The organism is Fundicoccus ignavus (assembly GCF_009659375.1).
Lineage (GTDB): Bacteria > Bacillota > Bacilli > Lactobacillales > Aerococcaceae > Fundicoccus > Fundicoccus ignavus.
In genome coordinates this window covers 1-115,343 of the sequence record NZ_WJQT01000005.1, presented here as the reverse complement: position 1 = coordinate 115,343, position 115,343 = coordinate 1, and the positions used below count along the sequence as shown (strand labels likewise).

The 115,343-nt window shown below is 39.5% G+C and carries 106 protein-coding genes, 3 tRNA genes, 1 other RNA gene, 1 pseudogene, 2 riboswitches and 1 other annotated feature (1 of these 114 running past the window's edge); of the genes and pseudogenes, 88 read left to right on the top strand and 23 right to left on the bottom strand.

What is annotated here, in order from left to right:
* From GF867_RS05535 to GF867_RS05455, 17 genes are all read left to right on the top strand, one after another.
* Positions 1 to 1,536: the 3' portion of an ABC transporter ATP-binding protein gene (locus GF867_RS05535; protein WP_153832113.1), read on the top strand. 291 nt of this gene lie to the left of the window's left edge; only the last 1,536 of its 1,827 coding nucleotides appear in the window; the start codon falls outside the window, past its left edge; it ends in the stop codon at positions 1,534 to 1,536.
* The gene (locus GF867_RS05530; protein ID WP_153832112.1) at positions 1,536 to 3,362 is read left to right on the top strand and encodes an ABC transporter ATP-binding protein; all 1,827 of its coding nucleotides are present in this window, start codon (positions 1,536 to 1,538) and stop codon (positions 3,360 to 3,362) included. Before GF867_RS05535 ends, GF867_RS05530 begins: the two co-directional genes overlap by 1 nt.
* A 131-nt stretch (positions 3,363 to 3,493) precedes the next feature.
* Entirely contained in the window at positions 3,494 to 4,435 is a 942-nt protein-coding gene (locus GF867_RS05525; protein WP_153832111.1) for a hypothetical protein, read from the top strand.
* Between the two features lie 432 nt (positions 4,436 to 4,867).
* Positions 4,868 to 5,587 (top strand): 16S rRNA (guanine(527)-N(7))-methyltransferase RsmG, encoded by a 720-nt coding sequence (gene rsmG, locus GF867_RS05520; RefSeq protein ID WP_153832110.1) that lies wholly within the window; start codon positions 4,868 to 4,870, stop codon positions 5,585 to 5,587.
* A 23-nt stretch (positions 5,588 to 5,610) separates the two neighbouring features.
* Positions 5,611 to 6,375 (top strand): ParA family protein, encoded by a 765-nt coding sequence (locus GF867_RS05515; protein WP_153832109.1) that lies wholly within the window; start codon positions 5,611 to 5,613, stop codon positions 6,373 to 6,375.
* Positions 6,365 to 7,249 carry a ParB/RepB/Spo0J family partition protein gene (locus GF867_RS05510; RefSeq protein ID WP_153832108.1) on the top strand — a complete coding sequence of 295 codons (885 nt, stop codon included), beginning with the start codon at positions 6,365 to 6,367 and terminating at the stop codon, positions 7,247 to 7,249. The genes GF867_RS05515 and GF867_RS05510 overlap by 11 nt, the downstream gene beginning before the upstream one ends.
* 36 nt (positions 7,250 to 7,285) lie before the next feature.
* Positions 7,286 to 7,486, top strand: a complete 201-nt coding sequence (locus tag GF867_RS05505; protein WP_153832107.1) for a DUF951 domain-containing protein — start codon at positions 7,286 to 7,288, stop codon at positions 7,484 to 7,486.
* A gap of 51 nt (positions 7,487 to 7,537) precedes the next feature.
* Entirely contained in the window at positions 7,538 to 8,638 is a 1,101-nt protein-coding gene (ychF, locus tag GF867_RS05500) for a redox-regulated ATPase YchF (protein WP_153832106.1), read from the top strand.
* Between the two features lie 18 nt (positions 8,639 to 8,656).
* Positions 8,657 to 9,496, top strand: coding sequence for a DUF1129 domain-containing protein (locus GF867_RS05495; protein WP_153832105.1), 840 nt, complete (start codon positions 8,657 to 8,659; stop codon positions 9,494 to 9,496).
* A gap of 300 nt (positions 9,497 to 9,796) precedes the next feature.
* A complete protein-coding gene (gene guaB, locus GF867_RS05490) occupies positions 9,797 to 11,272 on the top strand; it encodes an IMP dehydrogenase (RefSeq protein WP_153832104.1) in 1,476 nt (491 codons plus the stop codon).
* Between the two features lie 255 nt (positions 11,273 to 11,527).
* Entirely contained in the window at positions 11,528 to 12,217 is a 690-nt protein-coding gene (locus tag GF867_RS05485) for a response regulator transcription factor (protein ID WP_153832103.1), read from the top strand.
* Positions 12,207 to 13,397 (top strand): sensor histidine kinase, encoded by a 1,191-nt coding sequence (locus tag GF867_RS05480; protein WP_153832102.1) that lies wholly within the window; start codon positions 12,207 to 12,209, stop codon positions 13,395 to 13,397. The genes GF867_RS05485 and GF867_RS05480 overlap by 11 nt, the downstream gene beginning before the upstream one ends.
* Positions 13,390 to 14,742 carry a D-alanyl-D-alanine carboxypeptidase family protein gene (locus tag GF867_RS05475; protein WP_153832101.1) on the top strand — a complete coding sequence of 451 codons (1,353 nt, stop codon included), beginning with the start codon at positions 13,390 to 13,392 and terminating at the stop codon, positions 14,740 to 14,742. The genes GF867_RS05480 and GF867_RS05475 overlap by 8 nt, the downstream gene beginning before the upstream one ends.
* Before the next feature lie 42 nt (positions 14,743 to 14,784).
* Positions 14,785 to 15,309, top strand: a complete 525-nt coding sequence (gene msrA / locus GF867_RS05470; protein ID WP_153832100.1) for a peptide-methionine (S)-S-oxide reductase MsrA — start codon at positions 14,785 to 14,787, stop codon at positions 15,307 to 15,309.
* A 134-nt stretch (positions 15,310 to 15,443) separates the two neighbouring features.
* Positions 15,444 to 15,516 (top strand) — tRNA-Lys (locus GF867_RS05465).
* A gap of 86 nt (positions 15,517 to 15,602) precedes the next feature.
* Positions 15,603 to 16,223, top strand: a complete 621-nt coding sequence (locus tag GF867_RS05460) for a carbonic anhydrase (RefSeq protein ID WP_153832099.1) — start codon at positions 15,603 to 15,605, stop codon at positions 16,221 to 16,223.
* Positions 16,224 to 16,302: 79 nt separating this feature from the next.
* Positions 16,303 to 16,375: transfer RNA gene (locus GF867_RS05455), tRNA-Thr, on the top strand.
* 80 nt (positions 16,376 to 16,455) lie between these two features.
* On the opposite strand, the gene GF867_RS05450 is transcribed toward GF867_RS05455, so the two are convergent.
* A complete protein-coding gene (locus GF867_RS05450; protein ID WP_153832098.1) occupies positions 16,456 to 17,352 on the bottom strand; it encodes a DMT family transporter in 897 nt (298 codons plus the stop codon).
* Between the two features lie 125 nt (positions 17,353 to 17,477).
* Positions 17,478 to 17,723, bottom strand: a complete 246-nt coding sequence (locus tag GF867_RS05445) for a hypothetical protein (protein WP_153832097.1) — start codon at positions 17,721 to 17,723, stop codon at positions 17,478 to 17,480.
* A 188-nt stretch (positions 17,724 to 17,911) separates the two neighbouring features.
* Between GF867_RS05445 and GF867_RS05440 the strand changes: the two genes are divergently transcribed.
* The 3 genes and pseudogenes from GF867_RS05440 to GF867_RS05430 all read left to right on the top strand — a co-directional run.
* The gene (locus GF867_RS05440) at positions 17,912 to 18,121 is read left to right on the top strand and encodes a hypothetical protein (RefSeq protein ID WP_153832096.1); all 210 of its coding nucleotides are present in this window, start codon (positions 17,912 to 17,914) and stop codon (positions 18,119 to 18,121) included.
* A gap of 216 nt (positions 18,122 to 18,337) precedes the next feature.
* Positions 18,338 to 18,721, top strand: a complete 384-nt coding sequence (locus GF867_RS05435; RefSeq protein ID WP_153832095.1) for a zinc-binding metallopeptidase family protein — start codon at positions 18,338 to 18,340, stop codon at positions 18,719 to 18,721.
* A gap of 17 nt (positions 18,722 to 18,738) precedes the next feature.
* A pseudogene (locus tag GF867_RS05430) lies at positions 18,739 to 18,945 on the top strand (M20/M25/M40 family metallo-hydrolase); the annotation flags it as partial.
* A gap of 39 nt (positions 18,946 to 18,984) precedes the next feature.
* Here GF867_RS05430 and GF867_RS05425 read toward each other — a convergent pair.
* Positions 18,985 to 19,626, bottom strand: a complete 642-nt coding sequence (locus GF867_RS05425) for a copper homeostasis protein CutC (RefSeq protein WP_153832093.1) — start codon at positions 19,624 to 19,626, stop codon at positions 18,985 to 18,987.
* Between the two features lie 135 nt (positions 19,627 to 19,761).
* Between GF867_RS05425 and GF867_RS05420 the strand changes: the two genes are divergently transcribed.
* The 10 genes from GF867_RS05420 to GF867_RS05380 all read left to right on the top strand — a co-directional run bounded on the left by GF867_RS05420 (position 19,762) and on the right by GF867_RS05380 (position 30,216).
* Positions 19,762 to 20,295 (top strand): hypothetical protein, encoded by a 534-nt coding sequence (locus tag GF867_RS05420; RefSeq protein ID WP_153832092.1) that lies wholly within the window; start codon positions 19,762 to 19,764, stop codon positions 20,293 to 20,295.
* The gene (locus tag GF867_RS13690) at positions 20,193 to 20,525 is read left to right on the top strand and encodes an ROK family protein (protein ID WP_366927759.1); all 333 of its coding nucleotides are present in this window, start codon (positions 20,193 to 20,195) and stop codon (positions 20,523 to 20,525) included. Before GF867_RS05420 ends, GF867_RS13690 begins: the two co-directional genes overlap by 103 nt.
* 30 nt (positions 20,526 to 20,555) lie before the next feature.
* Positions 20,556 to 21,416, top strand: a complete 861-nt coding sequence (locus tag GF867_RS05410) for an ROK family protein (protein WP_153832090.1) — start codon at positions 20,556 to 20,558, stop codon at positions 21,414 to 21,416.
* Between the two features lie 572 nt (positions 21,417 to 21,988).
* A complete protein-coding gene (locus tag GF867_RS05405) occupies positions 21,989 to 25,528 on the top strand; it encodes a G5 domain-containing protein (RefSeq protein WP_153832089.1) in 3,540 nt (1,179 codons plus the stop codon).
* 124 nt (positions 25,529 to 25,652) lie between these two features.
* Positions 25,653 to 26,213, top strand: coding sequence for a GNAT family N-acetyltransferase (locus GF867_RS05400; RefSeq protein WP_216650266.1), 561 nt, complete (start codon positions 25,653 to 25,655; stop codon positions 26,211 to 26,213).
* 68 nt (positions 26,214 to 26,281) lie between these two features.
* Positions 26,282 to 26,367 (top strand) — tRNA-Leu (locus GF867_RS05395).
* 280 nt (positions 26,368 to 26,647) lie between these two features.
* Positions 26,648 to 27,712, top strand: coding sequence for an LLM class flavin-dependent oxidoreductase (locus tag GF867_RS05390; RefSeq protein WP_216650265.1), 1,065 nt, complete (start codon positions 26,648 to 26,650; stop codon positions 27,710 to 27,712).
* 245 nt (positions 27,713 to 27,957) lie between these two features.
* Entirely contained in the window at positions 27,958 to 28,116 is a 159-nt protein-coding gene (locus GF867_RS13685; RefSeq protein WP_172973962.1) for a hypothetical protein, read from the top strand.
* A complete protein-coding gene (locus GF867_RS05385) occupies positions 28,086 to 28,766 on the top strand; it encodes a hypothetical protein (protein WP_153832087.1) in 681 nt (226 codons plus the stop codon). Before GF867_RS13685 ends, GF867_RS05385 begins: the two co-directional genes overlap by 31 nt.
* 113 nt (positions 28,767 to 28,879) lie before the next feature.
* Positions 28,880 to 29,135: a binding site (T-box leader), on the top strand.
* Between the two features lie 136 nt (positions 29,136 to 29,271).
* Positions 29,272 to 30,216 (top strand): MetQ/NlpA family ABC transporter substrate-binding protein, encoded by a 945-nt coding sequence (locus tag GF867_RS05380; RefSeq protein WP_153832086.1) that lies wholly within the window; start codon positions 29,272 to 29,274, stop codon positions 30,214 to 30,216.
* A 230-nt stretch (positions 30,217 to 30,446) separates the two neighbouring features.
* Here the strand turns inward: GF867_RS05380 and GF867_RS05375 are convergent, their stop codons facing one another.
* The 3 genes from GF867_RS05375 to glnA form a co-directional block, all read right to left on the bottom strand.
* Positions 30,447 to 31,670, bottom strand: a complete 1,224-nt coding sequence (locus GF867_RS05375; RefSeq protein ID WP_253940749.1) for an LL-diaminopimelate aminotransferase — start codon at positions 31,668 to 31,670, stop codon at positions 30,447 to 30,449.
* Between the two features lie 10 nt (positions 31,671 to 31,680).
* On the bottom strand, positions 31,681 to 32,556 hold the full coding sequence (gene dapF / locus GF867_RS05370; RefSeq protein ID WP_153832084.1) for a diaminopimelate epimerase: 876 nt from the start codon (positions 32,554 to 32,556) through the stop codon (positions 31,681 to 31,683).
* A 94-nt stretch (positions 32,557 to 32,650) separates the two neighbouring features.
* A riboswitch (Lysine riboswitch) is annotated at positions 32,651 to 32,796 on the bottom strand.
* 82 nt (positions 32,797 to 32,878) lie between these two features.
* Positions 32,879 to 34,225, bottom strand: a complete 1,347-nt coding sequence (glnA, locus tag GF867_RS05365; RefSeq protein WP_153832083.1) for a type I glutamate--ammonia ligase — start codon at positions 34,223 to 34,225, stop codon at positions 32,879 to 32,881.
* A gap of 454 nt (positions 34,226 to 34,679) precedes the next feature.
* Here glnA and GF867_RS05360 point away from each other — a divergent pair, with 454 nt between their 5' ends.
* Positions 34,680 to 34,844, top strand: a complete 165-nt coding sequence (locus tag GF867_RS05360; protein WP_172972602.1) for a hypothetical protein — start codon at positions 34,680 to 34,682, stop codon at positions 34,842 to 34,844.
* A gap of 147 nt (positions 34,845 to 34,991) precedes the next feature.
* Here GF867_RS05360 and GF867_RS05355 read toward each other — a convergent pair whose 3' ends face one another.
* The 4 genes from GF867_RS05355 to GF867_RS05340 all read right to left on the bottom strand — a co-directional run bounded on the left by GF867_RS05355 (position 34,992) and on the right by GF867_RS05340 (position 38,317).
* Positions 34,992 to 35,678: a hypothetical protein gene (locus GF867_RS05355; RefSeq protein ID WP_153832081.1), complete on the bottom strand. Its 687-nt coding sequence runs from the start codon at positions 35,676 to 35,678 to the stop codon at positions 34,992 to 34,994.
* Between the two features lie 103 nt (positions 35,679 to 35,781).
* Positions 35,782 to 36,558 (bottom strand): ABC transporter permease, encoded by a 777-nt coding sequence (locus GF867_RS05350; protein ID WP_153832080.1) that lies wholly within the window; start codon positions 36,556 to 36,558, stop codon positions 35,782 to 35,784.
* Positions 36,559 to 36,560: 2 nt separating this feature from the next.
* Positions 36,561 to 37,346, bottom strand: coding sequence for an ABC transporter permease (locus GF867_RS05345; protein WP_153832079.1), 786 nt, complete (start codon positions 37,344 to 37,346; stop codon positions 36,561 to 36,563).
* Positions 37,343 to 38,317 carry an ABC transporter ATP-binding protein gene (locus GF867_RS05340; RefSeq protein WP_153832078.1) on the bottom strand — a complete coding sequence of 325 codons (975 nt, stop codon included), beginning with the start codon at positions 38,315 to 38,317 and terminating at the stop codon, positions 37,343 to 37,345. The genes GF867_RS05345 and GF867_RS05340 overlap by 4 nt, the downstream gene beginning before the upstream one ends.
* 522 nt (positions 38,318 to 38,839) lie before the next feature.
* Between GF867_RS05340 and GF867_RS05335 the strand changes: the two genes are divergently transcribed.
* From GF867_RS05335 to GF867_RS05260, 16 genes are all read left to right on the top strand, one after another.
* Positions 38,840 to 39,625 carry a PHP domain-containing protein gene (locus GF867_RS05335; RefSeq protein WP_153832077.1) on the top strand — a complete coding sequence of 262 codons (786 nt, stop codon included), beginning with the start codon at positions 38,840 to 38,842 and terminating at the stop codon, positions 39,623 to 39,625.
* A 316-nt stretch (positions 39,626 to 39,941) separates the two neighbouring features.
* The gene (locus GF867_RS05330) at positions 39,942 to 41,717 is read left to right on the top strand and encodes an ABC transporter ATP-binding protein (protein WP_153832076.1); all 1,776 of its coding nucleotides are present in this window, start codon (positions 39,942 to 39,944) and stop codon (positions 41,715 to 41,717) included.
* 17 nt (positions 41,718 to 41,734) lie between these two features.
* Complete coding sequence (locus GF867_RS05325) at positions 41,735 to 43,597, top strand: ABC transporter ATP-binding protein (protein WP_153832075.1); 1,863 nt, start codon at positions 41,735 to 41,737, stop codon at positions 43,595 to 43,597.
* Between the two features lie 411 nt (positions 43,598 to 44,008).
* A complete protein-coding gene (locus GF867_RS05320) occupies positions 44,009 to 44,938 on the top strand; it encodes an ABC transporter substrate-binding protein (protein WP_153832074.1) in 930 nt (309 codons plus the stop codon).
* Complete coding sequence (locus tag GF867_RS05315) at positions 44,922 to 45,719, top strand: ABC transporter ATP-binding protein (protein WP_153832073.1); 798 nt, start codon at positions 44,922 to 44,924, stop codon at positions 45,717 to 45,719. Before GF867_RS05320 ends, GF867_RS05315 begins: the two co-directional genes overlap by 17 nt.
* Positions 45,649 to 46,386 (top strand): ABC transporter permease, encoded by a 738-nt coding sequence (locus tag GF867_RS05310; protein WP_153832072.1) that lies wholly within the window; start codon positions 45,649 to 45,651, stop codon positions 46,384 to 46,386. Before GF867_RS05315 ends, GF867_RS05310 begins: the two co-directional genes overlap by 71 nt.
* Positions 46,387 to 46,479: 93 nt before the next feature.
* Positions 46,480 to 46,629, top strand: a riboswitch (adenosylcobalamin (AdoCbl) riboswitch).
* Positions 46,630 to 46,784: 155 nt separating this feature from the next.
* Positions 46,785 to 47,210 carry a DUF4430 domain-containing protein gene (locus GF867_RS05305; RefSeq protein WP_172972607.1) on the top strand — a complete coding sequence of 142 codons (426 nt, stop codon included), beginning with the start codon at positions 46,785 to 46,787 and terminating at the stop codon, positions 47,208 to 47,210.
* A complete protein-coding gene (locus GF867_RS05300; RefSeq protein WP_153832070.1) occupies positions 47,186 to 47,746 on the top strand; it encodes an ECF transporter S component in 561 nt (186 codons plus the stop codon). Before GF867_RS05305 ends, GF867_RS05300 begins: the two co-directional genes overlap by 25 nt.
* Before the next feature lie 341 nt (positions 47,747 to 48,087).
* Positions 48,088 to 49,905, top strand: a complete 1,818-nt coding sequence (locus tag GF867_RS14330) for a sensor histidine kinase (protein WP_172973966.1) — start codon at positions 48,088 to 48,090, stop codon at positions 49,903 to 49,905.
* Positions 49,883 to 51,418: a response regulator gene (locus GF867_RS05290; RefSeq protein ID WP_172973965.1), complete on the top strand. Its 1,536-nt coding sequence runs from the start codon at positions 49,883 to 49,885 to the stop codon at positions 51,416 to 51,418. Before GF867_RS14330 ends, GF867_RS05290 begins: the two co-directional genes overlap by 23 nt.
* Positions 51,415 to 52,104 (top strand): DUF624 domain-containing protein, encoded by a 690-nt coding sequence (locus GF867_RS05285; protein WP_153832067.1) that lies wholly within the window; start codon positions 51,415 to 51,417, stop codon positions 52,102 to 52,104. Before GF867_RS05290 ends, GF867_RS05285 begins: the two co-directional genes overlap by 4 nt.
* On the top strand, positions 52,104 to 53,465 hold the full coding sequence (locus GF867_RS05280) for a hypothetical protein (RefSeq protein ID WP_153832066.1): 1,362 nt from the start codon (positions 52,104 to 52,106) through the stop codon (positions 53,463 to 53,465). The genes GF867_RS05285 and GF867_RS05280 overlap by 1 nt, the downstream gene beginning before the upstream one ends.
* A 319-nt stretch (positions 53,466 to 53,784) precedes the next feature.
* On the top strand, positions 53,785 to 54,759 hold the full coding sequence (locus tag GF867_RS05275) for an ABC transporter permease (protein WP_253940748.1): 975 nt from the start codon (positions 53,785 to 53,787) through the stop codon (positions 54,757 to 54,759).
* A gap of 12 nt (positions 54,760 to 54,771) precedes the next feature.
* Positions 54,772 to 55,704: a carbohydrate ABC transporter permease gene (locus GF867_RS05270; protein WP_153832065.1), complete on the top strand. Its 933-nt coding sequence runs from the start codon at positions 54,772 to 54,774 to the stop codon at positions 55,702 to 55,704.
* A 35-nt stretch (positions 55,705 to 55,739) separates the two neighbouring features.
* Positions 55,740 to 57,395, top strand: coding sequence for an ABC transporter substrate-binding protein (locus GF867_RS05265; protein ID WP_153832064.1), 1,656 nt, complete (start codon positions 55,740 to 55,742; stop codon positions 57,393 to 57,395).
* 742 nt (positions 57,396 to 58,137) lie between these two features.
* Entirely contained in the window at positions 58,138 to 59,559 is a 1,422-nt protein-coding gene (locus GF867_RS05260) for a response regulator transcription factor (RefSeq protein ID WP_153832063.1), read from the top strand.
* Positions 59,560 to 59,617: 58 nt separating this feature from the next.
* Here the strand turns inward: GF867_RS05260 and GF867_RS05255 are convergent, their stop codons facing one another.
* Positions 59,618 to 61,405 carry a sensor histidine kinase gene (locus GF867_RS05255; RefSeq protein ID WP_153832062.1) on the bottom strand — a complete coding sequence of 596 codons (1,788 nt, stop codon included), beginning with the start codon at positions 61,403 to 61,405 and terminating at the stop codon, positions 59,618 to 59,620.
* A 12-nt stretch (positions 61,406 to 61,417) separates the two neighbouring features.
* Positions 61,418 to 62,020 carry a YesL family protein gene (locus tag GF867_RS05250; RefSeq protein ID WP_153832061.1) on the bottom strand — a complete coding sequence of 201 codons (603 nt, stop codon included), beginning with the start codon at positions 62,018 to 62,020 and terminating at the stop codon, positions 61,418 to 61,420.
* Between the two features lie 228 nt (positions 62,021 to 62,248).
* Between GF867_RS05250 and GF867_RS05245 the strand changes: the two genes are divergently transcribed.
* From GF867_RS05245 to GF867_RS05220, 6 genes are all read left to right on the top strand, one after another.
* Positions 62,249 to 63,190 carry an ABC transporter permease gene (locus tag GF867_RS05245; protein WP_153832060.1) on the top strand — a complete coding sequence of 314 codons (942 nt, stop codon included), beginning with the start codon at positions 62,249 to 62,251 and terminating at the stop codon, positions 63,188 to 63,190.
* 15 nt (positions 63,191 to 63,205) lie between these two features.
* Positions 63,206 to 64,156, top strand: coding sequence for a carbohydrate ABC transporter permease (locus GF867_RS05240; RefSeq protein WP_153832059.1), 951 nt, complete (start codon positions 63,206 to 63,208; stop codon positions 64,154 to 64,156).
* Between the two features lie 25 nt (positions 64,157 to 64,181).
* Positions 64,182 to 65,945, top strand: a complete 1,764-nt coding sequence (locus tag GF867_RS05235) for an extracellular solute-binding protein (RefSeq protein WP_153832058.1) — start codon at positions 64,182 to 64,184, stop codon at positions 65,943 to 65,945.
* Positions 65,946 to 66,942: 997 nt separating this feature from the next.
* The gene (locus GF867_RS05230; protein ID WP_153832057.1) at positions 66,943 to 67,566 is read left to right on the top strand and encodes an SGNH/GDSL hydrolase family protein; all 624 of its coding nucleotides are present in this window, start codon (positions 66,943 to 66,945) and stop codon (positions 67,564 to 67,566) included.
* A 28-nt stretch (positions 67,567 to 67,594) separates the two neighbouring features.
* Positions 67,595 to 69,052: an alpha-L-fucosidase gene (locus GF867_RS05225; RefSeq protein ID WP_153832056.1), complete on the top strand. Its 1,458-nt coding sequence runs from the start codon at positions 67,595 to 67,597 to the stop codon at positions 69,050 to 69,052.
* Positions 69,053 to 69,062: 10 nt separating this feature from the next.
* On the top strand, positions 69,063 to 69,860 hold the full coding sequence (locus tag GF867_RS05220; protein WP_153832055.1) for an alpha/beta hydrolase: 798 nt from the start codon (positions 69,063 to 69,065) through the stop codon (positions 69,858 to 69,860).
* A gap of 426 nt (positions 69,861 to 70,286) precedes the next feature.
* Here the strand turns inward: GF867_RS05220 and GF867_RS14185 are convergent, their stop codons facing one another.
* Positions 70,287 to 70,412: a hypothetical protein gene (locus GF867_RS14185; RefSeq protein ID WP_301538503.1), complete on the bottom strand. Its 126-nt coding sequence runs from the start codon at positions 70,410 to 70,412 to the stop codon at positions 70,287 to 70,289.
* Positions 70,413 to 70,594: 182 nt separating this feature from the next.
* Here GF867_RS14185 and GF867_RS05215 point away from each other — a divergent pair, with 182 nt between their 5' ends.
* The 7 genes from GF867_RS05215 to xylB are packed head-to-tail and all read left to right on the top strand — an operon-like array spanning position 70,595 to position 81,718.
* Positions 70,595 to 72,088: a glycoside hydrolase family 43 protein gene (locus GF867_RS05215; RefSeq protein WP_153832054.1), complete on the top strand. Its 1,494-nt coding sequence runs from the start codon at positions 70,595 to 70,597 to the stop codon at positions 72,086 to 72,088.
* 14 nt (positions 72,089 to 72,102) lie between these two features.
* Positions 72,103 to 73,017: an ROK family protein gene (locus tag GF867_RS05210; protein ID WP_153832053.1), complete on the top strand. Its 915-nt coding sequence runs from the start codon at positions 72,103 to 72,105 to the stop codon at positions 73,015 to 73,017.
* Positions 73,018 to 74,487, top strand: coding sequence for a glycoside hydrolase family 1 protein (locus GF867_RS05205; RefSeq protein WP_153832052.1), 1,470 nt, complete (start codon positions 73,018 to 73,020; stop codon positions 74,485 to 74,487).
* A gap of 39 nt (positions 74,488 to 74,526) precedes the next feature.
* Complete coding sequence (gene yicI, locus GF867_RS05200) at positions 74,527 to 76,827, top strand: alpha-xylosidase (RefSeq protein WP_153832051.1); 2,301 nt, start codon at positions 74,527 to 74,529, stop codon at positions 76,825 to 76,827.
* A 13-nt stretch (positions 76,828 to 76,840) separates the two neighbouring features.
* Positions 76,841 to 78,874 carry a beta-galactosidase gene (locus tag GF867_RS05195; RefSeq protein WP_153832050.1) on the top strand — a complete coding sequence of 678 codons (2,034 nt, stop codon included), beginning with the start codon at positions 76,841 to 76,843 and terminating at the stop codon, positions 78,872 to 78,874.
* 15 nt (positions 78,875 to 78,889) lie between these two features.
* Positions 78,890 to 80,206: a xylose isomerase gene (xylA, locus tag GF867_RS05190; RefSeq protein WP_153832049.1), complete on the top strand. Its 1,317-nt coding sequence runs from the start codon at positions 78,890 to 78,892 to the stop codon at positions 80,204 to 80,206.
* Between the two features lie 30 nt (positions 80,207 to 80,236).
* On the top strand, positions 80,237 to 81,718 hold the full coding sequence (gene xylB, locus GF867_RS05185; protein WP_153832048.1) for a xylulokinase: 1,482 nt from the start codon (positions 80,237 to 80,239) through the stop codon (positions 81,716 to 81,718).
* Between the two features lie 600 nt (positions 81,719 to 82,318).
* Here the strand turns inward: xylB and GF867_RS05180 are convergent.
* The 4 genes from GF867_RS05180 to GF867_RS05165 form a co-directional block, all read right to left on the bottom strand.
* Complete coding sequence (locus GF867_RS05180) at positions 82,319 to 82,909, bottom strand: cob(I)yrinic acid a,c-diamide adenosyltransferase (protein WP_153832047.1); 591 nt, start codon at positions 82,907 to 82,909, stop codon at positions 82,319 to 82,321.
* 68 nt (positions 82,910 to 82,977) lie between these two features.
* Entirely contained in the window at positions 82,978 to 85,575 is a 2,598-nt protein-coding gene (locus GF867_RS05175; RefSeq protein WP_153832046.1) for a vitamin B12-dependent ribonucleotide reductase, read from the bottom strand.
* 362 nt (positions 85,576 to 85,937) lie between these two features.
* Positions 85,938 to 86,591, bottom strand: coding sequence for a 3-oxoacid CoA-transferase subunit B (locus GF867_RS05170; protein ID WP_153832045.1), 654 nt, complete (start codon positions 86,589 to 86,591; stop codon positions 85,938 to 85,940).
* A 4-nt stretch (positions 86,592 to 86,595) separates the two neighbouring features.
* On the bottom strand, positions 86,596 to 87,321 hold the full coding sequence (locus GF867_RS05165; RefSeq protein WP_153832044.1) for a CoA transferase subunit A: 726 nt from the start codon (positions 87,319 to 87,321) through the stop codon (positions 86,596 to 86,598).
* A 270-nt stretch (positions 87,322 to 87,591) separates the two neighbouring features.
* Here GF867_RS05165 and GF867_RS05160 point away from each other — a divergent pair, with 270 nt between their 5' ends.
* The 3 genes from GF867_RS05160 to GF867_RS05150 all read left to right on the top strand — a co-directional run bounded on the left by GF867_RS05160 (position 87,592) and on the right by GF867_RS05150 (position 91,308).
* Positions 87,592 to 88,059: a CtsR family transcriptional regulator gene (locus GF867_RS05160; protein ID WP_311453166.1), complete on the top strand. Its 468-nt coding sequence runs from the start codon at positions 87,592 to 87,594 to the stop codon at positions 88,057 to 88,059.
* A 12-nt stretch (positions 88,060 to 88,071) separates the two neighbouring features.
* Complete coding sequence (locus GF867_RS05155) at positions 88,072 to 90,555, top strand: ATP-dependent Clp protease ATP-binding subunit (RefSeq protein WP_153832043.1); 2,484 nt, start codon at positions 88,072 to 88,074, stop codon at positions 90,553 to 90,555.
* Between the two features lie 408 nt (positions 90,556 to 90,963).
* Positions 90,964 to 91,308, top strand: a complete 345-nt coding sequence (locus tag GF867_RS05150) for a hypothetical protein (protein ID WP_153832042.1) — start codon at positions 90,964 to 90,966, stop codon at positions 91,306 to 91,308.
* A gap of 44 nt (positions 91,309 to 91,352) precedes the next feature.
* Here the strand turns inward: GF867_RS05150 and GF867_RS13825 are convergent, their stop codons facing one another.
* Genes GF867_RS13825 through GF867_RS05140 form a run of 3 tightly spaced genes read right to left on the bottom strand, consistent with a single transcriptional unit; the run spans position 91,353 to position 92,730 of the window.
* Positions 91,353 to 91,616 carry a GNAT family N-acetyltransferase gene (locus tag GF867_RS13825; RefSeq protein ID WP_216650264.1) on the bottom strand — a complete coding sequence of 88 codons (264 nt, stop codon included), beginning with the start codon at positions 91,614 to 91,616 and terminating at the stop codon, positions 91,353 to 91,355.
* The gene (locus tag GF867_RS13820; protein ID WP_216650263.1) at positions 91,600 to 91,824 is read right to left on the bottom strand and encodes a hypothetical protein; all 225 of its coding nucleotides are present in this window, start codon (positions 91,822 to 91,824) and stop codon (positions 91,600 to 91,602) included. Before GF867_RS13820 ends, GF867_RS13825 begins: the two co-directional genes overlap by 17 nt.
* A gap of 24 nt (positions 91,825 to 91,848) precedes the next feature.
* Positions 91,849 to 92,730: a PucR family transcriptional regulator gene (locus GF867_RS05140; protein WP_153832041.1), complete on the bottom strand. Its 882-nt coding sequence runs from the start codon at positions 92,728 to 92,730 to the stop codon at positions 91,849 to 91,851.
* Between the two features lie 137 nt (positions 92,731 to 92,867).
* On the opposite strand from GF867_RS05140, the gene tadA reads away from it, so the two are divergent.
* The 12 genes from tadA (at position 92,868) to GF867_RS05075 (ending at position 101,441) form a co-directional block, all read left to right on the top strand.
* Complete coding sequence (gene tadA / locus GF867_RS05135) at positions 92,868 to 93,407, top strand: tRNA adenosine(34) deaminase TadA (protein WP_153832040.1); 540 nt, start codon at positions 92,868 to 92,870, stop codon at positions 93,405 to 93,407.
* Between the two features lie 233 nt (positions 93,408 to 93,640).
* Positions 93,641 to 93,734: signal recognition particle sRNA small type (gene ffs, locus GF867_RS05130), an RNA gene on the top strand.
* A gap of 165 nt (positions 93,735 to 93,899) precedes the next feature.
* Positions 93,900 to 94,304: a helix-turn-helix domain-containing protein gene (locus tag GF867_RS05125; protein WP_172973964.1), complete on the top strand. Its 405-nt coding sequence runs from the start codon at positions 93,900 to 93,902 to the stop codon at positions 94,302 to 94,304.
* Positions 94,305 to 94,340: 36 nt separating this feature from the next.
* Positions 94,341 to 95,363: a Mu transposase domain-containing protein gene (locus GF867_RS05120; RefSeq protein ID WP_153832038.1), complete on the top strand. Its 1,023-nt coding sequence runs from the start codon at positions 94,341 to 94,343 to the stop codon at positions 95,361 to 95,363.
* The gene (gene istB, locus GF867_RS05115; protein ID WP_253940747.1) at positions 95,360 to 96,109 is read left to right on the top strand and encodes an IS21-like element helper ATPase IstB; all 750 of its coding nucleotides are present in this window, start codon (positions 95,360 to 95,362) and stop codon (positions 96,107 to 96,109) included. Before GF867_RS05120 ends, istB begins: the two co-directional genes overlap by 4 nt.
* A gap of 60 nt (positions 96,110 to 96,169) precedes the next feature.
* Positions 96,170 to 96,742, top strand: coding sequence for a polysaccharide deacetylase family protein (locus tag GF867_RS05110; protein WP_153832037.1), 573 nt, complete (start codon positions 96,170 to 96,172; stop codon positions 96,740 to 96,742).
* 112 nt (positions 96,743 to 96,854) lie between these two features.
* Positions 96,855 to 97,253: a hypothetical protein gene (locus tag GF867_RS05105; RefSeq protein WP_153832036.1), complete on the top strand. Its 399-nt coding sequence runs from the start codon at positions 96,855 to 96,857 to the stop codon at positions 97,251 to 97,253.
* A gap of 35 nt (positions 97,254 to 97,288) precedes the next feature.
* On the top strand, positions 97,289 to 97,753 hold the full coding sequence (locus GF867_RS05100; RefSeq protein WP_253940746.1) for a phage holin family protein: 465 nt from the start codon (positions 97,289 to 97,291) through the stop codon (positions 97,751 to 97,753).
* Positions 97,753 to 98,913 carry a glucosaminidase domain-containing protein gene (locus tag GF867_RS13815; RefSeq protein WP_216650262.1) on the top strand — a complete coding sequence of 387 codons (1,161 nt, stop codon included), beginning with the start codon at positions 97,753 to 97,755 and terminating at the stop codon, positions 98,911 to 98,913. The genes GF867_RS05100 and GF867_RS13815 overlap by 1 nt, the downstream gene beginning before the upstream one ends.
* Positions 98,914 to 99,291, top strand: coding sequence for a hypothetical protein (locus GF867_RS05085; protein WP_216650261.1), 378 nt, complete (start codon positions 98,914 to 98,916; stop codon positions 99,289 to 99,291).
* Between the two features lie 155 nt (positions 99,292 to 99,446).
* Positions 99,447 to 100,256, top strand: coding sequence for a hypothetical protein (locus tag GF867_RS05080; protein ID WP_153832035.1), 810 nt, complete (start codon positions 99,447 to 99,449; stop codon positions 100,254 to 100,256).
* A gap of 162 nt (positions 100,257 to 100,418) precedes the next feature.
* Positions 100,419 to 101,441 (top strand): hypothetical protein, encoded by a 1,023-nt coding sequence (locus GF867_RS05075; RefSeq protein ID WP_153832034.1) that lies wholly within the window; start codon positions 100,419 to 100,421, stop codon positions 101,439 to 101,441.
* Between the two features lie 353 nt (positions 101,442 to 101,794).
* On the opposite strand, the gene GF867_RS05070 is transcribed toward GF867_RS05075, so the two are convergent.
* Positions 101,795 to 102,385, bottom strand: a complete 591-nt coding sequence (locus GF867_RS05070) for a hypothetical protein (RefSeq protein WP_153832033.1) — start codon at positions 102,383 to 102,385, stop codon at positions 101,795 to 101,797.
* A gap of 160 nt (positions 102,386 to 102,545) precedes the next feature.
* Here GF867_RS05070 and dnaX point away from each other — a divergent pair, with 160 nt between their 5' ends.
* On the top strand, positions 102,546 to 104,885 hold the full coding sequence (dnaX, locus tag GF867_RS05065; protein ID WP_153832032.1) for a DNA polymerase III subunit gamma/tau: 2,340 nt from the start codon (positions 102,546 to 102,548) through the stop codon (positions 104,883 to 104,885).
* A 358-nt stretch (positions 104,886 to 105,243) separates the two neighbouring features.
* Here the strand turns inward: dnaX and GF867_RS05060 are convergent, their stop codons facing one another.
* Both GF867_RS05060 and GF867_RS05055 read right to left on the bottom strand, forming a co-directional pair.
* Positions 105,244 to 105,771 (bottom strand): YdcF family protein, encoded by a 528-nt coding sequence (locus GF867_RS05060; protein ID WP_153832031.1) that lies wholly within the window; start codon positions 105,769 to 105,771, stop codon positions 105,244 to 105,246.
* Between the two features lie 118 nt (positions 105,772 to 105,889).
* Positions 105,890 to 106,885 carry a D-2-hydroxyacid dehydrogenase gene (locus GF867_RS05055; protein WP_153832030.1) on the bottom strand — a complete coding sequence of 332 codons (996 nt, stop codon included), beginning with the start codon at positions 106,883 to 106,885 and terminating at the stop codon, positions 105,890 to 105,892.
* A gap of 306 nt (positions 106,886 to 107,191) precedes the next feature.
* Between GF867_RS05055 and GF867_RS05050 the strand changes: the two genes are divergently transcribed.
* The 12 genes from GF867_RS05050 to GF867_RS04995 all read left to right on the top strand — a co-directional run bounded on the left by GF867_RS05050 (position 107,192) and on the right by GF867_RS04995 (position 114,819).
* The gene (locus GF867_RS05050; protein ID WP_253940745.1) at positions 107,192 to 107,518 is read left to right on the top strand and encodes a YbaB/EbfC family nucleoid-associated protein; all 327 of its coding nucleotides are present in this window, start codon (positions 107,192 to 107,194) and stop codon (positions 107,516 to 107,518) included.
* Between the two features lie 31 nt (positions 107,519 to 107,549).
* Positions 107,550 to 108,146, top strand: coding sequence for a recombination mediator RecR (gene recR, locus GF867_RS05045; RefSeq protein ID WP_153832029.1), 597 nt, complete (start codon positions 107,550 to 107,552; stop codon positions 108,144 to 108,146).
* Between the two features lie 41 nt (positions 108,147 to 108,187).
* Entirely contained in the window at positions 108,188 to 108,823 is a 636-nt protein-coding gene (gene tmk, locus GF867_RS05040; RefSeq protein WP_153832028.1) for a dTMP kinase, read from the top strand.
* A gap of 29 nt (positions 108,824 to 108,852) precedes the next feature.
* Positions 108,853 to 109,182, top strand: a complete 330-nt coding sequence (darA, locus tag GF867_RS05035; RefSeq protein ID WP_153832027.1) for a cyclic di-AMP receptor DarA — start codon at positions 108,853 to 108,855, stop codon at positions 109,180 to 109,182.
* Positions 109,183 to 109,267: 85 nt separating this feature from the next.
* Entirely contained in the window at positions 109,268 to 109,597 is a 330-nt protein-coding gene (locus GF867_RS05030) for a cyclic-di-AMP receptor (RefSeq protein WP_153832026.1), read from the top strand.
* A gap of 83 nt (positions 109,598 to 109,680) precedes the next feature.
* The gene (locus GF867_RS05025; RefSeq protein ID WP_153832025.1) at positions 109,681 to 110,670 is read left to right on the top strand and encodes a DNA polymerase III delta subunit-related protein; all 990 of its coding nucleotides are present in this window, start codon (positions 109,681 to 109,683) and stop codon (positions 110,668 to 110,670) included.
* A gap of 50 nt (positions 110,671 to 110,720) precedes the next feature.
* On the top strand, positions 110,721 to 111,095 hold the full coding sequence (locus tag GF867_RS05020; protein ID WP_172973963.1) for an initiation-control protein YabA: 375 nt from the start codon (positions 110,721 to 110,723) through the stop codon (positions 111,093 to 111,095).
* Between the two features lie 57 nt (positions 111,096 to 111,152).
* Complete coding sequence (locus tag GF867_RS05015; RefSeq protein WP_153832023.1) at positions 111,153 to 111,908, top strand: tRNA1(Val) (adenine(37)-N6)-methyltransferase; 756 nt, start codon at positions 111,153 to 111,155, stop codon at positions 111,906 to 111,908.
* Positions 111,868 to 112,269: a GIY-YIG nuclease family protein gene (locus tag GF867_RS05010; RefSeq protein ID WP_153832022.1), complete on the top strand. Its 402-nt coding sequence runs from the start codon at positions 111,868 to 111,870 to the stop codon at positions 112,267 to 112,269. Before GF867_RS05015 ends, GF867_RS05010 begins: the two co-directional genes overlap by 41 nt.
* Positions 112,270 to 112,296: 27 nt before the next feature.
* The gene (gene rsmI / locus GF867_RS05005; protein ID WP_153832021.1) at positions 112,297 to 113,190 is read left to right on the top strand and encodes a 16S rRNA (cytidine(1402)-2'-O)-methyltransferase; all 894 of its coding nucleotides are present in this window, start codon (positions 112,297 to 112,299) and stop codon (positions 113,188 to 113,190) included.
* A 69-nt stretch (positions 113,191 to 113,259) separates the two neighbouring features.
* Positions 113,260 to 114,246, top strand: coding sequence for a YdcF family protein (locus tag GF867_RS14325; RefSeq protein ID WP_153832020.1), 987 nt, complete (start codon positions 113,260 to 113,262; stop codon positions 114,244 to 114,246).
* Positions 114,247 to 114,264: 18 nt separating this feature from the next.
* Positions 114,265 to 114,819 (top strand): DNA-3-methyladenine glycosylase I, encoded by a 555-nt coding sequence (locus tag GF867_RS04995; protein ID WP_153832019.1) that lies wholly within the window; start codon positions 114,265 to 114,267, stop codon positions 114,817 to 114,819.
* Positions 114,820 to 115,343: the final 524 nt, after the last annotated feature.

Below are 115,343 nucleotides of genomic sequence, written 5' to 3'. Positions count from 1 at the left end.
GCTAAAATTAATCAATTACTTTATAAATTGGATTATCCTTTGATTATTTCGGAAGAGGGGCAGGAAAATTTCGATAAGGCTGGAAATTTGGTAGCAAGTCCAGCACAACTATTTGGGCGAATTACTCAAGAATTTTCACGTTTATTCACGGCCTTTTTAGGAATGGTGATGTATATTGGCTTGATTGCACAGGTCGATAAGTTGTACTTAGTTTTAATTGTCTTATTGGTAATAGGCTTGTTAATTTTCAAGAGATTACAGAAGCGTTTAGCACCACAAATTTCAGCAGCGGTGTCAGTAAATAATAAGCGTAATAGTTATATACGTCGTTTATATGGTGATTTGCGTTTAGCGAAAGATATCCGTTTGTATCAAATGGCAAATTGGTTTTCTGAAATTAAGGCTAGTATTACACAAGATTACTATCAATTGATGCAACCTAAGAAAAAATTAATGTTAGCAGAGAATACATTTTTATCAGTAGGGATTATTTTATTAACGATTTTTGCTTATATCCAAAGTGTTCGATTGATTGCGAATCAAGAATTAGTTGTTTCAGAATTTGTGGTACATGTCGGAGCCATTACCTTATTAGCGGGTACAATCACAGAATTTGTCAATCAAATCGCAACATTGGATCAAGATTTACTACAGATGAAATATTATGACGAATTTATGAATCAAACACCCATTTTCAATCATGGTGAAGGAGTTTCATTACCGACCGAAGCAATTACAGTGGAATTACGTAACGTATCTTATACTTACCCAAACCAAAATACGCCCACTATTCATGACATGTCTGTGGTTATACAAGCAGGTGAAAAGTTAGCCGTAGTTGGCGAGAATGGTGCGGGTAAAACAACGCTGATTAAATTAATTTGTGGCTTGTTGCAACCAGATGAAGGAGAAATATTGATTAATGGTCAGCCACAAGCAGCCTATAATATTCACGAGTATTATCAACTATTCTCAACTGTTTTTCAGGATAGCTTTTTGTTGACCTATACAATTCGCGATACGATTATTCAAGGTTTACCCTTTGATGCCGCGCGTTATGCGACCGTGTTAGAACAAAGTGGTGTTGAGCGATTGTTGGCAAAATTTCCAGACGGTGATCAGACACACATTGTCAGACAGGTGAATAGTGAAGCGGTTCAATTATCGGGTGGGCAACTTCAGAAAGTTAAATTGGCACAAGCTTTATACAAAGATGCTCCGATTCTTATTCTGGATGAACCTACAGCAGCCTTAGATCCGATTGCTGAAGATGAAATTTACCAAGATTACTTACGTTTCTCCGATAATAAGTTATCGTTATTTATATCGCATCGCTTATCGTCTACGCGTTTTTGCGACCGAATTATTTACCTGGCGGGTGGAGAAATCACAGAAGTAGGTACTCACGCTGAATTAATGGCTGCCAAAGAAAACTATTACCGTTTATATGAAGCGCAAGCCTATTATTACCGTGAAAATATTGAGCATGAGGTTGTTGAAGAAGAAGAAGTAATTGAAGTAGGAGGATTAATTTAATGGAAACAGCTCGTTTATTTAAGCGTGCCATCGGCGATTTATGGCATGTGGGAAAAAATTATTATTCCTTACTGTTTATTCAAATATTCTGTCAAAGTAGCCTAACTTTTTTGAGCTTTTTCTACATGAGTCGTCTGGTAAATCAATTGAATGTAGGCGACAGTCAAGCTATTACGAGTTTGTTAATTCAATACTTAAGCTTGTTCGCTGTCTTGCAATTAACCAGTACATTGCTGCAACCGATGATTGATAATCACAGTGAAATTACACAACGTAAAATTTTAGAACAACCTTATGAAAAGATGTTACGTATGCAGTATCACTTTGCAGACAATGCAGATACAGTTCAACGCTTAGAAAGAATTAAGTTTGGAAACCTCTCTCGTCAATCAAGCCTATATCTGATTAATGTTCGAATTCCATTTTTACTGAATCATATTATTCGGATGTTCTTGGGTTTAGTCTTTTTAGCTCCCTTAGTAAGAGGAACTAATTTGACGGCTGAAGGTACTTGGTTATGGGTGAACAGCCCTTGGGTACTACTCATTTTTGTTGTGGGAATTTTATTAAGTATTCTATCGCAATTTATAGGCTCACAGAAAGTAGCTCACTTTATGGAGAGTGTGGGGGAAGAGATTATTAAAGTTAATACTCTATTCAATTATGAAAATGAATTGCTATCAGATGTAGAATCAGGAAAAGAAATTAGACTCTATCAATTAGAAGACAAATTACATGAGAATCAGTTAGTGGCCAATGAAGCGACCTTTAATTTAATGTCTAAACTCAATCGACTGGGTACAAATTGGCACATTCTAACGGTAGTATTGGGACAATTACTCAATTATGCAGCTTATGCCATTATTGGCTTGCGTGTGTTATTAGGTTTTCTACCGATTGGTCAAATCATTCAATTATCAAGTGCTTTGAATCAAGTTTTAGCGAATTTACCGATGGTCATTCAACAAATCGCTATGATTTTATCGCAACCAGATACTTTAGTGGAATATTATGCGTTTATGGATTTGCCTGAAGAACAAGCGATTGGTAGCTTGCCAATTGAAAAGCGTTTAGATAATGACTATCAAATTGACATCAAAGATTTGAGTTTTACTTATCCTGGTGCAACGGAAGCAACATTATCCAATATTTCAGCAAGTTTTGATATCGGGAAGAAATATGCAATTGTCGGGGAGAATGGTTCTGGTAAAACAACTTTTATCAAACTGTTAATGCGTTTGTACGATCCAAGTTCAGGTCAGATTAACTTAAATAAAATTGATAGCCAGAAGTACAAATTAACCGAATACTTCCAGCTATTTTCCGTCGTTTTCCAAGATTTTCGTTTATTAGGTTTAAAGTTAGGGCAAAACGTAGCCGTTAATCAACAATATGATGCAGATCAAGCCCACGCTACTTTAACCGAAGTCGGTCTAGAAGATTATATTGAAACGTTGCCGAATGGTTTAGAGACATATTTCGGGAAGGAATTTGATAACAGTGGTGTGAAATTATCAGGTGGGCAAGCGCAAAAAGTTGCAATGAGTCGTGCTTTATATAAAGACGCGCCTTTCATGATTCTAGATGAACCAACAGCAGCGCTAGATCCTGTAGCCGAATTTGAAATTTATCAAAAATTTGATGAAATCGTCCAAAATAAGACCGCATTTTACATTTCGCATCGATTATCTAGTTGTCGCTTTTGTGATGAGATATTAGTGTTTGATCAAGGACGAATTATTCAAAGAGGGAGTCATCAAACGTTAGTAAATCAAGCCGGGAAGTATCAAGATTTATGGCAAGCGCAAGCTCAATATTACCAATAAAAAAAGTGAATGATGGCAAAAGATTACGGAAAGATAACACTTTAATAATGATTTGATTAATTAGCGATATTTTCATAAAATCGTCATATTTTTCTGGTAAATTTACAGTTATCGATTAGGAGGTGACTGTCTTGCGTCAAATTAGAGTAATTTTTCTATCTTTATTATTAGCATCGGGTCTGGTACTCGCAGTGTCGTATTTCGAGGAGACAACGACTGAACTACCTGGAGCAATTTTAGCTAAGGAAAGAAAAAATGAACCACAAAATACTGAAGTGATTCAAGGTTTTCCAGAAGCCATTGAAGGCGTTTGGCAATATACCAATATAGATGGCAGTGTACAAACATTAACGTTATTTGGGAATCAATTAACAGTGCATACTGAAGAAACTGGGCGTGTTTACTATGATAATATTGTGACTCATATTCAAAAAGACAGTACATTATTGGCGAGTCCTTCCAAGGAACAGACGTATTCATTTTCATGGGATATCAATGAGTTTATTCGTCGATATGGTGAAGGCAATTTATCCGCAAACCCTCAGGCATTTGTTTTGAGTTATAATCAGGATAGTGATCAATTATCAGCGAGTTCAACTATTCAATATCAACGTAACAAAGGTGCAGAAAAAACATGGCGTATTATGCAAAAGTTGAAAGAAACGTTGCCCATGAATGACTTGCAGTTAGCGAAAATTGATCAAGACGTCCTCTTGGATTTATGGGATGCGAGTCAACAGAAAAACTTGGACGGGGTTGAGCTAACAAATTATCTCTATAAAGGGATTCAAGCGCAATATCCAGAATTAGATTTGATATCTTTAAATGATTTAGAGGCCTATCAATTGCTTGTGTCAGATTTAATGAAGGCGAGTGATTTGAGCTTTGTTGAAATTAACGAAGCGGGAGCGAAGGAAATATTTACGCGTTATCAAGCTTTGAGTGATGAGGCAAACGATCATCCAGAACTTAATGTCATTGAGACACTTTTAGCGGAAATTAAGGAATGGCGCGAGACATATCAACGAGTTAAGTTTAATCAAGAAAATGAAGAAGTGGTTATCACAGAGTAAACGATTGTTTGCTCTGTTTTTTATTGTATTGGGAATTATAAGGTTAGAGCTGTTTGGAACGTGTTTGTGCTTCGCTCATCGTGCTAGTTTTCCAAGGCGGTGGTCGCTTCCAAATTCCAACTTAATCGGCTAGGGGCTAACTACTTCACTGCGCTAAATAGTCCAATGAAAAGTCATGATCTATTTTTAAGTAAAATATATTAAACAAATCAAATGAAACTCGGACAAAAAGTCTGAGGTTTTCTTGTTTTTCAGTCGTGAACTACTCCGAAAACCGATTGTGAAAGGCAACCAAAAAATCGTCTCAAAAGCCTTGAAAAACTAGGGATAAATTATTGGTATTTCATTGCTATTAAGCCTGTTTTCGGGTAAAGTATAAGAGGCGTGAAACATTGTTGTTTCACAGAAATAACGTATAAAAAGGAGTGCCTTATGACAACAGAAGAATTTATCCAAGCCCTAAGTGAGCGTGGAATTAATCTAACTCCTGAGCAAGTTAACCAATTTGAAATGTATTATGAATTATTGGTCGAATGGAATCAGAAAATTAATTTAACAGCCATTACGGAGAAGAAAGAAGTGTATCTAAAACATTTCTACGATAGTTTGATGCCTTTATGGATGATGCCCCTAGACAGCTATGACATTCAACTTTGTGACGTTGGTGCTGGTGCCGGTTTTCCAAGTATCCCTTTGAAAATTGTGAAGCCAGAATTAAAGGTTACAATTGTTGACTCATTGAATAAACGCATTAATTTTTTAGAAACATTAGTTTCTGAACTTGGATTAAGTGAGGTTAATTGCGTACATGGTCGTGCTGAAGACGTGGGACAAAATCCCCAATACAGAGCGCAATTTGATTTAGTGACAGCAAGAGCAGTGGCTGCTTTAAATATTTTAAGTGAATTTTGTTTGCCTTTAGTCAAAAAAGGTGGCCACTTCTTAGTTCTCAAAAGTGCTAGAGCTGAAGAAGAAATTGAACAAGCACAAAAGGCTATTACGGTTTTAGGTGCTAAATTTGAAAAACAAGCCAGTGAGTTATTACCAATTGAGAAGAGCGAACGGAACATTCTTTTGATTCGCAAAACCTTAGATACGCCTAAGAAATATCCAAGAAAAGCAGGTAAGCCTGCTAAACAACCAATTATTTAAGTATTTTACAAGGAGGACGCAAGATGGGAAAAATGATATCAGTCGGTAACCAAAAAGGTGGCGTTGGTAAAACAACTACGACCGTCAACTTGGGTGCTGCCTTGGCACAACTTGGGAAAAAAGTGCTAATTATTGATTCAGATTCACAAGGAAATGCGACCAGTGGATTAGGTGTAGAACGTGGACAAGTTAAGAAAAGTTTATACGAGATCTTAGTGGATCAAGAACCACTAGAAAATTGTATTCTACCAACAGCCAATGAAAACTTGGATATTGTGCCTTCAACCATTTCGTTAGCAGCGGCTGAACTTGAGTTAGTCAATGTTAAAAATCGTGAAGAACGCTTGAAAGAAGCCATTGCGCCAGTGAAGGACAAGTATGATTACATCTTAGTTGATTGTCCGCCTTCTTTAGGTCAGTTATCAATCAATGCTTTTACAGCGAGTGATACGATTTTAATTCCTGTGCAAGCAGAATATTATGCCTTGGAAGGTTTGAGTCAGTTACTTAATACAATCCGCCTTGTGCAACGCAGTTATAACCGAGAATTCCGCATTGAAGGTGTGTTAATTACCATGTTAGATGCACGAACGAATTTAGGTTATGAAGTAGTGGAAGAAGTTCGTAAATACTTCCAAGAAAAAGTTTATAAGACAATTATTTCGCGTAACATCCGCTTATCTGAAGCACCTTCGTATGGTCAGTCTGTCTTAGACTATGATCCACGTTCGCGTGGTGCCGAGATGTATTTGGATTTAGCAAAGGAAGTGATTTCAAATGGCGAGTAAACCTAAGAAAACTGGTTTAGGTCGTGGGATGGAAGCTTTATTTACGGCATATGAGGAAGCTCCAACTGATAATGAAATTGTAGAAGAAATCGCCTTAGATCAGATTAGACCTAACCCTTATCAACCACGTAAACATTTCGATGAACTTGCTTTACAAGAATTAGCGGATTCGATTAAGCAAAGTGGCGTGTTCCAGCCAGTTATTCTACGCAAGTCAATGATTAAAGGCTATGAATTAATTGCTGGAGAGCGTCGTGTGCGCGCGAGTCGCTTAGCAGGTAAGGAAACAATTCCAGCGATTGTGCGTCAATTAGACGAAGAGAAAATGATCGAAATTGCGGTCGTTGAAAACTTGCAGCGCGAAGATTTAAGCCCCTTAGAGGAAGCTGAAGCTTATAGTATGTTAATGGATAAATTGAATTTAACGCAAGCTGAGGTTGCGGACCGTATGGGAAAAAGTCGTCCTTACATTGCCAACTATCTTCGTTTATTGACTCTGCCGGAACAAATTAAGCAAATGGTGACAGATGAAAAATTATCGATGGGACAAGCAAGAACAATCCTTGGTCTAAAAGATAAGAGTCAAATGGTCTCAGTGGCTGAGAAAGTTGTCGCAGAGCACTTGACGGTTAGACAATTAGAGGAACTTGTGCAACAATACAATCAACAATTGCCAATTAAACCGAACAAAGCTGATAAAGTTGATAAGGTTGCGAAAGCACCGCATATTGTTGAAATTGAACATCAAATGCAAGAGCGTTTCGGTACGAGTGCGTCAATTAATCAAAAGGGTAACAAAGGTAAGATAGAAATAGAATTTCTATCTCAGTCTGACTTGATTCGTATTCTTGAGATGTTGGACATTCAGTTATAATTAACGCTCGCGGATTAGCTTATTGGAGGGATTACGATGGAAAAAAATTATGATAAATTGGATATCGTAGAAATGCGTAAACCACATGCTTGTCAAACTAATCGTTGGCAAATCATACGTATGGGGATGGATATCCGTATTAAATGTGTAAACTGTGGACACATTGTCACTATGACACGTCGTGATTTTGAAAAGAAAATGAAAAAAGTACTAGAGAAACACGAAGCAGACGCATAACACACAGAAATAAAAGTAAAAATATTTATTGAGAAGAAAGAGAGTGACCCCATGTCATTAACAGCAGGAATCGTTGGTCTTCCAAACGTTGGAAAATCAACACTTTTTAATGCAATTACTAAAGCAGGCGTTGAGGCTGCGAACTACCCATTTGCGACAATCGATCCAAACGTTGGTGTCGTTGAAGTACCAGATAAACGTTTAAATGAAATTACAAAATTAGTTCAACCTAAGAAAACAGTTCCGACAACAATTGAATTTACGGATATCGCGGGGATTGTAAAAGGTGCTAGCCGTGGTGAAGGTTTAGGGAATAAATTCTTAAGTCATATCCGTCAAGTAGATGCGATTTGTCATGTTGTTCGTTGTTTTGATGACGGTAATATTACGCACGTATCTGGTAAAGTTGACCCAATTTCAGATATTGAAACAATCAACTTAGAATTAATTTTAGCCGACTTAGAAACGATTGATAAACGTATTGCACGTGTTGGTAAGCTAGCTCGTACTAAAGATAAAGATGCCGTTGCTGAGATGGAAGTTTTAGAAAAATTAAAAGAAGCTTTAGAGAATGATCAATTAGCGAATTCTGTTGAATTTTATGATGAACAATTACCGTTCGTTCGTAACCTATTCTTGTTAACACGTAAAAAAATGTTATATGTTGCAAATATTGGTGAAGATGAGGTGACGGATTCAAGCGATAATCCATACTTAGCACAAGTTCGTGAATTAGCTGCAACTCAAGGCGCAGAAGTTGTTCCGGTATGCGCGCGTTTAGAAGAAGAAATTGCTGAATTAGATGACGAAGAAAAAGCTGTATTCTTAGAGGACTTCGGTATTGAAGAATCAGGTTTAGATCGTTTAATTCAACACGTTTATTCTCTATTAGGTTTAGCGACATACTTCACAGCAGGTGAACAAGAAGTACGTGCTTGGACATTTGTAAAAGGTATGAAAGCACCTCAAGCAGCTGGGGTTATTCACTCAGATTTTGAGCGTGGCTTTATCCGTGCAGAGACAGTATCTTACGACGACTTGATTAATTATCAAAGTATGTCAGCAGCTAAAGAAAACGGCCGCGTGCGTTCAGAAGGTAAAGAATATGTGGTTCAAGACGGCGATATTATGTTATTCCGCTTTAACGTTTAATAGAAGGAGTCATCACTTATGACAAAAGAAACAGAAACAGAAACACAAACGACAGTAGATAATAGTGAAGCAGCAAAAATAAAAGCAGCTAAAGATGCAATTAAAGCAAGTACTGGCGCCCAAACACCAGAAACGCCTGTAGCAGAAGTTGAAATGAAAGTTGAAAAAAAATTATCAGCGCAACCTTTAGCAGGTCTTGAATGGGAAGAGTTCAACGGTTTAACAAAGAAAAGCCAACAATTTTTGGTATCAGTAGATAAGCAATTAACTGATGGAGGCTTAGTGGATAATGTGAAGAAACCTCTTTTCCGTGAGATGCTTGATACATTGATGGAAGGACAAAAAGTTGGCCAAACAGCACGTCAAGTTTACGGTACACCAACTGAATGTGCACACTCAATTCTTAAACAGAACTTTAAAGATACTACAGAGATTACACGTTCACCAGACTGGCAAATTGCGCTTGACGGTGGTTTAATCTTAGGTTCTGTATTTACATTCATTGTTGGCTTATCCATGATGAATGCTAATCCTGAGGATCCAACATCTGCGATGTCAATGGGCTTGATTACCCTAATTTTAAACTATTTAGTAGCAGGTTGGGCGATGTTACAAACATCAAAAGTAATGCCGGATATGGAAGCTCCTAAAGGTAAAAAAGGCTACTTCAAGTATTTCGGAGTATCATCACTTTGGATGATTGTTTGGGTAGCGGTGGTTACATTAAGTGCGGCCTTTATTCCAGCAGTTATTAACCCGGTTTTCCCACCAATCTTCTATATAGTTTTAGGTGCAGCGACATTTGCTCTACGTTTCTACTTTAAGAAACGATACAATATCAGCGGTGGTGTATTCTAAGTACCTTTATTTAAATAACACGAACATTTTACTCAGACAACTGTCATTTATTAAGGCTTTGTCAATTAATTATGCGAGGAGTCCATTAAATTGGATGAAAACGTAATAATTGAGTGTAATGTTCGTGTTTTTCTTATTGCATATATTCAATAAAGATTGATGTAATTGTGAAAGAAGCTTGATTTGAACTTTGTGTGAATACGATTAAAAATAATTAATGTTAATATTTAGCTTGCAAGTAGCACTAGAAAGTGATAACTTAGTAAAAATATATTCAGAAAATATTTAGGAGGCGTGCAAATGACTGCATGGGAAACGAAATTTGTTCGAGAAGGTTACACATTTGATGATGTTTTATTAGTACCCGCGAGAAGTGAAGTGTTGCCAAATGATGTGGATCTATCAGTAGAACTAGCTCCCAACTTGAAATTAAATATTCCAATTATTAGTGCTAGTATGGATACTGTTACAGATGCGGACATGGCGATTGCGATGGCTCGCCAAGGTGGTCTAGGAGTAATCCACAAAAATATGTCGATTGAGCAACAAGCAAATGAAGTGAAAAAAGTAAAACGTTCAGAAAATGGTGTAATTTTAGATCCATTTTACTTAACGCCTAATCATACTGTTCGTGATGCTGAAGAATTAATGTCACGTTACCGTATTAGCGGTGTGCCAATTGTACAAAGTTTTGAAGATAGACTATTGGTTGGTATTATTACTAACCGTGATATGCGTTTTGTATCCAATTTCTCTTCACCAATTGGAGAAGTTATGACGCAAGATCATTTAGTCACTGCACCGGAAGGCACGTCCCTAGAAGAAGCAAAAGAAATTCTACACCGTCACCGTATTGAAAAATTACCAATTGTTGATGACTCAGGTAGATTATCTGGTTTAATTACAATCAAAGACATTGAGAAAGTTATTCAATTCCCTCACTCTGCTAAAGACGAACATGGTCGTTTACTAGTTGCAGCAGCTATTGGAGTAACTTCGGATACGTTTGAACGTGCTCAAGCTTTAATCAATGAACAAGTAGACGCTCTAGTAGTCGATACAGCCCACGGACACAGTGCGGGTGTTATCCGTAAGATTAAAGAAATTCGTGACACATATCCTGACGTAACAATTATTGCAGGTAACGTAGCTACAGCTCAAGCAACACGCGAATTATTTGATGTTGGTGTTGATGTAGTAAAAGTAGGAATTGGACCTGGTTCAATTTGTACGACACGTGTGGTTGCAGGTGTTGGTGTACCACAATTAACAGCTATTTATGAGTGTGCAACGGCCGCTAAAGAATATGGTAAAGCGATTATTGCCGATGGTGGAATTAAATACTCAGGTGATATTGTAAAAGCTTTAGCTGCTGGTGGACATACCGTTATGTTAGGAAGCATGTTAGCAGGTACGGACGAATCACCAGGAGAATTCGAAATTTATCAAGGTCGTCGTTTCAAATCATACCGTGGTATGGGAAGCTTGGCTGCGATGGAAGCTGGTTCAAGTGACCGTTACTTCCAATCTAAAAACGAAGCAAATAAAATGGTTCCAGAAGGAATCGAAGGACGCGTTCCTTATAAAGGTAGTGTAACGGATATTATCTTCCAAATGGTTGGCGGAATCCGTTCAGGTATGGGTTATACAGGATCAGCTAACTTACAAGAATTACGTGATGAAGCACAATTTGTACGTATGAGTGGTGCTGGATTAATTGAATCCCATCCACACGATGTAAACATTACGAAAGAAGCACCAAACTATTCAAGATAAATCTATCAATTAACAGCCTTCAAGTCATTCGATAGACTTGAAGGCTGTTTTTGAGCCCAACTGACTATTCAAATGTTATTGTCCAAGAAGCAATACAATCTTACAGTGGTCTTACTGGGCGTCTTAATTTTATGACGAAACTATGAAACCTTTATGTAAATATCGCTAAATAAGGCTATAAAATGTTAAACATGTTAAAATAAGGTATAATAATAGTAGCAAATCTATTAATGATAGTTAAAGGAGTTGAGTTAGATGAAAGTTTTAATTGTAGATGACGATCGTGAGATTGTAGAATTACTGAATATTTATTTGAAGAATGAAGGCTATGATGTTATAAAAGCTTATAATGGCCAGCAAGCGTTAAACTATATTAAAAATGATGATGAGATCGAACTAGTAATCCTTGATGTGATGATGCCGAAAATTAACGGAATTGAGGTTGTTGAAAAGTTACGTGAAGAAAACCACAGCATTCCAGTAATTATTCTGAGCGCAAAATCATCAGACAATGATAAAATTCAAGGCTTAATCTCCGGTGCCGATGACTATGTAACGAAACCATTTAATCCATTAGAAGTAATTGCGCGAGTAAAATCATTACTACGTCGCCAACACAAATATACTGAAGCTGAAGAGCCTGATACAGTGGAAGCTGGTCCACTAATTATTAAGAAAGAATCTCATGAAGTTAAAACAATTACTGGCAAAGCCATTCAATTGACTGCATTAGAATTTGGCATTCTCTACTTATTAGCGAGTCATCCAAATCGCGTATTTAGTGCAGAAGAGATTTTTGAGGCTGTTTGGAATCAAGAAAGTATCGTAAGTGCTAAGACTGTTATGGTGCATGTGAGCCACTTGCGAGATAAAATTGAAGCAGCAACAGGCGGCGAGAAAGTTATTCAAACCGTTTGGGGTGTAGGTTACAAGATTGAAGGATAAAGTGATTGAAAAACCAGCTATTCCGGATACTAAATTATCACGTAGTGAAAAATTCGAAATAGTGCTAGAAGCAATAGTAACACTCTGGATAGTATTCTTTTTCTATTTGAGTGTTATTTTGCTATTCTCAGCCCTTGTAGACCTTGAAATGGACTTCTTAGAATTAAAAACGTTACGTATTCAGTTTAGGTTAACGGAAGAAAGATTATTAAGTGTTTTCTATATTATTACAGCTGTAATAGTTATTATTGCGCTACTACTAGTATTGTGGCGTATCAAACGACGTCTAAGAGTCATACGTCTAGGACATGTGTTTAAACAATTGGAATATATTACGGAAGGTCATTATGATTATCGTATTCCGGATACCAACTTAGGTAGTTTAAGCTCAGTTGTCACAAGTATTAACAAGCTTGTTGATAGTACAGTTGAAGCAATGGAGGAAGAACGTCGGATTGAAAAAACAAAAGATGAACTAATAACGAATGTTGGTCATGATATACGCACACCTCTTACTTCAATTATTGGTTATTTAGGTTTGATTGAGAATAAGCAATATCATAATGTAGAGGAAATTTTAGAATATACTCACACAGCTTACACAAAAGCTTTGCATATGCAAACGCTTGTTAGTGAACTGTTTGATTATGCTTCTTCAAGGCAAACAACCTATATCATTGAGCCAAGTAAAATTCAAATTAAACTCTTTTTAGAACAGTTAGCTGCTGATTTTGAATTAGCTGCAGAAGAAAAAGGCATGACGCTAGAAGTTAGTGTAGAACCTGTAAAATTAATGGGCTGTTTTGATGTCGAAAAGATGGCAAGAGTGTTCAATAACTTAATCGTGAATGCTTTGAAATATGGACATGGTGCATCGGTTATTAAGTTGAAGGCTTATTATAAAGCTCAAGAATTTGAAGCTGAACCAATGATTATTTACGAAGTCAGAAATAATGGGGCCTTACTGTCAAAAGATGATTTAAAGAATATCTTTAATCGAACTTACCGCACGGATCAATCGCGACATTCGGATGAGCCAGGTTCAGGATTAGGATTATCAATTGTGAAGAATATTGTTGAATTACACGGCGGTCACGTGTATGCTTTAATAGATGCAGATGAATTAGTTTTCCGAATTGAAATGCTGCAAACTTATAAGCTAGGTGAACCAAATGAATAAAAAAAATCTATTTAAACATTTAATGAACGGTTTGTTGGTCATAATGATGCTGCAAACCGTCTTTATCCGTCCGAAAACAATTGAAGCAGCTCTCGATCAAGCTATCCCAACAACTTCCGCCAAATCTGCCATCATCATTGATGCAGTCAATGGACAAATTCTATTTGAGCAAGATCCAGAAGTTCCAGTTGAAGTAGCGTCAATCAGTAAATTATTAACCGTCTATTTAGTTTTGCAAGCGGTTGAAAAAGGTGAAATTAGCCTCGATACCCAGGTGCCTATTTCTGACCATGCATACAATGTAAGTCAAGACTACGACATCTCAAATGTGCCTTTAAGGCAAGATGAGACTTATACAGTAGCAGAACTTATTGAATCGGTAATGATTGCACTGGCTAATGGATCGACGATTGCCTTAGCTGAATTAGTAGCAGGTAGTGAACAAGAATTTGTTCAATTGATGCAAGCAACATTAGCTGATTGGGGCATAGAAAATATGTTGATTATCAATGCGACCGGTCTTAATTCTGATTATGATCCAGCAAATGCTGAATCAATCGATCAAGGCAAGCAAAATATGCTTTCAGCAGAAGCAGTTGCGATTATAGCGTTTCATGTTTTGAATACGGCGCCAGAGATTCTTGAATATACGCAAACGAATAATAAATTGTTCAAAAAAGGTACTTCCGATGAATTCGAAATGACCAATTATAATTTAATGTTACCGGATCGTACTTATGAATTTGAAGGTGTGGATGGTTTGCTTACTGGATATTCTGATAGAGATGGTGGCTCCTTTGTTTCAACGATTGAGCGCAATGATATGCGAATTATTACGGTAGTTCTTGGAACTGAAGGGACAGAATTACGCTATAGTGAAACAAAAAAATTATTTGACTATGCTTTTTCGGCCTACATGACAGAACATATCGTGGAACAAAACAGTGAAGTAACCCAAGTTTCTCAAATTAAAGTAAAGAACGGTAAAATTACACCAGCACCTTTAAGATACGGTGCGACACTTAATTTAATTGTACCTGTTGTTGATACAGCACCTAGACTAGAATATGAATTTATCGCCACGGAATTAATCGATGAAAATGGCGAGTTAACAGCTCCTCTAGAGGAAGGAACAGTTATCGGTTACATTGCGATTAATGTAGCAGATACACCGCTACGATATTTAAGAACGACTCCTGCATACAATACAGGGGGCGTACCAATCGAAATTGCTGAGCAAATTGAAGTTGCGCCTTGGTATCAACAAAGTTGGAACTTTATTACACATTCAGTGAATGAAGGTTGGGAGCATACCCGACGCTTTTTCACAGACATTTTCAATTAAATTTGTTAGGATAGTAAAAGACAACAAGAGAGGGTGTTTCAAATGAGTCAAAAAGAAATCGCAATTTTAGCAGGTGGTTGTTTTTGGTGCATGGTAAAACCTTTTGACCAATGGGATGGCATTGAATCCGTGATCTCAGGTTATACAGGAGGTCATTTAGCAAATCCAACTTATAAAGAAGTTTGTACAGGCACAACCGGTCATACTGAAGCTGTGCAAATAACGTTTGATCCGACAGTTATTTCTTATAGTGAAATTCTAGATATCTATTGGCAAATTATGGATCCAACAGATGCAGGCGGACAGTTTGTTGACCGTGGTTCTTCATATCGTCCAGAAATTTTCTACACAAGTCCAGAACAACAAGAAATCGCAGAAGCATCAAAAGCAGCATTAGATCAAAGTGGTCGCTATGACAAACCGATTGTCGTACCAATTACGAAGGCTAGTGAATTTTATGAAGCAGAAGAATATCATCAAGATTTCTATAAAAAAGATCCAGAACACTATGCACGTTATTCTCAAGCTTCAGGACGCGTGGCATTTATTGAGGAGCATAAGGCTTAAGAATAAATAATTATTCGAAGACAGCTTATTGTATTTATGAGAAATGATCGTCGATACTTGCAACTAACAATTTTGAGGAGTAATATTATTTTATTGGCTAATGTTTGTAACATTCCAGTTAACTATTATTGCTCGGGTTGTTAGCTCAGTTGGTAGAGCAGCTGACTCTTAATCAGCGGGTCGTGGGTTCGATCCCCTCACAACCCATTTATATTCAATCAAAAAGCGTTTGTTATGCAGATGTACGCTAACAGACGTTTTTTTATTTTAGCGATATACAGGAGGTTTAAGCTATGCAAGATATTTACAAAGCACTTAAACAATTTAAAGAAAATGATTATTTACGTAATCAAACATTTTACGAAAATTTAAGTGAATCTCAAACGCCGCATACTTTATTTATCGGTTGCTCTGATTCTCGTGTAAGTCCGGAACGTTTACTACAAGCTTATCCAGGTGAAGTGTTTCATATTCGCAATATTGCCAATATTGTCCCGCCAGCTGGGCAAAGTGTGAAGTATGCTTCCACTACTTCAGCCATTGAGTATGCTGTTGAAGTATTGAACGTGAAGAATATCATTGTTTGTGGTCATTCGAATTGTGGTGGTTGTGCAGCAAGTATCCATCCGCCAGAAAATATCGATCAATTACCTTACACTAGTATTTGGATCTCACAACTAAATGCTTTGCGTGATCAAATTTCTGAAGAAATGAAGGATGCTAGTTTGACAGAAAAAGCAACTTGTCTTGAGAAATTAAATGTAGTCCAGCAATTAGAAAACTTGTTAACCTTTGATAATATTCGTGATAGAGTAGAAAATGGACAACTCGCATTAAATGGTTGGCACTATAATATTGGAGCTGGGGAAATTTCAATTTACAATCAAGAATTAAAAGAATACGAAGTATTCTAAACATATTTTCTAATAAAATTGTGATTGCTTTTTTTGACTAACTGGGGTAATATATTATTTAGCTTGAAAAAAGCAATTAGCCGGCTTAGCTCAGTTGGTAGAGCATCTGATTTGTAATCAGAGGGTCGAGGGTTCAAGTCCTTTAGCCGGCATAAAAAATAAAAAAGTTGACTTTGATAATTTAAATCAAGGTCAACTTTTTTGTTATACAGAAATATATCAGTAAGATTATTTAGATTGAATTTGGATCGAATTGTTGTTGTTTGGCAAGTTTTTTCGAACGATTCACCAGTAGTTCGTTTACAAGTGCAGAACCTAAAATTAGCACGGTTCCCATAACTTGAATCGGTGACAATTCCTCTTGTAATAACCAAGCCGATAGAAAAATAGCGGTAATCGGATCGATGTAACTGAGCAGTGATGAGGTTTGGGCTGGTAATTGGTTCATTGCTGAAAAGAATAATTGATAAACAAGACCCGTGTGAATGATGCCGACGATTAGTAATAGACTCATTGATTGTGGTGTCCAAAGCAAGTTGACTAAGTCTTCAGTTATTAAAACATATGGAAGCATGACACACGTTGCGACAGTTAGTTGAAAAAATGTTAATTCTAGGCCGGATAAGCCCTTCATTTTCTTGTTAAGTATCATAATGCTTGCGTAGAGAACGGCAGCAAGCAAGCCATAGAATACTCCAGTTAGATTAGCGCCACTATCACCTAAAACACCAGAAATTAAAACAGCACCTAGTAAGGCAAAAAATGTGCAAAGAATATTCAAAGGCGTCAATTTTTCCTTTAAAACAAATGGAGCTAGTAAGATGACAAATGCTGGTGCCATGTAATAACATAAAGTGGCGACGGCAACCGTTGTATATTGGTAAGCCTCAAACAGAAAAATCCAATTAAAGCCGATTGCAGCACCCGAAATAATTAAGTATATCGCATTCTGTTTGACGAACTTCCACTGAATAGCTGTCCTTTTACTGATAATGGTTAATAATAAGAATAGAGTGCCAATAATAGCTCTAGCAGCAGCCACAACCGCAGAGGGCATCGCAATAAAGTGCACAAAAATTCCAATTGAACCTACGATTAACATCGCAATCACTAATTTCATTTTTTCCATCTTCTGCCTCCACTACCTTTTGATTACAGAATATGTTAACACACCTTTAATTAAAAAAGGATGAATAATATGAAAATAAAATTAAAGACAGGACGATGTAGGAACATCTCCTGTCTTATAACTTGCTATTCTTCTTGCTTATCTTCTTTTACAGATTCTTTCAATTTGTCGATTGCGTCTAAGTTAAAGGTTTCAAAATCTTCTGGTATGACATCAGCATTCTTGTCTTCCTCATTGCGATGAGGCTCAGTTTCGGGTAGCGAATTATCAAAGTTAGTATGAGTGCTATCTTTTCGAATAGCTTGAGCACCGGCTAAATTTGTAAGACTTTCTACTCCAGAGACAGTTCTTTCGGGATGTTCAGTTGGCATCGATCTCACCTCTTTCAAAGTTTGTTTCAATATAACACAAACAGAAAGCGTTTACCAAAAGTTATGCTTAACTCAAATGATACACATATAATCGAATTCCACCGATTGAAAGCGTTTTTAATGAATGCTAGTTTAAAAAGGAATAACTTACTAGATAAACAATTTTGTATTTTGAAAGGGGAATAAATATGTCAGCGAAATGTGCGGTGGCTTTTCATTTAAGATTCGGAAATCGTCAATTAATTCCAGAACTTAAGCAATTAGCTGATTCAAATAATCAACCCAAGATTTATATCGCGAAGCCTGTATCGGATACAGCAGGAAAAGTGTTAATTGAGGAGCCGAGTCAAGCTTGGTTAACGGATTATTTAAGTAATGTGAACTTTCGGACAGAATAAGTACAATGTTAGCGGAGCAGTCTACGAATACAGGATGTGGAAATGAAAGCTTTTGAGAGTGTTGTGGTAGAACAACAGTTTGATGACTATTAAAAAGCTTTAGCGAGTCTTTTTGCAGCTAAACGACTCAAAGATTCTGAGCAAGTTTACACTAAAAACTTACGGGTTATCTTTGGGACGAACGAGGAAAGTGGTTCTAGAGACTTAGCTTATTATTTGGCCAAACATCTAGCACCTCGTTTGGGCTTTACACCAGATAGCCAATTTCCAGCTGTGTATGCAGAAAAAGGCGTCGTTTCCTTCCGTTTGACAACACCATTTCGTTCTGGGGAATTAGCAGGTTTAACAGCGATAGAAGGAGATTTTGTCGCGAGTTCTATTCCAGACCAAGCGATATTTAGATTGAGTGATGGCACTTGTCAACAGTTTACTGGTAAACGAACGCCAAGTAACGAACCGCATCTTGGTCTGAATGCTATCACATTAGGGGCGAGCCAATTACACCAACACGATTTATTTTCAAGCGAGCTGCAAGCCTACTTCTCTTGGATGACCTATAGTTTGCACCAATTGCTTTCGATCGCTCGCATCCGATGTTAGAGACAATGCGACGTAGTTACGAATCAGTGACAGGTTTAGATGGCTACCCGATTATTACAACGGGCGCCACCTATGCGCGCTTTATGCCGAACATTATTGCCTTTGGACCATCATTTCCGGGACAAATAGGAATCGCCCATAACCATAATGAATATATGTTTGTGGACGATTTGAAAAGAAATATTGAAATTTATCGACGAACGTTGGACGAATTATTGCGCTAATTAAATTGCTGAGTAGCCAATCATATTTTGATAGGTGGATTAAACAATTTTCGTCCCATGCGCTTCACTAAGTTGCGGTAAAGCTTGCTGAAGTTGTGGTAGATTATCTTTTGTGAGACCACCGCCAGGTAGTATAGTGAAGCCTGCCGGTGCTGCATCCATCAAGACTTGTAATCTTGGAACAGAGTCTAGAATATCTTGATTTTTAGGCCCGCCATGAGTCAGGACGCGTGAGAAACCTAGAGCTGGTAATTCGGTTAAGGCGCTAATCTGAGTTTCTGATTGAAGTTCATCAAAAGCCATATGGAAAGTTAAATCTGTTCCGTATTTGGCAGTTAATTGTTGGACTTCTTTTAGGAAAGGAATATCCAATTCCAACTCATTTGTTAAAGCGCCAATGACTAAGCCATCAACTCCAGCATCTAAAGCTAATTGGATATCATGGCGCATAATGCTTTTCTCAGTTTCCGAGTAAAAGAAATCGCCCCCGCGAGGTCTTATGATCGCCATGACAGGAACATCAACTGCTTGGCAGTAAATGAGCGTGGCCTTCAGGACGCCTTCACTAACGGTCGTGCCACCTGCAGCCAAATTATCACATAATTCAATCCGATTAGCACCATGATGAATTAATTTGGGAACGTCTGTAAAATTTTCAACACAAGCTTCTTTTATAAACATAAAGAACTTCCTATCTTCTCAATAAATTATTTTAACCGAGTTATATTTACTCTAAATGTTAACGCAAGCAAAGACGGACTTCAAGCGATTGATTCCCCTTTGCAAAATACTTATAACTAAGGAAGGAATATATACATGATTGAAACAATGAGACATGCCCTAAGACATTATCAAGAAGTTTATTTAGATGGACTAGGGAAATATTGGGCTAAACAAGAAGTGATAATTAAATTTAGGGGACATTTTTACCGCTTTGAACAATTTAACGAAGTGATACAGATTGAAGAGCGCGTCAACTGGTTGAACATAACGTCTGAACCTGTTGATGATCAATATGACTTAATTTTGCACCATTATTATGAGCCAAGCATTCGTGCAGATGGCTTCCAATTAAAGATAGAAAAGCAATCTGAAATAATTATTAAAACAAGTAATTTACGTGGCTTCCGTTATGCGTTCGATGCGCTTAAGCAATTATTTATTCAACATGATACCGGCATCGAATTAGTCAACGCAGAAGTGAATCACGAGCCATCCTTCGAAATGCGGGGCGTTATTCAAAAGAAATTGGTAGTTCCATTGCGATTGCTGGACAAGAACTTTTCGACCGAGCTGAAGCGGGTGAAGCTCTGGCTCAAAAACATGTTGATCAAACGCTCGATAGTCTAGGGCGTGGTATTCAGATGATAGCGGTAGCCCTAAATCCTGATCGAATTTTGTTGGGAGGCGCTATATCTGAACGTGAGGGTCTACTTGAAGATGTGACACAAAGAGCCCAAGCTTACTTGGAAAGAACGCAAGCGAAGGATATTGAATTAGACATTGTAATCTGTAAATTTCGTAATCAAGCTAATTTAATCGGGGCAGTTTCAGCTCACTATTCTCAAATAAAGCAATAAGGGTTATACTATTCAAAAAGGAGTGATCAGTTGAAAGTAGGAGCAATAGAAGCAGGAGGCACAAAGTTCGTCTGTGCTGTCGGCAATGAACAGAATGAAATCATTGAAAGAGTCTCTTTCCCAACCACAACGCCAGGAGAGACCTTAGCGCATGTGTTTACGTTTTTCGATCAATATCAAGATGAATTAAAGGCAATTGGTATTGGATCTTTCGGACCAATCGAAGTGCGTCAAAGTTCACCGCGTTATGGTTATATTTTATCGACGCCTAAATTAGGGTGGAAGAATTTCGATTTCTTATCTGCAATGAGAGCACGCTATGATATTCCAATGGCTTGGACAACGGATGTGAATGCGGCAGCGGTAGGTGAAGCAAGTTTAGGTGCTGCTAAAGGGCTCAATAATATGTTGTACATGACAGTCGGAACGGGTGTAGGCGTTGGTGCTTTAGTGAATGGTCAATTACTAGAAGGTATCGGGCACCCAGAAATGGGCCATGTGATTGTGCACCCACATCCTGAAGACCACTACGCTGGCTTTTGTCCTTATCACGGAAATTGTCTGGAGGGTATGGCTGCAGGACCATCGATAGACGGTCGTTTAGGTGTGTCTGGTAAAGAGATTGCGGCAGATCATGAAGTGTGGAATTATGTTGCGAATTATCTCGGCCAAGCTTTGGTTGATTACACGTTAATTTTACGTCCAGAGCGAATTGTGATTGGTGGGGGTAATATGAAAGTTCCCGGCATGTTGGATAAAATTAAAGAACAGTATGAGCAATTGATGGCGGAGTATGTCGATTATCCAACATTAGATGAATATATTGTGCTACCTGGCTTAGGCGATAATGCAGGGATTACAGGTGCTTTGAGCTTAGCGAATCAGGCATAAGAATAATTAACTAGTGAGTTCTTTCGATTGGGAAAGAACTCTTTTTTGTAGTATAAGGGATTATACGTTTTATGTTGATTTACCAAGCTTTGTACTTCGCTCAGCTGATTGTTTTTCAAAGCGGTAGTCGTTTTTAGAAAACCATCATCGTAAGCTACGCGAGTTGATAGGAATAAAATTTTTGAAATATGGTAGAAGCTAAACCAGCTTTAAATAAATCAGACATATTCCAAGTGTTTTCGATGCATTGTTTCGAATGCAATCTGAATGACTATTTTGAGAAAATTATTCGTACCTATTTTTAAAGTTAAAGTGGAAATACGTGAAATTTTAAATAATTACATTTGAATGTTAGGTTTGTTTGTAAAGACAAGACCTACAGGAAGTAAACATAATATGGAATCAGTAAGAAGAAACAGACGAAGCGTTTAATTTTGTGAATAAAAAGGCTATAAATAAACATTTGTCTCGATTTCGGAACGAGTCTTAATGTTTGAGAAAAATTTAAATTATCTATAAACTATATTTAAATGGGTGGTTTTAATGAAGTTTAGATTAAGAGGAGGACCGATATGAGAAAGACTGGAAATAAGGTGTTAAAGAAAATTAAAGGCGGTGCTTGGATAGCGGTTGCTTTAATGGGCGCTTTAACATTTGCACCTTTAGCTGAAGTTGTCGCAACCCCAGACAACCAATTAATTGCTTTCGTTACTGCATCGAATTGGGCAAGTGATTTTGAAGGCAAAGAAGAGGCACTAATAGATAAGCAAGTAATGGAAGAGTTAGAACTTGCTTTGAGTAAAGTGAGTTTATTATGGAAAGAAAATTCGGTTGAAGATATTCGGAAAGAAATTGAACGTCAAGAAAAGGCAGGACTTGAAGTTTATATTATTCAGTGGGGCGATACGCTGAGTGCGATTGCTGCTGCTATTGAGGTCGATGAAGATCAATTAGCTAAAGCGAACCAACTTGAAGAAAAGAATTTAATTTTAGTAGGGGATATTTTAACATTTGGCGACTTGTATGAAATTGGTTCAGTGTCTAATAATACTGAACAGGTAGCTATAGCACCTACCAAGCCTCAAGTACCTGTTCAACCAATAGAACCTGAAACACCAACGCCACCAACTAATCCAGAGGAACCGACAAAACCTGAAACACCAACGCCACCAACTAATCCAGAGGAACCGACAGAACCAGAGGAACCTAACATAACAGAAGAAGTGATTGAGGAACACCAAGTTTTAGATCCAGTCGTAGAAGTAGTCGCTGAACAAGAAATTCCAGCTGAAGAAGGTCGTAGTGGCGAAGAAGTCACGGAGGGTGAAACAACACTTATCGATAGTCAAACAACTGTCGAAGAAGATGTAATTCCGGGTGAAGACGTTGTGACTCAAGTGCCGGTTGAAGAGCCGGAATTAGACGAAGAAGGCAACCCAGTTTTAGATGAAGAGGGCAATCCTGTTTTTAAAACGGTTTGGGTAGATGAAGTAACACCTGGCGTTGATATCCAAGTGGTGACAAGTACGACGACCGATACGATTCAACAGGGTTTTGCGACACGTGTGATTTACGACAATACATTAGCGGAAGGTACTGAAATTGTTGAGCAAGAAGGCCAAGATGGTCTTGTCACTCGTACTACGATTGAAGTAACGCACGATGGTGTCTTAGTCGACTCGCAGATGAATGAAAGTATTCTACAGGAAGAAATGGAACGTGTGGTTCGAGTGGGGACTAAAATTGCACCGGGAACTCTACAGACGGTTGTTGTGACGACCACCACTTTACACGGTACGATTCAAATCACGGACGCATCGCTTTATGAAGACTATTATGAAGTAAATGTAGTTGGCACGGATGGTATGCAGCGTACAACTTATGAAGTTGTCTTAGATAATCAAGGCATTGAACTATCGCGCACTGAAGTGAGTACCGAAGTAGTTGAACCAGTTTATGAAGTGGTAACGGTTGGGACTAAACCTATTCATGAGTCTGAAATTCAAACCGTCGAAGAAACAATCGCTTTTACGACAGAAACACGTGAGAACCCGGAATTAGCTGAAGGGGTTCGAAACGTTTTACAAGTAGGACAAAATGGTCTGAAGACTTTAACGTATGATGTAGCGTATCAATATGGAAAAGAAGTGTCACGTGAATTAGTGAATGAAGTCATCACGCTCCAAGCAATTCCTGAAATTATTGAAATTGGTACGAAAGTAGAAGAAGAACCGGTTAAAGAAACGGTGATCAGAACGGAGACCATTGAAGTAGCCTTTACGACGGAAACAAAAGAAAATCCTAACTTACCTGAAGGTGAACAAAGAGTTGTACAAGCAGGTCAGAATGGCTTGGAAGAAATTACCTATCAAGAGACATTAATTGATGGTGTATTGACGGAAACAATTGAAGTAGCGCGTGAAATTGTTCAAGCTCCAGTTACTCAGATAATTGAAGTGGGTACAAAAGTAGAAGAAGAACCGGAAGAACCAACTGAAGAAGTTGTAACAGTTCAAGAAACGGAACCAATTCCTTTTAATACAATTGAACAAGAAAATCCAGAATTACCAGTAGGACACCGTCAAGTTATAACAGCAGGCGTTAATGGCATCACAACAGTGACTTATTCCGTTACATATGTGGACGGACAAGAAGTTCAACGTGTAGAATTGAATCGCGTTGTGACGCAAGTAGCTGTTGACGAAGTCGTTGAAGTTGGGACTAAAGTAGTGCCAAATGAAGAAATAAAAACTGAAACAAGGACTAATGAGCTACCTTTTGAAATGGAAGAACGTCAAAACCCTAACTTATTAGAAGGTCAAACAACGATTGTTCAACAGGGTGTACCAGGTATTGAAACCATTACGGAGACGGTCACTTATGTCGATGGCGAAGAAATTAGCCGTACAGAGACTGGGCGTGAAGTCACCACTGCTCCTGTCACACATATTGTAGAGATTGGAACGAAGAAAGCCCCTGTTGCCGATACGGATAGCTCAAATTTCCATCAAGTAGATTACACAATTGTGGATGCAGAATTACCGAGCGATCGAATTGTGATCGATTTAGATACGTTAACCAGTGATACACTGTATGATCTGTCAGAACATTATACGCATATTGTGACGAATCATGGAACGATTTACGAAGTGATGGATAAAGACAATTTCCGAGATGCGACGACTTATGTAAGTAGCTATCTGTATAATGCGGGTGATTCGCGTGTTGAAGTCTTGGTGCCAGCGAATATGACACCGGATATGTTGGCGCATTTCAATGCATCGGCTTTAATTAATAATTTAGCCTATGATATTCAATTCAAGGCTGATCATATGTTTAACCAAGAATATACGCAAGACTTGTATGAAGTGAGTGAACTGTATCAAGTTTACACACCAGCGATGTTGGCGGATGTAAAAGCCAATAAAGTAAGAGCAGAAAGAATACTCGCGGCACTTGAACCAGGCACGCAAGCCTACCAAGACGCCGAACTTGCACTCGCGAATCTGAATGCAAACTATTATAGCTTCATTACACGTTATAATAATGCTTTAACAGAAGGTGATTTGCTGACGGTTGAGTATTCAGAGGATGCGACTGTGAATGGCCGAACTGAGAAAATGAAGTCGACGATTGAACAAGTGCTCAATACGATTCCAACATCATTGAAATCACTGATTCAAAGTGTCACTATTGTTCCACAATCAGACATGCCGAACAGTTGGAATGGCACTTCAACGATCGCTGCCTACGCAACAGGTCGTTTTGAGTTATTCTTCTCACAAGACACAGTAGCGAATTTAGGATTAATTTACCATGAATTGGGTCATTTAGTTGATTTCTCAACAGTTCTTTATGACCAAACTTTAAATAATTCGACTCAATTATCTAAAACGGCTGAATGGCAAACTATTTTTAATAACGAATGGAATCAAGCTGGCTCTTACTATGCCACAGAACTTGAAGCCTTTGGCCAAGCCTATGGCGCTTATGCGTTAAATAAATACCATAACATGAGTATGAATGAAGTAGGCTACGTTGGCTATGGACTAGAAGGCCGTCCAGAAACTACTACTTATTTCGAAAATTTATTCTCACGCTTAAACTACTAGTCTAATAACGAACTCCCTGACACGCTGTTAGGGAGTTTTTCTGCCGGGATATGAAACTACTTGCTTTATCTAACTTAAACTGTTACATTGGTCTATAAAAAAACAACAGAAGAAGGTGCCGCAAGTGGAACAATTAGGAACGATTCAACTCGAAACAGAGCGCTTAATCTTAAGACGATTTACACCATCAGATTCCGAGGGAATTTATAAAAATTGGACAAGCGATGATGCTGTCACACAATACTTAACGTGGCAAACTCATCAATCAATCGCCGATTCAAAAGCTTTTATCGAAGCAGTCTCGGCTGGTTATGACGATAAAACAAGCTATAATTGGGCCATTTGCTTAAAGTCGAATCCAGATGCACCAATTGGATCAATCGGCTTAGGAAGATTCAATGAAGCACTTCATTCAGTTGAAGTGGGTTATGCTTTAGGTAAAGCTTGGTGGCGTCAGGGAATAATGAGTGAAGCTTTCGCGGCAGTGATTTCTTTTGCATTTAAAGAGTTAAAGATTAATCGTCTTGTCGCAACGCATCATCTAGGTAATCCAAATTCAGGAAAAGTGATGGAAAAGTGTGGCTTAAAGTATGAAGGTGTCCTACGCCAAGCAGGCTTAGATAATCAAAAACGCTTTGTTGACTTGAAACAATACAGTATTCTAGCGACTGATTATATAATTTAATAAAAACTTAAAAAACAGCTTGACTATTTTACTCTTACTGGTTAAAATAATAAAGCACAGTTCTTAAAGCCGGGGTGGCGGAACTGGCAGACGCACAGGACTTAAAATCCTGCGGTGAGTGATCACCGTGCCGGTTCGATTCCGGCCCTCGGCATTATAACCTCACAAACACACTTGAGTTCTTAAATGAGCTAAGTGTGTTTTTTTTGTATTAGGTTTTATATGTTTAGTGCTGATTTACTGCGCTTTGTGCTTCGCTTAGCTTATTATTTCCAAGGCGGTGGTCGCTTTCAAAGCCTCTCAAATGTTCATGCTCACGATCTGGGTGCACATATTAACATTAATTAAATTATAAACTTCGAAAGCGAGACAAACGTTCAAATGGGTGTTATAATAAAAGGAGTGAATATTTTAGAGAAAGAAGGCGACGGTCAATGGGGATGGGGAAATATCGAATTGACGAACAAGCTGGAATGGAAATTGGGGTTTATACACTAGGCGATCATTTTCCGGATGCCTTAACGGGTAACCGTATTTCAGCTCAACAAAGAATAAATGAAATAATTGAAATGGCTAAATTAACTGAACAGGCAGGATTGGATTTCTTTAGTGTGGGAGAGAGTCATCAAGAGTATTTTGCCTCTCAAGCACATACGGTGATTTTAAGTGCAATTGCTCAAGCGACGGATAAAATTAAAATTGCGAGCTCTGCTTCTGTAATTAGTACCTCAGATCCAGTGCGTGTTTATGAAGATTTCGCGACACTTGATTTAATTTCAGATGGGCGTGCAGAGATTATTGGTGGACGCGCTTCAAGAACAGGTGTCTTTGATTTACTCGGATATGACGTGAGAGATTATGAAGCCCTCTTTGAAGAGAAATTTGAATTATTGTTAAAGATTAACGAAAATGAGCGTGTGAACTGGGAAGGGAAATTTAGAGCACCTTTAGTGGATGCGGAAGTATTACCAAGACCTAAAAATGGAAGTTTACCTATTTGGCGTGCAGTGGGTGGTCCGCCTGCTAGTGCTATTCGAGCTGGTTTACAAGGAGTGCCAATGTACTTAGCTACTTTAGGCGGTCCAGCGTCATCGTTTAAAGTTTCTGTTGAAGCTTATCGAAATGCGTTAACACATCGTGGCTTTGATCCTAAGGATTTCCCTGTGGCGATTGCAGGTTGGTTTTATGCGGCAGAAGATTCGCAAACTGCAATGCGTGAGGTGTATCCTTATTGGGATGCAGGCTTTAAAATTTCGAATGGTGTTGGTCTGAATAAGCAAGCTTTTGCTCAAGGAGCCGATGTTCGCAGTGTCCAAAACGTTGGGAGCCCGCAACAAATAATTGAGAAAATACTCTATCAACATGAAAACTTCCAACATCAACGATATATTGCTCAGATGGATTTCGGTGGTGTTCCTCATCATCAAATTATGAAGAATATTGAATTACTGGGTGATGTGATTGCGCCAGCTGTTAAGAAATATACAAAGAAAAAATAAACAAGTATTTATTTTCCGTAAGCCTTTTATCAGGGACTTGCGGTTTTTTTAATATAAGGTTTTTTAAGTTTAAGATTGATTTAATAACCTTTGTACTTCGCTCCCCTTGTTTTCTAAGGTGGTGGTCGCTTTCAAATCCTCACTGAAGTTCGTGCTTTTCTAGCTCAATCGACTAGGCTCTGTCTACTTCGCCTTGCTCATAGTCAGAGCAAGCTACTACGCTGATAGGGTTTGCTAGTCTAACGATGATTGCGTTGTTGGTGATCTACTCCTCTAAGCGAATTGTGGCACCCGTTCAAGAAAATTTAGATCGTCAAAAGCAATTCATTACCGATGCTGGTCATGAGATTAAAACGCCGTTGGCGATATCTCAGTGTTTGCGGATGACGACGGCTTTAACGTAGCGGGTGGAAATGATCAATCTTCATTAAATCGAATGGGTGCTAATCCTTTTGACGTCAACGAAGAGAACTTACTATTGATTAACGGTGGGACAATTTATGTCAATGCCTACGGCGATGGCCTTGACTCGAATGGTTATACTGTCATTAATGGTGGTGACATTACGATTAGCGGACCTGAAAATGATGGCAATGGTACTTTAGATGCGGGTGGCGGTACAACCATTACAGGCGGAACACTTGTTGGCTCAGGTAGTAGTGGCATGGCAGAAGAATTTGCCTCAGACTCGACACAAGTCAACGTGCTACAGAATCTAGAGACGACCTATGAAGCAGGGACTGAAATAACGATTAGTGACGCTACAGGGAATGTCATGCTATCTTGGGTAGCCGATAAAACCTTTAGTTCCTTGATTTTCAGTTCACCAGAGTTAACGATTGGTGAAACCTATACGATCTCAATAGCAGGCAACTTAACGGAACTGATACTGACCGATACCATCAATTCTAATGGTGGCTATGGTGGGATGATGCAGCCTGGTGGTGGCAATATGATGCAACCAGGAACTGATATGCCGACGCCTCCCGGTATGAACTCGAACGAAAATCCGATGATGCCAGAAGAATCCATGGAAGCAAACGACTACCTTTAACCCCTAGCCAAAATACGATCGCACACCATAAATGAGAAAATGCTAATTTTTTGATTAAAAAAGGTTGACAATTATTAAATGATGGCTTAGAATGTGAAACATAGACCAGTATTTGAAACGCAATGAAGTGGAAAGTAAATTGAATCAACCTTCTTAGAGAGCTCATGGGTGGTGCAAATGAGCAAGGTTTGACCGATTGAAAATGGCCACAGAGCGGTCACTGTGAATGAGTCATCACAAACAGTGAACGGAAGCAACCGTTAACGTGCCGCAGTATAAGACTAGGAGTCAACGTACTGTATGAGGTTATTCTAGTGATGGAATAACGAACAAAGGTGGTACCACGGAGTTTAAGCTCACGTCCTTTCTATTGAGATAGAGGACGTGAGCTTTTTTGTATGGAAGGAGGCAATCGATACAGAATCGATGAATTAGCGTAGTGGGTATGGATATGTTTAAAGCAAACAAACAACTAAAAAAATTGAACAACAAAGGAGAAATTAACATGAAAAAATTATTTAAAGGCTTATCAGCATTAACATTAGTAGGTTTATTAGCAGCAGGTTCAACAGTTAGCGTCTTTGCGCAAGATGAAGAAGCTAAATTTGACGGTGAAAAAGTTTCAGTTGGTGTCGCAAGTGACTATGAAGCAGATGTTTGGGAAGTAGTTGTTGAACAAGCAGCTGAAGAAGGGATTGAAGTGGAAATTGTCTTATTTACAGACTATGTTCAACCAAATATTTCTTTACAAGATGGCTCAACTGACTTAAATGCCTTCCAACATATCGCGTTCTTAAATAGTTGGAATGAAGAAAATGATGGAGACTTAACGCCATTAGGTTTCACTTACGTGGCACCCTTACGTGCTTACTCTGATAAAATCGAATCATTAGATGATTTACAAGATGGTGATAAAGTTGCGATTCCTAATGATCCTACAAACGGTGGACGTGCTTTATTAGCCTTAGAACAAGCAGGTGTTATCGAAGTTGATGACGCAGCGGGTATCTTACCAACAGTTGACGATATCACAGTGAACGACAAGAACCTTGAGTTTGAAGAATTAGAAGCAGCTCAATTAGCACAAGTATTACCAGATGTAGCAGCAGCATTCATTAACAATAACTTTGCTTTAGATGCAGGCTTATCAGTAGATGACGCAATCTTCTCAGATGGTGATGACATTGAAAGTTTAGCAGCTGACTACAAAAACGTGATTGCGACACGTGGCGCAGACGTTGACAACGAATTATACGCACACATCGTAGCGTTATACCAATCAGAAACAGTAGCTGATAAATTAGCTGAAGTTTCAAACGGTGCTGACTTACCAGCTTGGACTGAAAACGACGAGTACCCATTAAACCTTGAAGCAGCTGAAGATGATTCAGAAACAACTGAAGAATCAACAGAAGAAGCAACAGATGAAGAAACTTCTGACGAAGAATAATATCAAAATTAATAATAAAAATAACTACTGAATAAAACATTGAGTGGCTAAACCTCGGTATAATACCGAAGTTTAGCCACTCAGTTTTTGTATAAGCTTATGGGGTTAATGGAGGTTGTATTTCGCTCGCCGTTGAATTTATCCAATGCGGTGGTCGCTTCTAGAGACTCGCTGACGTTCTTGATTTTGAAGTTCAAAGGCTTAGGTTAGCGAAGTGATTCGTTCGCCTGTTATGCTTGAGTGAAAAAACGTTGAATGCGTTCAACTGCTTGGATGGTCCGCTCGCGTGAATTAAAGGCGGTTAATCTGAAATAACCTTCGCCACTAGGACCGAAACCACTACCGGGTGTTCCAACAACTTGAGTCGCTTCGAGTAAGGCGTCGAAAAATTCCCAAGACGTCAGATGGTTTGGTGTTTTTAACCAAATATAAGGGGCATTAATACCACCGAATACGGTTGCGCCAACTGCTTCTAGGCCTGCACGAATGATACGAGCATTTTCCATGTAATAAGCGATGTGTTCGTTAATTTGTGTGTTACCAGGTTCTTGGTAACAAGCCCAACCTGCTCTTTGAATAATATAAGGAGCGCCATTGAATTTAGTGCTTTGGCGACGTGACCATAACTTATTCAAACATTGTCCTTGGAAAGATAGTTCTTGAGGGACGACCGTATACCCTAGCCTTAAACCAGTGAAACCAGCTTTCTTCGAGAAACTTCTGACTTCAATTGCGCATTTTGTCGCGCCTTCACATTCGTAGATTGAATGTGGAATATTCGGTTCTTGAATATAGGCTTCATAGGCTGCGTCAAATAAGATTAAACTATTGTTTTCTAAAGCATAGTCTACCCAAGTTTGTAATTCAGGTTTACTCAAGGTCATACCGGTAGGATTATTAGGATAACAAAGGTAAATGACATCGACAGCTTGTTTAGGAAGTTCAGGAATAAATTGATTGGCTTCGTTACTGCTTAAGTAAGTTAAGTCACTCCATTGTCCGATTTGCTCATCCCAATCGCCTAAGCGTCCGGCTAAGACATTGCTGTCGATATAAACAGGATAGACAGGGTCGCCGATTGCAATTTTATTGTTCACTTCAAACAGCTCTTGCAAATTCGCTATATCGCTTTTGGCGCCATCGGAAATAAAAATTTCTGAAGCGTCAATCGCAAGGCCTCGGTCTTGGAAATCATGCTGTGCGACAGATTGGCGTAAGAAGTCATAACCACCCTCAGGACCATAACCTTGGAACGTTTCACTACTTGCCTGTTCATCGACTGCTTTATGGAGTGCGTCAATAACCGCGGGAACTATCGGCTGAGTCACATCTCCGATACCTAATGAAATAAGATCTGAGTTAGGATGCTGTGTCTTGTATTGCTCAACTTTCTGATTGATGGTTGAGAATAAATAGTTTGCGGGAATTTTCTGGTAATTCATATTGGGTTTCATGATACTCCTCCTAGTGGGTGTTTGGGTAATAAGAGCCGGAAAAACGAGTGCGAGCAGGGCCTTCCATATAAACATCGCCTGATGTTGAAGTGTCCCAAGTGATAATTAAGGAACCACCAAGTAAATTGACAGTTACAGTCTTGTCGGTGAAACCGTTAAGGATGCTAGCAACGGCAACTGCACAAGCGCCAGTGCCGCAAGCTAACGTTTCGCCACTGCCTCTCTCCCAAACGCGCATATTAATTTCATCTGAGCGAATTATTTCTGCGAATTCAGTATTAATTTGTTCAGGAAAACATTCATGATGTTCGAATTTAGGGCCGAGCGATTGTAGGTCGAGTTGCGAAATTTCGGGATGGAAAATGACTAAATGGGGATTGCCCATTGATACGGCGGTCACTTGGTAGGTAGTATTTTCTAAAGTGAATGGGTGTTGTAACCAATTGGCTTCTTTTGTTTGGACTGGGATGAGCGAATTCTCGAGAATCGGTTGGCCCATATTGACGCGAGCGCCTGTCACTTGTCCTGATTGATTGAAAATAAGTTCTACTTGCTTAACGCCACTGAGGGTTTCAATAGTCAGATGTTTATCGGACCAAAGGTGTTGGTCGTAAATAAATTTGGCCAAACAGCGGATACCGTTACCACACATCTTGCCTTCACTTCCGTCTAAGTTGAACATGCGCATCTTAAAGTCCGCAATGGAAGAGGGACGAAGGACGATGATGCCGTCACTGCCGATGCCGTAATGTCTTTCGCTCATTTCAACTGCTAAGTCAGCTAAATTCGATAAATTCTCTGCTAAATCGTTAATGTAAATATAGTCATTACCAAGGCCTTCCATTTTCGTGAAGGGGATGCCTTGATTGTTTATTAAATGTGTCATTGTGTCTCACTCCTTAATTAGTTTAATAAAAATAGGACCACAAACAAAAGTCTGTGGTCCTCGGAATGGAGCGAGTAACATTCTTTTGCCGGGTAATTGTTTGCACAATCAAACTTAACTGGCAGTTAAGTTGAACAGTTACTAACCTATTATGATTAGCAACCAACGATTCATCGTTTCGGCAACTTTCCCTTTCCAGACATAATCTGTACTCTTGTCAGTCGCACCTCGCACAATTCCTTTTTATTTTTAATAGCATATCATTGTATTTAATTGACGTCAACTAATTATTATCAATCTCTTTAATATTTTGTATTTTGAATTAGTAACAGGTGAAGTATTTCTCAATTTCCCAAGGTGAGACATACATGGCAAAGTCTTTGTACTCTTGGTTTTTAGCTTTGATAAAGTTGCTCGCAATGTGTGGCCCTAATGCGTCAAGCATATCTGGTGAGGCAGCAAGCTTGTCAACCGCTTCTTTTAAAGAACCGGGTAGGCTGATGATATGATGAGCTTGGCGTTCTTCGGCCGTCATGCGATAAATGTTACGGTCAACAGGTTCTGGTGTGGCTAATTTTTCTTTGATGCCAAGTAGACCAGCTTTTAAGATAACAGCTAGTGCTAAATAAGGGTTGGCAGATGGGTCGACACTTCTCAATTCTACCCGCGTGGAATTTCCTCTAGCAGCAGGAATTCGAATCAAAGGCGAGCGATTCTTTTCGCTCCACGCGACATAGACAGGTGCTTCATAACCTGGAACCAAGCGTTTGTAAGAGTTAACAGTTGGGTTACAAACGGCAGTAAAATCTGTTGCATATTTCATAAGCCCGGCGATAAAGTGCATGGCTACATCTGACAATCCAGATGTTGAAGTTGGGTCGTAAAAGGCATTGCCATCTGAGGTGAAAAGTGAAAGATTGAAATGCATACCAGAACCATTGATACCAAAGAGTGGTTTGGGCATAAAGGTTGCGTGTAAATGGTGTCGACGGGCGACTGTTTTAACGATTAATTTGAAAGTTTGGATGTTATCGCAAGCTGAGATCGCATCGGCATATTTCCAATCGATTTCGTGTTGGCCGTGCGCCACCTCATGATGACTGGCTTCGATTTCGAAACCTAATGCTTCTAACTCGAGAACAATATCTCGGCGGCAATTTTCAGCCAAGTCATTCGGTGCTAAGTCAAAGTAGCCACCGTGGTCATTCAATTGCATCGTTGGGTTTTCTTGATCATCGAGTTTGAATAAGAAAAATTCTGCTTCGGGTCCTAAATAGAATTGTTTGAAGCCCATCGCAGTCATTTCTTCAAGTACACGTTTTAAGTTACTACGTGGATCTCCTGCGAAGATGTCACGTTGTGGAGTTTCTACATCGCAAATCAACCTTGCGATTCGGCTAGTTTCGTTCTCTGTAATCGCCCAATCGAAGACGAGCCAAGTGGCTAAATCAGGCACCAAGTACATATCGCTTTCTTCGATTCTGACAAAACCTTCAATGGATGATCCGTCAAACATCATGTTGTTATCTAAAGCTTTGCTTAATTGAGACAATGGAATCTCAACATTCTTAATCGTTCCAAGGATATCTGTAAACATTAATCGAATAAAACGTACATTTTTTTCATCAGCATCTGCTAGGATACTCTCTTTTGTCCACGTCTTTGTCATACTATTCCCTCCGTTATTAAATATTAAATAGAAATATTTTTTTGTATTTTGTTAGATTATAGAGGGTAAATATCTCAGAAACAACTTTTTGGTCACCTGCTATGTCATAAAATATGACGCAAAAACAGCGTTTTTAACAATATTAACTAGCGAGACGATAACATTGTGATATAATATTACACAAAATAGGTCGTGATAAATTGTTGGTAATTAAATGATAAATATTGAGGTTAGTTGGATTTAATTGTGTCAATTAAATGAAAGTTTATGGAGGTGAAAATAATTTTTTGTAAGAAAAAAAGTATTTTTTGAAAAGCCAGTTGTTAATAGCAAAATAAAAGTACATAAGTTTGCAGAACATTTGTACATAACTCTGTAGGCAAAAAAGGCCTTGTTAGCTATCCCCTTATCCTCTAAAGTTACTTTTACTTGGAGGTAGAAAAGGATGCTAACAATGACCGATATTAATACTATTAAAAGTTTAAGAAATAATCACGATAAATCGACTAACGGTATTCCCCCAACGCTCAGTATCAATTGGCGCATAGCTAAAAAATATGCGGATCAACCTGTATGGCCCAAATCCAGCAAAAAAATAGAACGAGCTAAATCAATATAAACCTTAAAGTTGCTTATAAAATAGCCAGTAAGAAAATCTCACTGGCCGCAAAGCAGGTCGAGGTTATGCTTAAGTTTTTATTATATAAGGGATTATAGGCTTTTGTTGATTTAGCAAGGCTTGTACTACTTTCAGCTTGTTGTTTTTCTAAAGTGGTAGGCGCTTGCTGATTGAATCTCCTGTACCTTCGGCTAGTTTAGGCCTTAATCTGGTCGATTCCCCTGGACTATCGGCTAGTTTAGGCCTTAATCTGGTCGATTCCCCTGGACTATCGGCTAGAAAAGCCATTAATCTGGTCGATTCCCCTGTACCTTCGGCTAGTTTAGGCCTTAATCTGGTCGATTCCCCTGTACTATCGGCTAGAAAAGCCATTAATCTGGTCGATTCCCTCGGACTATCGGCTATAAAAGCCATTAATCTAGTCGATTCCCCTGGATCTTCGGCTAGTTTAGGCCTTAATCTGGTCGATTCCCCAGGACCTTTGGCTAGAAAAGCCATTAATCTGGTCGATTCCCCAGGACCTTCGGCTAGAAAAGCCATTAATCTGGTCGATTCCCCTGTACCTTCGGCTAGAAAAGCCATTAATCTAGTCGATTCCCCAGGACCTTCGGCTAGATTAGGCCTTAATCTAGTCGATTCCCCCAGACTATCGGCTATAAAAACCATTAATCTGGTCGATTCCCCTGTACCTTCGGCTAGTTTAGGCCTTAATCTGGTCGATTCCCTCGGACTATCGGCTATAAAAGCCATTAATCTAGTCGATTCCCCTGTACCTTCGGCTAGTTTAGGCCTTAATCTGGTCGATTCCCTCGGACTATCGGCTATAAAAGCCATTAATCTAGTCGATTCCCCTGTACCTTCGGCTAGTTTAGGCCTAATCTAGTCGATTCCCCCAGACTCGTCTGAGTTTCTTTGATAAGAACGCGATGCTTGTGCTTTAAGAACCCGTTGATTGATAATGTTTTAAAGCAAAGCGCCAAAAACCATAAACGGGAAATACGAATAAAGTCGCGACTAAAGGTAGAAACATAAGGTAGAGCTGATCACTACGGTCAGTTAAATATAGTAAAGGGTAATATTGAACTAAAGCCAGTGGCACAATAAATGTCAGAAATTTCAGGACGAATTCCCCGTAAATTGAGAAGGGATACTGGCCAAATTCACGCCCGCCATCCGTTAGAATGTTGATAAATTCTAAACCCTCCAAGGTAAAAAAGCAGAGGCTAGCATACAATAAAAACAGGCTTGCGAATACGATAGTAGCGCCGAACCACATGAAGATGATGGTTAATATTTTGGCTGGGGTCCAGGTAATGGTGCTGTTGGTAACGGCCCAGATAAAGAGTAATACGGCTTGAATTAAACGGCCGATTCGCGAAAACTCCATTCTAGAACCGAGAATCTGAATAAATAGGTTCTTAGGTCTGACAAGCATGCGATCGAATTCACCGTTACTAATAATTTGCGCAAAACTGTCGAAGCCTCGGGCGAATAGTTCAGCGGTCGCAAAGGCGAAGGCGACAATTGAAAAATTTAACAGCACTTCAGATAAGGTAAAGTCTGCCACTTGATAAAAACGGTGCATCATAAAGTAAACGCCTAGAAAAGAAGTGAAGGTGGCAAGAAACTGGCCGAAAAGGAGCATTAAGAAAGAGGCTTTATGCTGTAATTGACTGTTGAGTTGGATTTTTAAATAACGTCCATATAATTTCATGCTTAACCTCCTTGGATAACGACGCGTGTTAAGGCGTTTTTCATAAATAGTTGGCCGAATACAATCAATGTGATGAGCCAGAATAGTTGTGGAAAGATAATGGTCCACTCTGTGATGTCACCACTGTAAACTCTCAGTGGTACATTTTGCATTAGACCAAAAGGCGTTAATTCTATTACGTGTTGAATAGAATCTGGAAGGAAAGGCAAAGGAATAATGCCGCCTGTTAGAAAATCTCCGATGGTCATCACGAGTGTGCGTATGCCGGTTGAGGATAATAAATAAAAAGTTGAAATATAAATTAACATCAAAAAAGCGATGACTAAGCAAGTGCTTAATAACATCGTGAGTAGAAATAAAGGTAAATGTTGACTGATAGATAAACCATAAGGTTCTGGTAAGAAAAGGGCCACGATTAAAGGCGGGAAACAACGTAAGAGTGTGCGTGCTGAGCGAAAAGCTAGCGTCTTCGCAAACCAATGTTTATACAGGCTGAGTGGTCGCACTAGTTCGTAAGCAATTTGCCCATCCGTCACACTTGTAAAGATACTGTTGTCGAAAATCCAGACAGCGAATAAATTGAGAAATGCTTGTTGGAGCCAGATATAATCTGTTACTTGGCTTAAGCCCATGGGAAAGGCACTTGGATTACTTTGATAGAATGCGTTAAACATTAAAACTAACATAAAGCCCCAAGCAAATTGTGTGAGAATACCAGCGAAAGCAGCCGAACGGTATTGAAGCACACTAATGAAATGAACGCGAAAGATACTCAAATAGGCTTTCATATTTCAAACTCCTGGTAGAGGTTAACGACTAATTCTTCAGCGGTCGGCTGCTTGACCGTTAAGGAAGTTACCTCGAGTTGCTTTGCTAAGCTTTCAATCGCTTTAGCTAGCGAAAGTTGTTGCGTATCGACTTCGACTAAATAATGACCGGCTGTTTGTTCCAGTAAAGTCATTCCAGCTTGGGCTTGGAAGTTGCCATGCACAGCTTCAATGACAATCTGTGTGTGGTCTTGTTGCCGCTGTTTAAGCTCTTTCAATGAACCATCTAATAGAATGCGACCCTTACCAATTAACAGAATTCTTTCGGTCAGTGCTTCGATATCGTGCATGTCATGGGTGGTTAGAATAATGGTGGTTTGATGTTCATGGTTCAGCTCTTGAATAAATTGACGAAGAGCTATTTTGGAATGGGCATCCAGACCAATCGTGGGTTCATCTAAAAATAAGAGCGAAGGAGAATGCAGCAGAGAAGCTGCGATTTCACAACGCATTCGTTGACCTAGACTCAGTTGGCGCGTCGGAGTGGTAAGCAAATCGCCAATGTTTAAACGCTCACTCAACTCATTAAGCTTTTGGCGGTAAGCGGCTTGATCAATGTCATAGATGTCCCGTAGTAATTCAAACGAATCAATTACTGGTACTTCCCACCACAGCTGTGAACGTTGACCGAACACCACGCCAATATTGCGCACGTGTTCCTTGCGATTTTTCCATGGTGTCAGGCCGTTGATGACACAACTCCCGCTATCAGGAACAAGCACACCACTCATAATCTTGATGGTACTACTTTTACCAGCGCCATTCGGCCCAATATAACCGACCATTTCGCCAGGTTGGATATTGAAGGAAATATCACTGAGAGCATCAATTTGAGTGTACTCTTTATGGAACAAGGCTTTACTTGTCTGCCAGAAACCAGCTGATCGTTTAGCCACTTTAAAACTCTTTTGAATCTGTTGTAATTCAATCATGAATTCATTGCCACCTTTCAAGTCATTTTAAGGAACAATAGTGTAGCATAACGTTTGGTCTAAAGCTAGAATAAACCTTAAAAAACTAGGGCCTTTAAAATCCGTTTAGTAGTTTTAACTTGATCGTATAGCTTTACTTTTGATGGAATACTTAACGTAGCGCAGCGACTTGTTTTCCAAAGCGGTATCAAGGGCCATCGGCGCAACTTGCTCTGACTTTGAGCAAAGCGAATTAGACATAGCCTAGCCGATTGAGCTGGAAAAGCACGAACGTCAGTGAGGCTTTGAAAGCGACCACCGCCTTGGAAAACAATAAGCTGAGTGAAGCACAAACCTCGTTAAATCAACATAATGCCTATAATCCCTTATACTATTAAAAATCAGCAGGTCCCCTTTAATTCATTATCTAAACAAAATCGACATAGTAAACGCTTTCTCGATGCCCTTTGTAAGAAAATATCTTCCACTTCCGTTATACTAAAGTTAGTCAGTATTTGAGATTCTAATAAAAAGGAGTTTATTATGCGTTATTATGACCAACATTTGCACACTTATTTTTCACCGGATTCTTCAGAGACTTTTGAAAACTACTTGGACCAATCAGATTTACCAGTCGTGACGACTGAACACCTTGATTTCTTTAGCTCAGCACAAGCCATACCCAATGTTATCCCGGATTACACAGGCTACGTTCAAAAGCTAGACCAACTCAATGCCGAATATGACAACCGATTACTCAAAGGCATCGAAGTAGGCTTCACCTACGCTGATCGCCACCGCATTGAAGACTTCCTAGCTGACAAAACTTACGACATCCAATTACTCAGCATTCACCATAACGGGCGCCACGGCTTTATGACCCTGAATCACGACACCAAACCACTCAACACCCACCTAGACGAATACTTTGACCTCATGTTAGAAGCTGTCAACCACGCCCCCTACGCCAATGTCCTCGCTCACTTTGACTTCGGCTTACGCGGCTATGACAACGTCCAACTAACAGACCTAGAACGCAAAGAAGCCGTCCTAACACAAATCTTTAACAAAATGATCGAACAAGACCAAGCACTCGAACTCAACACCCGTAGCATGTACCGCTACGACAGTGCCCACCTCTATGACTACGCCATTGCCCTATATACACAACTAGGCGGCAAACTCTTTACCGTCAGCTCAGATGCTCACGTGGCAGCGGACTACCAACTACACTTCACCGACGCCTACGCCATGTTACGCCGACACAACGTCCAACACCTCGCCACCTACCAAAACCAAACCATCCAACTCGTCGACCTCCCCAACTAAACCCCCTAACCTTGCTTAACCAAAAGAGCAAGGTTTTTTTCAACGGAAATAATAACAAGCCACATAAAACGAAAAAAAATAATGAAATGAATTACGAAAAGAAAGTAAATTTAAAAACATGTATAGACGACTCAGCAGCGGATAAAAATACTTTTGAAAATTGAAACATAATGCGTGACATTTGGAAGCGGTAGCTTTAAACTATATCATTGATGGTATAAGAATATTGCCAGAAGATTGTTAATTAAATGTAAGCGTTTTTGTAATTAACAATAAGTTGTCATGTCGCAGTGGTTTTAAGAAATCGAGGTGTAAAATGAATAATTTTAGTTGGGCTTGGACATATGTCAAACCAAATTGGCGTGGAATGCTTGTCGCTAGCCTACTGTTACTGGTCAATTCGGGCTTGTTTTTAGTCAATCCGTATTTAATTGGTTTAATTGTAGATCAGGTCATCTACGCAAACCAAGGGCAATTATTAATTCCTATTATTCTGACAATGGTAGCAGCCGCTTTAATTCGAACAGTTGTGCGCTACACATATCAAATGATGTTTGAACAAATATCTCAAAATTCGCTTTTCCGTTTACGTCAAGATTTATACCATAAAGTGAGTGAATTGGACTTTGAGTATTTCAATCATACCCGTGTCGGAGATATTATGGCACGAATGACAGGAGATACCGATGCAATTCGTCATTTTATTGGTTGGGTTTCTTACAATATTGTTGAAAGTGTGGTGTGGTTTGTTTGTGCCATCATCGCGATGGGCGCCATCAACATTCCGTTGACGATCGCATTGGTAGCAGTCACACCTTTAATCTTTATCTTTGCACGCCGTTTAGTGAAAGAGAGCAGCGCGAAATTCTTCGATATTCGCGAAAGTTTTTCTCGCCTGAACTCAATGGTTGAAGAAAACATTGGAGGCAACCGTGTGGTTAAAGCCTTTGCCCAAGAAGCATTTGAAGTCGAAAAGTTTGATTTACATAACGATGATTTTAAACAAAAGAATTTAGCTTCGGCGGATGTAACCCGTCGTTTTATGCCTTGGTTAGAAGGATTTGCGGGTAGCTTGAGTGTCATCACGCTCGTTTTAGGGGGCTACTTGGTTATTAGAGGATCAATTTCAATCGGTGATTTAGTCGCTTTTAATAGTTACTTGTGGATGCTGAATAACCCTATGCGAATGAGTGGTTGGCTCTTAAATGATGTGCAAAGATTCCAAGCAGCTTGTATTAAAATTCGTGATTTATTAACCACTCAATCCCGTATACCAGTGTCGGCTCATGAAGATATTCCAGCGGTAAAAGGGCAAGTTGAATTTAAAGATGTATCTTTCAAATTTGCGGATGATCCTAATTTTGCTGTATTGAATAACGTCAGCTTTAAGGCAGAAGTGGGTCAAACTATTGGTATTATTGGTGAAACTGGGTCAGGTAAGTCGACGTTAGTGAACTTGATTGGCCGATTCTATGATGCTACCGAAGGGGAGGTCCTAATTGATGGACATAACATCAAAGAATATCCCGTACGTTTTCTAAGAAACCATATTTCGATGGTCATGCAGGATGTCTTCCTATTCTCGAATACAATTTCGGATAATATTGCGTTCGGAGACCCTTATACGAGCCAAGAAAACATTAAACGCATGGCTGCTGTCGCGGACGCAGATGCTTTTATTTCAAGAATGCCAGACGGTTACGGTACGATAGTCGGCGAACGTGGTGTTGGTTTATCCGGCGGACAGAAACAAAGAATTAGTTTGGCCCGTGCCTTAACGAAAGTGCCAAGTATTCTGATTCTAGATGATACGACATCAGCAGTTGATATGGAAACAGAAGCGAAGATTCAACAGGGACTGAGCGAAGTGACTGAATTAACCACGACCTTTATCATTGCCCACCGTATTTCATCTGTTCGTGAAGCAGATTTAATTTTAATGTTGGACAAAGGCTCGATTGTTGAACGTGGTACGCATAGTCAATTAATTGCGCAAAGAGGACGTTATTACCGTCTTTACCAGAAACAATTGGGAATGGAAATTGCTGAAGATGAGGTTGTTTCAACTTTAACTGAAACAACCAGCTCTTAATGGGCGGAGGTGTGAAGATGTTTAAAAAGAAAAAAGTAACAGATCCAGAAAATTTTACAGCACAAGAAAATCTAACGGAAGAAGAAAAAGTGTATACACGTCAACGTATTGAAGATGACGAAGAGCTCGAACAAGAGTTTAAATTTTCAGACTTAAAACGTGTCGCCAAGTATTTAACGCCTTACCGTTCAGCAGTCTTAAAAGTGCTAGTTACAATTATGATTGCCAACATAGCGGCTTTAATCGGACCTTTATTAACACGTAGTGCCATTGATGTGGTCATTCCTGCTGAGGATATTCCTCGCCTATTACTTTACGGCGTACTATTCGGCATAACCCTGTTTATCATTGGGCTTTGCATGCGTTACCGTATTTATGCGATAACCGAAATTGGTCAAGATACACTAAAAGATATGCGCTCTGATTTATTTATACATTTGCAGACGCTACCGTTTTCGTATTTTGACAGTCGTCCTCATGGCAAAATATTAATTCGTGTCGTGAACTATATTAATACCTTGAGTGATTTGTTGAGTAATGGTGTGATTAACTTAGTCTCGGACTTATTCAGTTTATTCTTTACATTAGCCATCATGTTGATGATTGATGTGCGCTTAACGTTATATAGTTTAGCGTTGTTACCAGTGCTGTTTCTATTGGTGTTGTGGTTGAAAAATTCACAGCGTCGAGCTTATCAGCAATTGAGTAATAAACAATCAACGCTGAATGCTTTTATTCATGAGAGTATTGCTGGGATTCGTATTACGCAATCATTTGCCCGTGAGGAAGTGAACCATCAAATTTTCACGAGCATCAGTGAGGAAAATAGAAGCCACTGGATGAAAGCTGTGAAAATTCAGTTCTTAATGTGGCCGATCGTTGAGAATATTTCAATTCTGACTGTAACCTTAATTTATTTTGTAGGGATTCGTCAGATTGGTGTCGATGTATCAACCGGAACATTGATCGCTTTTGTGGCGTATGTGAATAACTTTTGGAATCCGATCATTAATATTGGAAACTTCTACAATAACTTAATTACAGCGTCAGCTTATCTAGAACGTATCTTTGAAACGTTAGACGAGCAGCCTTTGATTGTTGACGCACCAGAAGCTCAACCATTACCAGCGATTGAAGGTCATATTAAATTTGAAGATGTGATTTTCCGCTATGAGCCTGGAAAGAATATTCTGGATGGCGTTTCATTTGAGATGCCTCCTGGTAAAACGGTCGCTTTAGTAGGGCCAACGGGTTCAGGTAAAACAACCATTATCAGTTTATTGAGTCGTTTCTATGACATTAACGAAGGTAGCATTAAAATTGATGGTTATGATATCCGAGACATCACCATGCAATCCTTGCGTAAGCAAATGGGGGTAATGTTACAAGATACCTTTATTTTCTCAGGAACCATTATCGATAATATTCGTTACGGTAATCTTGATGCAACGGAGGAAGAGGTGATTGCGGCTGCGAAAACAGTGCGCGCGCATGATTTTATTATGAATCTTAAAGATGGTTATTACACGGCAGTTGAAGAGCGCGGAAGTACTTTATCTGCTGGTCAGCGCCAATTGATTGCGTTCGCTCGTACCATTATTGCCAATCCGCGCATCTTAATTCTAGATGAGGCAACTAGCAGTATTGATACGGAAACAGAAGAATTGTTACAAGAAGGTCTGCAACAGCTCTTGAAAGGTCGTACATCTTTCATTATTGCCCACCGCTTGTCAACCATTCGCAACAGTGATCAAATTTTCTATATTGAACAGGGACGTATTGTGGAACGCGGAAGTCATCAAGAATTACTTGAGTTGCGCGGTCTCTACTATCAATTGTATCAATCGCAATATAATCAACTACTTGAACAGAATCGTTAAACAACAGCCTCAGCAATCAGATGATTTGCTGGGGCTTTCTTTTTATATTAGGGATTATAAGATTTATGTTGATTTACTAAGTTTTGTAATTCGTTCAGCGTATCGTTTCTCCAAAGTCTCTCGCAAACTGAGAGACATGCTCCAGCTCCCCTCAAAGCCCCTCGCGGCAAAAACGAGGGTCCAAATCGCACAAAAACCGTAAATAGACTTATTTTAGTGAAATTTCATCCATCGACTCACTAATGCACGCAAGCGATAAAGAAATTTTCTTCATGCATGTAGAGTCTATCCTTCAGAAACTTCAAAAAGGAGCGCCTAACATTAAAAAAACGCTATTAATGAATTTCAAGCTATGTTAAACTAACCATATGTCAAGTGAATCTTGTCACAAATTAAAGGGAGGAAGATAAGATGAATAAGATTATCAAAGGATTTATGATAGCTTTTTTAGTTTCAAGTAGTGTATTAATCAACGGAATAAAGGTACAGGCTCAGGAAGAGCGGAAGGAAACAGCGGTCGATTTATTAGTCGGTGTGATGCCCGCAACAGACTCAGCGCCTATTTTTTGGGCCGATGAATATGGTCTTTTTGAAGAAGCTGGCATTTCAGTCCAAGTGGAATTATTTACAAATGCAATGAACCAACAATCATCCGCTCAAACTCAACAAATTGATGTTTACATGGCGAGTTTAGTTGAATTTATCATTGCCCGAGAAAATAATTCAGATGCTGGAGCGATCACAACGACTACCGATGGTGTCTTTCCAATTGTTGTGTCCCCAGAGTATGATGGTGGTGAGGAAGTAAAAATTGGCTTAATGGAAATCAGTGTAACGAACTATATCGCGGACTTATTTTTAACAGATTATGTGTTAGATAAACAATTTATAGCAGAAGTACCATTGCGTATCCAAATGTTATTAGCAGGTGAGTTGGATATGGCGGTCTTACCAGAACCAATGGCCACAAATGCAGCAGCACAAGGCTTAGACAAAATACTAATCAACGAATCGCAAGATTTTTCTCCAAATGTCATGATTTTTAACCAAGAAACGTTAGAAAATGATGCAACAATAGTAGCCGCTTTCCATGAAGCATATAATGCTGCGGTTGAAGCGATGAAAGGTCAAGAAGATGCAGTCAGAGCTTTGTTGATTGAACGTCTAGGTCTAGATGCTGCAATCCAAGATGATATTATTTTACCAACATATCATTTAACGCGCGTACCGAGTGAAGAGTATGTGGAAGAAGCGCGCGCATGGGTTGAAACATTATTAGACCAGAAAATTTCAGTAACCTATGATGAATTAGTTGTGAAGGATTATGTCAGTGGAGATTAGTGTCAGCGACTTGCAAGTGGCAGCGGGTTCTAAAATTATTCTGGATGATTTAAACTTTGCACTAAAGCAGCAGAAAATTACAGTGGTGATCGGACCATCAGGTAGCGGTAAAAGCACATTGTTGCATGCTCTAGCCGGCTGGCAAGAGTTGAGTCATGGCAAGATCGAACCCTCGCTTAGCATGGAAGAAGTTGGGATGTTGTTTCAAGATTATCAGTTGTTCCCTTGGCACACAGTGAGTAAAAATTTCTTATTAGCTCAAGCGGGGCTCAAGTTAACGAAAACTGAAAAACATCAGCGTGCTATAGCCATAGCAGGGCAGTTAGAAGTTAATGCTCTATTTAAACACTACCCTCATCAACTGAGTGGCGGTCAACAACAGCGTGTGGCTCTGGGTCAGCTATTATTAAAGAATGCACGTTACCTTTTATTAGATGAACCAACTTCAGCTTTGGATGCCTTTACTAAAGAAAAAATCCAAGATGTTTTACTGCAACTGCAAAGCCAAAACCAAGTAACGATTGTCATGATAACCCACAGTATTGAAGAAGCAGCATATTTAGGTCATGAAGTGTTAGTATTACACGAAGGGCAGCTATTAGCTCAATTGACAAATAGCCATGTTGGCAGTCCCAATTACCGACAAAGCCCGCATTTTTTTGAACAACAAGTAAAACTCCGCCAATTATTAGGAGGAGGGGGTGTTGACCATGACTCGCAAACGATTAACTCGACTCTATGCGATCATTATTGTATTACTGATGTGGGCAGGACTTCATGAGCAATTACAAGCTTTTATTGTGCCGGATCCGATTGCTGTCTTTCGCTATTTATTGGAAAATATGCTGAGCGGTCAATTGACTCAACATGTAATCGCCAGCTTGCTACGCATTATGTGGGCGATGTTAGGTACTGTGCTCATTGGAGCCGGGTTGGGCTTGTTGGCAGGTAGTATTCCATTAGTTGATTGTTTATTAACACCAATTGTTTACTTATTTTATCCAATACCTAGAGTAGCTTTTCTACCAGTATTTCTACTTTTATTAGGTTTAGGCGAACAATCGAAAGTGGCTTTAATGATTGCAGTGGCGGCTTTTTATATTTATATTCCTTTGCGCGATACACTTCAACAGTTGCCACAAAATTATACTTGGCAAGCTAAGCAATTTGGCTTTACAATCTGGCAGCGCTTGGTTTATATTATTTTGCCGGCACTTGGTAGTGAATTGTTTACAGCTCTTAAGCTCGTTTTAGGGACGAGTATGGCCACTTTATTCTTTGTAGAGAACTATGTTACCCAATGGGGACTGGGCTATTTTATTATGAATAGTTGGTTCAAGTCGGATTATGTTGCATTGTATGCGGGCATCGTTTTACTGAGTTTTATCGGGAATATACTCTTTGACTTATTAGCCCTTGCTCAGAGATATTGTTTGAAATGGCAATGACTCAGTTAATTCCGAACGAGTTTAGTCCGTTATTAAAGATTTTCTTAGAAACTTGAAAAACTAGAGAGTTTAGCCTAAGATGACAATAGATAGAAAACCGTTCACAGACAACTGAAAAATGGAAGTTTGGTTCAATCCCAACACGGTCCCGCCACTGTAATCATGCTTTGCATGGAGTCAGATCTTTCTTTCAGTTTGCTAATTTTTTGCGATGGCTATTTCGAGGCAGAATAGTATCGTCTAGCAGGCTATGTCTGGGTGCATAGGCTGCTTTTTTGCGTATGCATTGTCTACCTGACAACTAGCTTGCTCAACCCCCTTGAATCGCGCAGTATTAGCAAGCAGGCTTCTATCTTCTATCAAAAGTCCTTTTTCAGGCAATCAATAGGAGGTTTATGATGAAAAAATGGTTATTACTTTTATCAGCAAGTTTTATTCTAACAGCATGTGGTGAGCAAACTACAGAGACGAGCACGGATACAACTTCACAAGAGACAAGCAGTGTGGTTGAAGACGCATCAACAGAAGACGTCGTGACGGTTGAGGTGACAATCTCAGTCACTGAAGATGGCGAATTAATCGAAAATGGCGAGCAAGTCGTGGAAGTAGAGGAAGGTGCTCTTTTACTCGATGTTATGAAAGAAAACTTTGAGATCGAAGAAACCGATACATTCATTAATGCCATTAATGGCGTTGAACAAGATGCGACTGCGAATAAATGGTGGCTATTCGACGTAAACGGTGAAATGGCACAAAAAGGTGCAGCGGAAACCGAATTAAAAGCAGGTGACCTAATCGAATGGAAACTAGAGGCCTACGAATAAAACGTACGAAATACTTCACAGTACAACGGATCGCAATTTTAGCGTCGCTCACTGCACTCTGTCATGTTGGGCGTTTAATGTTGCAATTCATTCCGAATGTACAACCGATGACGACGATTTTACTCATTATTACACTGACTATGGGAACCATTGACGGTTTAGTCGTTGCATTATTGTCGCTCTTGTTGTCCAATATGTTCTTAGGTATGGGTCCGTGGACAATGACCCAATTTATTGCCTTTGCGGTAGTAATTTTGTTGACAGGTTGCTTACGTCCGCTTTACCGCAGTCAAAAGTTAGCAACTTGGGCTCGTCGTAGCTTATTCATAGGTTATGCATTTCTAACGGGCCTTTTATACGGCTTTATTATTTCAATTGTCTCCACACAAATGTTTGGCATTCAGAATTTTTGGGTTTACTATTTACAAGGAATTTCATTTGACTTGCTTCACGCTTTTGGAAACGCAGGTTTTTTCCTAATATTAGACCCCATTTTGTCGCCACTTATCAATCGACGCAAAGACTTTCTCCAATAATGGAGGAAGTCTTTTTTTATGATTATAAGAATTTATACGTAAAATGTTGCTTTAAACCGCTGTATGCTTTCCGCAGATTTTTGCCTTTCCAAGGCGGTGATTGCTTCTAAATCCGCATTGATGTTCTAGCGTAATAGCGATAATCCACACCATAAATAGCCTCAATGTTCTTGGCGCCCTGTTAAAACGCCTTTCACATCACACCACTATTAAAATCGTACAAGACCTCTTTACAAACTAGCATTAATCAGGCACAATATTGTTAACGCATACATAAAGGTATATACTTTGTCAGATGCATGATTTGGAGAGTTAATATTCAGAATAGAGTGGTGCTTAACGTGAATTTTTTCAAGCGATTCCAATTAAACACGATTAAAAAGAAGCTTTACGTAATATACGTAGGCTTACTTTTCGTTCCCATTATTTTGGTTGGCTATTATATCAGTGTTGAAATTCGCTCAGAACAAATCAATACTAAAATCGAAGAAATCGAACAGAGTACAATCCGAACCAAACAAGATTTAATGAGTACGTTTGAATTATTAATCCGCATTTCTGACTGGATATACCAAGATGAACGTTTAGCAGAAATTGTCGAAAGGGAATATGATAGCGTTTATGAAGTCATTCAATCTTATGAAACGTACACTCAGTTCTCTGATTACTTGAAATATTATCCTGAAATTGATTACGTTAGATTTTACAGCGATAATCCGACTTTATTAAGTAGTGTGGGCTTATACCCAGTTACCAGTGAGATTACTCAACAAGAATGGTATCAAGATACACTAGATAAACGCGGACAAATCGTTTGGCGAATCATTGAAGACCCGATTACACGTCAACATAATTTAAATTTAACTCGCTCTGTTTTTCGTAACAATCGTTTAGTAGGTGTCTTAAGTATTGCGGTAGCCAATGAAACGATTGACACGATACTAGCTAGCTCAGGCAATAGTGCATTCCTGACCCTTGATGATCACTTGATCTTTAGTGCCACCCAACCTGAAGCAACGGAAGAGGTTTACGATTATTATCGTTTAATGGAACTAGAAAAAGATAATCTCGAATTAATCAATGAGAATGCGGATAGCGTGCAAGGCTCCTCATCACAATTAACGTTTATGGTCCAACAAATCCCATTGAATAAATCGTTAATTTCCGATTTTAAAATTGTCAGCACCGTACCAACTCAAAGCATTATCGAAGAAGCCAATCGTGTCTTAGTCACAGGTTACTTATTGATTGGACTTGTTTTCTTGTTGTCACTCTTTATTCTTAATCGTTTTATAGATCATTTCAATCGCCGAGTGCTTGTGTTGAAAGAGAGTATGACGAAAGTCGCGCGAGGAGATTTTGAAATACCGGAAGAAGTACAAGGAAACGATGAAATCTCTGATATTTACCACGAACTCCAAACAACCATGGGCAGTTTACAAAACTTATTACAAGAGCGCTATCAGCATGAGCTCGATCAGAAAAACTGGGAAATTGTGAAGAAGGAAGCAGAATTCAAATTACTGGCCAGTCAAATTAATCCACATTTTCTCTACAATACGTTGGAAACGATTCGCATGAAAGCTCTAAAAAATCAAGATCGTGAAGTAGCCGAAACTGTCAAAATACTCAGCAAATTAATGCGTAAGGCTCTAGAACGCGACCGCGATGAAATATTATTGAGCGAGGACTTAAAATTTATTGAGATGTATTTACAAATCCAACAATTAAGATTTGGTGACCGGATTGCCTATACCATACGTCAAAATACGCAAGCAGATTACTGGATTTTACCTTTATTAATTCAACCCATCGTCGAGAATGCCTTTATTCATGGTGTTGAAAAAGTAAGAGGTGAAGTAGAAGTTTGGATCGAAGTGTTCGAAAAGGAATCCGACTTAGAAATTATTATTCGTGATAATGGCGCTGGCATTGAAGCCAATCGCTTAGCGACTTTACGCCAATTGTTAGCAGAAGGAGAAGGCGCCAATCGAATTGGGGTAAATAATGTGCAACAAAGGATTAAGCACTATTATGGTGAAGTTTATGGCTTAAGTATTGAAAGTGTCTTAGGAGAAGGGACGCAAGTTACCTTACATTTACCACAGAAAATCTATGAAGAAGGAGATATTCAAAATGCATACGGTATTAATCGTTGATGATGAGCCCATAGTACGCGAAGGTTTAGCCTATATCGTTGATTGGGAAGCCGCTGGCTTTAAAATTATTGGCACGGCCAGCGATGGCCAAGAAGGCATTGAAAAAATTAAAGCTTTAAATCCAGATGTCGTTTTAACGGATATTCAAATGCCAGAAATGGACGGCATCGAAATGGTCCGTTATGCCTGTGAGCACGATTTGTATCGAGAGTTTATTATTTTATCAGGTCACTCAGATTTCGCTTATGCTAAAGAAGCGATGTCCTTAGGAGTCGCTCACTATCTCTTAAAACCCATTGATGAAGAGGAATTATTAGATGTGTTAGCCAGAGTATCTGAACAAATTAGCTTGAAGCAACAGCAACAAGCGCATTTGACTTCTTATCAGAACTACTTAGATTCCAGACGCGTTCGTGATTTACTGACAAGTCGCAACATTGATAAAGAATTAGTGACCCGCATGGCATTTGATAGTTATTGTTTAATCGCTTGCGAATATGAGGGTTATCATTTAGATAATCATGCGATTGAAAAAGTATTTGAGTCGCATCTCACAGGAGTGGCTGCAAGTTTTAATCATACGTCATTACGCTTTGCATTAATTACTGACAAATCGAAAAGTGAACTCAGTCGAATGACACAAGCATTAAGTCAGGCAGTTCAGGCATTACATCCAGAGTTGTATATTTTGATGAGTGATTGGACTGTGGAGTTGAAAGCTTTGCCGGAGTTGTATCAACAGATTAAACACTTGCGCAACAAGCGTTATATTTACCCATCACTGCCGATTATGTCTCATTTACATTTAGCCGAAGTCGCGGAAAAGAATCGCAATCAAGCTGTCGGTTTTGATAAATTAAAGTGGAAAGAGAATTTATTGTCGGCCATTCAACAGAATAAAAAGGAAAAAATCCGCGCCTATTTAAATGAAATCGCCTACTATTATCAAAAGAATGAATGGCGTGAGCGTGATATCAAAGCGGATATTGCGGCTATTTTTAATTTTTATTGTGACGAAATGGAAGAAGATGTCGATTTACCAATGAAAGAAAGTGACAAACGCTATATTATATCGATTATTCTGAGTGAACGTTCTTTACAGCAAACGTTCGAATTTCTGAATGAAATATTTATTGATTTCAGCCGCATTCTTGTGAATCAACAGGATAAATTTGATTTAGTTGAAGAGATGAAACGCTATACGAATAAGTATTACCATCTAAATTTGACACTACAAGAATTAGGTAAGGAGCTGAATTATAGTCACTCTTATCTAGGTAAAAAATTCCGTAACGAAGTTCAGATGAGTTACCGGATGTACTTGGATCAAGTGAGAATTGATGCAGCAAAACAGTTGATTCAGGAAGATAAATATTTAATCTATGAAATTGCTGAGAAGGTAGGCTATGCCAATAGTGATTACTTCTCGAAGAAATTTAAAACGCTTGTAGGGAAGAGTCCTGGTAGTTTTCAAAGGGAATGGCAAGCAAGTAGAAAGAAGGATAGTGTGTGAGCAATCGAAATATCATCAACAGTCAACTATATAAAATTTTACGATATGGCTACTTTTTCTTAGTAAGCAATCTGTTGTTTTTAATCGCGAATAGCTTGTTTTTATTCGTATTTATCATGATTCCACCTCAGTTAGAAAGTTTGGTGTTCTATTTGGTGGCTTTATTACCAATGGGGCCAGCTCTAACAGCTTTATTCTTCTCGATGGGAGTGTTAGTGCGGACAGGTGACCTAGCGCCAGTGAAGGATTTTATTAGAAGCTACCGCGATAACTTTATCGTATCAATGAAATATTGGTTACTTCAATTATTGTTGAGTGCCATTATGCTAGTAGATGCGGTTTACTTTTTCAATCAAGATTTCAAAATCATTGCGGCCGTTTTCTTACTATTATTCGTGCTTATTAACTTGTTTTCACTCATCGGCTTCCCTTTACTAGCGACTTTTGAAATAACAGTCAGAAATGTTTACCGCGCTACAGTTGTGATTATCTGGCGCTATCCTGTCAAACAATTAATCAATTTGTTGACTTTAATAGCCTTTGTTATTATATTCTGGGCATTTCCGAGCGAACTCTTTCTGTTTTTATTTTCGTTAATGGCTTTCTATGTAATGCGTCAAGATCAAGAAATATTTAAAGAGTTAGCGAGTCAATTTTCAGAAACAGCATCTGAGGGGGAAATCTAATGTCAAAACGTTTTGTCGCATTATTAGCCTGTACTTTATTAGCTTTACTGGGCACCGGCGCAACATTTAATGAATCAAATAGTAACACGGATAAGTCTCTGCAAGAAAAAAATGTATCGGCATTTGAAGCCAGTATTGTCGAACCGTTCGCTCAATTAGAGAGCTTATCGGAGTTGATGATTGAAGTAGGCAAGGAGACCTATACCTTTAAATCAGATGGGACACAACTGCTGAGCGAAGAGTTGCCAGAAGCCGATCAAGAGAGTTTATGGGATCTGCTGGGACAGTTGATTTCCTTGCAAGCTTTAACGATGGAAGAGTCTCCTGAGCACCAAGCCCTAGAAAAATTAGCCTGTTATCATTTAATTTCCGATGACAGTTTTATGATTGAATTGGCTCTGTATGCCTTTGCGGAACAAGAGAGCTATATCGGTGTTGTTACGACGACAGATGGCGCACAAGAAACAGAACAAATATTGGAATTTCCAACGGTACCTGTCGCGATTACAAACTTTTCGCCGAGTTATTTAGCCCCAGCTTTAGACTTTAAACTCGACACCTTAAGTAAAATTACTTATCAATCGGCCGAGCACACCTTTTCGTTAAGTCATGAAAGTGAGCTAAGCGCAGTTGAACAGTCGCCTTTTATTAGCGGGTGGTTCTTACACGATCTTTATGAAACCAATTTTTCTGTAGAATATCAACAAATGGAGCAGTTTTTATTAGGGTTGAATCGTTTAAATGCAACGGAATTAATTGATTTCGCAAGCGATGACACAGCGCTGTTTCAATTAGTATTACAAGACGCAACACAATACGTCCACTTATCATTCTATGAAGGGGCAGACTATTTGATGAACGTTTATTGGCAAGAGACCGATACTTGGTACGAAGTACCGCAAAGTTTAGTCGAGCCTTTGATGTTGGATATGACCACTTTATGGGATAATTTTATTGCCCTGATTCCTTTAGACGCAATCGAAAAAATAACGATTGAAGGTTTGGAACAAATCGAAATCCTCCACACAAGCACGGTGGAAGCAGATAATGAAACTATCAGTCATGAATTCAAACTCAATGGCCAGCAAATTGACGAAACGATTTTCCGCAAAGTCTATCAATATTTAGCGGCGCTTGCTTATGAAACACCTCTAACACAAACCATTGATACAAATCAGATAGAAGCGGCATTAACCATTACGTATCATTTCGTTTCAGAAGATACGCCGCTGACGCATGTGATTGAATTCTATGAATTATCCGATGATCAATATGCGGTTGTGAAGAACGGCATCCAAGAATTTTCGATTACAAAGGCAGCTATTATAGACATGCTAGAACAACTGACGAATTTAAACTAAACAAAACTAACACCTTAACAGCCAAAATATGACTCAATATTTTGTTTGTTAAGGTGTTTGCATTATAAGGACTTATCAATTGAGCATTGATTTACCTCGCTTTATACTTTGCGCGAACACGCCGGTAGTCTATAAAATTCAGCCCTAATTTAATCCATGATTGTGTGTAGTATTTTGTTAAGATGGGGGCTTTTCCTTTAATTTTTAGACTTGAGATCGAAAATAGCTAATTTTAACTGGTTGAATAGCTATTTTTTGAGGTTTGAATTGAAAACGTTGTCAAATATACTTAAGGCATCAAGAATTAGGAGGGAATGTTATGGAAGGTGTAAAGGTCATGGATAATGTCCTGCCAAGCGGCCAGAATGTCCATAAAAAAACGAAACAAAAAATTACATGGAAGAAAATTAAGGCGCAAAAAGGGCTCATTTTCATGGCTTTACCATTTGTTATTTGGCTATTAGTTTTCGCTTATTCACCGCTAGTAGGTTGGGTCATCGCTTTTCAGAACTATTTACCGCAGAATGGCTTCTTCGGATCAGAATGGGTAGGCTTTAAGCACTTTAAGGATTTATTCAGTGAGCCGATGTTCTACACAGCTTTAAAGAATACATTGGGTATGGGTGGTTTGGGCTTAATTTTTGGGACACTCTCTTCAATTTCTTTCGCCCTAATTTTAAATGAAATTCGTTTTAGTCGATTTAAGAAATTTACACAAACGGTTTCTTACCTACCTCACTTTGTTTCTTGGGTAGTGGTAGCAAACATTGTGATTCAATCACTATCGACAAGCGGTGTGGTTAATCAGTTTTTATTAAGTATGAATTTCATTGAAAAGCCGATTAATTTTATGGCGAAGGGTGATTATTTCTGGGGCATTGTGACTGTGGCAGATGTTTGGAAAGAAACAGGTTGGAATGCGATTATCTATTTAGCCGCAATGACAAGTATCGATCAAGAAATGTATGAAGCAGCACGTGTCGATGGTGCAACTCGTTGGCAACAAATGTGGAGTATTACCTTACCTTCCATCCGACCAATCATTATTGTCTTGTTAATCATGAGTATTGGTAACTTGATCAACATTGGTTTTGAGAAGCAAATGTTATTGGGGAACAATATTGTGGCGAATCAAGCTTTAGTTATTGAGAAATATGCGTTAGATTATGGTATTGGAATGTTCCGCTATTCATTTGGTACAGCGATCGGTATTTTTAAATCGGTGGTAAGTATTATTTTAATCTTTACGTTCAATGGAATTGCGAAACGTACTGGCGAAGGCCAATTAATGTAGGAGGAGAATCGTATGACAGCCATTTTAAAGAAAAGAAAAAGAGCTCGCAAAGGGCCTTTAAATACGCAACCAACGATAACAGATGTTCTCTTGGGCATCGTGATGTTGTTTGTAATCGTTGTGACGCTTTATCCCTTCTTAAACGTTTTGGCAGTATCGTTGAATGATGCGACCGATACCGCACGTGGTGGGTTACATATTTTTCCGAGAGCCTTCACCTTGCAAAACTATAAAGAAATTTTTTCTTCAAATAATAATTTGTTACTCGCATTTCGTAATTCGGTTTTAAGAACGATTATCGGAACGATTTGCGCAACTTTTTGTTGTGCAGTGTTAGCTTATGTTTTAAGTCGTAAACATTTTGTGTTTCGTAAGCCATTAACGATTATGTTAATGCTGACGATGTACGTAAGTGGTGGGTTAATTCCTTCTTACTTATTAATTAGAAATCTAGGTTTAATTAATAATTTCGCAGTATATATTATTCCAGGTTTAATTAGTGCCTTTAATGTGATTGTGATTCGTTCATTTATTGAAGGGTTGCCCGATGCTTTGGAAGAATCAGCTCGTATTGATGGCGCTAGCGATTTCACTATTTTTATTAAGATTATCATGCCTTTGTGTATGCCGGTGCTTGCGACAATTGCTTTATTTGTGGCAGTTGGTCAGTGGAACAGTTGGTTTGATACATACTTATACGCACGTAGTAATACCAACTTAACGACGTTACAGTATGAATTAATGAAAATAATGGATAATTCAAGTTCTATTTCTGCTAACGATGTCAGCAGTATGAACCAAACAGCCTCATTGATCCCGCGTACGACACCCGAGTCAATTAAAATGGCAATCACGATTATTGCCACTGTTCCAATCCTAATCGTGTATCCGTTCTTACAGAAATATTTCGTAACGGGTTTAACGTTAGGTGCAGTAAAGAGTTAATAAATGCTTTGATAAACAGAATGGAGGATTTTTTAATGAAGAAAAACTTATGGAAAAGATCGTTACTTTTATGTGGTAGTGCCTTATTAGCAGCAGGTGCGTTATTAACACCGAACTTGGTAAATGCACAAGATGATGTCACAACATTAACTTTCTTTAGTGTGGACTTGTCAATGGATGATCCATTTACTAACCCTGTTGCCCAAGAGATTACAGCAAGAACTGGCGTTAAGCTGGAATTATCACATCCAGTTGGTGGAGATGAACAAGCGATTCCATTGATGATTGCGAGTGGTGATTTCCCTGACCTTATCTATAGTAAAGGTGATTTAAATAAGTTAATTGATGCGGGAGCAGTTATTGCCTTAGATGATTTAATTGAAGAGAAAGGCGACAACTTAAAAGCCTTATATGGTGATCAAATTGATCGTTTGAGAAATAGTTTAGAAGATCCACAAATTTACCATTTAGGGACAGGTGGCGTGACGAACTTACAATTGAAAACAAGTGGTACAGTGCAAGTTCAATTAGATGTTCTACGAGAATTAGGCTATCCAGAAATTAGTACATTAGAAGAATATGAAGCAGCTTTAACAGAGTATATCGCTAAGTATCCTGAAATTGATGGACAACCTACAATTGGTTTAAGTTTATTAGGAAGTGACTGGCGTTGGTTAATCACTGTCGGTAACCCTGCTGGTTTCGCAGCGGGTTACCAAGATGATGGTCAATGGCATGTTGACGAAGAAACAGGCGATACATTCTACAAATTTATGTTGCCTGAAGTGAAAGAATACTTCAAATGGTTAAACCATATGAATGATGTTGGCTTACTCGATCCAGAATCATTTACACAAACGTTTGACTCATATATTGCGAAATTATCTTCAGGTCGCGTATTAGGTACGGCGGACCAAGATTGGAACGTATCACAAGCTGTTGCTGTATTAAAGACGGATGGTAAAGAAGAGCGCCTCTGGGCACCATTACCAGTGACAATTAACGAAGAACAAGTATCGCAAAGTACACGTGATGCAGGATTTACCGGCACAATGGGTATTTCAATTTCTTCAACATCTGACCAACAAGAAGAAGCATTTGAGTTCTTAAATTGGATGGCATCAGAAGAAGCTCAAATCCTTGTTAACTGGGGAGTAGAAGGCGTTCATTATGAAGTGGTTGACGGCAAACGTGTTCAATTAGAAGAAGATAGAGAGAATGCGAACACAAATCCTAACTACAGTATTGATTCAGGTGTAGGTGCCTACATTCACCCATTCCCAATGCTAGGAAACGGGGCTTTAGATGCAAATGGACAAACCATTGGCCGTGACTCTAAAGAAGACATCATCGCTCAATACACAGATACAGAATTAGAAGTGTTAGACGCTTATGGCTATGACTTATGGGTAGATGCTTTCCCGACACCAGAAGAATTAGGACGTCCAGCTCACGGACGTGCGTGGGAATATGTGATTCCAACAACTTCTGATGTGACAATTATCCAACAGAAAGCAGATGACTTAACAACTCAGAAAATTACTGAAGCAATCTTGGCAGATCCAGCTGACTTCGATGCAATCTGGGAAGACATGGTAGCACAATTAGAAGCCATGAACATTAAAGAAGCAGAAGCACAAATGACTCAAATTACAAATGACCGTATTGACTTATGGAGTACAGGTAACTAAACATTTAATCACAATAAAAGCATTGATTGAGGTCACTCAATCAGTGCTTTTTGGTTCTATAAGGAATGATAAGGCGATATTTTCTTGTAATATAAGGTTTTATAAGTTTTATATTGATTTGTCAAGCTTTGTACTACGCTCAGCTGATTGTTTTCCAAGGCGGTGGTCGCTTCCAAAGCCTCACTGACGTTCGTCCTTTTCCAGCTCAATCGGCTAGGCTCTGTCTACTTCGCTTTCTTTATTAATAGTCAGAGCAAGCGATTCTATTAGTAGCGATGGATTGCCCATTATCTGAATCGATACCGATATGGAAAACAAGTCGCTGATCTACGTTAAGTGTTCCAACAAAAGTAAAACGATATAATCAAGTTATTCTACTGAACAGAATTCAAAGACCTCGGACTCGTTCGAGTTTTTCTGATTGCTTAACTAGTCATTCCGATTCAATGTTTAAACTCGCGGATTGAGTTTGAACATTGAGGGCTTCAATCATCAAACTCAGAGTCTGAGTTAGCACATTGAACGGGAATTATCACCTTATAGGTGATGCCCAACACTTCATTTGTCCTTTTGATCCGTTAAGAGCATTTAACCCAAATACGAATGATAACGTTTTTATTTTTTCTTTACAAATAGAAATGGATAAGGCACAATGATGTTAGCACATTCTTGAAAGTATATACTTTTTATGCAGGGATGCAAATATAGTTCGGTATGTTTAAGCGATACGAGGGGGAATTAAATGCGTAAAGTACTGATCGTAGATGACGAGGCAATGATACGAGAAGGATTACGTTATGTAATTGATTGGGCAGCCTTTGGTTATGAAATTGTTGGAACGGCAGAAAATGGTAAAGTGGGACTCGAGAAAATTAAAGCACTCGCACCCGATGTAGTCATTGCGGATATTAAAATGCCCGGTAAAAATGGTTTAGAGATGGTAAGAGCCGCGATTGATCAATCGCTGGATTTTTATGCGATCATTCTGTCAGGCTATTCTGATTTTGAATACGCGCGGCAAGCATTGCAATTAGGGGCCGTCAATTATTTATTGAAACCAGTGAATGAAGACGAATTAATCGATATTTTGCAGAAAATTAATCATCAAGAAGATGCGAAACAGCATCGTGATCAAGTAAGTATGTGGCATGATAAATTGTTTGGCAATGATTCAACAGGTGTGACGTGTTATCCTTATGTGAAATTGCTGCGGATTGAAGAACAACATGCACCCGAAGCTTTGAAGTTAGCCTTAAGTAAAGAAGTCGAAGACGTTGTTTTATTAACGTATCGGCATTATCATTATTTTATTCTATTGAATCAGCATGCGCAAAATGATTTAATAATCGATAGCCTGTGCCAATCACTACTACCTAAACAAGAAATATTAGTATCACATTGGTTTAATGCGCATGACAATTTAACACCGCTAGTAGAAGATATTCAAATGCTTGAAGCGACAACCTTCTTACTACCGCAACAACTGTTATCCTATAATGTACTAGAAGCGGTAAGGCATCAGTCACCAATGGTGAAGGAGGCGCGTGAAAGTTTATTAAAAGCAATTTTTGACCGTCAAGATTTAAAGGGCGCTTTAGCGGCTTACTGGCAAACTTATTATTATGAGTTATCACATGAAGAAGAGATTAAATGGCGTGTGAATGGAGATATTGAGTGGTTATATCAACAAATCATCGGCAAAGTGCCGATTGATTTAGAATGGTCTGCTGAACAAAAACACCAACAAATTTATTTATGCCAGACACTCCCGATGTTAAAAAAGATGGTCAACCAACAACTAGAAAAATTGAGTCTGACGATTGCATCGAGTTTAAATCATTTGGATATTGTTGATGAATTAATTCGCTACACGCAAGAGAATTACCAAACAGAATTGACCTTGAAGAAAATCGGGGAAATCTTTAATTATAATAGTGCCTATTTAGGCAAGAAATTCCGTAAGGAAACAGGCAAGAACTATTTATCTTTCCTTGATGAAGTCCGCATGGAAAAGGCGAGCGATATTCTGTCTCACTCCAATTTTATGGTGTATGAAGTTGCAGAAATGGTGGGGTATACGAACTCCGATTACTTCTATAAGAAGTTTAAGCAACATTTTGATGTCTCACCTAATGAGTACCGTCAAGGCTTGAAACAAGCTTAAATAAACTAAAGTCGGCAAACCGATTATACGGAATTTGCCGACTTTTTGTCGTGGTGAGTTATAAAGAATTAACATCATTTTTGGTTGTTTGTTCGAGGTAAGTCTGGTCGCGAATAATCAACACAACAGAGGTTCCGACATTTTCGACACTACTGATTGTTAGCCCACATTCATCGCCGTAAAACATTTTGGCTCGGTGATTCACATTCGCTAAGCCAATATTTTTCTGAGATGTTGTCGAAGGCGTCATAATTTTTTCTTGCAGTTTCAATAAATCTGCTTGAGCAATTCCGACACCATTATCTTGCACGGTAATTTCGATAAAATCGTCTTTTTTAATAATATTCAAGCGAATATAGCCAGGATGTGTGATGCCCTCTAAACCGTGAGTAATCGAGTTTTCGACAAGTGGTTGAATCAAGAGGGGCAATAACATCGCTTGCGTTTGATCAATTTCGTTCGAAACAAAATAGGAGAAATTGACCCGATCGCCGAAACGTAAGCGTTGAATTTTGACATAAACATGCAAGGCATCCAGTTCTTCTTCAAGGCTAATCAATTGCGTACCGTGTGTTTTCAAGGTATTGCGCATTGAGGTCGCCAATAAACGAATCGCATAAGCCACATCGGTGTTGCCGGAAGTTAAAGCCGTCATACGAATTGTTTCCAAGGTATTGAACAAGAAATGAGGATTGATTTGGCCAGCCAGAATACTAAATTCCATCTGTTGTTGCTGAGTAATCAGTTCTTGCTTCGCCAGTTTAGCTTGGTAAATTTCTTCTTCTTTCTTTTTGATGCGTTGAATAATAACATGGAAATCGATGGAAATTTGTGAAATTTCATCTTCACCGTTAATATTCTGAAAGAAGTCATAGTCTTCGATTGAGGCATGATACACTGCTAACTGTAACTTTCTTATGCGGTTCGTAAAGAAGCGCGCAAATAAAGCAATGACTAGGAAAGTCGTCAAGAGTACAACAATCACAATGGTTGCCCAACGATAAATATTGGAGAGTAGATTATCATAAGCTTCGAAATCGGCAGAATAGATATAAATCATATCGTCGCGATTATTGACAGCCAAAGTATTCGTCGCAACGATTGCTCGGTCTTGGTAGAATTCCTGATAATCATCATCGAGTGTTAAACTTACCGCCTCGCCAACACGCGTTAAATGGTCGCTATAAAAAATAACATCATCATTTAATTGTAGTTCTAAATAATAAGAATTATTGCGTAGTCGATTGCGCAAATAGTTAAAGTCTAAGCGTATTTCGAGCACGGCTTTTTCCTCAGACAGTGGCAAAGGTAAAATTTTTATCAAACTTAAATGATTCATGCCTGCTTCGTCTGGTTGCGTATAAAGAAAAGCATTAGACTGTGTCATGGCCCGTTGATACCATTCGCTGGCCTGTATCTCTTCGTTAGCAACTTGAATAAAGCGATAATTGTTCGGTAGATGTTCATTGGTCGAATAAATGGTTAAGGCGGCAATCGATGTTTGGTAATTACGAATTTCATCGATGGCGTTGTATTGATCAATTAATTGCATCACTTCTATTTCATCCGTCAATTCGGTTGATAGAATCTCGCGCAACTCCGTATCATTCGACAGTGAGAAAACATTATTGTATAGAGTATTCGTCGTATCAAATAAAACTGATTTTACCCGCTGAGCATTTAAATCGGCTAAATATTGATAGTTAGCTGTTAACTGATTGGTTGAATCGACAACCAAGTACAGACCGACTAACACACTCGAAAGAAAAATCAGTGGAATATACACAATAAATAATTGTTGACGAATAGAAAACTGACTCAGTTTTCGAAAAAGTGAAAATTTCATTGAAAAACCCCATTAATTCCATCGTTTAAAAATGGATAAAAGTAAGAACGCGCAGCAATAAGCCATTAAGACAAAACCAAATAATGGTAGAAATAAACGGAAACCTGGGAAAATGACCATCAAGCAGAAAAGTGTCACCGGAATCAGTAGCACACCTAAAGCACGAATCGGGTCAGCGACCGCAATCAAACAAGCATTTTTTAGCGTTTGACGCAAAGTATTCTGATAACGACCAATCAAAGCCATGCTAAATAAGAAAACAGTCAGCAAGTAAGCCGCAATAATCGCGGCCACCACCCCCACAATACTCGATAGGATACTGCCTATCGAAAACCAGAAAGTACTGCTATAAATAAGCAGTGCAATCGGGAAGAATAAGCATAAGTAAGCTAAACTCGCTTGTTTCCAATTCGATTTCAACGCGATAAAATAATCGCGAATCAGATTGCCGCGTTCGTCATCTGCATAACGTAATAATACCTCAAACAAGGCCGACGTCGCTACACCAATCGTCACAATCGGTATGCAAGAAATTATGTATAACACATTAAGAAAAATGAACTGACTCGTAACAGTTGTCAGTTTATATAAAGTACCATCTGGATTAAATTTCATGGATAAAGCCTCCTCTTTCTTCCATTCTAAACCCTAAAAACTAAATTTGAAAGCCTTACCAAAATACACAAAAACGCCATTAATGCTGACACAAAGCTATTTTCAACAAATGTCCAATGGATGATGACTAATTTTTACAGATTGATATCTATTTTTCGCTGATAGAAAAATAAAAGGCTGTGTTACGATTGGTGTGTAAAACGGTTTCACATTTTAAGGAGGATGAAAATGGAGTTGAACAAGCGTCTATCTGACCGTGAACATCAGAGAAAAAATAAAACTGGCCTGATTATGTTTTTATGTATCGTGCCCTTTCTAATATTAGTTTTCTTATTCTCTTATTTCCCACTTCACGGCTGGATTTATTCATTATATGATTACAAACCCGCTCTTGGTTTAGAAGGAAGCGAGTTTGTTGGGTTAAGGTGGTTTAAGTTACTTGTTTCAAGTTCGACACAAATTGATCAAATTGTGCAAGTCTTGAAAAATACCTTTGCGATGAGTTTCCTCGGAATTGCGACATCAATCTTCCCGGTAGCTTTCGCGATTTTCTTAAACGAGATTAAAAGTAAATGGTTCAAAAATATCGTGCAAACATTGACGACTTTACCAAACTTTATCAGTTGGGTACTAGTGTATACCATTGCATTTAGTTTATTTTCAACGACAGGTCTAGTAAATACGTTGCTACAAGAGTATGGATTTGTAACAGATCCCGTTAGATTCCTTGATAGTAACAATCATACTTGGTTAATGATGACAGCTTGGAACGTGTGGAAAGGTTTAGGTTGGGGCGCGATTATGTACTTAGCGGGTATCGCTGGTATTGACCCTGAGCTTTATGAATCAGCTCGAATTGATGGGGCGAATCGTTTTGACTTGATGTGGCACATTACCTTGCCAGCTTTAATGCCTACCTACTTAGTGATGTTAATGCTGTCAATTGCGAACTTACTGAATAATGGTATGGAGCAATATTTTGTCTTTCAGAATGCCTTTAATAAAGAGAATATCCAAGTGTTAGACCTATATGTATATAACTTAGGCTTGGGGAGCAACAGTTTATCATTAGCAACGGCCATTAGTATGTTAAAGAGTGTCATTTCAGTCGCATTACTTGCGATTGTGAACGGCGCATCTAAAAAAATTAGAGGAACATCAATTATTTAGAAAGGAGGCAATGTGATGGATTTGTCAGTCGGAATGAAAAAGAAAACAAAGAGTAAGACAGAGTTTCAACCAGAAAGAACGAAAGGTGATATTGTTTTTTCAATACTTAACTATAGTTTTTTCTTATTAGTCACGTTGATTTGTGTGTACCCTTTCTATTATTTAATCATTAACTCAATCAGTAGTAATGATTTAAGTGCGCTAGGAAAAATTCGCTTTTTCCCGCAAGCGTTGCACCTTGAAAACTACAAACAAGTGCTACAGTTAAGAGGCTTGCCTTTAGCAGCCACAATATCAGTCGCTAGAACTGTTATCGGAACGGCGACCACAGTTTTGGCGTCCGCTTTTCTTGGTTTCATGTTTACGCAAGAAAAAATGTGGAAACGTAAATTTTGGTACCGTTTTATTATTATTACCATGTATTTTAATGCTGGTTTGATTCCCATGTTTATCACGATGAAAACATTAGGTTTAACCAATAGTTTCTGGGTTTATATTCTGCCTGCAGTCGTACAGCCTTTTAATATTATTTTGGTCAAAACGTATATTGAATCAATTCCGAGATCTTTACAAGAAGCAGCTGAAATCGATGGGGCAAACATTCTGCAGATTTTCTTTAAAGTAATCTTGCCGAACTGTACGCCGATTCTAGCAACAGTCGCGATTTTCTCAGCGGTCGCTCAATGGAATTCATTTCAAGATACATTATTGTATATTACGGATCAAAGTTTATATTCTCTACAATATTTACTTTATACCTATATTAACCAAGCAAACTCATTGGCGCAGATGGTTAAGAATACAACTGGTTCGTTGGCAAGCGTGGCTTCTGCAGCAACGTCACAAACACCCACTTCAATCCGTATGACCATTTCAGTTATCGTGGTCTTACCGATTATGTTTATTTACCCGCTTTTCCAGAAATATTTCGTCAAAGGCATTATGTTAGGTGCCGTTAAAGGATAATTAAGAGAAAGAAGGAATCATCAAAATGAATAAATGGTTTAAAAAGACAGCAACAAGTTTAGTTGCCTTAACATTAGCAGGTTCTCTCGCAGCATGTGGTTCAGATTCAGCAAGTGAAGGGGAAGCAACGACTGCTTCAGCTGACGGTCAGTATGCTGAAACGATTACGATTGACGTTTTCGATGGTTTAGCCAACTATATGGGGATCCAAGAAGGTTGGTTTGCGAAAATAGTTAAAGATAAATTCAATATGGAATTAAACATTATTGCGCCTAACGTGGCGGGTAATGGGGACACTTTATACCAAACACGTACGGCTGCTGGTGATTTAGGTGACTTAATTGTTGCGGATAATGGCCAACAGTACAATGAATTAGTGCAAGCTGGTTTATTGTACGACGCGACGGAATTATACGAAAATATGGAAAACCTCCAACGTTTTGATGCAGCTGTTCAGAACGTGAATGCTGACGCTGACGGACTTTATGGTTTCCCAACCTCTGTTTCAAGTTTAGCATCAACAAATCCTTCAGAAGGTTTAGACTTAAACTACGGTGCTTATATTCGTTGGGATTTATATGCGGACTTAAATTATCCAGAAATCGCGACATTGGAAGATTTACTTCCGGTCTTAAAAGAGATGCAAGAAGCGAATCCAACAACTGAATCAGGTCAAAAAGTGTATGGTTTCTCACTGTTTGGTGACTGGGACGGTAACTTCATGAACAATGCGAAACAAATCTTAACGTTATACGGTTATGATGAGTTAGGATTTGTGTTAGCGAAAGCTGATGGTTCAGATTATCAAGGTATTTTAGATAGTGATTCTGAATACGTTCGTGCTTTAAAATTATATTTCGAAGCAAATCAAATGGGCTTAGTCGATCCTGAATCAACAACCCAAAATTACGATACTTTATTCGCTAAATTCCAAAACGGTCAAGTGCTTTACTCTTGGTGGCCATGGTTAGGTCAAGCTGCCTTTAACACAACGACAAACTTAAATGATGGTAAAGGCTTTATGTTAGCACCTATTCAAGATCAAACAATCTTCTCTTACGGAGCGGAAGTTTATGGTGGCAAACAATTTATCGGTATTGGTTCAAATGCTGAAGACCCAGAACGTATTGCAGCCTTTATCGACTGGTTATATTCACCAGAAGGTGTGCTTTCTAACGCATCACAAACGGCCGGCAGTAGTGGTCCAGAAGGCTTAACATGGGAATTGGTTGATGGCGTACCGACTTTAACAGAATTTGGTGAGCAAGCTTTACTAGATGGCAACGCAGATGTGCCAGAAGAATTTGGTGGCGGTACTTATAAAGATGGCGTTTCAGCTTTAAACGTTAATACAGTATTACCAATCGACGTTAACCCAGAAACAGGCTACCCATATGCTTACACTATGTGGGAAAGCTATATCGAAGAAAATACAAACCCAGTGAAAGATGACTGGTCAGAAAACATGGGTGGCGCATTGTCAACCGTTGAATACTTACGTGAAAATGACCAAATCTTAGTAGCACCAGGTGCAAGCTATGTAGCGTCTGAAGATAGCTCTGAAATTTCAACTTTACGTAACCAAGTGAAATCAACGGTCGTTGAATATTCATGGAGAATGATTTTTGCTAAAGACGAAGCTGAATTTGACAGCTTATTAGCTGAAATGCAAGAGATTGCGATTGGCTTAGGTTATGAGCAAGTGCTGGAAGTTGATATGGCGAGTGCACTGGAACAGAATGAACAACGTCAAGCTGTTGCTGAAGAGTTTGGCTCAACTGAAGAATAAAACAAGTCCTGAAAGAGGTGTGCATAACAGGCATACCTCTTTCTTTTATAATATAAGGTTTTATAAGGTTTATGTTGATTTATCGGAGTGTATGCTTCGCTCAACGTGAAGTCGCGCAAATAAAAATCACAATCAGCTTCCAACGTGTCGACTGGCGAATTGAGTTGACACATTAACCTATCCAATGTGTCGACTCAAACTTTGAGTTAGCACATTAGGAAAAATATTAGAAATATTGATGGCTTTCAGCTAGTAAATTGGGTGTTTATTGGAGAAAAGTTGAAAAACAAGCTGGAAAAGTCCACTAAAAGTCACAATCAGCTTTTAACGTGTCGACTGGCGAATTGAGTTGGCACATTAGCCTACCCAATGTGTCAACTCAAACTTTGAGTTAGCACATTAGGAAAAAAATGAGAAATATTGATGCTTTCAGCTAGTAAATTGGGTATTTATAGGAGAAAAGTTGAAAAATGAGCTGGAAAAGTCCACTAAAAGTCACAATCAGCTTCCAATGTGTCGACTGGCGAATTGAGTTGGCACATTAACCTATCCAATGTGTCGACTCAGAATTTGAGTTAGCACATTAGAATACATCGGAATCAATATAATGATAAGGTTTGCAAATAAAATGATAGTTCTGGCTATGTGCTTTTAATTCAGTTTAATTAAGCCGACTGACATTTGACGAAGACTATAATAAAGGGCGATTTTTCTCACAAAAGAAGTCATGAGAATCTCAAGAGCCATAATATAGTCCGATACCCTTACAAAAAAGGCAGTATAATGCAATGTTACCCGACTGCTTGGAACCCGACTCTACTTGCTTTTATTTATCATCATGTTTTATAAGATTCGCGTTGAATTATCGAGCTTTGTGCTTCGCTCAACGTGAAGTCGCGCAAATAAAAGGCTCAAAATAAATAGTAGAATAAAGCTAAACAAATTTAAATAGCCCTCGGACTCGTCCGAGGTTTTCTGAGAGGAGATAAATATTTAGATGTTATTTGAAAAGAAAGATCGCCTGTTATTTATGGGCGACTCGATTACCGATAGTGGACGTAATTACGATGCGATGCCAGCTGGTTGGTCTTCTTGGGGGGATGGTTACGTTAATTTACTGAATGCTTACACAACTGCTTTATTGCCCGAGACAGAATTGATGGTCGTTAACCGCGGTGTGAGTGGTAATACGATCGTCGATATGGCAGCGCGTTGGCAAACTGATGCCTTAGATTTTCAAGCAGACTGGATAACCATCATGATTGGCGTCAATGATGTATGGCGCCACTATGATGGCACGTTTCCACAAGTCGTTCAAGTAGATGCCGGCCAGTTTGAACAAGTTTATCGTGAACTAATTGAAGTGACGTTGCCTAAAGTGAAAGGAATTATTTTGTTATCACCGTTTATGGTTGAGGGGCGTTTGGATGATCCAATGCGTCAACAAGTCGATAAATATCGAGCAATTGTTGAGAAATTGGCCGCAGATTATCAATTACCTTACGGGAATGTGCAAGCGAAAGTCGATGAATTTCTACAACACCAATCATCTTATGTATTAAGTAGTGACCGCGTGCATCCATCTTTAGCAGGGCATTTATTAATTGCCCAAGCTTGGTAGGAAGCAACAGGCATAAAGGAGTGACAATATGATAACAATTGAAGGTATTAAACAAGTTGCCAATCAAGGACCGTATGCACCGAATTGGCAGTCTTTAGGCAATTTTGAGTTACCTCATTGGTTTAGACAAGCAAAGTTTGGCATTTTTATTCATTGGGGTTTGTACAGCGTGCCGGCATTTAACAATGAATGGTACTCGCGTAACATGTACATTCAGGACCACCCTGAATTTGCGCACCATGTGGCCACTTATGGATCGCATACCGAATTTGGCTATAAAGATTTTATCCCGATGTTTACTGCTGAGAAATTTGATGCAATACAGTGGGCGCAAATGATTAAAGACGCGGGTGCAAAATATGTATTTCAAGTCGCCGAACATCACGATGGATTCCAAATGTATCAGAGTGATTTATCGAAGTGGAACGTGGTTGAAATGGGACCTAAGCAAGATATTCTCGGAGAATTGAAGACAGCTTTTGAAGCTGAAGATCTGCATTTCTGTGCGTCCTCTCACCGCGCCGAGCATTGGTTCTTTATGGGACATGGTCAAGAATTTGAAAGTGATATCAAGGAGCCAATGGTTAAAGGTGATTTCTACTGGCCGGCACAACCAGAACCTGATAACCAAGCTTTGTATAGCGAACCTTACCCAAGCCAAGAATTTTTAGATGATTGGTTATTCCGTACGGTTGAATTAATTGATAAGTATCAGCCTGAATTATTGTATTTTGACTGGTGGATTCAACATGATGCCTTTAAAGCGCATCTACAATTGTTGGCAGCTTACTATTATAACCGCGGTGCTGAATGGGGGCGCAAAGTCGGCATCTGTTATAAGCACGACGCGATGATGTTCGGTAGCGGCATTGTTGAAATTGAACGCGGCAAATTTGCGGACGCCCAGCCTTTCTACTGGCAAACGGACACAGCGATTACGCACAATTCATGGTGCTACACGACGAATTTAGACTATAAAGCAACCAAGGAAATTCTGCACGATTTAATTGAAGTCATCAGCAAAAACGGGAACTTACTGTTAAATGTAGGACCGAAAGGCGACGGCTCGATTCCAGATACAGACCAACGCATTCTTAAAGAAATCGGTGACTGGCTAAACATTAACGGCGAAGGCGTTTATGAAAGTAAACCTTGGCGCAAAGCCGGCGAAGGTCCAACCAAAGTCGTTTCAGGCCAATTCCAAAATACGAAACGCTATACTTCAGAAGATATTCGTTTTACCGTGAAAGGTGAAGCCTTGTACGCTTTCGTTTTAGAAGCGCCTACCGATGGTAAAGTGAAAATCCGTTCTTTAGCTGAATCGGCCGATCAAAACTTACCAGAATTCCATGGTATTGTCGATTTGGTGGAAATATTAGGTTACACAGGTGACTTGTCTTGGACTAAAGATGCGTCTGGCTTGAACATTTCGTGTCCAGAGTTAGACAGTAATTTCCCGATTGTTTGCAAGATTACGATGAAGTGAGGTTTGTCAGATGAAACATGAAAAAATTCAATTAAATGCAGCTACTCTAACAACCTATGTCATCGACAACTCTGAAGAAATCGATGCAAATCGTCGTCGTCCCGCTGTGATTATTTGTCCAGGTGGCGGCTATGAATTTCTATCGGACCGCGAGGCAGAACCGATTGCGATTAAAATGATGAGCCTAGGCTATCAAGCCTTTGTCTTGCATTACAGTATTAAGCCCGCGGTGTTTCCAACTGCCTTGACCGAGTTGGCTCAGGCAGTTCAATTGGTACGCCAACAACAAGACGCATGGCACATTAATCCTGATAAAGTTATTGTTGCCGGCTTTTCGGCGGGAGGGCATTTGGCTGCGAGTCTAGGTGTTTTCTGGCAAGCAGACTTTTTAGCAGAATTAATGACTGGAGCGAAAGAGGAGTGGCAACCGAATGGTTTGTTACTGTCTTATCCCGTTCTTTCAAGCGGTCCATTTGGGCATGAAGGATCGTTTAGATCCTTACTCGCAGAGCAATACGAACAATTCAAGGAACAAGTTTCTTTAGAAAACTGTGTGACGGCTGATACACCACCCACTTTTATTTGGCATACATTAGAAGATGGTGCAGTTCCTGCTGAGAACAGTCTTTTATTTACTCAGAAAATGCGTGAATTAGAGATACCTTTTGAATTACATTTATTCCCGAAAGGTGGGCACGGACTGGGATTAGGCACAATTGAAACGGTCGCAGGCGGCTCTTATGGTATTGAACCAAGCATACAAGCCTGGCCACAATTATTCGCGGATTGGCTAGAAGCAAACTTTTAATTAAATTAATAGGCGCTAAACGGCTTGATGAAATGGGTGTAAGAACTTGTTTTGTCAGGCTTTTTTTATTTATGTTTCGCTCAGCTTATTGTTTATCCAAGGCGGTGGTCGCTTTCAAAGCCTCACTGACATTTGGGCTTTTTCCAGCTCAATCGGCTAGGCTCTGTCTACTTCGCGTTGCTACTTGATGCAAATAAAAAATGCAAAAGATTTACATCACTGAATTTTCTGTTACATCTCTTAAGAACGAAGAGCAAGCGGAGTGTCGGTCGGTTTGACCGACACGATCTCAAGGGTTGCGGTTCTTGTATAATCGTCGTGAACGCTAGAGAACGACACCGCCTTGGTTTCCTTGCAAGAAAGAATAGGTTTGACGCGTATGTTTTTTGTGTATTGGCTAGATTCTGACCAATTCTCGATGTTCCGTTAAGCCTCCAATGGCACGTGGTCCCCCCAGTGACGTTCCATTAAGTCTCCAATGGCACGTGGCTTTCTCACAGACGATCCATTAAGCTGCAACCTCGCCAGCCAAACCGCAAGCTGGACTGTCATAAAAATCCTTCTGCATTAAATAGCTAATTTTTAGGGTAAAAAGTCTAATTTAGACGTTCAAACTGAAAACGGTATCACATACACTTAAGATGAAGATAAAAGGTAAATTGAAGCTTGGCAATTAAGCGCTTTGTGCGTGTGGAGTCTTATTTTGTCAATGAAGATGAGGGGTAGGTTTTAGTTTGAAATGTGAAAATCCAATTATCCGTGGTTTTAATCCGGATCCAAGTATTTGCCGTGTGGGCGAAGATTTTTATTTAGCAACGAGTAGCTTTGAATATTTCCCAGGTATTCCGGTATATCATAGTCGCAATTTAGTTGATTGGGAATTAATTGGTCATGGGATTAGCCGTCCTTCACAGTTGACGCTTTCGACAGCGATTCCGAATGCGTTGGGCTTGTATGCACCGACTTTGCGCTACCATGAGGGGCGTTTTTACTTGTTGTGTACAAATGTATCGACGGATGATTTTGCAACCGGGAATTTCTTGTTATGGACGGATGATATTCACGGTGAGTGGTCGGACCCAATTTGGTTAGATACACCTGGGATTGATCCTTCTTTGTTTATTGATGATGACGGTAAGGTTTACTACAACGGAACGCACGAAGCGATTTATATTCGTGAGCTCGATTTAGCGACTGGTGAATTAGGGCCGCGTGTAGACATTTGGAATGGAGCCGGTGGGCGTGATCCAGAAGGACCACATATTTATAAGCAAGATGGTTATTACTACTTATTGATATCTGAGGGCGGGACGACTTACGAGCATATGATCACGATGGCGCGTAGTCGTCAGTTAGAAGGGCCTTATGAGGTTTACGAACACAATCCAGTCTTAACGAATCGCTCTTTAGCCACCGATATTCGAGCAGTTGGGCATGCAGATTTAGTTCAGGATCAACACGATAATTGGTGGGCCGTGTGTTTGGGGATCCGTGTCTTGCCAATTTTCCCGCCTCGTCATGTGCTAGGGCGCGAAGTTTCATTAGTGCCAGTGACATGGGAGGCAAATAAATGGCCAGTCTTTGGCGAGAATGGTTCATTGGCGACCATCATTGATGCACCACTACCAGCAGTTCGTGAAGAAAAGGCCGCAAGGATTGATAACTTTAAGGCACTTGAATGGACTTATTTATTCGCGAAGAACGATCATTTAGTTCGACCAACGAGCGATGGTAGCCAATTACAGTTATTAGGGAATGCGTCTAATTTGACGAGTCAAAGTGAGATGGCGTGGTATGGGCGACGCCAAGAGGAGTTTGTCTTTGAAGCGCGTGCGACCTTTGACATTCCAGAATTACAATTGGACCAAGAATTTGGTTTAACCATTTTCCTAAATGCGCGTCATCACTATGAAATTGCGGTTAAGCGAACAGAAGCAGGCAATGTTGTGCGCGTAAACAAGCAAATCGGACCACTAAGTGGTGTGCAAGCAGAAACACTCTACACTAGCCAAACGATTACCTTACAAATTTCAGGTGATACACAGAATTACTATTTTGCATACGGGGAAACACCCGCCGACTTAACAGAATTAGGTAGCGGCGAGGTGAGCTATTTATCAACAGAGGTCGGTGGAGCCTTTACAGGAAATTTTGTTGCGCTATACGCAAGTGGCAATGGGCAAACATGTGAATATCCAGTAACGGTTACAGAGTTTAATTATCAATAAGCGAGGGAACACGAATGGTTTATGTATGTTTTGACATAGGCGGCACGTTAATCAAACATGCGGTCTATAGTGAAGCGGGAGAACAACTGACAAGTGATGCTTTTCAGACACCGCTCGATACGAAAGAGAATTTTTACAAAAGTTTGATTGAACAAATTCAAACTTATGAAACAAGCTATAACATTAAAGGTATCGGCATTAGTATGCCAGGTTTTATTGATGTCGAAACAGGAAAAGCTTTAACAGCCGGTGCACTTTACGAACTGTACGATGAATTTATTCTAGAAGAAATTCAAAAAGGTTTGGACAGAATATATCCAATGGCGATGGAAAACGACGCCAACTGTGCGGCTTTAGCAGAGCAAATGAGCGGTCATGCGCAAGGTGTCAAAGATTTTCTATTGATTACGATTGGCACTGGTATCGGCGGGGCTATCGTCTTAAATGGTGAATTACATCGTGGCAATACCTACCGTGCAGGTGAATTCGGTCAAATGCATATCAATGTGGCGACCGATCCTTATCGCACTTCGCATGAATATGCAGCCACAAGTTCGTTGGTACTAGCCTATAAAGCATACAAGCAATTAGCGGAAGATGCCTATGTCGATGCGCGCAATATAATTACGGAAATGGCAGAAGACGAAGGCGTTAAAGCTGTATTTGACCGTTGGATAGCTCACTTAGCAGCTGTCATTTTTAACACGTCAACCTTCTTCAATCCACAAAGAATCTTATTAGGTGGCGGTATTAGTGCCAATCCTATTCTAATTCCGGCGATTGAAGCTGAATTAGCTAAAGATCCTAACTGGGAACATATGCGTTGTGAATTAGTCGTATGTAAGTATTTCAATGAAGCAGGTTTAAGAGGTGCTCTAGGTTTAATCCAACAGGCACTCGCAAACCTTGAGAATAGAGAGGGGTATTAAATGTTTTACGAAAAACTTGATCAATTTCCAGAAAGTTTCTTGTGGGGAGCTGCTTCAGCTGCCTATCAAGTAGAAGGCGCCTTCGATGCGGATGGTAAAGGACCTTCAATTTGGGACGAATTTTCAAAGATTCCTGGCAAAACCTTTAAAGGAACCAATGGCGATGTCGCCATCGATCATTATCACCGTTATAAAGAGGACGTCGCGTTGATGGCGAAGATGGGCTTGAAAGCCTATCGCTTTTCAGTTGCTTGGTCACGTGTCATCCCAGACGGTGAAGGTGAAATTAATCAAGCTGGTTTACAATTTTATGTGGATTTAGTCGATGAATTAATTGCGAACGGCGTAGAACCCGTCTTAACACTGTATCATTGGGATTTACCTTTAGCTCTCCAGACGAAATACGGTGGTTGGGAATCACGCGAAATCATTCCAGCTTTCAAAAAGTATTGCCAAGCTTTATATGAAGCCATCGGCGATAAAGTGAAGCATTGGATTACGTTCAATGAGCAAAACGTGTTCACAGCTATGGGTTATCGCTGGGAAACACATCCGCCGAAAGTGTCGGATTTAAAACGTATGTATCAAGCAAACCATGTCATCAACTTGGCCAACGCCGAGGCGATTAACTTGTTCCATGACATGCTACCCAATGGCAAAATAGGGCCAAGTTTTGGTTATGGTCCGACCTACGGTTTAAATGCCCGTCCAGAAAATATTCTAGCCGCTGCGAATAGTCATGAATTTAACAACAGTTGGTGGATGGATGTTTACTGTAAAGGAACTTATCCGAAATTTATGTATAAGCAATTAGAACGCTTAGGAATTGCACCAGAAGTAACGCCAGCAGATCATGTGTTATTAACATCCGCTAAGCCAGACTTTTTGGGCATCAACTATTACCATGGCGGAACAGTGCGTGAAAATCGTATTGAGAATACAAGCGAAACAGACGTTGAAATCAAAGAATTCTCTGCGACAGACCCATACTTAATGCAGCCAAAAGATGAACAAGCTCAGTCACCGGAAATTCCAATGTTTGAAACGGTCTCTAATCCACATTTGAAAACAACAGAGTGGGGATGGGAAATTGATCCAGTTGGCTTCAGAGTGGCTTTGCGTGAAGTGTATGCGACTTATGATTTGCCTATTTTTGTCACAGAAAATGGCTTAGGCGCGATTGATATTCTCGAAGAAGATGGCAGCGTTCAAGATGACGTTCGTATCAACTATTTAAATGAGCATATTCTGGAAATGCGTAAAGCAATTACCGACGGTGTCGAGATGATCGGCTACTGTGCGTGGTCTTTCACTGATTTATTAAGCTGGTTAAATGGTTACAAAAAACGTTATGGCTTTGTCTATGTGAATCGTGATGATGAAAGTGAAAAAGATTTAGCCAGAATACCTAAGAAGAGTTTCTTCTGGTATCAAGATTTAATTGCCCAGAACGGCGCAAACATTAATTAAAACATCAGCAAATCAAAAATAAAGAGAAGAGGTTATTGAATGAAATACTCAAACGGTGGTTGGTTATTTAAAGAGGGTTATCAAGTAGATTTTCCAGCACACGTCTATACGACACGTTCAACAGAAGATACATTAATTTTATATGCACCCTTTCGTTATACAAGCCATAAAGGTATGTCTTTAGATGGCGGTATGATGACGATTGAAGTGACATCACCACGTCCAAACATTATTGGAGTGAAAACATATCACCACAAAGGTGGCATTAATCATGGACCAGACTTTGAATTATTTAAAGATCTTGTTAAACCAGAGATTACTGAAACGGAAGAAGCCTACGTCTTCACAAATGGTGATTTATCTTTAGAAGCGAGTAAAGGTGAAGGCTTCCACTTAAAATTCCGCTACAAAGGCGAAGTATTAACTGAAAGCAAGCCACGTGGTCAAGCGTATGTCATCGACGATCAAAAACAAGCGCATATCAGTGAACAATTAGGGATTGGTGTCGGCGAGTTAATTTATGGTCTAGGTGAGCGTTTCTCTCCATTTGTTAAAAACGGTCAAACTGTTGATATTTGGAACGAAGATGGTGGGACGGGTACAGAGCAAGCTTATAAGAATATTCCTTTCTATATTAGCAACCGCGGCTATGGCGTGTTTGTTGATTCGCCAGATAAAGTGAGTTTTGAAGTTGCAAGCGAGAAAGTATCGAAAGTTCAATTCAGTGTGCCAGGCGAAGTGATGCAGTATTACATTATTGCTGGCGATAACTTAAAAGAAGTCTTAGAGCACTATACAGCCTTTACAGGTAAACCTGCTTTCCCACCCGCTTGGTCTTATGGTTTATGGTTAAGTACTTCTTTCTTAACAGATTACGACGAAGCAACCGTGACAGAATTTGTGGATGGCATGATTGAACGCGATATTCCTTTAGAAGTCTTCCATTTCGACTGTTTATGGATGGAAGAATTTGAGTGGAGTAACTTTACTTGGGATTCGAGAACATTTCCAGAACCAGAGAAAATGTTAGCACGTTTGAAAGAAAAAGGCTTGAAGATTTGTGTATGGATCAACCCTTATGTCGGTCAAAAATCACCAATGTTTGATGAAGGAATGGAGAAAGGTTACTTTATTAAACGATCTAATGGTGATGTATGGCAATGGGATAAATGGCAAGCTGGTTTAGCAGTTGTTGACTTTACAAATCCAGCGGCAGCTAAATGGTACCGTGATAAATTAAGTGCCTTATTAGATATGGGTGTCGATAGCTTTAAGACAGACTTTGGTGAGCGTATTCCAGTAGACTGTGTCTATCATGATGGTTCTAACCCACATCGTATGCATAATTACTATACGCAATTATATAACAAGGAAGTTTTTGACCTATTAGTCGAACGTCGTGGTGAAAAAGAAGCGGTCTTGTTTGCGCGTTCAGCAACTGTCGGTGGACAACAATTCCCAGTTCACTGGGGGGGTGACTGTACGTCAGATTATCCATCAATGGCTGAATCATTACGTGCAGGTTTATCTTTTGGTATGAGTGGTTTCGGTTACTGGAGTCACGATATTGGTGGTTTTGAAACAGGTTGTACGCCAGATATTTACAAACGCTGGACTCAATTTGGTTTACTCTCTTCTCATAGCCGTTACCACGGTAGCTGGGAGTATAAAGTGCCATGGTTATACGGTGAGGAAGCAGTTGATGTGTCACGTAAGTTCACGAAATTAAAACTGAACTTGATGCCTTACTTAATGAAAGAATCTGTTTACACGCACACAACGGGTATCCCAATGATGCGTTCAATGGTACTAGAATTCCCAGAAGATTTAGCTACACACACGCTTGATCGTCAATATATGTTAGGGGAAGACTTACTCGTAGCACCAGTTTTCAATGAAGCAGGCATCGTTGATTTCTATGTACCAGCAGGTAAATGGACGAACTTATTAACGAACGAAGTACATGAAGGCTCACAGTTCCACCAAGCAAAATATGACTATTTCAACTTACCGTTATTAGTTAAGCCAAATACAGTGCTAGCAATTGGTAGCGTTGATAACCAAGCAGTCTATGACTATGCGGAAGCTGTAACATTACATGTCTTTGAATTAGCGGATGGCGCGAGCGCTGAAACGGCTATTTATACAAAAGACGGTGATTTAGTAGCCAACGTAACTGTTAGCCGTGCAGGTCAGGCAATTACAGTCGATGCACCAGGTTTAACGAACTTCAATGTTTTATTACGTAACGTGACAGCGTCAGGTGAACAAGCGACCGCTCACGAATTAGGAACATTATTCAATGGACTAGCGCAATCAGCTAGCCTTACATTAAATTAATTGGGAGGCAATTATGTCAGAACAACTATTTGATCGTATTCTGTACGGGGGAGATTATAACCCTGGTCAATGGCCACGTGAGGTTTGGGACGAAGATATGCGTATCTTTGAAAAAGCGAATATTAATACGGCGACTGTCAATGTCTTCTCTTGGGCTAAACTACAGCCTTCGGAAGCAGTCTATGATTTCTCTGAATTAGACGAGATTATGGAAATGTTAGAAAAAGAAAATTACGATATTGTCTTAGGTACTTCAACAGCCGCGATGCCAGCTTGGTTATCGCGCAAGTACCCAGATGTGAACCGAACTGATTTTTATGGTCGTGAACATAAGTATGGTCACCGTCATAATCACTGTCCGAACAGTCCAAGTTTCCAGAAATATGCGAAGCGTTTAGTTTCTAAAATCGCTGAACGTTATGGCGATAATCCGCATGTTAAAGTGTGGCATATTTCAAATGAGTATACGGCGGATTGTTACTGTGAGAATTGTGCACGTGAATTCCGTGTTTGGTTAGAGAAGAAATATGGCACGATTGAAGCAGTCAACGAAGCCTGGAACATGGATTTCTGGAGCCATACATTATATGACTTCGACGATATTGTCCCACCAAGTTATTTAGGGGATGGGATTAGTGACAACATGACAGCTTTTGCGGGCATCGCTGTGGACTATAAGCGATTCCAATCGGATAGTCTACTCGATAACTTTATTATGGAACGCGAAGCCATTCGTGAATTTGATCAAACAACGCCTGTGACAACCAATTTAATGGGCGCGTATAAAGGTTTGGATTATTTCAAATGGGCGAAAGAAATGGACATCGTATCTTGGGATAGTTATCCAAGTTATGAACCCGATTGGGCTCATGTATCGATGATGCATGATTTAATGCGCGGCTTGAAAGATGGTCAAAGTTTTATGTTGATGGAACAAACTCCAAGTCAACAAAACTGGCAACCTTATAATTCCTTGAAAGCACCCGGCCGCATGCGTGTTCAAAGTTATCATACGATTGCGCATGGTGCGGACACTGTCCAATTCTTCCAGTTACGTCGTACAAAAGGTGGCTGTGAGAAATTCCATGGTGCCGTCATCGAGCATGTGGGACACGAAGAAACACGCGTCTTCCGTGAAGTTGCCCAATTAGGTTCAGAATTAGCTGCTTTAGGCGATCAATTGATTGGCGCGCGTTCTGATTCTAAAGTTGGGATTCTGTTTGACTGGGATAACTACTGGGCATTTGAATTTACAAGTGGACCTAACGTGGACTTATACTATGTGAACCAAATTCAACACTACTATAACGCGCTTTACAAGAAACAAGTCCAAGTGGACATGTTACACATGGATTCAGACTTTGAAGCTTATGATGTGATTATTGCGCCAGTACTTTATATGGTCAAAGAAGGCGTAGCTGAGAAGATTGAAGCGTTCGTTGAAAAAGGCGGTAGCTTCTTGACGACCTTCATGAGTGGAATCGTGGATCAAAGCGACAATGTGCATTTAGGTGGCTACCCTGGTCCTTTACGTGATGTCTTAGGTATTTGGGTAGAAGAAATTGATGCGCTGGCACCAACGGCACATAATGCGATTGCCTCAGCATCTGCGGATGTCCTTGAAGGACAATACCAAGGTGTCTTGGTCAGCGATCTAATTCACTTAGAAGGTGCAGAATCTTTAGCTAACTATGCCAGCAATTGGTATGCAGGCATGCCAGCCGTAACGAAACATCAATACGGAAAAGGAACTGCTTACTACATTGGCACGCAAGCTGACGCAGATTTAACAGCCCAGGTGGTGCAATTACTCTTAAATGAACATGACATTCCGGTAATGGAAGATGTACCGGCGGGTGTCGAAGTGACAACACGTACGAAAGACGGTAAAGATTTCGTCTTCATTATGAACCACAATGATACAGCTGTTGAAACAACACTGGATTACACAGGCTACACTGACTTAATCACAGGCGAAAACTTAACGAGCGATTTAGCGTTAAAAGCCTTCGATGTCAGAATAGCAACCAGAATACTAACCAACTAGAAACGAGGGAATGACATGACATATTTTCCAAATATTGAAAAAATAGTATACGAAGGACCCCGCACTAAAAATCCTTTTGCCTTCCGTCACTACAATCCGGATGAAGTAGTCGCAGGCAAAACAATGAAGGAACATTTACGTTTCGGTGTGGCTTACTGGCACACAATGAATCAAGACGGTAGTGATCCGTTCGGTAAACCTGTTAACGAAAGAACATGGTTTGGCGCAACTGAAATGGAAACAGCTAAAAATCGCGTTGAAGCGTTCTTCGAGATTTTAGAAAAATTAAACGTCGAATACTTTTGCTTCCATGATGTGGATATTGCACCTGAAGGGGATAGCTTAGAAGAGTTTTACCGTAATATCGATGAAATTACCGACTTAATTAAAGAAAAAATGGACGCAACAGGCATCAAATTATTGTGGAATACGGCGAATATGTTTAGCCATCCACGTTACAATAACGGTGCGGCTTCAACAAACAACGCGGAAGTTTATGCTTTTGCAGCAGCTCAAATTAAAAAAGGTTTAGATATTTCGAAAAAATTAGGCGGCGAGAACTATGTGTTCTGGGGCGGTCGTGAAGGTTACGAAACATTATTAAATACTGATATGGCCTTTGAATTAGACAACGTCGCACGTATGTTTAAAATGGCCGTGGCTTATGCAGAGAAAATTGGCCATAAACCTCAATTCTTAATTGAGCCAAAACCCAAAGAGCCATCTAAGCATCAATATGATTTTGACGCGGCAACTTCATTACAATTCATTCAGAAATATGGCCTAGAAGGTGACTTCAAATTAAACTTAGAAGCGAACCATGCGACTTTAGCAGGTCATACCTTTGAACATGAATTAACAGTCGCAAGAATCAATAATGCCTTAGGTTCAATTGATGCCAACCAAGGAGACATGTTATTAGGCTGGGATACAGATGAATTCCCAACGAATCTTTACGACACAACGTTTACAATGTTAGAATTATTAGAAAATGGCGGAATTGCGCCAGGTGGGATTAACTTTGATGCGAAAGTTCGTCGTTCAAGTTTTGCGATGGAAGACTTATTATTGGCCCACATTGCAGGGATGGATACTTTTGCTAAAGGCTTGAAAGTAGCGGCTCGCTTAAGAGAAGACCGTTTCTTAGAAGATTTAAAGGCAGACCGTTACGCAAGCTTCCAATCAGAACTAGGTCAGAACATTCTAGCGGATAAAGAAGACTTAGAAAGCTTAACGAACTATGCCTTACAAATTGAGAACATTGAGTTAAAATCAGGTCACATCGAGATGGTTAAATCACAATTAAATGATTACATTACGGGTGAATTATAATTCTCAGCCAGAGGTGAAAGGAGTATTTGGATGGCTTATGTATTAGGAATTGACTTGGGGACCAGTTCACTAAAAGGTTTACTGGTGAATCCTGAGGGTGAAATAGTCTATGAGACAAGTACGGATTATCCGACACTTTCTCCGCAAGCGGGCTACAGCGAACAAGACCCTCAAGTTTGGCTGGACGCCATGGATATTGTCTTGAGTCGTTTGGTAGCGGATGTTCCGGACGCTAAGGAGCAACTGGCTGGCATCAGCATTTCAGGACAGATGCATAGTCTTGTTCTACTAGATGAACAAAGACGCGCTTTACGCAATGCAATCTTGTGGAATGACGTCCGCACAACGACCCAATGTCAACAAATTATTGAAACCTTGGGTGAAGACTTATTGGCGATTACCAAGAATACGGCCCTAGAAGGCTTTACTTTGCCCAAAATACTATGGGTGCAAGAACATGAACCTGATATATGGGCTGCCACTAAAGGTTTTCAATTACCCAAAGACTACTTACGCTTATGGCTAACCGGCGAGTATCATATGGATTTATCCGATGCAGCTGGCACTTTATTGTTAGATGTTGAAAAAGCTGAATGGTCACCGTTAATTGCGGAACGCTTTAATTTGGAGATCGAGCAATTTCCTATTTTGGTAGATTCGGTAGGTCAGACAGGGGTAGTCAAAGCAGGATTAGCAGCGCGTTATGGATTTGTTCAGCCGGTTAAAGTGTTTGCGGGTGGTGCCGATAATGCCTGTGCCGCGGTTGGTTCAGGTGTTGTGAAAGCTGATATCGGGATGAGTTCAATTGGCACGAGTGGCGTTTTCTTATCAATGGAAGACACTGCTCAGAAAGATTATCAAGGCCGCCTGCATTTATTTAATCATGCTGTGCCTCAACAGTACTATTCAATGGGTGTGACGCTATCAGCAGGGAATAGCTTGAACTGGTTTAAGCGCACCTTTGCGAAGGCGTTAAGTTTTGATGAACTACTGGCTGGCATTGATGAAATTCCGGCAGGTAGTGAAGGTTTATTGTTTAGTCCTTATATTACAGGGGAACGGACGCCTCATAATGATGCAAACATTCGTGGGAGCTTCATCGGTATGGATGTTCGTCATGAGTTAGGGCACTTTACACGTAGTGTCTTAGAAGGGATTACTTTCTCCTTGAAAGATTCTTTTAACTTAATGCAGTCAGTGGCTAACAAAGAATTTTCAACCATCGTTTCAGTCGGTGGGGGAGCAAAAAATCGCACCTGGTTACAAATTCAAGCAGATGTGTTCAACACGCCGATTAGTGTCTTGAAATCCGAACAAGGTCCGGGCTTAGGTGCAGCAATGCTGGCAGCTGTTGGTCTAGGATGGTTCGAGAATCTAGAAGCTTGTTCAGAACGATTCGTAGAAGTCGCAGAAGTCATTCAACCAAATCGCGAGAATGTTGCGATATATGAAGCAGCTTATGCGCGCTATCAACGTATCTATGCAGCAAGCAAAGAAGTATTAATGGCTTAATTAACCAATCGTCCGTCGCAACAGTCAACCACACACAATATAAACGAAACACCGCTATCATCAGTTCCCCCAGAATTGATGGTAGCGGTGTTTTATTGTGTTTAGGTGATTATAAGGTTTATGTTGATTTATCAAGCTTTGTACTTCGCTCATCGTAGTGGCTTGCCATGGCGGTGGTCGCTTCCAAAGCCTCACTTACGCTCGTGCTTTTTCAGCTCAATTGGCTAGGCTCTGTCTACTTCGTTGTGCTCATGGTCAGAGCAGCTGCGCCAATTGCCCTTGGTACCGCTGTGGCAAACCACTACGGTGAGCTGCGCTTAGTGTCCAACCAAAGTATCCTTTGTTAAAAATCACTGTCCATTCTATAGGGTCCATTTTATCTAGTCGAATGTTCCGACTCATCGGTTAGATTAGCCTTTATTCTAGTCGAATGTTCCGACTCATCGGCTAGATTAGCTTCTATTCTAGTCGAAAGTCCCGACCCATCGGCTAGATTAGCCTTTATTCTAGTCGAATGTTCCGACTCATCGGCTAGATTAGCCTCTATTCTAGTCGAAAGTCCCGACCCATCGGCTAGATTAGCAAGTGATTTATAGTTAGTTATTTAGGAATACGGTCTTTCGTCAAGTCATTGTGGAAAACCTTCCCACTCCGTTCGTATAACACATCTTCTACGCCAGCATGGTGATTGGCTAGGCGAGCTAAAGCAAAGAAATAGTCAGACAAGCGGTTAACGAATTTCAAGCAAGCCATGTTGATGCTTTGTTCTTGTTGCAAGCTGACAATACAACGTTCAGCACGGCGGGTGACCGTACGAGCGAAGTGGATTAAGGCTGCTAGTGAGCTGCCGCCAGGCAGAATAAACGATTCAATCGCAGGTGGGATGGGTGAGTATTCGTCGATACGACTTTCCAACCAGGTGACGTGATCACCAGACAGTCTGTAATCATATTTTGCCGAGTGTTCGGGTGTGGCTAAATCGTTGCCGCAGTCGAAAAGTAATTGTTGAATGCCCATGATTTCTGCTTGTAATTCGCTCCAGCAGTCGGGATGACTAGCGAGCATGCCGAGTAAACTGTTGAGTTCATCAACAGTCCCGTAAGCTTCGACTTGTGCGCTGTTCTTGTAAACCGATTTTCCTCCGATGATGCGAGTGGTGCCATGGTCACCGGTGCGTGTATAAATTTGCATAAAATTCCCTCCTGTAATAAAAAAGCTAGACCCATATGAGAACGAGTCTAGCCGTTAGTTAATGACAATTATAGGCCACAACGTAATTGTGCGTTACAGTTGACGCAAGTATTACAGCCACCGATATCTTCCACGATACCTTGACGACAAATCGGACAAGTATCACCAATATCAGAACCATAAACAACATCATCTGTATGACCCTTTGTTAGGTAATGTTCAGTCTCAGCCAGTTCAACTAATTGACGTAATTCATTCTTATCGTCCACAATACGCGCTTCTTCCATATCGAACAATTCAATGGTGTTCACTTCGTTTTCTTCGGCCGCTAAAGTCAAGACTTGCGAGTCACGCGAACCATCTACGTAAACTGTCCCACCTTTGGCACCGCCTTTATACAGACGTTCGTAAACTTTCTCAACTTGACTCACCGTATAGCCCTTCGGCGCGTTAACAGTTTTCGAAATCGAGCTATCCACCCAATGCTGAATCGCTGTTTGCGTATCAACGTGCGCTTCTGGCGCTAACTCCATCGCTGACACAAAGTAAGCAGGCAAGTTATTTTCATCGGCTTCAGGATGCGCAGCCAAGTATTCAGACACAATATCCGCATTCACTTCGATAAACTTACCTAAACGCCCACTACGGAAATACTTAAAGGCAAAATATGGCTCTAAACCAGTTGCGACACCAACCATTGTACCCGTACTTCCAGTAGGTGCAACCGTTAATAGATGCGAGTTACGAATACCGTGCTCTAAAACCCCTTCACGAATATGGGCAGGCATTTTCTGCATATAGCCTGTTTCAACGAAGCGTTGACGTAAAGCTTGTGTCTCTTCATCCGTTGCACCCACTAAGAATGGGAAACTCCCTTTTTCTTTCGCTAATTCAATCGATGTTTCGTAAGCTGTAACCGCCATTGTTTCAAACACATCATTCACGATTTGGTTGCCTTCAGCAGATCCATAAACGTTTTCTGTGTAAATCAATAAGTCGGCTAAGCCCATTACTCCAAGTCCAATACGACGTTCTCCGAGTGCTTGTTTACGGTTCGCTTCTAAGAAATAAGGGGTTGCGTCGATGACGTTATCTTGCATGCGTACACCCACACGAACAGTTTCTTTTAATTTCTCGAAATCAACGGTATGCGTTTCTTTGTTAGCCATATTCGCTAAGTTAACAGCTGCCAAGTTACATACGGAATAAGGTGCTAGTGGTTGCTCACCACAAGGGTTTGTTGCGACAACTTTCTGACCATAAGCCTTAGCGTTTGTATCTTTGTTGGCATTATCAATGAAGAAAATACCTGGTTCAGCTGAATAAGTCGCACAAATATTGATTAACTTCCATAATTCGCGTGCACGAATTGTGCGGTATGTTTTAATAGCATAGCCTTCAGCTTCCCATTCACGGACATCACCGAATTTAGACCATTCGCTGTTATAAGCAGCCATATCTGCGTCAGAATAGTTTTCTACATCAGGGAAACGTAAGGCCCAGTCTGCATCTGCTTCTACTGCTTGCATAAAATCGTCGGTTAAAGTGACTGAAATATTGGCACCAGTCAAGAAGTCTGGGTTATGAACGCTATAAGTTCCACCATCACGTAATTTCATTTCAGCTTCTTCAATTGTTTGTTCAGAGAAACCACCACGACCTGGGAAGTTTTTATAGCGCACAATATTCTCGTACATTTCAATTTCAGCAAAACCGAAAGGGGTGAATTTTAACTTTTCCTCTGCTAAAACTTTGATACGCTCATCTTTCGCTTGTTCAATTAAATAGCGTAAAACGCGTGGGTTTTGCATTTTTGAAATAATGAATTCAATAATATCTGGATGCCAGTCTGCCAACATAATCATTTGAGCACCACGACGGCTGCCACCTTGTTCTACTAAATGAGTCAATTGAGCAATATCATCTAACCAAGAAACAGATCCAGATGATTTACCATTTACACCACGAGCTAAGGTATTGCGCGGACGTAACGTTGAACCGTTAGTTCCAACGCCTCCTCCTCTGGACATGATTTCCATGACTTCTTTACGGTGATCCGAAATACCTTCACGTGAATCAGGTACAAATGGCATGACATAACAGTTGAAGTAAGTCACATCTGTTTCAGAACCAGCGCCATATAAAACACGTCCAGCAGGAACAAAGTTCATCGTCATTAATTGTGCATAGAATTGTTCAAAAGCAGCCTCGCGTTTTGCTTCGTCCGTTTCGGTTGCTGCCAAACCACGAGCATTTCTTTTCGCGATTTGTTCGTAGTAAATTTCTAAAGGTTTATCTAATGTGTCAATTGCACGAGTAATCAAGCCAGATAATTTTTCTTCAGGATCTTCCAATGTCCCACGGTATTCTTCTTCTAGCCAGATTAAAGCTTCTTGACGTTCAGTGTCCAGGGCTTGTACGACTCCAATCCCACGTGCAGGGTACTTAGGATCTGTTTTTACCGTTAAAACGACTAAATCACCCACAGCTAAAGTTGTCTTAGCTGAATCTTTGAAGGCATAACGATCAAGCATAACCATGCGCGAAACACCTTTATGCGTAATATGCATATCGTCCGTTATTGGAAAAATTTGTGGAAATTGTTCAATGTCTTTATTCAGTTGGGCCTTGCTGGCCTCTATTATCTTTGGTATTTCTGTAGCCATCTTGATTACTCCTTTTTTACAAAACATCATTAAAGAACACCATATTTTGCGGTTTGTTCAACCATTAACACAATATATGGTATTTTTTGCCAATATTAAGTGTACAGTAAATAAGAGCAAGAATCCACATTAATAGAAAATATTAGCTATTCTTAATAGTTATGCTTCGTATTTTGTTCATTAGCTATCAGTATCTTATAAAGTATTTTGCAACAATATAAACATAAAAAAAACCACCAACTGAAGAATCATCATGATTCAATCAGCTAGTGGCTCATAAATTTAAAATTAAGTTATGATTGTGAGTGATTAATTCAGCTAGGGAGACGAATAATCAAATCTAAATCATAGTATTGTTAAAATTAAGAGAAGAACTCTTTGATGTTTTCAGAGACGACAACTTCGCCTTCTGTCTTCGCTAAAATTTCTTCAACTGTTACGCCAGGTGCGTGTTCAGTTAGTAAGAATTTACCGTCTTTGATTTCGAAGACTGCTAATTCAGTGATAACCATGTCAACAGCGTTTGCTGCCGATAAAGGTAAAGTACACTCAGCTAAAAGCTTAGAGTTACCTTTTTTATCAGTATGTTGGATTGAAGCAATAACTTTTTTAGCACCTACTAATAAGTCCATCGCACCACCCATACCCGGAGCCATTACGCCAGGAACCATCCAGTTGGCAATGTTACCGGCTTGGTCTACTTCTAAAGCACCTAGAACCGTTTTGTCAACGTGTCCACCACGAATAATCGCGAAAGATGTTTGTAAGTCGAAGGTTGCGGCACCTGGTAATAATGTAATAGGAGCACCACCAGAGTTTCCGTAGTCAGGCGTTAAAGTATCTTTAGTTGGTGTTTCACCAAAACGTAAAGCACCATTTTCTGCTTGTAAAATAACGTTTACGCCTTCTGGAATGTAGTTAGCAGAAGCGTTAGGGATACCGAAACCTAAGTTAACGATGTCGCCATCTTTAAATTCTTGCCCGATACGACGAGCGATTAGTTCTTTTGGATTCATAAGCTTATGCGTCTCCTTTCAACATGTTATTTCTACCCCATAATTCACGGTAGTAGTCGTAACGTTCTTCTTCAGTTTGACCTTGAACAACGTAATCAACTAAGATTCCTGGAACGGTTACATCAGTTGGTTCGATCTCGCCAACTTCAACGATCTCGTCAACTTCAGCAATCACAACTTTAGAAGCTAAAGCTAATTCAAGAGAAATTGATTTAGCCGTTCCAAAACTATATAAGTTACCATATTTATCTGCTTTGTTAGCTTTAACAAACGCAACATCTAGGTTAACTGGATCATAGATTAAGTACTCTTTACCGTTACGTACAATCTTGTCTTGCTTTTCTTCTTGTAATGTACCGATTCCAACTGGAGTGACAACGGCACCAAGACCAGCTCCACCTGCACGGATCATTTCAACAACAGTTCCCATTGGAACGTAATCAACTTCGATTTCACCCGCTAAAAATTGTTTGTTGAAAGATTTTGAAGTACCTGTATGTGCTCCAACAAATTTTTTGATTTGGCGATTTTCAGCTAATTTACCCACATCGTGTTCTTCACCTGGATAACCAGTAACTGGTTGTACCAATGTCAATTCGTTAGTACCGGCTTCAACTAAGCCTTTGATTAATTCAATCGGTGCGCTCACACCTAAGAAACCTGAAGTACCTAAAGAATCTCCTTGCTTAACTTTAGCTACAGCTTCTTGGACAGTAATAATTTCTGCCATGAGTTTTTCCCCCTTGTACAAATGTATATTTGGCCTGTAAATAAAATTGACGTGAATCGTCAAGCGCTTACAAGGACTATTCTATGTGCAAAAGCGATTTCAGGCCACCATCTAAAACTAAATTGGACTATAAGCAAAACTTATAATAATTTAAGCCGAAAAGTCATCGGAAACAATTGACTTTAAAAACATTAAAAGACTTCTCAAACGTCAAAATATAGTGTATAATAGTCAAAGAAAGTCAACGTTAACGGAATAGGAGGGGTAAAAGTGTCGCTACGTAACATGTCAGACATCATTGAAGATTATTTGAAAAGTTTTCTCCGAAATAGTGAGGAGCTAGAAATTAGACGAAGTGATGTGGCAGAACGCTTTGACTGCGTCCCTTCACAAATCAACTATGTCATCAATACACGCTTCACGCAAGAACATGGCTACATGGTCGAAAGTAAACGCGGTGGCGGTGGCTATATTCGAATCTTTAAGATTCAAGTGGTGGATGAGATTGATCAAATTAATCAAATGATTGCTTTGATCGGTAAGAGAATTAGCCAACGTAATGGTGTCAATATGGTTAAAACACTTATACAATCAGAAATCATCACAGAGCGTGAAGGTACCTTAATGTTATCAGTCATTGAAAAGTCAGTCTTACACAGTATTTCAGAACAAGAACAACAAGCCAGAGCATTATTGCTCAAAACCTTCTTAGTACAACTAAGATATACATTAAAGTAAGAGGTGAAATGAATGTTTGAAGAACTATTTACAGAAAGTGCCCGCCAGGTCATGATCTATGCAGCTGAACAAGCTTATTATTTAAGACATCAGGCTGTTGGCACGGAACATATTCTACTTGGACTTGCTCGTGAGGAAGAAGGAATTGCTGGGAAAGCTTTACGTGAAATGGGAGCAAACTATCAATCACTATTGATGGAATTAGAAATCATTCACGGTAAAGTAGTTAACCCGCGCTCTGAAGGCGAAATTGTCATTCCTTATTCACCAAGATCTAAGAAAATTATTATGAACGCATCGAATGATGCCAAACGTTTAGGTGCCCATAAAGTTGGGACAGAACACTTATTGTTAGGCATGTTAAAAGAAGAAATTCTTGCAACTGTTTTATTAAAAAATTTAGGTGTTGACTTAAATGAATTACGCAAAAAAGTCTACGAATTGATTGGTATTAACAGCTCTAACGAACGCTCACAATTAGGCGCGAAACGTGGTAATGGTCGTCAAAGAAGTCCACAAGGTGAACCATCGAAGACACCAACTTTAGATTCTGTGGCGCGTGACTTAACGCAATTAGCGCGTGATGGGAAATTAGATCCGGTTGTGGGTCGCGAGAAAGAAATTCGTCGCATGATTCAAATCATCAGCCGCCGTTCGAAAAACAACCCAGTATTAGTGGGTGAACCAGGTGTTGGTAAAACAGCCATCGCAGAAGGTCTTGCGCAAAGAATGATCGCAGGTGAAGTACCTGAAGATATCGCAAGCAAACGTTTGATGATGTTAGATATGGCTTCATTAGTAGCCGGGACTAAATACCGTGGTGAATTTGAAGAGCGTATGAAGAAAATTATTGAAGAAATTGCAGCTGATGGACAAGTCATCCTATTCGTTGATGAGTTACATACGCTGATTGGAGCAGGTGGCGCAGAAGGTGCGATTGATGCATCGAATATTCTGAAACCAGCTTTGGCTCGTGGCGAAATCCAAACAGTTGGTGCGACAACTTTAGACGAATACCAAAAGTATATTGAAAAAGATGCCGCTTTAGAGCGTCGTTTCTCAAAAGTTCAAATTGATGAACCAACTCAGGCAGAATCGATTCAAATTATCGAAGGCTTGAAGAGCAAATACGAAGACCACCACCATGTGGAGATTACCGATGAAGCTGTTCAAGCAGCGGTTAAATTAAGTGCACGTTACTTAACTGAGCGTCGCTTGCCAGACAAAGCGGTTGATTTAATCGATGAAGCAGCTGCAAAAGTACGTATTGACGAGTCTGTCGCATCTTCAACTGTTGCGAACTTAGAACGTCAATTGTTAGAAGTGTCGAACAAGAAAGAAAAAGCAATCTTAGATCGTAACTTCGAACAAGCTGCTGAACTTCGCCAAGAAGAACAAGAGGTTGAACGTCAAATTCAAAAAGCAGCTGAAAGCGAAAAAGATAATCAAGAGACGAAGCATTTAGTTGTGACAGCAAGTCATGTAGCAGAAGTGATTGCTTTATCAACAGGTATTCCAGTCAATCAAATGGAAATGGCTGAATCACAACGTCTCGTTCACTTAGAAGCTGAATTGCATGAAAGTGTCATCGGCCAAGAAAAAGCTGTTAAAGCTGTATCACGTGCGATTCGCCGTGCACGTAGCGGTCTGAAAAGTCCGAAACGTCCGATTGGTTCATTCCTATTCTTAGGCCCGACGGGTGTCGGTAAAACAGAATTAGCCAAAACACTCGCTAACGCAATGTTTGGTAGTGAAGATAATATGATTCGCGTCGACATGTCAGAGTATATGGAAAAACACAGTGTATCACGTCTGGTAGGTTCACCTCCAGGTTATGTAGGCTATGATGAAGCTGGACAATTAACTGAGAAAGTACGTCAAAAACCTTATAGTGTGATTCTATTAGATGAGGTTGAGAAAGCTCACCCTGACGTTTTCAATATTCTATTACAAGTTTTCGATGATGGTCATTTAACAGATGGTAAAGGACGTAAAGTAGACTTTAGAAATACAATCATTATTATGACATCAAACTTAGGAGCGACAGCTTTACGTGACGAGAAATCAGTCGGCTTCGGTGCCGTTTCTTATAAAGATGATCATGATGCAATGGAAAAACGTATTCTTGAAGAAGTTAAACGTGCTTTCCGTCCAGAATTCTTAAACCGTATCGATGAAACAGTAGTCTTCCACGCATTGAATAAAGAAGAAATCCGTGAGATTGTTAAACTTCAAGCACAAGATATCGTTAAACGTCTTGGTGAACTTGAAATTGAAGCACGTGTGACAGACACAGCAGTTGATATCATTGCTGAAGCAGGATACGATCCAGAATATGGTGCGCGTCCAATCCGTCGTGCGATTCAAAAACAAATCGAGGATGAATTGAGTGAAATGATGTTACGTGGAGATATTGAACTCGGTGACAGCATTACAATTGGTGGTCGCTCAGGCAACATCAATATCAATAATCGCAGTAAACAAACAACTAAATAATTAGCATCACTAGGAAAGCAGCTCTCTGAATTATATGGGAGCTGCTTTTTTTGTAATATCTTTATAAGTTTTATGTTGAATTATCAAGCTTTGTACTGAGCTCCCTGTGGTGATTTTTCAAGGCGATGGCCTTACTTGGGAAAAAGAAAGTGATTAAATATATTCAGATTTTTAAGTGCTAGGTGTTAGTGTAGCTACTTGCCCCTCGCAAAATGAACGACGTGCCAAAGAGACTATGAAAGCGCCTCGCTCAGGAAATGAGGGGCCCCAATCGATAATAACACCATACTTCTGAGGGAATCGATGCCGCGCCCAACTTTTAGGTTAGGGCTTATGAATAGTTGTCTGATTTCTAGTGTGTTATAATTGTTGTGTATCGAAAATATATTCGAAATAGGAGGAGAAATAATGAAGAGAAAAGGGTATATTGCAACAGTTTTATTAGGTTCAGCGGTGACAGTTGCTGGTTTAGCGGCTTTTGTTTATTTAAATGATTCAGCTCGTGAAAAAGTTGAAGGTATGATCAATCGCGAAAAAGCTAAATCATTTGTAAAAAACACGTTGCATGGTTCAGATGCACTTGTTTCGGCTGTTGACCATTTAGATGATGCAGAAATTAATACGTTAATGAAATTTGCGAATCAAGCGGGTAATTTAAAAGATAAAACAGGCGATGCGTTCGGAGAAATTCTTGATCGCGCTAAGAAACTTACGTCTGATGCAACCTCAAAAGTTTCTGATTATTTCGACTAAACGTGAAAAAAGCGTGGCCGGTGTCAATGACACTCGCCGCGCTTTTATTTGTCTAGAGATAGAAATAAATCGTTCAAAACAAGCTCCATCATCGTGCCTTCAGTTGATACTTCGAAGCCATTATGCTGATAAAAACGAGCAGCTTGTGCGCCTCCGGTAATCAGAAACATGCGATTAATGTCTTGCTGCTTCATGGCATCTGTCACGTAAGTTAACATTTTTGAGCCGATTTGCTTCTCTTGATAATCGGGCAGAACATTAAATTCATCAATACAAAATTGACGCCAATTATTAATAGTAGTAATCAATTCGGGCAAGACACATCGCAACAATTTTTTGATTATATTCCATCACATAACCTCGGGCACTAAAGCCACTCATAATCGCTTCAATTCTTAATAAGGCATCGTCATGAGACCAAGTATTATACCATGGTTCGCCACTGTAGGCTTTGGTTAATATTCTGGCGCAAGTTGGAAAATCTTCTGGTTTAATTGATCTAAAATGGTTACTCATGTGAATACCTCCGCACATAAAAGGTTAATTTGACGCTAAATAACAAATAATTAAATCGGGTAAATGCTGTAAATTAAAGCCACTTTCTTTGGTGAATTTATTCATACGGTATGTCAGCGTATTGCGGTGAACAAACAGTGCTTCAGCTGCTTGGGTCAAGTTGCCACGATGGGCAAAGAGTGTTCGAATCGTCGCTTCGTATTCCGAATTACTTAAAATTTGTTGACGTAAATTGGCTAAAATTGGCTGTTGAGCCGTTGCTTCATGCCCAATCTCATTCAATAAAGTATCGGATAAATATTGGATTTCTTTGAAAATATCTGACTGTATTGCTTGATTAAAGAGCATTAATTCATTTTCGTAAAGACTCGGTAATGCTTGAGAAACGCGGTGGATCTGGCCGATTATCCCTCGCGTTGCCACTTCAAAGTCATCATCTAAAGTCGTGATAAGGCCTGTCAATTGTGGTACCGTATCATTTTCTAAACGATCTGCGTCCAAAATAACCAAGAGACGTCTTTCATTCAAGGAAAGAATCGTGATGATAGCATCTAATGAATCCTTTAAGGTATCTTTCCAAATGTCATAGGCAAATTGTTCAGGTAATTTATAAAAATCCAATTGCAAAATACGCACACTCTCGGCGCCCGATGGCACCGCAGGACTGTTCTTTGTTAGAAATTGATACCAACTCTCTTCAATAGGATTGGCAGGTAAAGAATTTGTTGTACTAGTTGAATTTTCAGAGAAAATATTGAGCAGTTTAATTTGGTCGTTTTTCAATTCACAAAGTGGAATAAATAAGCTATTTTCTAAAGCTTGAAAATGGTAATAATCCTCGGGACGTTTCAAGTCAATCGGATTGAGTAAACTGTTGGGATACAATTGTTTCAGTGAGTTAATCATACGTCATGTCCTTTCAATTGAGCCAGGTCTTCTGTATGATTAGTTTAACATTTATACGTGAAAATCAACAGTCATTCAAACAAGATAACATGCTACAATAAAGCTACGTAAGTAAAGAATAGAAAATTGGTGATAATATGTTAAGGGCGGAAAATTTAACGGTCGAAGAATTAAAGGAACACGAACATTGGATGCAAGCAGCCATTGCCGAGGCAGAATTAGCCGGTGCTAAAGGTGAGGTACCCATTGGTGCAGTCATTGTCAAAGATGGGGAAATAATTGCGAGTGCGCATAATTTACGAGAACTCACGCACAGTGCCATCGGGCATGCTGAAATTTTGGCGATTGAACAAGCGAATGAACAGTTAAAAGCTTGGCGTCTCGAAGGAACAACGCTTTATGTGACATTAGAACCATGTCCGATGTGCTCAGGTGCGCTGATTATGTCTCGGGTGGATCAAGTTGTTTACGGAGCTCCAGATTTAAAAGCAGGTTGTGCGGGAACTCTAATGAACTTACTTGAAGATGAACGTTTCAACCATCAGCCTGCTGTTATTGAGGGCGTATTACGTGACGAATGTGGTGGTTTATTGACAGAATTTTTCAAGAATTTGCGTCTGCGTAACAAAGAACGTAAGCGACTTAAACGTTTAGCGCAAGAAATGGGCGAAAATTAACAGCAAATGTGTGTATAACTGCAGCTTTCTGTGCGTAACTATGTGTAACTGTGGATAACTTTCTCTAAAAACTTCCCTCTATGAAAGTTACGCACAGATGTTCTGTTGATAAGTGGTTGTTTATCAACAGAATGTGGATAGATTACACCGAAATAGTATCCACAAGTGCATAATTCAGACAAAATACTAAGACTTAAATTGCTATTTTACAAACAGATTTACCTGTGCTATACTATTAATTGGCAATGGTAGAGTCACGAACTGAGTCAGGACCGGAAGGTAGCAGCTATAAGTGATGACACCATGTGCCTTTTTTTATTGCTTATTTATCAATGTTTACAAGGGTTTTAACCTTAAAAGTAGCACAAAATGTTTATTGTATCTTAAAAGTGGCCCATAATTCGACGAATTGCCGTTGAAAATGGGACCACTTATTTTTATGCTTACCATACATACTAAATATGGATGGAGGCAAGAGGAGTGATTAGTAGAATGAAACACTTTGAAGTTATCTCACGCTATCGTCAAGGAGAATCTTATCGGCATATCGCAAGAGAGCTAGGGATTAATCGCAAGACAGTCACATCGATTTGTTCCAAATATAAGGAAGGCTTACGCGCATTGGAAACAAGTACACATGAAAAGGAGGTTGAGAAAGCCACTGAAGCACTTGTTTTAACACGCTCCTATGATAGTTCGAAACGAAAAAATCGAACCTATACCCAAGAAGTCGAAAGACGCATGAAGGAATTATATCAAGAGGAGTTAATTAAAAATAAGCGGCTAGGAACCCATAAACAAGCTCTCACCGCCATTACCGTACATGAAATCTTGATACATGAAGGCCATTCGATTGGCTATCGAACAGTGGCTCATTATTGGCGTCAATTCAAATAAAAGACAAAAGAAGCCTTTATTCGGCAAGAGTATCCTTTGGGTTACCGACTCGAATTTGATTTTGGTGAAGTCAAACTTGAGATTGCTGGAAAAGTAAGAACATATTATTTAGCGGTCCTCGCCTGTCCGGCTTCAGATTTTTATTGGGCTTACCTTTATACCAATCAGAAGCAAGAAGTCTTTCAAGATGCCCATGTTCAGTTTTTCGAAATGGTGGGAGGGGTCTATCATGAAGTGGTCTATGATAACATGCGCAATGTCGTCTCACGTTTTATCGGTCGGTCAAAGAAGGAACTCAATGAAGCTTTAATCAAGCTTTCTTTATATTATGGTTTTAACATTAATGTAACCAATTGTTTTAGTGGCCATGAGAAAGGAACGGTTGAAGGAAGAGTGAAGCACATTCGCCAACAATGTTTCGCCAAAGCTTACCAATTTCCTACGTTTGAAGCAGCACAAGGTTATTTAACAGATCAATTAATCCGACTGAATCAACCCAGTCAGATTGTTGAGGAAAAGCAACATTTATTAGCTTACCGCCCTCCGTTTGAACTCGCCCAAATCGCTCAATGTCGCGTGAATAACTATAGTCATATTCAATTTGAAAGCAATGCATATTCAGTGCCAGACTATTTGGTGGGTCAAACGGTTCAATTAAAGGTCTACCATGACTACTTTGTCGTTTATGCCCATCACACCGAAGTCTGCCGGCATCAAAAAATAGAGGGTTCACATCAGTATCAGCTTGACATATACCACTACCTCAAGACGCTGATGAGAAAACCTGGGGCATTACAGCACGCTTTAGTGCTGAAACACTCACCGGATTTGAAAACCCTCTTTGACCTATATTATAAGGAAAAACCCCGGGAATTCCTAGAAAAACTAGATCAATACCGGGAATTACCAAAGGACCAGCTCCTTCATAAATTGTCACTGGCATCGCTAGTCCCAGAAATGAAGCTGCCCTCTACAAAAGCAGAAGCTATCACCGATGCCATTGAAGCAGATTGGCAACGCCTGAATCGACTCTATGGATTGGAGCGTGTGTATTCATGATGATTGAAGAAGCAGCCAGAGAATTAAAGTTATCTTATACGAGAGAATATCATGACAGCTTTATTAAAGAAGTGAATCAACGGGGTTTAAACTTCGAGGAAGCCTTAACAGAATTACTCACAGAAGAAGTATCGCACCGACGTAACCGCAGTTATCAACGGCGAATCACTCAAGCCAAGTTTCAACAAAAGAAGTATTTAGCTGATTTTGATGATACAGTCTTTCCTGAAACAAGTCGTAAGCAATTGCGCGTATTGACCTCGCTCGAATTTATTAAGCGCAAAGAAAATGCGATTTTGATAGGCAATCCGGGAACCGGCAAAACACATTTTAGTATCGCCATTGGGATTGAAGCCTGCCTGCAAGGCTTCAATGTCCAATTCGTTAATGCCCCTAACTTAATCATCCAATTAAAAGAAGCGGTGACCCAGAGTCAATTTGTCCGTTTTAAACGTCGCTTTGAAAGTGTCGACCTTGTAATTATCGATGAATTAGGTTATTTATCTTTCGATGAGTCGGGGGCAGAACTCTTATTCAATTTACTATCCAACCGTAATGACAAAGGTTCAATTATGATTACAAGCAACTTAACCTTTGATCGCTGGCATGAATGTTTCAAAGATACAACCTTAACAGCAGCCCTCGTGGACCGTCTCGCTTATCAAGCACATGTCATAGACATGCGAGGAGAAAGTTACCGCATTAAACAAACTAGCTCTTGGATTGATTCCATGACAACTAACTAGACCTAGCATAGTGGTCCCATTTTCAATAGCAAGCTGGACCCTTTTTCAGTTGACATTTACATGAGTAGAGCATATACATTTATTAGACTCTCAGACGATGAGATTGAAACAGAAATACGCACAAGCATTTCAGAGCTAGCATCTATGGGGTTACATGCTATTCACCACACAGCGCCTTATTCAACGAGTCACTATACTGATCGAAAAATCATTAAAAAGTATTGTGCATCAGCCCGTCGTGGGGGGGATGGTATAATGGTTCCCGGTGATTCTGATATTCCATTCCCAACTTATCAGCTACACTGCTACATTGAGATGAGCAATAAAGGCAACGCCGCCATTGATGCAATGTTGGACGAAATCGTGAGTTCGAACGGATTTGGAATCATGATGGAGCATACTTGGAGAAGGAACTTTGACCCAGAAGGCTTGAGTTATATGTTCCAGTCGGCTAAAGCCAAAGGCATTGACATCACAACACGAAGCGAAGCTTTGAAACGTTTCGGTAACTTGCTTGAGATTGGTGATCCGTACTCAGGGGAAGAAAAAGACGAAACTGCTCAACCTTTTTATGTAGTAGATAGGACAGGCATGGTTTTTGAAAATATTAATTCTGTCTCTGAGATTTTGTAGCAGTAGACACCTACTGTGAGGTAAATGAAAACAAAATGTAAGTGAGACAGTCAGAAATTTGGTGTCTTTTAATTTGGGATTTGCTATACTTGGTCTAAAAGGAGTTTTTGATATGTGTGAAAATTTTAACGATTACCTTACTTATTTAAGAAAATCTGATTCAATATTATCTAATTACGATTTTATCGATAAAGTTTTTGAAGAGGGGGACAAACGTTTAATACACAAAATGAAATCATTCTTAGAAGAAAAAGACAGGATAAATAAATTGGCCAAAGAATCTGAAACCTTTATATTCAAATGTTTTTCTTTATCATTATCTTTTATTTTGACGAGCTTAGGAATCAAAAGCAAACTTGATAGCTTTGGATTCCTTATCACAATAATGTCAATTGTATTATTAGCTGGATTTTTTTGGTTAGTACATTTCATCTATAAAAAAAGAGAATTACAAATGAATGCAGATAACTTAATAGTAAATTATTTTATGAATAAATATATTGAATTATAAACTACCCACGCCATCTGATTAGGTGGCTTTTTATTATGGAAAGGAATGATAAAATGAGTATTAAAGAAGGCATTAGCCAATTAGGTCAGTCAGTCTGGAAGGACTTTAATTGGGCAAGCTCGCTACTAGCTTTAGCAGGAGGTATGATAGGCAGTTTTATAGGAGGATGGGATGTTTTGATCAGTGCATTGACATTCTTTGTAGTTGCAGACTTTTGTACAGGATTGCTAAAAGCTTGGCACAACAACTCTCTCGACACAAAAATTAGTTTCATCGGTTTAATCAAAAAACTCTATATCTTTGTAGCGGTGGCCGTCGCGGTACAGCTACAGCTAATCATTGGTGATAATATCCCACTTCGGGAAATTGTCATCTTTTTTTACATCTCAAATGAGGGCATGTCACTACTAGAAAACTCTAGCGAATTTATCGAGTGGCCAGAGCCAATTAGAAAATCATTTAAGCAAATTCGAGAAAAAAGCGAAGCAGGAGATGAATAATGAGTATAAAAGAAATCATTGAATTAGCGGTTAAATGCGCTAGAATCACATATCCATCGGTATTAATTGCTCAGGCTCTTCACGAGTCTGGGCTTTTAACATCCAAAGGGGCAAGCGGTCTAGCTGTTAAGTATCACAACTGGTTTGGCATCAAAGGGAGTTATAAAGGCAAAACCACACCTAAATTAGACACATCTGAATTTATCGATGGCAAATGGATTGAGATTAAAGACGGATTTAGATGGTATGAGACTGATGCACAATCCTTCGAGGACCGTGAGGATTTGCTGGATAGCGATTGGGGCCGTTCAGTGTACAGCCGATTCCACCAAGCGCAGACGGTTGAAGGTCAAACACTAGGACTACAAGGAGTGTATGCCACTGATCCGACTTACTCAGATAAATTACTGGCTTATATCAAGCAGTACAACCTGAAGCAATATGATGTAGGTTTTGTGATTGGAAAAGGGATTGAAAAGGAGAATGAAGAAATGGGAGTAACCACATCTCAATTAGTTGCAGAGATAAAAAAACATGCAGGAGCAACTAAATACTCAACAGCTCATAAAGCTTTAGTTGATTATTACAATACACAATCCAAACTTCCACGAGGTACCCGCATGACTTATGATTGGGATTGGTGCGCTATGTTTGTATCGGTCGTATTAATGCGATTAGGTTTAGCACCAAAGTATGGCACAGAAATTTCAGTAGGTTTTTATAAACAGAAGTTTATTGATGCAAAGATTTGGAAAGGCAAGGTTCGCCCACAGGTTGGCGACATTATTATCTGGAATTGGGATGAATCAAATAGTCCTGGAGGGTGGCCAGACCATATTGGGTTTGTGACGGCAGTCAATGGGAATAGCATTACAACAACCGAGGGGAATACCTTCAAGAATGGTGTCAGTTTAGTTGGTTCAAATACTTACGCTTGGAATGCTTCATCTATTCAAGGTTATGCCCGTATGGACTTAGGGACGGCAGTTAATACTAATATGACGTTTGAGCAAGTCGTATTAGCCGTATTAGCCGGTTCAATGGGTAATGGTGCAAAAAGAATTGCAAATATTAAAGCAGCAGGACAAGATCCATTCAAGGTTCAAGCTGAAATTAACAAACGCTTAACGACTGCCACAGCACCAGCACCAACTAAATAAGTGGCAGAAGTCGCACAAGAGGTCATTGCAGGTAAGTGGTCATCTGGTTCAGACAGAGCTGAGAAGCTTAAAAACGCTGGATATGACGCAGTAGCGGTTCAAACCAAAGTTAACGAATTGCTGAAAACGCAAGTTGATTTCAGTGGTCATAAAAATAAGATCGTCTTGTCTGAAGATTTAATTATTTTAGATGCTGTAGGTGGTAAGCGTCGAGGTTTAGCATCTAAAGGTGTGTTAATTAAGTTCGATGAAGTTTATATTAATGATGGCTTGTATATTGCTTATTTAAACGGTGACGGTGAGCGTTGTTACATTAAGATTGCTGAGATGGATGGTGCTAAAGTCGACGCTGTTAAAGGTGAGGTAAGTAAGTCATAAAAGTCATTGATTAAACTTTAAAATCAAAGTATAATAATATTCAGCTCTACTAAGCTAACGAAGCCCACTCTCTTAATTGAGGGTGGGTTTATTTTACTATGCAATGTATAATGTATAATGTTTATTGTACATTAATAATAGAGGAGCGGGATCACTTGAAAGAAATAAATTGTGGTTTAATAATGCCTATTTCAGATATTGGAGAGTATACAGAACAGCATTGGTTAGATGTCAGGGAGATGATAATTAATTCCTTAGGAGAGTCAACTAAGTACAAATTTAATATTGGTATAGTTAGTGATCAAAAAGGTTCGAGTATTATTCATAATAGTATTGTTCAAGGATTATACGATTCAGAAATAATTATTTGTGATATAAGTGCATTAAACTCGAATGTAATGTTCGAATTGGGTATGAGATTAGCTTTTGATAGACCAGTCATAATTATTAAAGACAACCTAACAGTAGCACCCTTTGATATTAACAGTATCAAATATGAACAATATTCATCTGATTTACACTTCAAAAAAGTCAATGATTTTAGTTTGAAACTTTTAAATGTTGTTGAGGAAACCCTGTTGCAAAGTGAAGAGGGCAGTCTGAAGTCATTTCTGTCAACTTTTAGTGGGATTCGAGTTTCAAATTTAGAAAAAGAATCGATAACGGAATCAGAAGCTCTGGAGCAAATTTACGGAGTGTTAAATTTATTAACAAACAAAGTAGATAAACTATCAGTAAATTATCCAATGTTGAAAGTAGATAGGGACTTAATAAAATCTGTTTTGGATAATCAAGTAGTAAATAGTTTAACCGATATAGAAGAAAATATTATTAGACTAAGATATGGGGTTGATGATGGAGTTAATCGCTCGGTAGATATAGTTGCAAAAGTTTTCGGAGTTTCAACACTAGCTATTTTTGAAACAGAACAAAATGGTTTGAAAAAAATATTTGAGAATATCTAAGTTAAAGATATATTTGATGAAGATAATTAATAACTACTAATAAAAACTCCATTATTCTTAATTGAAATAAGCCTTCTTGATTAAATAATTCCTTGTACTTAAAGGATCTATATTTTATTCGAGACTCTTGTTACATGGAAAATGTATAAAAGGAGATAATGTATGAAAAAAAATAAGTCTCAACTACAAAAAATAAAGAAAAAAGAAAACGATCCTAATCATAATTTTGATGAAAGTCAGCATTATGAGATTAATAAGGATTTTTATGATTATTTTTTAGATGGCTACTTTTTCTTGAAAGTTTCTCATTTATACAGTTTAAAACGTTTAGATGTCGACAAGCAAAAAGAATTGTTTAACTTTGAATTAATGAGCTTGAAGACTGATGATCAGTATAAATACTCTAAGCATTTGCTATCGAGTTATATTTCAACAGAACTTGTCATGAATACTTTTCACTGTATGGAAACATTTGTTCGGTTATATATCGCTCATTCAGCCGGTTCTGAATGTCCAAACTTGATTCTAGCGAATTTAAGTATCGATGAATATCAAAAAAATATTACAGCAATTCAAAATAATAAATTTAATTACATGAGACCAGAATTAAGTGACGATGAAGTTATAGCTGAGACATACTATCATGGTTTAGAAAATGTAAAATTATTGAGTATAAATAAAAAACAATATTCTGTAGAACAAATTTTAAATCTAAGAAAAGAATACCTAGTTTATGCAGCAAATTTCTTAAGAGACAATAAAGAATATAACACCTATAAGCACGGATTTTATCTAAATCAGAATGATAACGGATTCGAAATAAAAAATGATAATGGAGTACTATCTGCAAGGGGATCAAGCTTTGAATTTATTAGTATTACGAGAGAAAAAGGAAAACAAGCTACTTGGACCAAAAATATAAAGTTTTTTGATGAGGACATGCTAGCTATAGTTACAATCGCCTTTGAACTTTATATGACGTCAATGGTAAGGTTATGGGGAAATCATTATTTAGGAAAACACCAGAATGAGCCCTTGTTAATCCCTTTTGAAATAGAAGATTTTTTGAAAGTTGAAAAAGAAAATATAAATGCAGTTGATAATGAGGGGAAAGAAGTAGATTTCTTTAAGAATGTAAGGAGCAAAGGTATGTCTATGGAATATAGATATTTCTTAGAATCATAACTACTATATGCTTTTCTATTAAAGTCGGATATGCGCAAAATGTCACTATATAATAGGAAGAGAAAATTCAAAAGACCGTCAAAGTAGACGGTCTATGCCCTATTGTTTTGCGGTTAAAAAAGTAGCAATAAAAGTAGCATAAAATGGTAGCGTCCTGTTATGTGTGGGTTAGTCAATCTTGGCAAATCGTCGTAAATTCAACAAATTGTATTGTGCTGTTATGTGTGCGTTAGTGTTAAAACAATCCATGTGCCATTTTTTTTGCCTAAAAATAATCATAACGCGATGCCGCTAGTACCTAAACTAGTCGACATCGCGTTTTCTGTTTGTTGTAGCTTTCTAGATTTTTCTTGCTAGAATTTTTTCTTAGGGTGCTTATCAATCACATATTGATTGTTGGCGAGAACTTGCTCGCCTTTCTCTGTTAGGCGATAGCCGCGCAAAGCAAACTTTTGACCAATTTCCTCTTCGGTATAGGCTGTTTGCACAGCTGCTACTAATTCGTCTTTTTTAAATTTAGAGTAGCCAGCAACTTCTTTGTCTTTTAACCATTTTTTCAATAATGGCGCGGTCATATAAATCAGTGATTCTTTGGCGGTCATCACATCGACTAAGCCATCTTCGATTAAGTTTTCGATATCTGCTTTAGCGTCAATGCCGTAATCATATTCGAAATATTTAGAAATGACGGTTTGGTTATCATAGGTGCCAAATTGTACACGCCATAAAATGATGATATGACCAGGTAAATAACCTTCTTCTGTTTTTTGCATGTTGCGTTTAGGAACGGCTTCGCCAGAAGTCATTGCAGCTTTGTCTAGCCATAAGGCTAAGTCACGTTGTGGCGAAACATAAGGCATGTGTTCGTGTTGGGCATATAATTGTTTCAAACGCTCAACATCAGCGGGACTGCCGTTTAATTGGGAAAAGTCTGTGTGTTTCATGGTACGCCTCCTGATATCTTAATAAGAATAGTATAACACAGCCGATTATTGTGCTTCAATTTTCACCTGGTTTGTCGTGCCTATTTTGGCAGTGTGATGGTAATGTGTCGGTAAATTCGTTATAATTAGGGCAAGTTTTTATTTTCAGGAGGATGTAAGCATGAGTTATCAAGCACTTTATCGGGTTTGGCGCCCGCAAAATTTTGATCAGTTAGTGGGTCAAAGTATGATCGCAGATACGCTAAAGAATGCGATTGAAAATGAGCAGTTGAGTCATGCTTATTTGTTTACGGGTCCGCGCGGTACAGGGAAAACCAGTGCAGCCAAAATATTATCTAAAGCGGTCAACTGTCCACACCAAGTCGATGGGAATCCATGTAATGAGTGTGAAATTTGCCAAGGGATTACGGCCGGCCAAGTCGCAGATGTGATTGAGATTGATGCGGCAAGTAATAACGGGGTCGAGGAAATCCGTGATTTACGTGACAAAGTACGTTATGCACCAACGCAAGCGGCCTATAAAGTTTATATCATTGACGAGGTCCATATGTTGACAACCGGTGCGTTCAACGCGCTGTTAAAAACGTTAGAGGAACCGCCAGCACAAGTTTTATTTATTCTGGCAACGACAGAACCGCATAAAATTCCGGCTACAATTATGTCGCGTACCCAGCGTTTCGATTTTCAGCGTTTGCGTGACCGTGATATTATTGCGCACATGAGTCATATTCTTGATGAGTATCAAGTGGATTATGAAGAGGAAGCTTTGGCGATTATTGCCCGTGCTTCTAATGGTGGAATGCGTGATAGTCTAAGTTTATTAGACCAGTCTTTATCCTTCAATAATGAAGAAGTGACGGTTGCGACGGCTTTGCAAGTATCGGGCAGTTTCGATCAGATAACTTATGTGCAGTATATTGTGGCATTATATCAACGTGAAGTTGAAGTGGCGTTGGGGATTCTGGAAGAGCAATTACAAGCCGGCAAGCAAGCTAGTCGTTTTATTGAAGAGTTGATTTTATTTAGTCGTGATGTGCTGTTGACGATGCATTCATCGGCCAATAAAACATTATTGAGTGAAGCTGAATTGCAACCCTTACTGGATGTGGTGCCAGCAAGTTTCTACTATACGTTGATTGATGGTTTAAACGAAGCTCAAAACCAGATGCGCTTTTCAAATCAGCCAGACTTATACTTAGAAGTCATGACCGTGCAATTAGTTGAACAGCCAAGTCTACAAGTGACTGCTGGGGCTGGCGGTTCTGCGGGAACGCCAGCAGATGATGCGAGTGTTCAAGCCTTGCGTCAAAAGATTGCTGAACTAGAAGAGCAGTTATCACAAGTCTTCCAACAACTGAAAGGGCAGGAAACTAAACTTGACGATTTAAGTCGTCAAAGCCCGTCTGATCGTCTAAAGGTTGCGCCTCTAAATGAAGGTGACTCAGCCGGCAAGCAAGTCGCAGCTAAAAAAGAAGAACCTTTAGTGCCAAGACCGCGACCTAAGAGTCCTGGAACAGCCTACCGCCTTCTTTTGCAAGAAGTATATAATGTCTTGAACGTGGCAACACGTCAGCATATTGTGTCTATGAAGCAACATTGGCCAGTCATTTTAAATGAATTAACACCCCAACAACGTGCAAGATTAATTGGCACTCAACCCCTAGCTGCCGGACCTAATCACACCTTGATTAGCTTTGACAATCGTCAGATGTGTGGCTTGGTTCAAAATGATCCGATGTTAAAACAAATGCTAGAGAACATCGCCAGTGAAAAAATGGGCGAATCAACGAAATTAGCCTTTATTTTAGCAAGTGAGTGGCCGCAAGAGCGTCAAAACTATAAACTATTGCATGACCGTAATGGCGGTCAACCTGTTGTGATTGAAGATACCGAAGAAGAACAAGAGGAAGAACAAGAAGTTCAAGTGGTAGCGGAACAAACGACATCAGAAGCTGTGACAGTTGATAATCACTCAGCAGTGAAAGAATCCGCAGCTGAAAACACGCAAGTGTCTGAAAGCGACAGCGTAAAACAGTCTGACACTCAAGTGGCTTCATCAGAGACTGCCCAAGCAGAACAGCCACAGACGTCTGAAACACGTGAAGAAAGTTCAACAAATACAGACTCAACTGTTGTAACGGAAGAAACTCAAACTGTTCCGACAATGCGAGCTGCAACGGAGAACATTGTTCAAGCTGCCCACAACGCTTTTGAGGCTCAACAAACTGCTCAAGCGAATGATGAAACGCGCGCAATTGAAGCTGAATTCGGTCCAGCGGATGAATCACCAACGAACTTTGTTGATCCATCTTTAGAAGCGAGTGATCCAGAAGCCGGCCAGCAATTTGCGATGCCACCAGAAGGTCATCCTGCTTTTGCGAATCGCGAGACAGATACACCTGAAACGGAAGATGCCGTTCCATTAGTTATTTCAAAAGCCTTAGAATTATTTGGTAGCGACCGTGTGAACATCATTCACGAGGAACCCCCTACAGAATAAACAGACAGAATATGACAAAGCAACACGCTGTGAAGTTCGATTAACTTACAGCGTGTTGCTTTTTGACTATTATAAGTTTTATGTTGATTTAATAGGTTTTATGCTGCATCCATCGTATAGGTTTTCAAAGTTTCCTCCAGTCTATGTTGGAAATATTCCTTTATTCCAATTCAATCATCAAACTCAGAAGCCGAGTTAGCACATTGAAAGCAAAATCCCAAGGCGGTAACTTCCTCCTATCGTCGGAAGCCTATAAACTCAGACCAAAGTAAAATAAGCCGACCGATTAAACAAGCTAACCAGCCGACTCACTAAGATTTTCTTAATTCATAATCTCAATGCCCATAAAAAAACTTATCTAATATGCTCCTTTATGGTCATCTTCATTTGACCACTCATCATGAGGTATCTCAATATCCGTTGGTTGATGGAAATTTAAATCCTCACTCGAAAAGCTACGTCCTTGAGATATGCGTTCATCCGCTTCGGTCGGTATCCCCTTGTCCCCGCCATCTAATTCGTCTGTCGCGATAGTGTGTTCAATAATCCCGCGATACTCTTCTTCGACTAACAACAAAACGTCCCCTAAAGCAAGAGCAGAACGGTAGCCAGCAACTTCAATATCCGCCGCGTCAGTACTCGACTCATCCTCCGATTGGAAGAAATTCATGATTCGATCCCATAAACCACTTGCAGAATGTTCATCCGCTTCCTGGAAATCCTCTCGTTTTAGTAAAGCGAAATCCTGAGCTGTCTCATGACTTAAATCACGTTCAGCCCCCAAGGCAATCACTTGTCGTGGCACACCTAAAGCAAGTAATTGCTCAGCAGCCACCTCGGCTTCACTCACTGTCTTGTAACGGTCATAAACAAATAAGTCATTCATTTTTATCACTCCTTTTGCTTACTTTAAGCGTAAAACAACACGCCCAACTTAAGCAAAAGTAACGCACTAAAGGACCATAAACTTAACCAAACATTAACAGAATATTTCTAAAAAACTACTAATTTACACGTACATCCGTATCGCCCGTTTGAATGACAGATAATGTCGCATCCAATGGAATATCAATTAAATTCTGTACAGCAGTATCTGTATAGTAAGCCGTATGAGGCGTGTAAATAATTTGAGGGTGTTTCACCAACTGTTGGTAAACTGGATCAGTGATATCACGACCACGCCAATCAACCGGCACATAAGGTGCTTCGCCTTCATATACATCCAAAGCAGCGCCAGCAATATAGCCTTCCTCTAAAGCTTGGAATAGATCTTCAGTGTGCACAATTGGACCACGTGCAGTATTGACTAAAATAGCGCCAGATTTAAATTGCTTGAATAAATCCAGCGAGAATTGATGATAGTTTACATCCGTTGCTGGCATGTGGATGGTAACAATATCAGCTTGAGAAATTGCGGCTTCAGCTGATTCTTGATATGCGACCAGAGACTCAAACTCTTCACGTGGAGCAATATCATAAGCGACTACATTCGCACCAAAGCCACGGTAGATGTTGGCCACTCTTGAGCCGATGCGACCAACACCAATAATTGCGACGGTCATTTCTTTAACAACACGTGCTCGGATAGCGGGCATCCAACGGAAATCTTGTTCAGCCACTTTTTCGCGGATTAAATCTGTTTTACGTACCAAATTTAAAGCTGCAGTTACCGCATATTCGGCAATAGATTCTGGTGAATAGCTTGGAACATTTGAAATAATGAGGCCATTTTCTGTGGCTGATGTTAAGTCATGCATTTCAAAACCAGCACTTCTTTGAGCGATTTGTTTGATTCCATAACTTGCAAGTGTAGGATAAAGGCTTACGTCCAAATCAGCGACTTGTGAAATCGTCACGCCATCGTAGCCTTTGGCCATTTCGATAGTTTCAGGCGTTAAATTAAGCTCTGTGTAATCAACTTGAACCTCATTGCGGGTCGACCAAGCTTTAATAATTGGAATTTCTTCATCGCGGACACCAAATAACATAATTTTTAACATTGACTTGCTCCTTCTACATATCGTCGTCAGACGAATGTGGTCATAATGCTTAAGTTTAAAAGGTTAAAGGCAGTTAGTCAAACTTTAAATGAGAATAAAGTTAAACAAACATGCCAAAATAAGAATCCAATGAAAAATTAACAAACTACGAGGTAAGCGAATTGGCTCGCTCTGGCTCGTACAAAGTCGCGAGATTTCAACATGATTTAGGTGGATAAGATACAACATACTTTGGTTATTTACCTATGGATATGCTAAAATGAAAGTATCTAAAAAAGATTGTTTTTATATAAAGGAGAATTGTTAATGGCAAGAGGAATGGGTGGCATGGGTAACATGCAAGGAATGATGCAGAAAATGCAAAAGATGCAGAAAGAGATGGAAAAAGAGCAAAACGCTATCCAAAATTCTGAATTCTCTGCAGCGAGTTCCAATGATTTAGTGAAAGTGAAAGTCTCTGGTAAGAAAGAAGTACTTGAAATCGAATTAGCTGAAGCTTTAGTAGATCCAGATGATATTGAAATGTTACAAGATTTAGTGATCGCAACTGTGAACGAAGCTTTATCGAAAGTTGATCAAACAACAGAAGATCGCATGGGTAAATTCACTAAAGGCTTGAATTTACCATTCTAATTCAAGCAAGTAGAAAAGAGGGTTTAAGAGAATGCAATACCCGGCACCTATCGCAAAACTAATGAATAGTTTTACAAAACTACCTGGGATTGGTGCAAAAACGGCAGCACGTTTAGCTTTTTATGTTTTAGAAATGAATGAAGCGGACGTGACAGAATTTGCGCAAGCATTAATCAATGTTAAACGTGATTTAACTTATTGTAGTGTGTGTGGCAACATTACCGATACAGATCCTTGTATGGTATGTGCGGATCCACAAAGAGATCGTTCGCAAGTTTTAGTCGTTGAAGATCCTAGAGATGTCGCATCTTTTGACCGTATGCAAGAATATCATGGTCTATATCATGTCTTGCATGGCGTACTGTCACCTTTAGAAGGAACGGGACCAGAAGATTTAAATATTGCACCATTAATTAAAAGATTACAAGACGACACAATTCAAGAAGTGATTATCGCGACCAATGCGACTGCTGAAGGTGAAGCGACGGCTACTTACTTGTCTCGTTTAATCAAACCCGCTGGTATTAAAGTGACGCGTTTAGCGCACGGTTTGTCAGTAGGGAGTGATATAGAATATGCTGATGAGATGACCTTGTTCCGCGCTATTGAGGGACGCCGCGAGTTATAATTCGCGAGAGGATTCTGAGAAGTATTTTGAAAGGATAGACCATGACTTACGGGAAATTTATTTCGATTGAAGGTCCAGATGGCGCTGGTAAAACAAGCGTTGTTAAAGCATTAGTTGCAAAATTAGAGGCTGATGGCATAACGGACTTCATGACGACACGTGAACCTGGTGGGATTAAAATCTCAGAACAGATTCGCAATGTCATTCTAGATGTAGAGAATACTGAGATGGATGCGCGCACGGAGGCTTTATTATTCGCGGCTGCTCGTCGTCAACATCTCGTTGAAAAAATATTGCCGGCTCTTGAAGCAGGTAAATTAGTGATTTGTGATCGATTCGTGGATAGCTCGCTAGCTTATCAAGGGGTAGCGCGCAATATACCGACGGATTTAATTTGGGAAATCAATCAGTTTGCGATTGATAATCATTTACCAGATTTGACTATTTTAATTGATGTACCAGCGGAAATTGGTTTAGAAAGAATTAATCAGGCTAAAGGTCAGCGACAGTATGATCGTTTAGACCGAGAAGGTGTTTCTTTCCATAATTTGGTTCGAGATGCGTTTCTTTCTTTCGAAGCAAGCTCAGACCGCATTGTCTTAGTGGATGGTACTCAAACAATCGATGAAATCACTGAAAAAATCTATCATATTTTGAAAGAAAAACAAATGATTTAACGATGAACAACCAAACAGGAGGGATTAAGATGAAATTAGTTATCGCAATTGTCCAAGATCAAGATCAGAATATTTTAAGTAATGCCTTTTTAGAAGCCAATATTCGTGCAACAAAGTTGAGTAGTACAGGTGGTTTTTTACGTTCCGGCAACACAACCTTTTTACTAGGGGTAGAAGATCATCTTGTTGATGAAGTGTTAGATATTATTAAGAGTTGTTCAGAATCACGTGAACAATATATTTCATCCCCAATCCATTTGGATGTTAGTTTAGATATTTCAGCTTCTTATCCAATTCGCGTTGAAGTGGGTGGAGCGACTGTGTTCGTCTTACCAATTGACAGTTTCCATCAATTTTAATTGCCGAGCGTTTAGGGCAATTTGTTCAAACTCTAGGTAGCTAAGCCCCTTGTCGGTAACTTTGTCAAAGTGAAGAAGGGATTTTATGAAGCTAGTCATTGCGGTTGTACACACAATCGATCGAAATCAATTGAATCGGGCTTTGGTAGAAGGGAATTTCCGAAGTACCAAATTGAAGTCTTCAGCTAGTTTTATGCGTGAAGGAACGGTCAGTTTTCTGATTGGAATTGAAGATGCAAAACTAGAGGACTTGTTAGCCTTGATTCGCGACAATACGCAGGCGCGTGAAGAATTTGTGGAAGAACCCCAAACGCGAACAGCAAAATTTGCGAAACACCGTACCCAAGCATTAGAAATTGTGGTCGGAGGCGCACTGGTGATTGTATTAGAAGTAGAGCAATTTTATCAATATTAACGGCATGAGCTTGTTCGAGTCAGGTGAATGAAACCTGATTTGAACAAGCTTTCATCTCAAAAAGATACGTAGGTGTTTGAAACATGAATCAACAAACTGAACAATTCCAAACTTATTTCAATAACTTGATTGCCCAAAGGCAGCTTTCGCACGGTTATTTATTTACGGGCGACGATCTACCCGGCAAGCGAGCAGTCGTCAAAAGTGTTGGTCAGGCTTTGGCATGCCCATCTTTCGCGGAAAAGGGACAGGCTTGTCAAAATTGTGAAGTGTGTGAACGAATATCCGCTGACCAGTATCCAGATATTCTGACAATTGAACCCGACGGTAAGTCAGTCCGAGTGGATCAAATTCGTGAATTGAAAGATTGGTTAGTTAAAAGTCCGGTGGAAGGGCTGTTTAAGATCGCAGTGATTGAAGCGGCTGAGAGTATGAATCCATCAGCAGCTAATGCCTTGTTAACATTCCTTGAAGAGCCTGTTGCAAATGTGCATATGTTTTTACTTGCGAAAGAGGCTGAACAATTACTTCCCACTATTCGCTCGCGTGTGCAGCAAATCCATTTCCAACCAGACGATCAGGCCTTTATTATCGAACAGTTACAAAATCAAGGGGTGACGAGTGCCCATGCCCAAATCATCGCTCGCTTTTCAAGTGAAACGGTTGAGCGTTTGGTAGAGGATTATGATGAAAATGACATTCAAAACTGGTTCTTGGCATTGAATCAATTTTACAATTTGTTGGCGACGGGTAACCGTTCGGCTTTTGTTGTGATTCAAAGTCGCCTAAAACCTTTTTTGTCAGTTCAACAAACTCTCGATAGCATCGATTATTTATTGATGCTGAACCACAGTACCGTTCGTCAATTAACTGCTTCAAATTCAACGGAATCTCCGAAAGTAGGGATTCAAGCGAAGTTTGTTCAACAGTTATTGGCCCAACATTCGCTCGCAATCACACACTTATTGAATGTGAACCAAACATTATTTGAAGTTAAACAACGCGTCAGTGCCAATGTTAGTCCGCAATTAGCTTTTGAGCGTTTAGCGATTAAGCTATGTCAGTGGCGCTAACAAGCAGGTTAGATAAAGTAATTAGAACAATTAAGACAGGAGGAGTGCGCATGGACTATCAAGATATTAAGCAACTACTCGATCATTCATCCGAGCAGCTCATCCAATTAAGTGAAACTGTGGCCCGACTTTCAGGTGCCTTGAATGAACTAATGGAAGAAAATAACCGTTTGCGTATGCGTAATCACGAATTGATGAGTTTGGTCAGTCAGAACTACCAAACGCCAGCGACTAATAATGAAGAACAATCGACTGCTGAGCAAATGGAAGCAGTCACTGATGATAATGCAAGTGGTAAAGATCGTCTACAAACTTTTTATGATGAAGGCATTCATGTTTGTCATCCATATTTTGGCTCCCAACGTTATCCTGATGAGGAATGTATGTTCTGCCAAGGTGTTTTGGATGGTTTAGACCACAATTAAATTGTGTTGGTCATCAACGAGGCAATTAAAGCCAGTTTTAAGGAGAGAAATTAATTCATGTTAAATGACTCATTCGCGCAGCTCGTTCATCCGAATGAACGAGTTGATACGTTTATCCGCGAAGATCTCAAAATTATTCAAAGCCCGGATTATTTTGCTTTCTCAGTGGATGCTATTTTATTAGCAGATTTTATCACTTTGCCAGAGCGCCGGGCTTTTCGTTATATTGATTTTTGTACTGGAAATGGTGTTGTTCCGCTTTTGTTGAGTTATCGAACTACAAGGCCACTTGTGGGCGTTGAACTGCAAAGTGAGCTAGTGGATATGGCGCGACGCAGTGTCCAATTGAATCAGTTGACGGATCAAATCGAGATCATGGAAGCCGATATTAATGACTTAACGAAACCTAAGCAATTATTTGATATTATTAGCTGTAATCCTCCTTATTTTGCGGTGGATCGTACGAAGGATCAACATCGTTTAACCAGTCATGCGATGGCTCGCCATGAAGTGACTTTAACGTTAGATCAGTGGATTTACAAAGCTTCAGTGTTAATTCGTGAGAAAGGGAAGTTGTACTTCGTTCATCGTCCGGATCGTTTAGATGATATTACGGAGACTTTATTGAAGCATCAGTTTTCGATTCATCGAATTCGTTTTGTTCATCCTAAAGTTAGTCAGAATGCGAATGCTATTTTAGTTGAAGCGATTTATCGTGGCGGGCGCCAAGGTGTCAAGATTGAGCCGCCAATCATTGTGCATACTGAAGAGAATGAATATACGGAAGAGATGCAGGCGATTTATTTTGGCTAGCAAAGATAAGCAATTTTACTTTTATGTGTTATATTGTGCTGATCAGACGCTTTATGGCGGCTTTACAACGGATTTAACAGCGCGCTTAGCCACTCATAATGCTGGTAAAGGTGCTAAATATACACGGGTTCGTAAGCGTCAGCCACTTAAAATGATTTATGCTGAAAAGTGGAGCACGAAATCTTTAGCGATGTCGGCTGAGTACCACTTTAAACGCTTGAGTCGTTCTGCTAAAGAAGCTTTCTTACTTGAACAAGGGGTTGCGGATGTTAAAAGCAATGGTTTTGTACTGGTGAATCGTATTCCAGAAGAAGCAACGATAGTTAATCCAACAATAACAAATGAAACCGAAGAAATTTAGATAATTAAACATAAGGAGGTAGACGCCATGCAAATACAATCAAGTTTTAATCAGTCAGTCGATACAACTAAAGGACGTTTATATCTGGTGCCGACACCCATCGGTAATTTAGAAGATATGACCTTTCGCGCGATTAATACACTTAAAAGCGTCTCCTTAGTATTGGCAGAAGATACTCGCCACACAATTAAACTGTTCAATCATTTTGAAATTGACACAAAGATGCGTAGTTTTCATGAGCACAGTCGTCCACATGAAGTGGATGAGTTGATTGAATTATTGGAAACGGGATCGGACTTAGCCTTAGTTTCAGATGCTGGTTTGCCATTAATTAATGATCCAGGGCATCCTTTGGTGCAAGCTTGTATGCAGGCAGAAATTTCAGTGATTGCCTTGCCAGGAGCGAATGCTGCTTTAACGGCTCTAATTGCTTCTGGTTTATCGAGTGAAACCTTTACCTACTATGGTTTCTTCCCTCGCGCAAGCAAAGAACAAAAGGCAGTTTTAAACTTAGTAGGGAGTCGTATGGAAACAGCGATCTTTTACGAGTCGCCATTTCGAATTAAAAAGGCTATCCAAGCGATTCATAAAGAACTCGGCGCTAGTGTACAAGTAGTGATTGCCCGAGAGTTAACCAAACGCTATGAAGAATATTTACGTGGCACAGCCGCTGAGTTAGTTGCTTATCTCGATGAAACTACCTTAAAAGGTGAAATTGTCTTGATGATTGAAGGCGGTCAATTAGCTGACGCAATGGGCACAAACGCTGAAATCGATGGCTTGGCGGAGCAACCGTATAAAGAGCAGGTGCTGTACTTTATCGAGGAAGAAGCCATGTCAGCGAAAGATGCCATTAAGCATGTCGCTAAATTACGTGATGTGAAAAAGCAAGTGGTTTATCAAGCTTATCACGAGATTTAAGACTCATTGGGTCTGAATGTCGCTTGTTTTCAATAGATTGGGGGGGATTTTATATTCTATCTAGTTGCTGTGGCTTTATTTGCCTTGATGTTATTGGCAATCCGTCTTAAGCAGGTCTATTTACAGCCGGTCGTATTTGCTTTATATGGTATCACAAGTTTATTGTTTGCAATTTTTGAATATGGTTCTTTGACCCCTATCTTTATGATTCGCTATTTTTTCTATTTATCAGGGGCTTTTATGACCGTGGTCATTCCCTTCTTTCTGTTATTATTTGCCTTATTGGTGATGCAGAAAACGATGCAGCATCGGAATGGTAATCCGTTTCGTTATGCAATAAGTGTGGTAATTGTTGGTGTAGTGCTGGCTTTCACCGCCTACACCGTCTGGATGATACTGCAACATGGTTATTTAGAAATTATTCGTTTTATGGGCATGTACGTTTACATTGCCATGTATTTGATTGCGACCTTTATTAGCTATGTGTTATTGAATTTAATTCTGAAATTCTGGCCGAAGAAAAATAATTATACTGAAATTATTGTGTTAGGTGCCAAGATTGATGATGAAGGTGTATTGAGTGAGACTTTAAGAGAGCGTTTGGAGTTAGCGGTTAATAACTATTTGGCAAATCGTGCACAAGAGAAACCGACGAAAATTTTTGTAACAGGTGGAAGTATTGATCCGGAAAGTCCAACGGAAGCTGAAGAGATGGCTGGATTTTTACTTGCTCAGGGAATTCCAGCAGAAGATATCGTGTGTGAGAATCGTGCTTTAAACACAGATGAAAATTTTTATTTTACTAAGCAACTTCTACAAAATCCAGAACCTGTCTTAGTCGTAACAAGTTCTTTCCATTTAATTCGGACGCACTTTTTTGCTTGGCAAAATCAAGTGCAGATTGAAATGAAAGGCGCACGTTCGTCGGTATTTTCTTGGGGATACTCAGTAGTACGCGAATATTTGGCCTTTTTCATTCTGACCAAGGAAATTAATTTTATCTGTATGATTAGTCTGGCAATTTATTCGATCCTGCAAGTTTCGAAGCTTTACTAGAAAGTAGGTGCTCACTTTATGTCAATTGAACCACAACGTTGCCAATGGATTGCTGGCAAACCTGATTACTACGTCGCTTACCATGATACTGTTTGGGGCAAACCGGAACATGATGACCTTGAACTTTTTAAATGGCTAGTGTTAGAATCTTTTCATGTTGGGCTTTCTTGGCAGTTAGTTTTATCGAAGCAAACGTATTTTGCGGAAGCTTTTGATCAATTTGACTACCACAAGATTGCGCAATATGATGACGTAAAAGTCGAAGAACTGAGCAACAACGCCAACATCATTCGACACCGTGGCAAAATACTAGCGACCATCGCTAACGCTCAGGCTTTTCTTAAAGTTCAAGCCGAGTTTGGGCAGTTTGATACTTATATTTGGTCGTTTACAGCTGGCGAAACGCTTCTCAATGAAACAGATGAGCGTCCGACTTCCAGTGAGTTAAGTGATCGTGTGACCAAAGATATGAAAAAACGTGGTTTCAAATTTATTGGTTCTGTCACCATTTACTCTTATTTACAAGCAATTGGAATCATCAATGATCATGATTTATCTTGTGAATTTCGTTAAATTATATAAAATATTTAAAACGCTCTTGAAGCTTGCGATGGCAACTTTCAAGAGCGTTTTGTTCTGTTATCAATTTAGCGTTGATTTACCGCTCTTTCTGCTTCGTTCAGCTGATTGTTTTCTAAGGCGGTGGTTGCTTTCAAAACTCTATAGATGATCGTGGCGTTCAAGCTTTTCCAGATCAAACGGCTAGGCTCTGTCTAATTCGCTTGGCTCATTATCAGAGAAGCTGCGTGGATTGCCCTTGATACCGCTATGGAAAACAAGTCGCTGAGCTACTCAAAGCGGTGTAAATAACCATTTTGAAATTTTGTAGAAGAAAAGAAATCGTGGACACGGTCTGTTTTTTCTTAGTATTTTGGCTAGTGAATGTAATTGTTTAACCATCAGAAAAAGCGGTTCTATAATTTTTAGTGTTGGTGAGAAATCATCAGCACTATTTTTGTATACACAAAAAGCCAGTGATTTCCGTTATGATGTAAGTACGACCAAACACATAAGAAAGGAAATCGACATGGCTTACT

Coding starts and splice junctions, on each gene's coding strand:
- GF867_RS05530 (WP_153832112.1), top strand. CDS start 1,536: ATGGAAACAGCTCGTTTATTTAAGCGTGCCATCGGCGATTTATGGCAT.
- rsmG (WP_153832110.1), top strand. CDS start 4,868: ATGACAACAGAAGAATTTATCCAAGCCCTAAGTGAGCGTGGAATTAAT.
- GF867_RS05515 (WP_153832109.1), top strand. CDS start 5,611: ATGGGAAAAATGATATCAGTCGGTAACCAAAAAGGTGGCGTTGGTAAA.
- GF867_RS05510 (WP_153832108.1), top strand. CDS start 6,365: ATGGCGAGTAAACCTAAGAAAACTGGTTTAGGTCGTGGGATGGAAGCT.
- GF867_RS05505 (WP_153832107.1), top strand. CDS start 7,286: ATGGAAAAAAATTATGATAAATTGGATATCGTAGAAATGCGTAAACCA.
- ychF (WP_153832106.1), top strand. CDS start 7,538: ATGTCATTAACAGCAGGAATCGTTGGTCTTCCAAACGTTGGAAAATCA.
- GF867_RS05495 (WP_153832105.1), top strand. CDS start 8,657: ATGACAAAAGAAACAGAAACAGAAACACAAACGACAGTAGATAATAGT.
- guaB (WP_153832104.1), top strand. CDS start 9,797: ATGACTGCATGGGAAACGAAATTTGTTCGAGAAGGTTACACATTTGAT.
- GF867_RS05485 (WP_153832103.1), top strand. CDS start 11,528: ATGAAAGTTTTAATTGTAGATGACGATCGTGAGATTGTAGAATTACTG.
- GF867_RS05475 (WP_153832101.1), top strand. CDS start 13,390: ATGAATAAAAAAAATCTATTTAAACATTTAATGAACGGTTTGTTGGTC.
- msrA (WP_153832100.1), top strand. CDS start 14,785: ATGAGTCAAAAAGAAATCGCAATTTTAGCAGGTGGTTGTTTTTGGTGC.
- GF867_RS05460 (WP_153832099.1), top strand. CDS start 15,603: ATGCAAGATATTTACAAAGCACTTAAACAATTTAAAGAAAATGATTAT.
- GF867_RS05450 (WP_153832098.1), bottom strand. CDS start 17,352: ATGGAAAAAATGAAATTAGTGATTGCGATGTTAATCGTAGGTTCAATT.
- GF867_RS05445 (WP_153832097.1), bottom strand. CDS start 17,723: ATGCCAACTGAACATCCCGAAAGAACTGTCTCTGGAGTAGAAAGTCTT.
- GF867_RS05440 (WP_153832096.1), top strand. CDS start 17,912: ATGTCAGCGAAATGTGCGGTGGCTTTTCATTTAAGATTCGGAAATCGT.
- GF867_RS05425 (WP_153832093.1), bottom strand. CDS start 19,626: ATGTTTATAAAAGAAGCTTGTGTTGAAAATTTTACAGACGTTCCCAAA.
- GF867_RS05420 (WP_153832092.1), top strand. CDS start 19,762: ATGATTGAAACAATGAGACATGCCCTAAGACATTATCAAGAAGTTTAT.
- GF867_RS05405 (WP_153832089.1), top strand. CDS start 21,989: ATGAGAAAGACTGGAAATAAGGTGTTAAAGAAAATTAAAGGCGGTGCT.
- GF867_RS05390 (WP_216650265.1), top strand. CDS start 26,648: ATGGGGATGGGGAAATATCGAATTGACGAACAAGCTGGAATGGAAATT.
- GF867_RS13685 (WP_172973962.1), top strand. CDS start 27,958: ATGATTGCGTTGTTGGTGATCTACTCCTCTAAGCGAATTGTGGCACCC.
- GF867_RS05380 (WP_153832086.1), top strand. CDS start 29,272: ATGAAAAAATTATTTAAAGGCTTATCAGCATTAACATTAGTAGGTTTA.
- GF867_RS05375 (WP_253940749.1), bottom strand. CDS start 31,670: ATGAAACCCAATATGAATTACCAGAAAATTCCCGCAAACTATTTATTC.
- dapF (WP_153832084.1), bottom strand. CDS start 32,556: ATGACACATTTAATAAACAATCAAGGCATCCCCTTCACGAAAATGGAA.
- glnA (WP_153832083.1), bottom strand. CDS start 34,225: ATGACAAAGACGTGGACAAAAGAGAGTATCCTAGCAGATGCTGATGAA.
- GF867_RS05360 (WP_172972602.1), top strand. CDS start 34,680: ATGACCGATATTAATACTATTAAAAGTTTAAGAAATAATCACGATAAA.
- GF867_RS05355 (WP_153832081.1), bottom strand. CDS start 35,678: ATGGCTTTTATAGCCGATAGTCCGAGGGAATCGACCAGATTAAGGCCT.
- GF867_RS05350 (WP_153832080.1), bottom strand. CDS start 36,558: ATGAAATTATATGGACGTTATTTAAAAATCCAACTCAACAGTCAATTA.
- GF867_RS05345 (WP_153832079.1), bottom strand. CDS start 37,346: ATGAAAGCCTATTTGAGTATCTTTCGCGTTCATTTCATTAGTGTGCTT.
- GF867_RS05340 (WP_153832078.1), bottom strand. CDS start 38,317: ATGATTGAATTACAACAGATTCAAAAGAGTTTTAAAGTGGCTAAACGA.
- GF867_RS05335 (WP_153832077.1), top strand. CDS start 38,840: ATGCGTTATTATGACCAACATTTGCACACTTATTTTTCACCGGATTCT.
- GF867_RS05330 (WP_153832076.1), top strand. CDS start 39,942: ATGAATAATTTTAGTTGGGCTTGGACATATGTCAAACCAAATTGGCGT.
- GF867_RS05325 (WP_153832075.1), top strand. CDS start 41,735: ATGTTTAAAAAGAAAAAAGTAACAGATCCAGAAAATTTTACAGCACAA.
- GF867_RS05320 (WP_153832074.1), top strand. CDS start 44,009: ATGAATAAGATTATCAAAGGATTTATGATAGCTTTTTTAGTTTCAAGT.
- GF867_RS05315 (WP_153832073.1), top strand. CDS start 44,922: ATGTCAGTGGAGATTAGTGTCAGCGACTTGCAAGTGGCAGCGGGTTCT.
- GF867_RS05310 (WP_153832072.1), top strand. CDS start 45,649: ATGACTCGCAAACGATTAACTCGACTCTATGCGATCATTATTGTATTA.
- GF867_RS05305 (WP_172972607.1), top strand. CDS start 46,785: ATGAAAAAATGGTTATTACTTTTATCAGCAAGTTTTATTCTAACAGCA.
- GF867_RS05300 (WP_153832070.1), top strand. CDS start 47,186: ATGGAAACTAGAGGCCTACGAATAAAACGTACGAAATACTTCACAGTA.
- GF867_RS05290 (WP_172973965.1), top strand. CDS start 49,883: ATGCATACGGTATTAATCGTTGATGATGAGCCCATAGTACGCGAAGGT.
- GF867_RS05280 (WP_153832066.1), top strand. CDS start 52,104: ATGTCAAAACGTTTTGTCGCATTATTAGCCTGTACTTTATTAGCTTTA.
- GF867_RS05275 (WP_253940748.1), top strand. CDS start 53,785: ATGGAAGGTGTAAAGGTCATGGATAATGTCCTGCCAAGCGGCCAGAAT.
- GF867_RS05270 (WP_153832065.1), top strand. CDS start 54,772: ATGACAGCCATTTTAAAGAAAAGAAAAAGAGCTCGCAAAGGGCCTTTA.
- GF867_RS05265 (WP_153832064.1), top strand. CDS start 55,740: ATGAAGAAAAACTTATGGAAAAGATCGTTACTTTTATGTGGTAGTGCC.
- GF867_RS05260 (WP_153832063.1), top strand. CDS start 58,138: ATGCGTAAAGTACTGATCGTAGATGACGAGGCAATGATACGAGAAGGA.
- GF867_RS05255 (WP_153832062.1), bottom strand. CDS start 61,405: ATGAAATTTTCACTTTTTCGAAAACTGAGTCAGTTTTCTATTCGTCAA.
- GF867_RS05250 (WP_153832061.1), bottom strand. CDS start 62,020: ATGAAATTTAATCCAGATGGTACTTTATATAAACTGACAACTGTTACG.
- GF867_RS05245 (WP_153832060.1), top strand. CDS start 62,249: ATGGAGTTGAACAAGCGTCTATCTGACCGTGAACATCAGAGAAAAAAT.
- GF867_RS05240 (WP_153832059.1), top strand. CDS start 63,206: ATGGATTTGTCAGTCGGAATGAAAAAGAAAACAAAGAGTAAGACAGAG.
- GF867_RS05235 (WP_153832058.1), top strand. CDS start 64,182: ATGAATAAATGGTTTAAAAAGACAGCAACAAGTTTAGTTGCCTTAACA.
- GF867_RS05230 (WP_153832057.1), top strand. CDS start 66,943: ATGTTATTTGAAAAGAAAGATCGCCTGTTATTTATGGGCGACTCGATT.
- GF867_RS05225 (WP_153832056.1), top strand. CDS start 67,595: ATGATAACAATTGAAGGTATTAAACAAGTTGCCAATCAAGGACCGTAT.
- GF867_RS05220 (WP_153832055.1), top strand. CDS start 69,063: ATGAAACATGAAAAAATTCAATTAAATGCAGCTACTCTAACAACCTAT.
- GF867_RS14185 (WP_301538503.1), bottom strand. CDS start 70,412: ATGACAGTCCAGCTTGCGGTTTGGCTGGCGAGGTTGCAGCTTAATGGA.
- GF867_RS05210 (WP_153832053.1), top strand. CDS start 72,103: ATGGTTTATGTATGTTTTGACATAGGCGGCACGTTAATCAAACATGCG.
- GF867_RS05205 (WP_153832052.1), top strand. CDS start 73,018: ATGTTTTACGAAAAACTTGATCAATTTCCAGAAAGTTTCTTGTGGGGA.
- yicI (WP_153832051.1), top strand. CDS start 74,527: ATGAAATACTCAAACGGTGGTTGGTTATTTAAAGAGGGTTATCAAGTA.
- GF867_RS05195 (WP_153832050.1), top strand. CDS start 76,841: ATGTCAGAACAACTATTTGATCGTATTCTGTACGGGGGAGATTATAAC.
- xylA (WP_153832049.1), top strand. CDS start 78,890: ATGACATATTTTCCAAATATTGAAAAAATAGTATACGAAGGACCCCGC.
- xylB (WP_153832048.1), top strand. CDS start 80,237: ATGGCTTATGTATTAGGAATTGACTTGGGGACCAGTTCACTAAAAGGT.
- GF867_RS05180 (WP_153832047.1), bottom strand. CDS start 82,909: ATGCAAATTTATACACGCACCGGTGACCATGGCACCACTCGCATCATC.
- GF867_RS05175 (WP_153832046.1), bottom strand. CDS start 85,575: ATGGCTACAGAAATACCAAAGATAATAGAGGCCAGCAAGGCCCAACTG.
- GF867_RS05170 (WP_153832045.1), bottom strand. CDS start 86,591: ATGAATCCAAAAGAACTAATCGCTCGTCGTATCGGGCAAGAATTTAAA.
- GF867_RS05165 (WP_153832044.1), bottom strand. CDS start 87,321: ATGGCAGAAATTATTACTGTCCAAGAAGCTGTAGCTAAAGTTAAGCAA.
- GF867_RS05155 (WP_153832043.1), top strand. CDS start 88,072: ATGTTTGAAGAACTATTTACAGAAAGTGCCCGCCAGGTCATGATCTAT.
- GF867_RS05150 (WP_153832042.1), top strand. CDS start 90,964: ATGAAGAGAAAAGGGTATATTGCAACAGTTTTATTAGGTTCAGCGGTG.
- GF867_RS13820 (WP_216650263.1), bottom strand. CDS start 91,824: ATGAGTAACCATTTTAGATCAATTAAACCAGAAGATTTTCCAACTTGC.
- GF867_RS05140 (WP_153832041.1), bottom strand. CDS start 92,730: ATGATTAACTCACTGAAACAATTGTATCCCAACAGTTTACTCAATCCG.
- tadA (WP_153832040.1), top strand. CDS start 92,868: ATGTTAAGGGCGGAAAATTTAACGGTCGAAGAATTAAAGGAACACGAA.
- GF867_RS05125 (WP_172973964.1), top strand. CDS start 93,900: ATGAAACACTTTGAAGTTATCTCACGCTATCGTCAAGGAGAATCTTAT.
- istB (WP_253940747.1), top strand. CDS start 95,360: ATGATGATTGAAGAAGCAGCCAGAGAATTAAAGTTATCTTATACGAGA.
- GF867_RS05110 (WP_153832037.1), top strand. CDS start 96,170: ATGAGTAGAGCATATACATTTATTAGACTCTCAGACGATGAGATTGAA.
- GF867_RS05105 (WP_153832036.1), top strand. CDS start 96,855: ATGTGTGAAAATTTTAACGATTACCTTACTTATTTAAGAAAATCTGAT.
- GF867_RS05100 (WP_253940746.1), top strand. CDS start 97,289: ATGGAAAGGAATGATAAAATGAGTATTAAAGAAGGCATTAGCCAATTA.
- GF867_RS13815 (WP_216650262.1), top strand. CDS start 97,753: ATGAGTATAAAAGAAATCATTGAATTAGCGGTTAAATGCGCTAGAATC.
- GF867_RS05075 (WP_153832034.1), top strand. CDS start 100,419: ATGAAAAAAAATAAGTCTCAACTACAAAAAATAAAGAAAAAAGAAAAC.
- GF867_RS05070 (WP_153832033.1), bottom strand. CDS start 102,385: ATGAAACACACAGACTTTTCCCAATTAAACGGCAGTCCCGCTGATGTT.
- dnaX (WP_153832032.1), top strand. CDS start 102,546: ATGAGTTATCAAGCACTTTATCGGGTTTGGCGCCCGCAAAATTTTGAT.
- GF867_RS05060 (WP_153832031.1), bottom strand. CDS start 105,771: ATGAATGACTTATTTGTTTATGACCGTTACAAGACAGTGAGTGAAGCC.
- GF867_RS05055 (WP_153832030.1), bottom strand. CDS start 106,885: ATGTTAAAAATTATGTTATTTGGTGTCCGCGATGAAGAAATTCCAATT.
- GF867_RS05050 (WP_253940745.1), top strand. CDS start 107,192: ATGGCAAGAGGAATGGGTGGCATGGGTAACATGCAAGGAATGATGCAG.
- recR (WP_153832029.1), top strand. CDS start 107,550: ATGCAATACCCGGCACCTATCGCAAAACTAATGAATAGTTTTACAAAA.
- tmk (WP_153832028.1), top strand. CDS start 108,188: ATGACTTACGGGAAATTTATTTCGATTGAAGGTCCAGATGGCGCTGGT.
- darA (WP_153832027.1), top strand. CDS start 108,853: ATGAAATTAGTTATCGCAATTGTCCAAGATCAAGATCAGAATATTTTA.
- GF867_RS05030 (WP_153832026.1), top strand. CDS start 109,268: ATGAAGCTAGTCATTGCGGTTGTACACACAATCGATCGAAATCAATTG.
- GF867_RS05025 (WP_153832025.1), top strand. CDS start 109,681: ATGAATCAACAAACTGAACAATTCCAAACTTATTTCAATAACTTGATT.
- GF867_RS05020 (WP_172973963.1), top strand. CDS start 110,721: ATGGACTATCAAGATATTAAGCAACTACTCGATCATTCATCCGAGCAG.
- GF867_RS05015 (WP_153832023.1), top strand. CDS start 111,153: ATGTTAAATGACTCATTCGCGCAGCTCGTTCATCCGAATGAACGAGTT.
- GF867_RS05010 (WP_153832022.1), top strand. CDS start 111,868: ATGAATATACGGAAGAGATGCAGGCGATTTATTTTGGCTAGCAAAGAT.
- rsmI (WP_153832021.1), top strand. CDS start 112,297: ATGCAAATACAATCAAGTTTTAATCAGTCAGTCGATACAACTAAAGGA.
- GF867_RS04995 (WP_153832019.1), top strand. CDS start 114,265: ATGTCAATTGAACCACAACGTTGCCAATGGATTGCTGGCAAACCTGAT.